A 111,660-nucleotide genomic window follows, 5' to 3' on the forward strand; every position below is an offset into this window, starting at 1 on the left:
ACGACCATCTGCGCCAAGAACCTGCCGAATTCGCTGGCCGTGATCGCGATTGCCGAAAAGGGCAATCTGCTTTATGCGCCGGACGTCTACATGGAAAAGATCGCAGTCGGTCCCGGCTATCCGAAGGGCGTCGTCGACCTCGACGCAAGCCCCACGGACAATATCATGTCCATCGCCAAGGCGAAGGATGTGAAGCCGAACGAAATCACCGCCTGCATCATGGATCGGCCGCGTCATGCGCGCCTGATCGAGGAAGTGCGCGCGACGGGCGCTGCGATCCGCCTGATTGGTGACGGCGACGTTGCCGGCGTGATGCACACGACGAACCCGGATGAAACCGGCATCGACATCTATATCGGTATCGGCGGCGCGCCGGAAGGCGTTCTGGCTGCGGCGGCGCTGCGCTGCATCGGTGGCCAGATGCAGGGGCGCCTGCAACTCAACAGCGAGGAGAAAGTCGCCCGCGCTGCAAAGATGGGCATCGCCGATCCGAAGAAGATCTATACGATGGAAGAAATGGCCAAGGGCGACGTGCTCTTCGCGGCGACGGGCGTGACGGATGGCAACATGCTGTCGGGCGTGAAGTTCGCGCGCGATTATATCCAGACCCATACCATCGTGATGCGTTCCTCGTCACAGACCATCCGTGAGATCAAGGCAAGGCATCAGGATTTGTCCAAGTTCTAGGACCTATCGATATTTCGGCTCTGGCGGCCTGCAAATGGCGTTGTTCTGCGTTTCCGGTGCGCATGTGCCCTTAAGTACATTCCGCTCCGGTTCTCGAACTCCACCATTTTCGCCACGCCATACCCAAAATCTCAACAGGGCCGGGCGCTCTTTATAACGGCGGCATTGCAAAAATGCCGCCGTTTGTGTCTTTAAAGAGCTTATGACGACAGAGCGACTTTTCCTTGGAATAAAACAATCGGCAACCGGCCAGAAATGGGTAGACCGGCTGGGCTTGCGTGAAGCCAATACCGCGCTTGCCATAGCGCAGCATCACGGCATTTCCGATCTGGTGGCGCGGGTTCTGGCCGGGCGGGGCGTGAGCGTGGAAGGCGCACCGGAATTCGTTGACCCGACGCTGCGCAAGCTCATGCCCGATCCCGCGTCGCTCACCGATATGGAAAATGCGGCAGGACGCATCGCCGACGCGATCGAGCGGCGCGAGACCGTTGCGATCTTCGGCGATTACGATGTGGACGGCGCCTGTTCCTCGGCGCTGATGGCGCGGTTTCTAAAGCATTATGGCATCCAGCACTCGATCTATATTCCAGATCGTATTTTCGAGGGCTACGGCCCCAATCCGGATGCCATGCGCGATCTTGTTGCCAAGGGCGCGACCCTTATCGTCACGGTCGATTGCGGCACCAACAGCGCGCCTTCCATCACGGCCGCGAAACAGGCGGGAGCCGATGTGGTCGTGCTCGACCACCATCAGGTCGGCGGCGATCTGCCGGAAGATGCGGCGGCGATCGTCAATCCCAACCGGGAAGACGATATTTCCCGGCAGGGGCATCTTTGCGCCGCCGGTGTCGTCTTCCTGACGCTGGTGCAGGTGGCCAAAATCCTGCGCGAACGGGGCAAGGGGTCCGGTCCCGACCTCCTTTCCATGCTCGATCTGGTGGCATTGGCGACGGTTTGCGATGTGGTGCCGCTGAAAGGCGTCAATCGCGCTTTCGTCGTCAAGGGGCTGCTCGTGGCGCGGGCGCAGAGCAATGTCGGGCTGGCCGCGCTTGCGCGTGTTTCGCGCATCGGCGAGCCGCTCAACGTATTTCATCTGGGTTATCTGATCGGACCGCGCATCAATGCGGGCGGGCGCATCGGCGATGCGGGGCTGGGCGCGCGGCTTTTGACGCTCGACGATCCGGCCATGGCGGACCGTATTGCCGTCGAACTCGATCGGCTCAATCAGGAACGTCAGGCCATGGAGGCCGAAATGCTGATGGAGGCGGAGGCGGAAGCTTCGCTCGAAATTTCGGGCGGGGCCGGCGCTTCCGTAATCGTCACCGCAAGTGAGCGCTGGCATCCGGGCATTGTCGGGCTGCTCGCTTCGCGGCTGAAGGAAAAGGCGCGGCGTCCGGCCTTCGCCATTGCATTCAATGCCAATGGCGTCGGGTCGGGATCGGGCCGCTCGATCAGCGGGCTGGACCTCGGCAAGCTCGTGCGCGGCGCGGTGGAGCGGGGCCTGCTGGTCAAGGGCGGCGGTCATGCCATGGCGGCGGGGATCACCATAGAACGCGGCAATCTGGGTGCGCTGCGCGCCTATCTCGAAGAGGAATCGGCCCATATCGTCTCGCGCCTGCGTGAGAACCAGAGCCTGTCCGTCGATGGCGCCCTGGCCGCATCCGGTGCGACGGTGGCGCTCTATGAGGCATTGCAGAAAGCGGGGCCATACGGTTCGGGGCATACGCAGCCCATATTGGCGCTGCCTCATCATGTGCTTGCCGATGTGCGGGGCGTCGGGCGCGATCATGTGCGCGTGAGCCTGCGCGGGGCGGACGGCAAGCGGGTCAACGCCATCGCCTTTCGGGCGGCGGAAGGCGATCTGGGGCGTTTTCTGTTCAACAATATCGGCCAGAGCGTGCATGTGGTAGGCAATCTGTCGCTAAATCATTGGAACGGTTCGGTCTCGCCCCAGATACAGATTCTGGACGCCGCTTCGCCTGTTTAACGTTTCCGGGCCTTTTTGAAATTTCCGGATTTTTTGTCTTCACGCCCTTGTGAGAAACAGGGGCCAATTCCCATATGAGCACTGAATTAGGGTCAGGACCCGTTAATTTGATGGAAATGGCACCTGAAATGACAAGAACTGCAAGAAAAGACGCGAAAAACGGGGTTGTTCCCCCGGTTGAGCGGCTTGACGCCGCAGATCGCCAATTTCCGGCCTTGGCATTTCGGTGTCCGAAGGATGTGGTCCATCCGCCCGGCTACAGTGTCGAAAAGTCTCGAAAATGAACCACATTTCCTTCGCCTTTTCTCCTCGTATCCAGACGGATGGCCTCACACCATTTCCACCAAATTAACAGGTCCTGACCCTAAACATTCAGCCATGTCTCTAAGTGGGAGAAACAGATGCCGGGTTCCGGAAGCCGACTGACCAGACTGACGGTCGCACTTGTTCTAGGCCTCGCCGCCTCGTTCGCTGCCGTCGATTTCGCGGAGGCTCGCCGCGCGGGCGGCGGCGGTTTCGGCAGTCGCGGCGTGCGCACCTATTCTGCGCCGGCGCCGACGCGCACCGCACCCAACAACGCGGCTCCCATCGAGCGTTCGATGACGCCGAATACGGGCGCAAGCCAGACCACCCGTCCGACGGCAGGCGCAACGCAGGCACAGCGTTCGGGCGGCATGTTCGGCAGTTTCGGTCGTTCCATGCTTGGCGGATTGCTGGTCGGTGGCCTGATCGGCATGTTGCTCGGTAACGGTCTCGGCGGTCTTGCGGGCATGTTCGGCCTGATCCTACAGGTCGCCGTCATTGCGCTGATCGCGATGTTCGTCATGCGCATGTTCGCCAATCGCCGCCAGACGGCTACGGCTGGCGCCGGCAATGCCGGATCGCAGCCTTTCGGCGCTGCCAGGAGCGGGGCCGGTTTCGGTGGCCGCCCCCCTTCGGTCAATCCCTTCGGCGTCGGGCAGAATGCCGCTCCGGCGGCACCGGCGGTCGATGACGAGCCGACGGATGTCGGTCAGGAAGATCTCGACCGCTTCGAGCAGATGCTGTCGGAAATCCAGAGCGCCTACGGTCGCGAGGATTATGCGGCGATGCGCAAGCTCACGACACCGGAAGCCATGTCCTATCTGGCGGAAGAACTGGGCGAGATCGCTTCCAGCGGGAAGCGCAACGAGGTGAAGGACGTCAAGCTGCTTCAGGGCGACGTTTCGGAAGCCTGGCGCGAAGGCAATGTCGAATATGCGACCGTTGCGATCCGCTATTCGGCAATCGACGTCATGCTGGACCGCAATACGGGCGCGGTCGTCGAAGGCAATCCCGACGAGCCGGTGGAAAGCGTGGAGCTTTGGACCTTCACCCGCACCGATGGCGGAGAATGGCTTCTCGCAGCCATTCAGGGAACGGAATAACCGTTCAGGATTGAAAAAGCCCGGTCGCGAGACCGGGCTTTTTCGTTACCATTTGCCAATATTTTCGGCGGAAGCCCACGGCTCCTGCGGGGCGAGGCTTTCGCCCTTCTGGATCAGCTCGATGGAAATGCCGTCCGGCGATTTGATGAAAGCCATGTGGCCGTCGCGCGGCGGGCGGTTGATGGTGACGCCGGCATCATGCAGCTTCTGGCAAGTGGCATAGATATCCTCCACCACATAGGCGAGGTGACCGAAATTGCGTCCGCCGGTATAGGTTTCCGGGTCCCAGTTATAGGTGAGTTCCAGTTCCGGCGCGTGTTCCGCCCTGGCGCGGTCCTTATCGGACGGAGCGGCCAGAAAAATCAGCGTGAAACGCCCTTTCTCGTTCTCGATGCGGCGGATTTCTTCAAGGCCGAGTTTGTTTACATAAAAATCGAGAGATTCGTCGATGTCACGAATTCGGACCATCGTGTGCAGATAGCGCATTGTATTTTCCTCGGTTGCTGAAGTTCGGGAAACGTGTGGAAGACCGATTGGTTCGCCCGATATATCAATTCCAGTGCGAAAGCGGGAAGGTCAAGCCTTGATGCGCGGAAGTGACCGGCAAAAGTAACCATGAAACTGCGAAGTCTGTGTCTTCATGGGGACGGACAAAAGTTTAGGCTTGCCGCCACCGGTTAAGGAAGTGTTATTCTTTGAGCCAGAATCAGGTCTGAATTGCAACGGAAGAAATAGAGGAGGGGCGAACGCATGGCGGACAAGTCTGTGTCAAATGACCAGTTTAACAGCCAGCACGCCTCAGAAGAGCTGGGCGATCTCATCGAAGTCTCGGGCCATATCAAATGGTTCGACGTAGCCAAGGGCTATGGCTTCATTGTTCCGGATCAGTCCGACCTGAACGATATCCTCCTTCATGTGACTTCGCTGCGCCGCGACGGTTTCCAGACCGCGCTGGAGGGCGCGCGCATCGTCTGCGAGGTTCGCCAGGGCGAGCGCGGCCTGCAATGCTTCCGCGTTCTGTCGATGGATACCTCGACTGCCGTTCACCCGGCGCAGATGCCGCCGCAGCGCACCCATGTCACCGTCACGCCGTCGAGCGGGCTGGAACGCGTGATCGTCAAGTGGTTCAACCGCACCAAGGGATTCGGCTTTCTCACCCGCGGCGAGGGGACGGAAGATATTTTCATCCATATGGAAACGCTGCGTCGCTTCGGCATGATGGAATTGCGTCCCGGTCAGGTCGTCCTCATCCGCTTCGGCGAAGGCGACAAGGGCCTGATGGCTGCTGAAATCCACCCGGATATCGGAACCGCGATCCCGGTTTCTCATTAAGAGCCAGTTTCAAAAGTCGCCATGAGCGGCTGCAAATGGCAATTTTCTGCGTTCCGGTACTCGGAAATCATCATTTTCGCACGCACATGCCGCTTTTTGTTTCAGGCCCCAACCGGGCGCGCCTGTTCCCAGTGTGCGCAATTTCCCGATGGCCGGGTTCCCGATTGTAACAAGCCGGTGAAGGACGCCTTGTGCGGTCCCGCACGGTCTTGTCGTCATCCTGTCCCGTTGATAGTTTGCAGCCAGTTATTTGTCGGAAATGGGCAGGGTATGGGTCGTATTTTTCTCGCTTTTGCATTCGTCTTCCTTGCATTTGCCGCTCAGGCGGCCGAAACGCCGCCAATGCGCCTGCCGCTCGACAAGGAACCGCTGACCTTCGTTCTGTCGAATGGCAACAAGGCCAATTTTGCGCTCGAAGTGGCGCAAACCGACGAAGCGCGTATGCGCGGCCTGATGTGGCGCACGGATTTTCCCGAGGGCCGCGCGATGATCTTCGTGTTCGGCGAGATGCGTCGGGTGATGATGTGGATGCAGAATACGCCGTTGCCGCTGGATATGGTTTTCCTCGATGACAAGGGACGGGTATCGGCGATTCACGAAAATGCGGTGCCTTTCTCGGAAAATATCATTTCCTCGGAGGTTCCCGCAGCGTATGTCGTGGAACTTCTGGCCGGTACGGTCAAGCGGACCGGCATAAAGCTGGGCGACAAGGCCGTCCATCGCGTGATCTGCGGCGCCTGCCGGTCCTGATCGCAATTTGTTTTTACGCACGTTTCTAAAACCGTTTCACAGTTTTCGGGATGCGCCGGAGAGGAAATTCAGGTGAGTGTCTTCGACATGGAATATTTCGAGAATGACGGCTTGCGTCTGGCATATCGTCAGGATGGAGAAGGCGATCCCATCCTGCTCATTCACGGCTTTTCGTCATCGAGCCTTGTCAACTGGGTTTCGCCGGGCTGGTTCCGTACGCTGACGGAAGCGGGGTATCGCGTTATCGCGATAGACAATCGCGGACACGGTCTTTCAACCAAGAGCCACAATCAGGAAGATTATACACCGAGCAAGATGGCTGGCGATGCGGCCGCGCTGCTCGATCATCTGGGCATCGGCAAGGCGCATGTCATGGGCTATTCCATGGGCGCGCGCATTACCGCATTCATGGCCCTCGAACATTCAGAGCGGGTTCATAGCGCCGTTTTCGGCGGGCTTGGCATCGGCATGGTGACGGGGGCTGGCGACTGGGAGACGATCGGAGAGGCGCTGCTTGCCGAAGATCCAACGACGATCACCCATCCGCGCGGCCAGATGTTCCGCAAATTCGCCGACCAGACCAAGAGCGACCGCGTGGCGCTCGCCGCTTGCGTGATCACCTCGAAGGAACTTGTTCCGGCGGCGGCGATCGCACGGATCATGCAGCCGGTGCTGGTGGCCGTCGGCACGACGGACGACATTGCCGGCAGCGCGCAGGAGCTGGCCGATCTTCTGCCCAACGGGCGGGCGGTCGATATTCCTGGCCGCGATCACATGCTGGCGGTGGGCGACAGGGTTTACAAGCAGGCTGTATTGCAATTCCTGAAAGAGAATCCGCTTTGAAGACACGGGATTTCTGACGAGTGGCCGACCAGAGGCTTGTGCGCCTCTTCAAAATCAGGTGTGTCAAACTCAACTATGTCAAGGCACGGCATTTTAAGTTATGCTGCGCGCTGAACCCGTGTTGCCAGCCCGTTGCAGGCTGTCATGGGCGAAAATCTGGTGGTGAAAAATCGGCGGCGAAAATTCGGCTTTCGCCCGATCCGCAAGGTGCAAAACTGGAGTATGCATATGTCCGTTCGCACATCCGCGAAAGAAAACCCGGGTCTGGGTCAGGTGGACCCAATCTGGCATTCCGTCCGTGCCGAAGCGGAGGAAGCGGCCAGAAACGATCCGGTCCTCGGAACGTTCCTTTATGCCACGATCCTCAACCAGCCGAGCCTTGAAGATGCGGTGATGCATCGCATTGCGGAGCGCCTCGGCCATCCCGATGTCAGCGCGGATATCCTGCGGCAGACCTTCGATGCGATGCTGGAAGCGAACCCGGAATGGTCGCAGGTCGTGCGAGTGGATATTCAGGCGGTTTATGACCGCGATCCGGCCTATAGCCGTTTCATGGACCCGGTCCTTTATCTCAAGGGCTTTCACGCCATCCAGACACATCGTCTGGCCCACTGGCTCTACACGGAAGGCCGCAAGGACTTCGCCTATTATCTCCAGAGCCGTTCGTCTTCGATCTTCCAGACCGATATTCATCCTGCGGCAACGCTTGGCAGCGGGGTATTCCTCGATCATGCGACGGGCCTCGTTGTCGGCGAAACCGCGCTGATCGAAGACAATGTTTCGATCCTGCACGGTGTTACGCTCGGCGGAACGGGCAAGTCGAGCGGCGACCGCCATCCGAAGATTCGCCATGGCGTGCTGATCGGTGCCGGTGCGAAAATTCTCGGCAATATCGAGGTCGGGCACTGCTCCAAGATCGCGGCCGGTTCTGTCGTGCTGAAGCCCGTCCCGCATAGTGTCACGGTTGCCGGTGTTCCGGCCAGAATCATAGGCGATACGGGCTGCGCCGAACCATCGCGCGTCATGGACCAGATGCTGGGCGAGGGAATCTGATCGGGTTTCGCCGCCTTTTACGATAAAACGGGCCGCTTGCTGGTTTTTTCCGCCAAGCGGCCTATATTTTGCCGGAAGCGGAGATTGGATGGCTCCGGTTCGATGGAAAGTCGGGGCCGTTCCGTCTTCCCTGCCTGTCCGGTTTGCAGACATCCCCTGGGTAAAGGCTTTGGGTATGGGCTTGCCGGGGGTTTACATAAGAAAATGCCGGGTGCAATAAACCGGCCTCAATTCAATTTCAGGAGAAGCCGGTTGAACCCCGAAGAACTCAAAAAGCTGGACGCCTATTTCAAACGGACCTTCAACAATCCCAGCCTGCAAGTGAAGGCGCGTCCGCGCAAGAACGATTCCGCCGAGCTTTACCTCGGAGACGAGTTTCTGGGCCTGGTCTACAAGGATGAGGACGAAGGTGAACTCTCCTACAATTTCTCGATGGCGATTCTCGACGTCGATCTCTGATCTGTCTTGCGGCCATGCTTCGAAGCGGGTGGCCGTCAGGAATATCTCGCAGCGTCCTTTCCACTTTGTGGAGAGGACGTTTTGTTTTCCAGTTCCCTGATCAAGCTTACATTCAAGATCGATTGGCGGGCTTGCCATCGAGAAGGCGGGCCGTTGCGAAATCGCGTATTGCGCGGTCGAGCGTCTTCCATTCGCCCAGCATGGAGCGGGGGAAGCGATAGAGGATTTGCAGGCCGCGTCCGAACTGGAGGTCCCGTTCGCAGGAATTGAAGCTTTCGGCGGCTGCGTCGCCCAGACAGCGCGCAACGAAGTCCGGTTTTCCGGCGCTCGCATCCGATAGAACCAGCTCTTCGCCCTTGTAGCCGCTGCCTTCGAGAAACGGGTGTATCGTCAGGCCGTCGGGGCCGGGGCGTCCGTCCGGGGCGATCAGGCTAGCGTAGATCGGGAGATAACGCCCGGTCATGTCACGAGACATGGTGCGTTCCTCGATCGACATGAAAATCAGTTGTCGTTCAGGCGTCAGCAGGTTGAAGGTCGCGCGGTCGCGTTCCGTGTAGCCTGTGAGGCCGGGCCAGCGTGCATAAAGGTCGAGGCGAGCGGCCACGCCGTCGCGGCGCTGACTGGAAAAGCGGATCATATTGGCGGAGGTCGAGAGCACATTATTGCCGACGATCACTTCATAAGCGCGGGTGCTGTCGGTGTGACCGCCGCGCGCGATGACAGGGCCCAGAAGACGCCCGCCCAAGTGAATGGCGACGGTCAGCAGAAGCAGGGCGACAGCCGCCAGCGAGAGCCAGCCGAAAAAGCGCCCTCCCATGTTTGAAGCGGTGTTGTCTGGTGTTGTTTCCATCCGGCCGGAATGCCATCGCAATGATATTGCAGGGATTATCGGTCTTTTATGGTTAACAGTGCGTGAAGTCGTGCTTGTACGGCAGGCGAAAACAGCTTAGCCCTTTGTCATCAAGTTTGCGGATGGAGGAAGGCACGTGCCGGTCTATGCATATAATGGTCACAAGCCGCAATTTGCGGATCGCAGCAGCAACTGGATTGCACCGGATGCAAGCCTGATCGGAAAAGTGGTCGTTGGCGACAATGCCGGTTTCTGGTTCGGTGCGGTTTTGCGCGGCGACAATGAGACCATTACAATCGGCAACGATACCAATGTGCAGGAGCAAACGATCATGCACACCGATATCGGCTTTCCGCTGACCGTCGGTGCGGGCTGCACCATCGGGCATCGCGCGATTCTTCACGGCTGCACGGTTGGCGAAAACACGCTGATCGGCATGGGGGCCATCGTGCTCAACGGCGCGAAGATCGGAAAGAACTGCCTTATCGGGGCAGGGGCGCTGGTGACGGAAGGCAAGGAAATACCGGACAATTCGCTCGTCGTCGGTTCGCCCGCGCGCGTGTTGCGTGAGCTGGACGCAGCGGCCATCGGGAAGCTGGAGGCATCGGCCCGGCACTATGTCGAGAAGGCCCGTTCTTTCATGCGTGGACTCGAACCGGCCTGACCGGCGGGGAAACAAAAAAGGGACGGGGAATGACGACCCGTCCCTTTTTACCGGTGCTGGAGACGTTCAGTTTCGGATGCTGCCGACCAGAATATCGCGGTCATCCCTGATCGAAACCCAGCTTCCGCTATTGGTCGTCGACTGGCGCTTCAGATAGCTGTAGTCGGTTCGGTTCCATGCGAGGATGCGCGGATCGAGATTGTCGAGGATGAAGTCGCCGCGGTCGGTGCGCACGGTCAGGACTGCGTGGCCTTCGCCGTTCGGCTGGCGGACCACCGTGAAAAGCAGCGTATTTGCCGGCAGGCCGAGTGCGATCAGTTCGCGGCGCTTCAAAAGCATATAGTCGTCGCAGTCGCCGACCGTCACCGGATATTCCCAATATTCCTCGCGGCCCCAGGCTTCCATATCGGTCATGGGCGCGATCTTTTCATTGACGCTCGCATTGACCGCTACGATCTCTTTCCAGATTTCGGGCGTCAGCCTGAGCACATTGCTGTTGCGGCTGGTGACGCGGCATTCGTCCGGATAGCGCTCGCAGAATTCGTAATGGCCGATGGGCTGCGAAGTGCGTTCGCCTGTGCTCATCCAGGGCGAGGTCGAGGCGGGGCTTGCGGCCTCCGCGATGCCTATACCGAGCAGGATCAGAATCGCTGCGATGATGGTTTGCTTCGTCATTCTTTTGTCTCCCTGTTGGTGACCAGAATGACTTGGACAATTTGAAGGCGCGCAAATTTACGCGCGAAAATGCGAGTCAAATTCGATTAAAACTGCGCGAAACGCTGAAACTTTTTGTAAATAAACGGGCTATTTCGGGGCAAACCGGGTCATTTTTGTGGCTTTTTTGTGATCCGGGCCGTTTTGCGGTTTGTCATTCCGTAACCTTGACGCGCATTTATCTTTTACACCTTGCCGCCCTTGATGAGCTGAAGCCGGGGGCGGTCGGGCGTCGGCGGTCGTGTGATGCGCATATCCGTCCATTGCCGGTTGCCGCCTTTTGCTTTCGCACCGATTACCGCCGGAGTGCGTATTTCTTCGGCCAGAACCAGATCCGGCGCTAGCGGTTCGATCGTGTTCAGATGGCCAAGGACAAGCGGGTCGGCCCCGACCCAGGAGACGGATTCGAGCACGGCGATGCTGCCGAGCAGGCTGATCCTGCCGTCCGCCGCTTCGAGAGGCGCCAGAAGCATTTCAAAACGGAGGCTTCGCCCCGACATGCTGATTCCGTCATTGAGGCTCAGGGCCGGAATTTGCAGGGCGTCGATGTTCCGGGACAGTTCCAGAAGGGCCGGGCGGTCGCGTTCAGGCCATAGCGAGAGAAACTTCGATCCTTTCAGTTCCCGCCCGAACAGGGTGCAGACCCGCGTTCCGGCGAGGCGGAAAGACAAGTCGTTGTCTGCGTCGGCTTCCAGAAAGAACAGTTCAGACAGATGGCGCCCAAGCCTGCGCGGTTCGATCCGCTCGCGCGACGGCGCGCGCAGGAAACCGCTCGGGGTGCGGGCCGTTCGCTGCCATTCGCTGAATATCGCAATCGTACTGCGGTGTTTCATCGTGCGCCGTTATCTTGATCCGTTCATGGCGGAAGCTCGCTCCGCTGCCGAACGCATTAAAATAGTATTAACGGCGAGGATGCCAGCTTAACCCTTTCCTCATCCACCGGGCTTGTCCATTAAGGTTAACAATAAGTAATGCTTGCACCACTGAAGAAAATGCGATTCGATAAGGTATCAGAGGAAGCCATTGAGTTGATTGGCGTTTTTCTGAGCTCCAGATTCGATTTTGCGGATATTTCCTGTCCGCATCGAGGCCGACCGGAAACTTCCGTCGGCCTTTATTTTTAACACATTGTGCCCTATCAACGTTCATGTTCTGACGGCGGTGGCCCCGTGGTCCGCTTGCTGGCAATTCGTCCTCACAGCCTAAAGCGTGTCGCGTTCAATCATATTCAGGCGGCACACTTTAAGTTTTTGTTTTGGCGCATGTCTTTATCCCGAAACCGGTTCCCACTTTCGGGAGACATGCTTTAGAAAGCAAGAGTTCATGAGCCTTCCTCAGCGGGAAATGCGCGGCGACACAAGCCGGTCGGGCGGCGGCGAGCCGATATTCAATATTCCCGGTGTGGTGACTGCCCTGATTGCCCTGTGCGCGGCGGTCTATGTCTATCAGAACTACATTATCAGCGAGCAGCAGAACTATCAGTTCATGCTGAATTTCGCACTCATACCGGCGCGCTTTTCGCTGGCGAACGGCTTTACCGATCCGGCAGCGCTTTTCACGCTTGTCAGCTATTCCTTCATGCATGGCGGCATTGCCCATATCGCCGTCAACATGATCTGGCTTGCCGCCTTCGGTTCTCCCCTGGCAGGGCGCATCGGAACAGGCCGGATGATTGTCTTCTGGATTTTCACATCGATCGTCGCGGGACTGACGCATTATGCGATCTATCCCGAAAGCGTTTCGCCGCTGGTCGGCGCGTCGGGCGCCATTTCCGGCATGATGGGCGCCGCGGCGCGATACGGCTTTCGCCGTATCGGCCATGGGAGGCGGTCGGAATTTGCCGGTCCGATGCTTCCTGTCGGGCTGACGCTGACGCTCCGGCCCGTTCTGACCTTTGTCGGCGTGTGGTTCTTGATCAACATCATTACCGGCCTTTATTCAACCGGCGGCGCGGACCTGTCCGGGATTGCCTGGGAAGCGCATATCGGCGGATTCATTGCCGGGTTCTTCGGTATTGCGCTGGTGGATCGCCCGCGCAGCTATGACGCTGTTCTGAGACGATAGAGTCCTTCGTTTCGTCGCGCCGTCCGGTTGCGTGCGAAAATAGAAACGGACAACGCTTTCTCCCGATTTGATGGCACTTGCCAATCGGTCAATCGAAGCGCACCATCATGGAACGCGGCGGGAGGAACTGCGTTCTGCTTCATGCGGCGTTTGAATGCCGGAAGCAGCGAGTGCTAGTGGATTGAATTTGACGTTTGAATCCCGACTGAATGAGATGCTGTTTCAAACGTCAAATTCGAAAAATCCACTAGATACATAAAGTTGCTAGTGGTCTTTCCGATTCCGACATTTGCTCGGCGCCTGTATCAGAGGGATGCAAATGTCGGAATCAGACCACTAGTGGATTGAATTTGACGTTTGGATCCCGACTGAATGAGATGCTGTTTCAAACGTCAAATTCGAAAAATCCACTAGATACATAAACTTACTAGTGGTCTTTTCGATTCCGACATTTGCTCGGCGCCTGTATCAGAGGGATGCAAATGTCGGAACCAGACCACTAGATATTGGAGGGACTTTGGCATGACCGTTAGATCGATTCTCGAAACGAAGGGCAGGAGCGTCATGGTCATAGCGCCTGCCGACACGCTATCCCACGCTGTCGCCATGTTGACTCAACACAAGATTGGCGCGCTGGTGGTTTGCGACGAGGCCGGTCGAATCAAGGGAATTCTTTCCGAGCGCGATGTCGTGTGGGCCGTCGCCGCTCAGGAAAGCAAGGCGATGAGTATGCCGGTTTCCGAGGTCATGACCGTGAAAGTGCAGGTGTGCCGCGAGCATCACACCATCAATCAGGTGATGGAGATCATGACGCGGAGCCGATTCCGTCACATGCCTGTGGAGGAAGACGGCAAGCTGGTCGGCATCATATCGATCGGTGACGTGGTGAAACGGCGCATCGAAGATGTGGAGCGCGAGGCGGAAGATATTCGCACCTATATCGCCACCGCCTGAAACCGGCCGGAGCGGTTTGATTCGTCTTTCTGAATGCTGAATTTCAAAGCGCGTGCCGAACTTGCAGTGTTCAGGCGACGCGCTTCGGATTTTTTGGCTGCAAGCCGGTTTCCGCGGGAATCGCGAATCAGCGGGCGCGCAGATAGCGCTCCGCGGCATAGAGGGAAATCGCGGCCGCGTTGGAGACGTTGAGCGACTTGATTTCGCCCGGCATGTCCAGGCGGGCCAGAGCCGTAACGGTTTCCCGCGTTTTCTGGCGCAATCCCTTGCCCTCGGCGCCCAGAACGAGGGCGATTCTGTCGCCGGACAAGGTCGCTTCCATTTCCAGCGGTCCTTCAGAATCGAGGCCGATGGTCTGGAAACCCAGGCCGTGCAGTTCCTCGATGGCTTCCGCGAGGTTCCTGACCTCGATATGCGGGATGAGTTCCAGCGCGCCGGAGGCGGCCTTGGCCAGAACGCCGGTTTCCTGCGGGCTGTGGCGGCTCGTCGTGATCAGCGCGCCTGCGCCGAAAGCGACTGCCGAACGCATGATCGCGCCCACATTATGCGGATCGGTCACCTGATCGAGAACCAGAAGAAGCGGGCTGTCCTTCAGTTCCGACAGTTTTTTGGTGCGGAGCGGTTCCGCTTCGATCATTACGCCCTGATGGACTGCTTCCGAACCGGTTTCCTTGTCGATGTCTTTGGGATCGACGATTTCGACGGGGAAGGGCAGAGATTCGGCCTCGCCGATCTCAAGACGGGCGAAACCGTTGCGCGTGGCGCGCATACGCAGGATCCTGCGTTCCGGGTTTTCGACCGCAGCGCGGACAGTATGCAAGCCATAAAGGCGCACGGTTCCATCCGCCACCGCGCTGGCCGAGACAGCCGGGCGCTGCGGTCTGCGCGGTGATTTGCCTTCCGCGACCGCTTTCTGGTCGCGATGCTGGCGGCGCAGGCGCGCATAGTGAGAATCTTTTGGGGTACGGGGCGGGTTCTGATCGGTCATGGGGCTGCTTATAACCTGTTAGGCAGGCGGAAGATAGCGGCTTGGCCTGTGAACGCTATCAGATTGTTCCGATTGCCGAATAATCGGCGGCGTTTGAAAAAAAACCGGGAATTTCGGGCGTTTTGGCCGTCAGGGGCGGGGGATCGGAGGCGATGTTTCCACGATGCTGTGGACGGACATGCATTCTTTTCGCTTTTACCCTGTTGACAGGGGATAAGCTTATCGTCATAAGGCCCCTCGCGGATCGACGGCTGGCCCAACCAGTCAGCCAGAAGCCCCGCGAAAATGCCTAGTCGCTCGACTCTGCTGATAGTGATATCTGGAGGGATGCCCGAGTGGTTAAAGGGGACGGACTGTAAATCCGTTGGCTATGCCTACGTTGGTTCAAATCCAACTCCCTCCACCACTGTCGGATCAGAGTTATGAGTGCGCGGGTATAGCTCAATGGTAGAGCAGCAGCCTTCCAAGCTGAATACGCGGGTTCGATTCCCGCTACCCGCTCCAGATTTTCAAGAGCGGTTTGGCGTGTAAGGAATCATCGACGGGCGGTTCGCCGTTCCGTTTTGGCATAAATGCCGGCTCGGAAGCCAAGCGGCTTTTGTGCTGGCGCTTGAGCGGTTCTAGAACAAAGAGAACAACGGCGATGGCTAAGAGCAAATTTGAACGTACGAAGCCCCACGTTAACATCGGCACGATCGGTCACGTTGACCATGGCAAGACGTCGCTGACGGCTGCGATCACGAAGTTTTTCGGCGAATTCCGTGCATATGACCAGATCGATGCAGCGCCGGAAGAAAAGGCGCGCGGCATCACCATTTCGACCGCCCACGTCGAATATGAAACCGAAAACCGTCACTACGCACACGTCGACTGCCCCGGCCACGCCGACTATGTGAAGAACATGATCACCGGCGCGGCGCAGATGGACGGCGCGATCCTGGTTGTTTCGGCTGCCGACGGCCCGATGCCGCAGACCCGCGAGCACATCCTGCTTGCCCGTCAGGTTGGCGTTCCGGCTATCGTCGTGTTCCTCAACAAGTGCGACCAGGTTGACGACGCAGAACTGCTCGAACTGGTTGAACTGGAAGTGCGCGAGCTTCTGTCGAAGTACGACTTCCCGGGCGACGAAATTCCGATCATCAAGGGCTCGGCTCTTGCCGCTCTGGAAGACAGCTCGAAGGAACTGGGCGAAGACGCCGTCCGCAGCCTGATGGCTGCCGTTGACGACTACATTCCGACCCCGGAACGTCCGATCGACCAGCCGTTCCTGATGCCGATCGAAGACGTGTTCTCGATCTCGGGCCGTGGTACGGTTGTGACGGGTCGCGTCGAGCGCGGTATCGTCAAGGTTGGCGAAGAAGTTGAAATCGTCGGCATCAAGGCAACGACGAAGACGACGGTTACCGGCGTTGAAATGTTCCGCAAGCTGCTCGACCAGGGCCAGGCTGGCGACAACATCGGCGCACTGATCCGCGGCGTTGGCCGTGAGGATGTCGAACGCGGTCAGGTTCTCTGCAAGCCGGGTTCTGTGAAGCCGCACACCAAGTTCAAGGCAGAAGCCTACATTCTGACCAAGGACGAAGGCGGCCGTCATACGCCGTTCTTCACCAACTACCGTCCGCAGTTCTACTTCCGCACGACGGACGTGACGGGTGTTGTAACGCTGCCGGAAGGCACGGAAATGGTCATGCCGGGCGACAACATCGCCATGGACGTCACGCTGATCGTGCCGATCGCCATGGAAGAGAAGCTCCGCTTCGCTATCCGTGAAGGTGGCCGCACCGTCGGTGCAGGCATCGTCTCCTCGATCATCGAGTAATCGTGCAATGATCTGACCGGCGGTCCGCCGCCGGTTCGCTTCAAATAAGACTTGAAGCATGTCCTGTGCAGGACTAGACAATATCAAGGCGTTCAGGCGCCGATAGGGGTATAGCTCAGTTGGTAGAGCGACGGTCTCCAAAACCGTAGGTCGCGGGTTCGAACCCTGCTGCCCCTGCCATTTCGATACGGGCGTTCGCGGCTTGACTGCGAGCGCCCGTTATCTATATTATGAAAGAAGCGGCCTTTGTGCCGTTTTGGCTTTTCGGTGAGGGCGCACGTTTCGATGTGGCGGCACTGCCGGAGAAAGATAATTCCCTGCGGGATTTGTTGGCCGGGCAGGGAAGGGTCGCCGTTGCACGATTGGATGGTGCGTCGAGCGATACTCGCAAGGATCGGATTTCCGATAAGCCTGTATGGTATTCTTTTAACCTTTTGGGCTTGTTTTTTCCGGGAATCGATTCTATGTAACGTCAACAGACACGCGGCGCGTGGGGCTGATATTACAGCTTTGCGTGCCGTATACGCGTGACCTCTGGCTTCTGATTCGCGGTGCGGGGAAAGATGTTCGAGGCTGCGCCTGATCAATGACAGAGCGGCAGATGGCATCCAAGACGAATCCGATCACCTTTTTTCAGCAGGTTCGCGCCGAAACGGCGAAGGTGACCTGGCCGACCCGGCGTGAAACGGTCATCTCCACCATCATGGTGGTGGTTATGGCGTTTCTGGCTGCTGCATTCTTTTTTCTTGCCGACCAGCTTATGGCCTATGGCGTAGAATTTATTCTCGGCCTTGGTCGATAAGTTAGGATTGGGGAGTTTCTAGATGACGGCGCGCTGGTACATCGTTCACGCCTATTCCAATTTCGAAAAGAAAGTGGCCGAGGATATCGAAGCCAAGGCCAAGCAGAAAGGTCTGTCCGAGTTGATCGAGCAGATCGTCGTGCCGACCGAAAAGATCGTGGAAGTGCGCCGTGGCCGCAAGGTCGACGCAGAGCGCAAGTTCTTCCCGGGTTATGTGCTGGTTCGCGCGACCCTTACGGATGCGGTCTTCTCGCTTATCAAGAATACGCCGAAAGTCACTGGTTTCCTTGGTGATTCGAAGCCGGTTCCGGTTTCCCAGAAGGAAGTCGATACCATCCTCCATCAGGTTCAGGACGGTGTTGAGCGTCCGAAGACTTCGGTGTCCTTCGAGATTGGCGAGAATGTTCGCGTTTCCGACGGTCCGTTTGCTTCGTTCAACGGCATCGTTCAGGAAGTCGATGAGGAGCGCGCGCGTCTCAAGGTCGAGGTTTCCATCTTCGGGCGCGCGACGCCTGTGGATCTGGAATACGGTCAGGTCGACAAGCTTTGATCGTTTGCCCGCAAGGGCTGGCCCCGACCGGCTTCCGGGCGGGGTGAAAATGGTGGAAGGGAAGGCGGCTTAGCCGGTCGTTGATCTCCGAACCACCGAACTGCCCGCCAGCCGAGCTGGCGTCAGTCGAGGGCCGGATTTCCGGCATTAATCGAGAAAGCCGGGTTTCCGGCAAACTAAAAAGGCAGAAAGCAATGGCTAAGAAAGTTGCAGGCCAGCTGAAGCTCCAGGTAGCGGCAGGTGCGGCCAATCCGTCGCCCCCGATCGGTCCGGCCCTGGGTCAGCGCGGCATTAACATCATGGAATTCTGCAAGGCGTTCAACGCTGCCTCGCAGGAAATGGAAAAGGGTTCGCCTATTCCGGTCGTGATCACCTATTATCAGGACAAGTCCTTCACTTTTGTGATGAAGACGCCTCCGGTGACCTACTTCCTCAAGAAGGCTGCCAACCTCAAGTCTGGTTCGAAGACTCCGGGCAAGGCGAGCGCCGGTACGATCACGCGCGACAAGGTTCGCACGATCGCTGAAGCGAAGATGAAGGATCTGAACGCCGCTGACATCGAAGCAGCTATGCGCATGATCGAAGGTTCTGCCCGTTCGATGGGCCTGGAAGTGGTGGGCTGAGACGATGGCGAAGATTTCCAAGCGCGTTAACAAGATTCGCGAAGGCATTGACGTCAACAAGCTGTACGACCTGTCGGCAGCCATTGGCCTTGTCAAGGAACGTGCCGTCGCCAAGTTCGACGAAACCATCGAAATCGCGATGAACCTCGGTGTCGATCCGCGTCATGCCGACCAGATGGTTCGCGGCGTTGTCAACCTGCCGAACGGCACCGGCCGTACGGTTCGCGTTGCGGTTTTCGCACGTGGCGACAAGGCTGAGGAAGCCAAGAAGGCTGGCGCCGATATCGTCGGAGCGGAAGAGCTGTTCGAAATCGTCAATGGCGGTAAGATCGAATTCGATCGCTGCATTGCGACCCCGGACATGATGCCGCTCGTCGGTCGTCTCGGTAAGGTTCTCGGCCCTCGCGGCATGATGCCGAACCCGAAGGTTGGCACGGTTACCGTCGATGTCGCAGCCGCTGTTGCTGCTTCCAAGGGTGGCGCTGTCGAGTTCCGCGTCGAGAAGGCCGGTATCATTCATGCCGGTATCGGCAAGGTGTCCTTCGACAACGCAAAGCTCGAAGAAAACATCAAGGCTTTCGCTGACGCCGTCATCAAGGCAAAGCCGTCGGCTGCCAAGGGCGAATACGTCAAGCGCGTTTCGATCTCTTCGACCATGGGCGTTGGCGTCAAGGTCGATCCGGCAACCGTCAAGGTCGTCGCCTAAGTTTTTCGGGCTCCGGTTCGCCGGGGCCTAATGCATGTCTCCCAAAAGTGGAAACTGGTTTTGGGTATAGGCGTGCATGAAAACAAAAACTTAAAGCGTGTCGTATGGCTATGATAAAACGCGACACGCTTTAAGCCTTTCCCGAATGGGGAGGCGCAAGGCCGCCAGCCTGTCCTGCAATCCGGGGCGAAAGGCAAGAATTCCGGGTCGCAAGACCCGGATAGCCGGATGAAAATCCGGTTATCCTGTCCGAGATTGCAGGCGGCAATCATTTGATTGTCTTAAACGCCAAGCCTGCATGAGACGTGGAATAACCTGGTTTCGCGTGAAAACGCATACGAGGTTTGAACCGTAGTTGCCTTTGAGTGGAGCCGGCGCAAGCAGGTAAAGCTGAAGGGGACAGGATCCTCGAACGTCGGCTCTCGTCGCAAGGCAGGGTCGGCAAAGGCAACCCGGCAGGGCCATGTTGGTCCTGTCAACTGGAGAGAGACAGTGGATAGAGCGGAAAAGCGCGAATTTGTCGCGTGGCTGAACGGCGCTTTCAAAGAGTCCGGTTCGGTCGTCGTGGCCCACTATACCGGTCTCACCGTTGCGCAGATGAGCGATCTTCGCTCGAAGATGCGTGATGCAGGTGGGTCCGTTAAAGTCGCGAAAAACCGCCTTGCCAAAATCGCTCTTCAGGGCACGGAATCGGAAGGTATTGCTGACCTGTTCACGGGTCAGACGGTCGTTGCTTATGCAAACGATCCGATCACCGCTCCGAAAGTAGCAGTCGAATTCGCCAAGGCTAACGAGAAGCTCGTTATCCTCGGTGGTGCAATGGGTGCAACGACGCTGAACGCCGATGGCGTGAAGTCGCTCGCATCGCTCCCGTCGCTCGACGAACTGCGCGCAAAGCTGGTTGGCATGATCCAGACCCCGGCTCAGCGTCTTGCAGTGCTTACCAGCGCTCCGGCGGGCCAGATCGCCCGCGTTATCGGCGCGCACGCCCGGAAGAACGAGGCGGCTTAAGGCCGTTTCTCGCTGTCAACAGTTCAAACCTTAATTATAGGAAGTACAAAAATGGCTGATCTCGCAAAGATCGTTGAAGACCTTTCGGCCCTGACCGTTCTGGAAGCTGCTGAGCTGTCCAAGCTTCTCGAAGAGAAGTGGGGCGTTTCGGCTGCTGCTCCGGTCGCTGTTGCTGCCGCTGGCGGCGCTGCCGGCGGCGCTGCCGCTGCAGAAGAAAAGACCGAATTCGACGTTATCCTGGCCGATGGCGGCGCTAACAAGATCAACGTGATCAAGGAAGTGCGCGCAATCACCGGCCTCGGCCTCAAGGAAGCCAAGGACCTCGTCGAAGGCGCTCCGAAGGCTGTCAAGGAAGGCGCTTCGAAGGACGAAGCCGAAAAGCTCAAGGCACAGCTCGAAGCCGCTGGCGCCAAGGTCGAACTCAAGTAAGTTCGAATTTATTCCGGCGGATGGATTTCCATCCGCCGGTTTCCGCCGGTTGTTTCAGGCGGATCGCCCCGTTGGGTGCATGAATTGACTGGAACCCTTTTTCTGAATGCCGGGGCGGGCTTTCAGAAAACGGGTTTTAGCCCGTTAGAAGACCGCTGAAAGGCGGCGCATGATAAAGGCCGCAAGGCGTGACCAAGCCGTAAGGCTATAGAACGAGGAGCGACGATGGCTCAGACCCATTCATTCAATGGTCGCAAGCGCGTACGCAAATTTTTCGGCAAGATCCCAGAGGTCGCCGAGATGCCGAACCTTATCGAGGTTCAAAAGGCATCCTACGACCAGTTCCTTATGGTTGAAGAACCATCCGGCGGGCGTTCTGACGAGGGTTTGCAGGCGGTTTTCAAGTCTGTTTTCCCTATCCAGGATTTCTCCGGCGCTTCCATGCTCGAATTCGTCCGTTACGAATTCGATCCACCGAAGTTCGACGTTGACGAATGCCGTCAGCGTGATCTGACCTATTCGGCGCCGCTGAAGGTGACGCTGCGTCTTATCGTGTTCGATATTGACGAGGATACCGGCGCGAAGTCGATCAAGGACATCAAGGAGCAGGATGTCTACATGGGCGACATGCCGCTCATGACCGACAACGGCACCTTCATCGTCAACGGCACCGAGCGCGTGATCGTTTCGCAGATGCACCGTTCGCCGGGCGTCTTCTTCGACCACGACAAGGGCAAGACCCATTCGTCGGGCAAGCTTCTGTTTGCCGCGCGCGTCATTCCTTACCGCGGTTCCTGGCTCGACATCGAGTTCGATTCCAAGGACATCGTCTATGCGCGTATCGACCGTCGCCGCAAGCTGCCGGCCACGACGCTGCTCATGGCGCTCGGTATGGACAGCGAAGACATTCTGTCGACGTTCTACAACAACGTTACCTATACGCGTGACGGTGACAACTGGCGCATTCCGTATTCCGCCGACCGCTTCAAGGGCATGAAGATCATTTCCGATCTCATCGATGCGGATACCGGCGAAGTCGTCCTCGAAGCAGGCAAGAAGCTGACCGCCCGTTCGGCCAAGCAGCTTGCCGACAAGGGCCTCAAGGCCATCAAGGCAACGGAAGACGATCTTCACGGCTCGTATCTTGCGGAAGACATCGTCAATTACGCAACCGGTGAGATTTATCTCGAAGCCGGTGACGAAATCGACGAGAAGGTTCTGAAGACCCTGCTCGATACCGGGACGGAAGAAATCAACGTTCTCGATATCGACCACGTCAATATCGGCGCCTACATCCGCAACACGCTGGCTGTGGACAAGAACGAAAGCCGTCAGGACGCTCTGTTCGACATCTACCGCGTCATGCGTCCGGGCGAACCGCCTACGATGGACTCGGCTGAGGCCATGTTCCAGTCGCTGTTCTTCGATTCGGAACGTTACGACCTGTCGGCTGTCGGCCGCGTCAAGATGAACATGCGCCTCGACCTCGATGCGGAAGACACCGTGCGCGTTCTGCGCAAGGAAGACATCCTGGCCGTGGTCAAGATGCTGGTCGAACTGCGTGACGGTCGCGGCGAAATCGACGACATCGACAATCTCGGCAACCGCCGTGTGCGTTCGGTCGGCGAACTGATGGAAAACCAGTACCGCGTCGGTCTGTTGCGCATGGAACGCGCGATCAAGGAACGTATGTCCTCGATCGAAATCGACACGGTCATGCCGCAGGACCTGATCAACGCCAAGCCTGCCGCGGCTGCCGTTCGTGAATTCTTCGGCTCCTCGCAGCTGTCGCAGTTCATGGATCAGACCAACCCGCTGTCGGAAATCACCCACAAGCGCCGTCTTTCGGCTCTTGGACCGGGTGGTCTCACCCGCGAGCGCGCCGGCTTCGAAGTCCGCGACGTGCATCCGACCCATTACGGCCGTATCTGCCCGATTGAAACGCCGGAAGGCCCGAATATCGGTCTGATCAACTCGCTCGCTACCTTTGCCCGCGTCAACAAATACGGCTTCATCGAAAGCCCGTATCGCAAGGTGATCGATGGCAAGGTGACGAACGAAGTCGTCTATCTGTCGGCGATGGAAGAAGCCAAGCATTCGGTTGCTCAGGCTAACGTCGAGCTGGACGGGCAGGGCGGTTTCGTTGACGAATTCGTCATCTGCCGTCATGCGGGCGAAGTGATGATGGCGCCGCGTGAAAACGTGGACCTGATGGACGTGTCGCCGAAGCAGCTCGTTTCGGTTGCAGCAGCGCTCATTCCGTTCCTCGAAAACGATGACGCCAACCGCGCCCTCATGGGCTCGAACATGCAGCGTCAGGCTGTGCCGCTCGTTCGCGCCGAAGCGCCGTTCGTCGGTACGGGCATGGAACCGATCGTTGCGCGTGACTCAGGCGCTGCCATTGCCGCTCGCCGCGGTGGTTTCGTCGATCAGGTCGATGCGACCCGTATCGTCATCCGCGCCACAGAAGATCTCGATCCGTCCAAGTCGGGCGTCGATATCTACCGCTTGCAGAAGTTCCAGCGTTCGAACCAGTCGACCTGTATCAACCAGCGTCCGCTCGTTCGCGTTGGCGACCGCATCGGCAAGGGCGACATCATCGCCGACGGTCCTTCCACGGATCTGGGCGATCTGGCTCTCGGCCGCAACGTGCTCGTCGCGTTCATGCCGTGGAACGGCTACAACTACGAAGATTCGATCCTGCTTTCCGAGAAGATCGTTTCGGAAGACGTGTTCACCTCGATCCATATCGAGGAATTCGAAGTTGCGGCTCGCGACACCAAGCTTGGACCTGAGGAAATCACCCGCGATATTCCGAATGTTTCGGAAGAAGCGCTGAAGAACCTCGACGAAGCCGGTATCGTCTATATCGGTGCGGAAGTGCATCCGGGCGACATTCTGGTCGGCAAGATCACGCCGAAGGGCGAAAGCCCGATGACGCCGGAAGAAAAGCTTCTGCGCGCCATCTTCGGTGAAAAGGCGTCCGACGTCCGTGACACCTCCATGCGGATGCCGCCCGGAACCTTCGGCACGATCGTGGAAGTTCGTGTTTTCAACCGCCACGGCGTTGAAAAAGACGAACGCGCCATGGCGATCGAACGCGAAGAGATCGAGCGTCTGGCCAAGGACCGTGACGACGAACAGGCTATCCTGGATCGTAACGTCTATGGTCGTCTCGCCGACATGCTGGATGGCAAGGTCGCCGCTGCCGGGCCGAAGGGCTTCAAGAAGGGCACTGCGATCAGCCGCGAGCTGATGACCGAGTATCCGCGTTCGCAATGGTGGCAGTTCGCCGTTGAAGACGAAAAGCTTCAAAGCGAGCTGGAAGCCCTGCGCAGCCAGTACGACGACTCCAAGAAGCTGCTTGAAGCGCGCTTCATGGACAAGGTCGAAAAGGTACAGCGCGGCGACGAGATGCCTCCGGGCGTCATGAAGATGGTCAAGGTCTTCGTCGCTGTGAAGCGCAAGATCCAGCCGGGCGACAAGATGGCTGGCCGTCACGGCAACAAGGGTGTGGTTTCGCGCATTCTGCCGGTCGAGGACATGCCGTTCCTCGAAGACGGTACACATGCCGACATCGTGCTGAACCCGCTTGGCGTGCCGAGCCGTATGAATGTGGGCCAGATTCTGGAAACCCACCTCGGCTGGGCCTGTGCAGGCATGGGCAAGAAGATCGGTGAGCTTCTCGACGTTTATCGCAAGACGGCCAATATCGAGCCGCTGCGCGATACGCTGGAGCACATCTATCCGGACAACGATCGCAATGAGCCGATCCGGTCCTATGACGACGATTCCGTCGTCATGCTGGCTAATCAGGTGAAGCGCGGCGTGTCGATTGCAACGCCGGTCTTCGACGGTGCGGTTGAAGCCGACATCAACGCGATGTTGACGGATGCCGGACTTGCGACCTCGGGTCAGTCGACGCTCTATGATGGACGTACGGGCGAGCCGTTCGACCGTCAGGTGACCATGGGCTACATCTACATGCTGAAGCTCCACCACCTGGTCGACGACAAGATCCATGCGCGTTCGATCGGACCTTACTCGCTCGTCACGCAGCAGCCTCTGGGCGGCAAGGCCCAGTTCGGCGGCCAGCGCTTCGGCGAAATGGAGGTCTGGGCTCTGGAAGCATACGGTGCGGCCTACACGCTGCAGGAAATGCTGACGGTGAAGTCGGACGACGTGGCAGGCCGTACCAAGGTCTACGAAGCCATCGTGCGCGGCGACGACACGTTCGAAGCGGGCATTCCGGAGAGCTTCAACGTTCTCGTCAAGGAAATGCGTTCGCTTGGCCTCAATGTCGAGCTGGACGATACGCGCGACGCCGAACAGCCAGCACTGCCGGACGCGGCGGAATAAACATGAAGGCGCGCCACGGTCTCGCCGTGGCGCGCCCGTATTGTCAGTCAGGAACTGACTAATACCGCGATTTCTTTTCAGGATGGCAAGGATTTTCAGCTTGTCATCGACGCACAGGGCGACGGATCGCCCTCAAGGAGAACGGCATGAACCAAGAGGTCATGAATCTTTTCAATCCTCAGGCTCCGGCACAGACGTTCGATTCCATCAGAATCTCGATTGCCAGCCCTGAGAAGATTCTGTCCTGGTCATACGGCGAGATCAAGAAGCCGGAGACGATCAACTACCGTACGTTCAAGCCCGAACGCGATGGTCTCTTCTGCGCGCGTATCTTTGGCCCGATCAAGGACTATGAATGCTTGTGCGGCAAGTACAAGCGCATGAAATACAAGGGCATTATCTGCGAAAAGTGCGGCGTGGAAGTCACGCTGTCGCGCGTGCGCCGCGAGCGCATGGGCCACATCGAACTCGCAGCACCGGTCGCTCACATCTGGTTCCTGAAGTCGCTGCCGAGCCGTATCGGCACGCTTCTGGACATGACGCTCAAGGATATCGAGCGCGTCCTGTACTTCGAAAACTACATCGTGACCGAGCCGGGCCTGACCTCGCTGAAGGAGCATCAGCTTCTTTCGGAAGAGGAATATATGATTGCCGTCGATGAGTTCGGCGAAGACCAGTTCACGGCCCTTATCGGCGCGGAAGCGATCTACGAGCTTCTGGCTTCGATGGAACTCGAAAAGATTGCCGCCGATCTGCGCGTCGATCTGGCTGAGACGACGTCGGACCTCAAGCAGAAGAAGCTGATGAAGCGTCTGAAGATCGTCGAGAACTTCATCGAGTCCGGCAATCGCCCGGAATGGATGATCATGAAGATCGTTCCGGTCATTCCGCCGGACCTGCGTCCGCTCGTGCCGCTGGATGGTGGTCGTTTCGCGACCTCGGATCTCAACGATCTCTATCGTCGTGTCATCAACCGTAACAACCGTCTGAAGCGCCTCATCGAGCTGCGCGCGCCGGGCATCATCATCCGCAACGAAAAGCGCATGTTGCAGGAAGCTGTGGACGCGCTGTTCGACAACGGCCGTCGCGGCCGCGTCATCACCGGCGCCAACAAGCGTCCGCTGAAGTCGCTCTCCGACATGCTCAAGGGCAAGCAGGGCCGCTTCCGTCAGAACCTGCTCGGCAAGCGCGTCGACTATTCCGGCCGTTCGGTCATCGTGACCGGCCCGGAACTGAAGCTGCACCAGTGCGGCCTGCCGAAGAAGATGGCGCTCGAACTGTTCAAGCCGTTCATCTATGCCCGTCTTGACGCCAAGGGTTATTCCTCGACCGTCAAGCAGGCCAAGAAGCTGGTTGAAAAGGAACGTCCGGAAGTCTGGGATATCCTTGACGAAGTGATCCGCGAGCATCCGGTTCTCCTGAACCGCGCTCCGACGCTGCACCGTCTTGGCATTCAGGCTTTCGAACCCACCCTGATCGAAGGCAAGGCAATCCAGCTGCATCCGCTCGTCTGTACGGCGTTCAACGCCGACTTCGACGGTGACCAGATGGCTGTCCACGTTCCGCTGTCGCTTGAAGCCCAGCTTGAAGCCCGTGTGCTGATGATGTCCACCAACAACATCCTGCACCCGGCCAACGGCGCGCCGATCATCGTTCCGTCGCAGGACATGGTTCTCGGCCTCTATTATCTGTCTATCGTGGCGGAAAAAGAGCCGGGCGAGGGCATGGTTTTCGCCGATTTCGGCGAGCTTCAGCACGCTCTGGAAACCAAGACCGTTACGCTGCACACCAAGATCAAGGGCCGTTTCAAGACGGTCGATGCCGAAGGCAATCCTGTGTCGAAGATTTTCGACACGACGCCGGGCCGCATGATCATTGGCGAATTGCTGCCGCGTAATGCCAATGTGCCGTTCAGCATCTGCAATCAGGAGATGACCAAGAAGAACATCTCCAAGATGATCGACCACGTCTACCGCCATTGCGGTCAGAAAGAGACGGTCATTTTCTGCGATCGCATCATGCAACTCGGCTTTGCCCATGCCTGCCGCGCCGGCATTTCGTTCGGCAAGGACGACATGGTCATCCCGGACACCAAGGCGAAGATCGTTGCCGATACCGAAGCGCTGACGACCGAATACGAACAGCAGTACAATGACGGCCTGATCACTCAGGGCGAAAAGTACAACAAGGTCGTGGACGCCTGGGGCAAGGCCACCGACAAGATCACCGAAGAGATGATGGCGCGCCTCAAGGCCGTCGAATTCGATCCGGTGACCGGTCGCCAGAAGCAGATGAACTCGGTCTATATGATGTCGCATTCGGGTGCCCGCGGTTCGGTCAACCAGATGCGTCAGCTGGGCGGCATGCGCGGCCTCATGGCCAAGCCGTCGGGCGAAATCATCGAGACCCCGATCATCTCGAACTTCAAGGAAGGCCTGACCGTGAACGAGTACTTCAACTCGACCCACGGTGCCCGCAAGGGTCTGGCCGACACCGCGTTGAAGACGGCTAACTCGGGTTACCTGACCCGTCGTCTCGTGGACGTTGCACAGGACGCCATCATTTCGGAAGTCGATTGCGGCGCCGAAATCGGCCTCACCATGCAGCCCATCGTCGATGCCGGTCAGATCGTGGCCTCGATCGGCCAGCGCGTTCTGGGCCGTACGGCCCTCGACCCGATCCTGCATCCGACCACCGGCGAAGTCATCGTCGAAGCCGGCCGCATGATCGAGGAAAAGGACGTCGAGATCATCGAGAAGGCTAGTATCCAGTCGGTCCGTATCCGTTCGGCCCTGACCTGCGAAACCCGCAACGGCGTTTGCGCCAAGTGCTATGGTCGCGACCTTGCACGCGGTACGCCGGTTAACCAGGGTGAAGCGGTTGGCGTTATCGCGGCACAGTCGATCGGCGAGCCGGGCACCCAGCTTACGATGCGTACCTTCCACTTGGGTGGTACGGCGCAGGTTGTGGACTCGTCCTATCTCGAAGCTTCGTATGAAGGCACCGTGAAGCTGCGTAACCGCAATGTGGTTCGCAACTCCGACGGCAATCTCGTGGTGATGGGCCGTAACATGGCTGTCCTGATCCTCGACGCTTCGGGCAAGGAACGTGCTGTCCATCGCGTGACCTATGGTTCGCGTCTGTTCGTGGACGAAGGCGACACGGTCAAGCGCGGCCAGCGTATTGCCGAGTGGGATCCGTATACCCGTCCGATCATGACGGAAGTCGAAGGCTATGTTGAGTTCGAAGATCTCGTCGATGGCCTTTCGGTTTCGGAATCGGCGGACGAGTCGACGGGCATCACCAAGCGCGTCGTCATCGACTGGCGTTCGACCCCGCGCGGTTCGGATCTCAAGCCTGCCATGGTCATCAAGGACAAGGCTGGCAAGATCCTCAAGCTGTCGAAGGGCGGCGATGCCCGCTTCCTGCTCTCGGTGGAATCGATTCTTTCGGTCGAGCCGGGCGCGCATGTGAAGGCCGGCGACGTTATCGCCCGTCTGCCGATGGAAAGCGCCAAGACCAAGGACATCACCGGCGGTCTGCCGCGCGTGGCGGAACTGTTCGAAGCACGTCGTCCGAAGGATCACGCTGTCATCGCGGAAATCGATGGTACCGTCCGCTTCGGTCGCGACTACAAGAACAAGCGTCGCATCATCATCGAGCCGAACGACGACACGATCGAGCCGGTCGAGTACCTCATTCCGAAGGGCAAGCCGTTCCATCTTCAGGACGGCGACGTCATCGAAAAGGGTGAGTACATCCTCGACGGCAACCCGGCGCCGCATGATATTCTGGCGATCAAGGGCGTGGAGGCTCTGGCTTCCTACCTCGTGAACGAAATCCAGGAAGTCTATCGCTTGCAGGGCGTGTTGATCAACGACAAGCACATCGAAGTGATTGTCCGCCAGATGCTGCAGAAGATCGAGATCACGGAATCCGGCGATACCGGTTACATTCCGGGCGATCACGTCGATCGCATCGAACTGGACGAGATCAACGATCGTCTTATCGAGGAGGGCAAGAAGCCGGGTTCCGGCAATCCGGTCCTGCTCGGTATCACCAAGGCTTCGTTGCAGACGCCGTCGTTTATCTCGGCCGCTTCGTTCCAGGAAACGACCCGCGTGCTTACCGAAGCTGCGGTTGCCGGCAAGATGGACACGCTGCAGGGTCTGAAGGAAAACGTCATCGTCGGCCGTCTCATCCCGGCCGGTACAGGCGGCATGACCAACCAGATCCGCCGCATTGCCACGGCTCGCGACGATCTGATCATCGACGAGCGCCGCAAATCTTCCGGTTCCGCGGAAGCCAATGCGATGCTGGTGGACATGACCAACAACGCCGCCGAGTAAGTTCGACGATGTGAACGAAATGAAAAAGGCCGCCTTTCGGGGCGGCCTTTTTGTATGAATTGGGCGCTATCGACTACTGGTCGAGACGCGATATGCGCCAGCGCAGAAGGTCCGTCGTGCAGGCGCGTCCGAAATCTTCGGCACCGCTGCCGCCCATTGCGGCATCCACGACACGACGGCATTCGGCTTTTGTGAAAAGCTCGAACTGCTCTTCGGATGCCGCGAGGGATTTCAGTGCAGCTTCGCTTGCCGACGATCCGGTTTCCTCGATGTCCTTGCGAAGCTTCTCCAGCGTGACGTCAAGTTCACTTCTTGCCTGTTTCTCGAGTTTCTCCAGGCAGGGCGCAAGTTCGGTGCGCGGTTGCGTGCCGATTTCAGCATAGCATTGGGCGAGGGCGCCATCGTCGGGCTGGGCATCCTGGGCATGAGCCGACATGAGAGGAGTGGAAAGCAGAACTCCAAGAAGGAGCGGGCGGAAAGCAGTTCTCATCAAAATCTCCAAAAAATATCACGAGCCGGATGAATCTCCGGCAGTGAGCATCAGGGTCCTGACCCTAACCTTCAATAATTACTAGCGGGTATCGTACAAGTTGAGTGATTTTCGGCCCGTCAGACCGATAGGAAAAACGCGGGGCTGTTGACCCCGCGTCCGGCTTTATTCCTCTTCGTCGTCACCGTCGAATTCGATCAGTGCGACTTCGCCCTTGAGGGCTGTCGCCCAGGCACTCTTGTGCGGTTCTTCTTCCGGTTCTTCGGTGAGCGTGCCCATCTCGAGAAGCTCGGCTTCGTGGTAGCCCTCGTCGGCAAGAATGGCGAGAACGGTCTGAACCAGATCCTCGTTCTCGTCGGCTTTCAAAAGCAGGTGCACCTCGACGGAGGATTCTTCACCCTCGTTCCAGACATCGGCGATGACCAGATGAACGGTTGGCGAATCGTCGCCCTTGGGCATGGAATCGGATGCGGGCGTGGAAGACATTGAGAAACCCTTAATATTCGGTTGCGTTTCGACTCGGATGTGCTTCAATAGCGGTTACGAAGTGGCTGCGCCATGCTTGCATATGAAAATGACGGTTTTGATCGCGAAATATCAGCGAATGGACGTCAAATGCGGCGCAATAACCTGTCAGGGCAGGGCCAGATCGCCGGTTTCCAGCCCATCAGGTAAGAAACTTGGGCCATTGCACTTGACGAAACGCCTCTAAAGACGTATCAGCACCGCATCTGAGCCGATGTGAGACAGGCTTTTTCGGGACGACGCGTCCTGAAGTTCGTCTCAAACAGGGTTCGTTTTACGATCGAAATGCAACTTGCCGTTCGCATGAAGCGTCAGCTTCCTCTGCTTTTGTTCGGGGTGGCCGCCGGTTGAGGATGGCTGACTCCGAATTCGCGCATGAGCATGCCGGTGAAACGGCCCTTTGGGGCGTGGATACGAGTTTTTAATAGAGGAAGGTTGAATGCCTACCGTAAATCAGCTGATCCGCAAGCCGCGCATTGCGCCGGTGAAGCGTAATAAGGTTCCTGCCCTGCAGGCAAACCCACAGAAGCGCGGCGTTTGCACCCGCGTTTACACGACGACCCCGAAGAAGCCGAACTCGGCTCTGCGTAAGGTTGCCAAGGTTCGTTTGACGAACGGCTTCGAAGTTATCGGTTACATCCCGGGTGAGGGGCATAACCTGCAGGAGCACTCCGTCGTCATGATCCGCGGCGGTCGTGTCAAGGATTTGCCGGGTGTGCGTTACCACATCATCCGTGGCGTTCTCGATACCCAGGGTGTCAAGAACCGCAAGCAGCGCCGCTCCAAGTATGGTGCAAAGCGTCCGAAGTAAGATTTTCCGGGGATACCGGCCGCCTGTAGGCGAGTTGAGCCCGATGTAATTGAAAGAAAAGACGAAATGTCCAGACGCCATAAGGCCGAAAAGCGTGAGATCAATCCGGATCCGAAGTTCGGCGATCTCGTTATCACGAAGTTCATGAATGCAGTCATGCTTCATGGCAAGAAGTCGGTTGCCGAAAGCATCGTTTACGGTGCGCTCGATGCAATCGAAACCAAGGCGAAGTCCGAGCCGGTCGCGCTGTTCCATCAGGCGCTCGACAACGTAGCTCCGCACATCGAAGTCCGTTCGCGCCGCGTTGGTGGTGCAACCTATCAGGTTCCGGTCGATGTGCGTCCAGAACGCCGCCAGGCACTTGCCATCCGTTGGCTCATCAATGCTGCTCGTGGTCGTAACGAGACGACAATGGTCGATCGTCTTTCCGGCGAACTGCTTGATGCTGCCAACAACCGCGGTTCTGCTGTGAAGAAGCGTGAAGACACGCACCGCATGGCTGAAGCCAATCGCGCCTTCTCGCATTACCGCTGGTAATCGTCGAAACCTATTCAAAGAGCGACTATCATGGCCCGCGAATATAAAATCGAAGACTACCGCAATTTCGGTATCATGGCTCACATCGACGCCGGCAAGACGACGATGACCGAGCGCATCCTGTTCTATACCGGTAAGAACCACAAGATCGGCGAAACCCACGATGGTGCGTCGACCATGGACTGGATGGAGCAGGAGCAGGAACGCGGTATCACGATCACTTCCGCTGCTACGACCACGTTCTGGCAGGGCCGTGACGGTAAGAAGCGCCGCTTCAACATCATCGATACGCCCGGTCACGTCGACTTCACGATTGAAGTCGAGCGTAGCTTGCGCGTTCTCGATGGCGCTATCGCGCTGCTCGATGCCAATGCCGGCGTTGAACCCCAGACCGAAACCGTGTGGCGTCAGGCTGAAAAGTATCACGTCCCGCGCATGGTCTTTGTCAACAAGATGGACAAGATCGGTGCCGACTTCTTCCGTTGCGTGGAGATGGTTGGCTCGCGGCTGGGCGCGGTCGCCCTGCCGGTTCAGTTGCCGATTGGCGCCGAAAACGATTTCGTTGGCGTTATCGACCTGATCGAAATGAAGGCCCTGACCTGGGATGGCACCATCGGCGCTGCTGCTGTTGAAGGTGAAATTCCGGCAGACCTGAAGGATCAGGCTGTGGAATACCGCGAGAAGCTCGTCGAGCTGGCCGTGGAAATCGACGAAGCTGCCATGGAAGCTTATCTGGAAGGCAAGGAGCCGACCAACGATGAGCTGCGCGCCCTGATCCGCAAGGGCACGATCGAAGTGAAGTTCCATCCGATCCTTTGCGGTACCGCGTTCAAGAACCGTGGCGTTCAGCCGCTTCTCGATGCCGTCGTGGAATTCCTTCCGGCTCCGACCGACGTTCCTGCCATCAAGGGCATCGACGTCAAGACGGAAACCGAAACGACCCGTGAATCTTCGGATGAAGCACCGCTTTCGATGCTCGCATTCAAGATCATGAACGACCCGTTCGTCGGTTCGCTGACCTTCGCCCGCATCTATTCGGGCAAGCTCACCAAGGGCGTTTCGCTCGAAAATACCGTCAAGGGCAAGCGTGAGCGTATCGGCCGTATGTTGCAGATGCACTCCAACAGCCGTGAAGACATCGAAGAAGCCTATGCAGGCGACATCGTTGCTCTGGCTGGCCTCAAGGAAACCACTACTGGCGATACGCTCTGCGATCCGCTGAAGCCGGTTATCCTTGAACGCATGGAATTCCCGGATCCGGTTATCGAGATCGCTATCGAGCCGAAGACCAAGGCCGACCAGGAAAAGATGGGCATCGCGCTCAATCGTCTGGCTGCCGAAGATCCTTCCTTCCGCGTCAAGTCGGACGAAGAATCCGGTCAGACCATCATTGCCGGCATGGGCGAACTTCACCTCGACATTCTCGTCGATCGCATGAAGCGCGAATTCAAGGTTGAAGCCAATATCGGTGCGCCGCAGGTTGCTTACCGTGAATCGATCACCCGTCAGGCTGAAATCGATTACACCCACAAGAAGCAGTCGGGTGGTTCGGGCCAGTTCGCTCGTGTCAAGATCATCTTCGAGCCGCATGACGGCGACGATTTCATCTTCGAATCGAAGATCGTCGGTGGTTCGGTTCCGAAGGAATACATTCCGGGTGTCCAGAAGGGTATCGAGAGCGTCATGGGCGCAGGTCCGCTTGCCGGCTTCCCGATGCTCGGCGTGAAGGCCACCCTGATCGACGGCGCTTACCATGACGTTGACTCGTCTGTTCTCGCCTTTGAAATCGCGTCCCGTGCAGCGTTCCGTGAAGGTGCGCAGAAGGCTGGCGCCCAGCTCCTCGAGCCGATCATGAAGGTCGAGGTTGTGACGCCGGAAGATTACGTTGGTGACGTTATCGGCGATCTGAACTCGCGTCGCGGTCAGATTTCCGGCACCGAAGCCCGCGGCATCGCCACGGTCGTCAACGCAAACGTTCCGCTGGCCAACATGTTTGGCTACGTGAACTCCCTGCGTTCGATGTCCCAGGGCCGTGCACAGTACACGATGCAGTTCGACCATTATGAGCCGGTTCCGACGGCGGTCGCACAGGAAATCCAGAAGAAGTTTGCGTGATCTACGGGTCACGCTCCCAATTAAAAAGAATGCCTGAGCAGGCTAAATTTACGGAGAGCTCAAATGGCAAAGAGTAAGTTTGAACGTACGAAGCCCCACGTTAACATCGGCACGATCGGTCACGTTGACCATGGCAAGACGTCGCTGACGGCTGCGATCACGAAGTTTTTCGGCGAATTCCGTGCATATGACCAGATCGATGCAGCGCCGGAAGAAAAGGCGCGCGGCATCACCATTTCGACCGCCCACGTCGAATATGAAACCGAAAACCGTCACTACGCACACGTCGACTGCCCCGGCCACGCCGACTATGTGAAGAACATGATCACCGGCGCGGCGCAGATGGACGGCGCGATCCTGGTTGTTTCGGCTGCCGATGGCCCGATGCCGCAGACCCGCGAGCACATCCTGCTTGCCCGTCAGGTTGGCGTTCCGGCTATCGTCGTGTTCCTCAACAAGTGCGACCAGGTTGACGACGCAGAACTGCTCGAACTGGTTGAACTGGAAGTGCGCGAGCTTCTGTCGAAGTACGACTTCCCGGGCGACGAAATTCCGATCATCAAGGGCTCGGCTCTTGCCGCTCTGGAAGACAGCTCGAAGGAACTGGGCGAAGATGCCGTCCGCAGCCTGATGGCTGCCGTTGACGACTACATTCCGACCCCGGAACGTCCGATCGACCAGCCGTTCCTGATGCCGATCGAAGACGTGTTCTCGATCTCGGGCCGTGGTACGGTTGTGACGGGTCGCGTCGAGCGCGGTATCGTCAAGGTTGGCGAAGAAGTTGAAATCGTCGGCATCAAGGCAACGACGAAGACGACGGTTACCGGCGTTGAAATGTTCCGCAAGCTGCTCGATCAGGGCCAGGCTGGCGACAACATCGGCGCACTGATCCGCGGCGTTGGCCGTGAGGACGTCGAACGCGGCCAGGTTCTCTGCAAGCCGGGTTCTGTGAAGCCGCACACCAAGTTCAAGGCAGAAGCCTACATTCTGACCAAGGACGAAGGTGGCCGTCATACGCCGTTCTTCACCAACTACCGTCCGCAGTTCTACTTCCGCACGACGGACGTGACGGGTGTTGTGACGCTGCCGGAAGGCACGGAAATGGTCATGCCGGGCGACAACATCGCCATGGACGTCACGCTGATCGTGCCGATCGCCATGGAAGAAAAGCTCCGCTTCGCTATCCGTGAAGGCGGCCGCACCGTCGGTGCAGGCATCGTCTCCTCGATCATCGAGTAATTAGGTTTGTGCAGGGGCATCTGCATGGCAGATGTCCCCGCGTAACAAGGAACAGATGAAATGAACGGTCAAAACATCCGCATTCGCCTGAAGGCGTTTGATCATCGGATCCTTGACGCTTCGACGCGGGAAATCGTGTCGACTGCCAAGCGTACCGGTGCAAATGTGCGCGGACCGATCCCGCTTCCTACGCGGATCGAGAAGTTCACGGTCAACCGGTCGCCGCACATCGACAAGAAGAGCCGCGAGCAGTTCGAGATGCGCACGCACAAGCGTCTTCTCGATATCGTTGACCCGACCCCGCAGACGGTGGACGCGCTGATGAAGCTCGATCTGTCCGCCGGTGTCGATGTCGAGATCAAGCTTTAATCGGCTTGAGGACGGAAGGAACGAACCCGATGCGTTCAGGTGTTATTGCACAGAAGCTGGGCATGACCCGCGTCTATAACGACGCCGGCGAGCATGTGCCGGTGACGGTTCTCCGCATGGAGAACTGCCACGTGGTAGCTCAGCGTACAGTTGAAAAGAACGGTTATACGGCTGTTCAGCTTGGCGTTGGTATCGCCAAGGTAAAGAACACGTCCAAGGCTATGCGCGGTCATTTCGCGAAGGCCGAGGTCGAGCCGAAGGCGAAAGTCGCGGAATTCCGCGTTTCGCCGGATAACCTCCTCGAAGTCGGCGCTGAAATCACCGCCGAACACTTCGTCGCCGGCCAGAAGGTCGATGTGACGGGTACTTCGATCGGTAAAGGCTTTGCCGGTGTTATGAAGCGTCATAACTTCGGCGGTCATCGCGCCTCTCATGGTAACTCCATTACCCACCGCTCTCACGGCTCGACCGGTCAGCGTCAGGATCCGGGTAAGGTGTTCAAGGGCAAGAAGATGGCTGGTCACATGGGTCAGACCCGCGTTACCACGCAGAACATTGAAGTTGTCTCGACGGACAGCGATCGCGGCCTGATCCTGGTTCGCGGTGCGGTTCCTGGCTCCAAGGGCGCCTGGATTATCGTGCGCGATGCAGTAAAGGTTTCCCTGCCTGAGAATGCGCCGAAGCCGGCCGCTCTGCGTGCAGGTGCCGCGAAGGCTGAAGCTGCCGCGACTGAGGGAGCCGAATAATGGATCTCACGATTACCACTCTTGAAGGCAAGGATGCCGGCAAGGTCAAGCTGAACGAAGAAATCTTCGGCCTCGACCCGCGTGACGACATTCTTCAGCGCGTCGTGCGCTGGCAGCTGGCTCGCCGCCAGCAGGGCTCGCATGATGCCAAGGGCCGCAGCGACATCAGCCGCACCGGTTCCAAGATGTACAAGCAGAAGGGTACGGGCCGCGCTCGTCACCATTCGGCTCGTGCACCGCAGTTCCGCGGCGGCGGTCAGGCTCACGGACCGGTTGTCCGTCTGCACGACCACGATCTGCCGAAGAAGGTTCGCGCTCTCGGCCTGCGTCATGCCCTGTCTGCAAAGGCAAAGGCATCGGACCTGATCATCATCGACGATCTGGCCGCGACGGAAGCCAAGACGAAGCAGCTCGTTTCGCAGTTCGCCAAGCTCGGTCTGGAAAACGCACTCGTCATCGGCGGTGCGGAGATCGACGTGAACTTCCAGCGCGCGGCTTCGAACATTCCGAACATCGACGTTCTGCCGGTGCAGGGCATCAATGTTTACGACATTCTTCGCCGTGGCAAGCTCGTGCTTTCCAAGGCGGCCGTCGAAGCCCTGGAAGCTCGTTTCATGGGGAGCGTTTCAAATGACTGATCTTCGCCATTACGACGTGATCGTCAGCCCGGTTATCACCGAGAAGTCGACCCTGGTTTCCGAACACAACCAGGTTGTCTTCAACGTAGCCCGCAAGGCAACGAAGCCGGAAATCAAGGCTGCAGTCGAAGCGCTTTTCGGCGTCAAGGTTACCGCAGTCAACACTGCAGTGCGCAAGGGTAAGGTCAAGCGGTTCCGCGGCCTTATCGGGCGCCAGAGCGACGTCAAGAAAGCGATCGTTACTTTGGCCGAAGGCCAGAGCATCGACGTTTCGACCGGTCTCTGAGAGGCCATGGAGTAAGAGACAATGGCACTCAAGCATTTTAATCCGATCACGCCAGGCCAGCGTCAGCTGGTCATTGTGGACCGTTCGGAACTCTACAAGGGCAAGCCGGTCAAGTCCCTGACCGAAGGCCTGTCCAAGAAGGGTGGCCGCAACAACACCGGTCGTATCACCGTCCGTTTTCAGGGCGGCGGTCACAAGCGTTCGTATCGTTTCGTCGACTTCAAGCGTCGCAAGCTCGACGTTGTCGGCACGGTGGAACGCCTGGAATACGATCCGAACCGCACCGCGTTTATCGCGCTGATCCGTTACGAAGACGGTGAACTGGCATATATCCTGGCTCCGCAGCGTTTGGCTGTCGGCGACAAGGTTGTTGCAGGCAACTCCGTCGACGTGAAGCCGGGCAATGCAATGCCTCTCGCTTCGATGCCGGTAGGCACGATCGTTCACAACGTCGAACTGAAGCCCGGCAAGGGCGGCCAGATCGCACGTTCGGCTGGCACTTACGCCCAGCTCGTCGGTCGCGACCAGGGCATGGCGATCCTGCGCCTCAACTCCGGCGAACAGCGTCTGGTTCATGGCGCGTGCTTCGCTTCGGTCGGTGCGGTTTCCAACCCGGATCATGGCAATACCAACGACGGTAAGGCCGGTCGTTCGGTGTGGCGCGGCAAGCGTCCGCATGTTCGCGGCGTTGCCATGAACCCGGTCGATCACCCGCATGGTGGTGGTGAAGGTCGTACCTCGGGTGGTCGTCATCCTGTCACGCCGTGGGGCAAGCCCACGAAGGGCAAGAAGACGCGCTCGAACAAGGCGACCGACAAGTTCATCATGCGTTCGCGCCATCAGCGCAAGAAATAAGAGAGGTAGTCTGAAGTGGCTCGTTCAGTTTGGAAAGGTCCGTTTATCGACGGCTATCTTCTCAAGAAGGCTGAGAAGGTACGCGAAAGCGGTCGTAACGAAGTTATCAAGATGTGGAGCCGCCGCTCCACCATCCTGCCGCAGTTTGTCGGCCTGACTTTCGGCGTCTACAACGGCAACAAGCATGTGCCGGTGTCGGTTTCGGAAGAAATGGTCGGACACAAGTTCGGTGAATTTGCACCGACCCGGACCTATTACGGTCACGGTGCGGACAAGAAGTCGAAGAGGAAGTAACGATGGGCAAGGCTAAAGCTCCCCGTCAGCTCAAGGACAACGAGGCTCAGGCCGTTGCCCGCACGCTGCGCGTCAGCCCGCAGAAGCTGAACCTTGTTGCGAGCATGATTCGCGGCAAGAAGGTGAATGCGGCACTTGCCGATCTGACGTTCTCGCGCAAGCGGATCGCCGATACGGTGAAGAAGACGCTTCAGTCCGCAATTGCGAACGCTGAAAACAACCATGACCTCGACGTCGATGCTCTGATCGTCGCCGAAGCCTATGTCGGCAAGTCGATCGTCATGAAGCGCTTCCACGTCCGTGGCCGTGGCCGCGCAAGCCGGATCGAGAAGCCGTTTTCGCATCTCACCATTGTTGTCCGCGAAGTCGCGGAAAAAGGGGAGGCCGCATAATGGGTCAGAAGATTAATCCGATCGGTCTTCGTCTCGGCATCAACCGTACCTGGGATTCGCGTTGGTACGCGAATACCGGCGAATACGGCAAGCTGCTGCATGAAGATGTCAAGATCCGCGAGTTCCTCACCGAAGAACTCAAGCAGGCTGCGATCTCCAAGATCGTGATTGAGCGTCCGCACAAGAAGTGCCGCGTGACGATCCATTCGGCTCGTCCGGGCATCATCATCGGCAAGAAGGGCGCAGATATCGAAAAGCTCCGCAAGAAGCTTTCCGAGATGACCAATGCCGATACGTCGCTCAACATCGTCGAAGTTCGCAAGCCGGAAGTCGACGCTACGCTGATCGCCCAGTCGATCACGCAGCAGCTCGAACGCCGTGTGGCATTCCGTCGCGCCATGAAGCGTGCCGTTCAGTCGGCAATGCGTCTTGGAGCCGAAGGTATCCGTATCAATTGTGCGGGTCGCCTTGGCGGAGCGGAAATCGCTCGCATGGAATGGTACCGTGAAGGTCGCGTTCCGCTTCACACGCTGCGCGCCGACATCGACTACGGCACGGCAGAAGCGAAGACCGCTTATGGTATCTGCGGCGTGAAGGTCTGGGTCTTCAAGGGCGAAATCCTTGAACACGATCCGATGGCTTCCGAGCGTCGTGCGGTCGAGGGTGACAATCAGGGTTCCTCGTCGAACCGCCGCCGCGAAAACGCTTAAAAAGCGGGCCGCGGGCGAGAAATTTGGAGTAGAGAACAATGATGCAGCCTAAGCGCACCAAGTTCCGCAAGCAGTTCAAGGGCCGTATCCACGGCAACTCGAAAGGCGGCACGGATCTGAATTTCGGTGCATTCGGTCTGAAGGCTCTTGAGCCTGAACGCGTCACCGCACGTCAGATCGAAGCGGCTCGCCGCGCGATCACCCGTCACATGAAGCGTGCGGGCCGCGTGTGGATCCGCATCTTCCCTGACCTGCCGGTCACGTCGAAGCCTACCGAAGTCCGTATGGGTAAAGGTAAGGGTTCGGTTGACTACTGGGCATGTCGTGTGGCACCGGGTCGCGTGATGTTTGAGCTTGACGGTGTACCTGAAGATGTGGCACGGGAAGCCCTTCGACTCGGCGCCGCAAAGTTGCCGATCAAGACGCGCTTTATCCAGCGCATTGCTGAATAAGAGAGGCAACTATGAAAGCCGCAGACGTTCGGGCGAAAAGCCTCGACCAACTGAATGACGAGCTGGGCAGCCTGAAGAAAGAGCAGTTCAACCTGCGCTTTCAGAAGGCCACCGGCCAGCTTGAAAAAACCGCGCGCGTGAAGCAGGTTCGCCGCGACATCGCGCGTATTAAGACTATTGCCCGCCAGAAGGCGGCCGAAAGCAAGGCATAAGGAAAAAATATCATGCCTAAACGCGTTCTGCAGGGCGTTGTCGTCAGCGACAAGAATGACAAGACTGTCGTGGTCAAGGTCGAGCGCCGCTACTCGCATCCGCTCCTCCAGAAGACCGTGCGCCAGTCGAAGAAGTACAAGGCGCATGACGAGAACAACCAGTTCAAGATTGGCGATATCGTTTCCATCCAGGAATCGGCTCCGATCTCGAAGGACAAACGCTGGGTCGTTCTGACGAACGAAGCAGCAGGCTAAATTATAAACACGCAGCTTAGGTAGGGCAGGAGCCCTTAACCAGCTGAGAGGAAAGAAGGCGGCCAGTCATGATTCAGATGCAAACAAACCTCGACGTGGCGGATAATTCCGGCGCACGTCGTGTCATGTGCATCAAGGTGCTGGGCGGCTCGAAGCGGCGTTACGCTTCCGTCGGCGACATCATTGTGGTGTCGATCAAGGAAGCCATTCCGCGCGGCCGCGTCAAAAAGGGTGACGTGATGAAGGCGGTTGTTGTACGCACCGCCAAGGACATCCGTCGTCCGGACGGCAGCGTTATTCGTTTCGATAACAATGCAGCCGTTCTTATCGATAACAAGAAAGAGCCTATCGGCACGCGTATCTTCGGACCGGTTCCGCGCGAACTTCGCGCAAAGAACCACATGAAGATCATCTCGCTGGCTCCGGAAGTTCTGTAAGGGAAGCAAGACGATGCAGAAGATTCGCAAAGGCGACAGCGTTGTCGTGCTGTCCGGTAAGGACAAGGGCCGCAAGGGCGAAGTTCTTAAGGTCATGCCGAAGGACGAGCAGGCGCTCGTCCGCGGTATCAACATTGTAAAGCGTCATCAGCGCCAGACCCAGACCCAGGAAGCCGGCATCATTTCCAAGGAAGCGCCGATCCACCTGTCCAACCTGGCAATTGCTGATCCGAAGGACGGCCAGCCGACCCGCGTCGGTTTCCGCGTCGAGGACGGCAAGAAGGTTCGTGTCGCAAAACGTTCTGGAGCGCTGATCGATGGCTGAGGCAAAGGCACTTCCCCGCTTCAAGAAGCTTTACAACGAGACCGTTCGTAAGGCTCTGCTTGAAGAATTCAAATACGACAACGAGATGCAGATTCCGCGCATCACGAAGGTCGTCCTGAACATGGGCGTTGGCGAAGCTACTGGCGACTCCAAGAAGCCAGCGATTGCTGCTGAAGATCTCAGCCAGATCGCCGGTCAGAAGGCTGTCGTAACGCGCGCCCGTAACTCGATCGCAACGTTCAAGTTGCGTGAAGGCATGCCGATCGGCACGAAGGTCACCCTTCGCCAGGACCGCATGTATGAATTCCTTGATCGTCTTGTCACGATCGCTCTTCCGCGCGTCCGCGACTTCCGCGGCTTGAACCCGAAGAGCTTTGACGGCCGCGGCAACTACGCCATGGGCATCAAGGAGCACATCGTGTTCCCGGAAATCAACTACGATAAGGTTGATCAGATCTGGGGCATGGACATCATCGTTTGCACGACCGCCAAGTCGGATGATGAAGCACGCGCTCTTCTGCGTGCATTCAACTTCCCCTTCCGGCAGTAACGGCAAGCGTAGCGAGGTATAATAATATGGCCAAGACTAGCGCAGTCGAAAAAAACAAGCGCCGCGAAAAGTTGGTTAAGCGTCATGCTGAAAAGCGTGCACGCCTGAAGGCGATCGTCATGGATCAGGGCCTTCCGCTGGAGGAGCGCTTCCGCGCCACCATCCGGCTTGCCGAACTGCCGCGCAATTCATCGAAGGTTCGTATTCGCAATCGTTGCGAAGTGTCGGGCCGTCCGCGTGGTTATTACCGTAAACTGAAGATGTCGCGTATTGCGCTGCGTCAGTTGGGTTCGCTCGGTCAGATTCCGGGCGTCGTCAAGTCGAGCTGGTAAGGAGTAGCATATGTCTGTGTCAGATCCTCTCGGCGATATGCTGACCCGTATCCGCAACGCGGTTGGCCGCAAGAAGACCAAGGTTTCGACCCCGGCTTCCAAGTTGCGCGCCCGCGTTCTCGATGTCCTTCAGGCTGAAGGCTACATCCGCGGATACACGCAGAGCGAATTCGAAAACGGCAAGGCCGAGATCGAAATCGAGCTGAAGTACTATGAAGGTGTTCCGGTTATCCGCGAGATCACCCGCGTGTCGAAGCCTGGTCGTCGCGTTTACGTGTCGGTCAAGTCGATCCCGCAGGTCGCAAACGGCCTTGGCATCTCGATCCTCTCCACGCCGAAGGGTGTGATGGCGGATCATGAAGCCCGTGAACAAAACGTTGGTGGTGAGCTGCTCTGCCGCATCTTCTGATGCGGTTGACAGCGAACAGATAAAAGACAGGTATCAAAATGTCTCGTATCGGTAAAAAACCCGTGCCGGTCCCGGCAGGCGTGACCGCCAGTGTTGATGGGCAGATCGTCAAGGCCAAGGGCGCGAAGGGGGAACTCTCCTTCGTCGTGCACGATGAAGTTCTGGTCAAGATGGAAGATGGCGCCGTTCGCGTCGATCCGCGCGACCAGTCGAAGGAAGCTCGTTCCAAGTGGGGCATGTCCCGCACGATGATCTCCAACATTTTTGTTGGCGTGAAGGACGGCTTCGAGAAGAAGCTCGAAATCAGCGGCGTCGGTTACCGCGCTGCCATGCAGGGCAAGAACCTGCAGCTTTCGCTCGGCTTCAGCCATGAAGTGGTTTATGACGTGCCTGCCGGCATCACTGTTGCTGTCCCGAAGCCGACGGAAATCGTCGTTACGGGTATCGACAAGCAGCAGGTCGGTCAGGTCGCGGCTGAGATCCGCGAATATCGCGGCCCCGAGCCTTACAAGGGCAAGGGCGTCAAGTATGCTGGCGAGAAGATCGTCCGCAAAGAAGGCAAGAAGAAGTAAGGGAAGCGCGTCATGGCATCGCCAAAAGAAACTTTGCAGCGTCGCGCTGCTCGTGTACGCCGTTCGGTCAAGGCTGTCGCAAATGGCCGTCCGCGTCTCAGCGTTCACCGTTCTTCCAAGAACATCTACGCCCAGGTTATCGACGATGTGCGCGGCGTTACAGTCGCCGCCGCCTCGACGCTGGACGTCGACCTGAAGGGCAAGCTCAAGACTGGCGCCGATTCCGCAGCAGCCGCTGCTGTCGGCAAGCTGGTTGCAGAGCGTGCCGTCAAGGCCGGCATCAAGGACGTGGTGTTCGATCGTGGTGCGTTCATTTTCCACGGTCGTGTGAAGGCTCTCGCCGAAGCTGCCCGCGAAGGCGGCCTCAGCTTCTAATCAGCATTTTGTGCTTCCGGAAAAGAAAAAGGAAATCAGGATATGGCACAGAGAGAACGTAACCGCGATGATCGCGGTCGCGATGAGCGCGACAGCGAATTCGTTGACAAGCTCGTTCACATCAACCGCGTTGCCAAGGTCGTCAAGGGTGGCCGTCGCTTCGGTTTTGCTGCTCTCGTCGTCGTTGGCGACCAGAAGGGCCGCGTTGGTTTCGGTCATGGCAAGGCACGTGAAGTGCCGGAAGCCATCCGCAAGGCGACCGAAGCTGCCAAGCGTGACATGATCTTCGTTCCGCTGCGTTCGGGTCGCACTTTGCACCACGACGTTGAAGGCCGCCACGGCGCTGGCAAGGTTCTGCTCCGCGCAGCCCCTGCCGGTAAGGGTATCATTGCCGGTGGCCCGATGCGTGCAGTGTTCGAAACGCTCGGCGTTCAGGACGTTGTCGCCAAGTCGCTCGGTTCGTCGAACCCCTACAACATGGTTCGTGCGACGTTCGATGCTCTGAAGCATCAGATGCATCCGAAGGACATCGCAGCACAGCGCGGCATCAAGTACTCGACCCTTCAGGCTCGTCGCCATGATGTGGTCGGTTCGGAAGAATAGCCGATAGTTTGTGTTCGTCCGGGGTTCAAAACTGCCGGATACGCCATAGACAAGGATTTGAGTGATGGCTGAGAAGAAGGGCAAGACGGTTACGGTCGAGCAGATCGGAAGCCCCATCCGTCGTCCGGCCGAGCAGCGTGCAACGCTGATCGGTCTGGGTCTTAATAAAATGCACCGTCGTCGTACGCTGGAGGATACTCCGTCCGTGCGCGGCATGATCGCCAAGGTTCAGCATCTCGTCCGCATCGTGGACGAGGCCTGATAACGCAGGGAGATAGAGACATGAAACTCAACGATCTGCGTGACAAGCCAGGTTCGGTCAAGGCACGCAAGCGCGTTGGCCGTGGTATCGGTTCGGGCACCGGCAAGACCGGTGGTCGCGGCGTCAAGGGCCAGAAGTCCCGTTCGGGCGTTTCGATCAACGGTTTCGAAGGCGGCCAGATGCCAATCTACCGCCGTCTGCCGAAGCGTGGCTTCACCAACATCTTCGCAAAGAGCTTCAACGTTGTATCGCTCGGCCGTGTTCAGGCTGCTATCGATGCAGGCAAGCTCGATGCCAAGGCTGTTGTGAACCTCGAATCGCTGAAGGCTGCCGGCGTGATTCGCCGTGCCAAGGACGGCGTTCGCATCCTTTCGGACGGCGAATTGAAGGCAAAGGTCGCTTTCGATGTGGCCGGTGCTTCCAAGGCTGCGGTCGAGAAGATCGAAAAGGCTGGCGGCAGCGTAAAGCTTCCCGAAGCCGCTGCTGAATAAGGCTTCGATACAAAAATAAAAAGCGGCGGCCTTAGTGCCGCCGCTTGCACATTTATGCCAATGCGCATATCTGGGTAGGGTCTTTTCAGTCTCGAGGCACGACCGGTAAGGATTGCGTCAGAGGGGGCGGAGGACCGGAGACTTTTCACCGGAGAAATTTAATGGCATCGGCTGCTGAACAGCTAGTTTCCAATCTCAATTTTTCGGCTTTCTCGAAGGCAGAAGAACTCAAGAAGCGCATCTGGTTCACACTGGGCGCTTTGCTCGTGTACCGGTTCGGCACCTATATTCCGCTTCCCGGCATCAATCCTGACGCGCTTGCGCAGGCTTTCCAGCAGCATAGCCAGGGTGTGCTCGGACTCTTCAACATGTTCGCCGGTGGCGCGGTCGGCCGTATGGCCATTTTTGCGCTCGGCATCATGCCCTATATCTCCGCTTCCATTATCGTGCAGCTCATGACGTCGGTCGTGCCGTCGCTTGAAGCGCTGAAAAAGGAAGGCGAGGCGGGTCGCAAGATCATCAATCAGTATACGCGTTACGGCACGGTGCTTCTGGCGCTCGTTCAGGCCTACGCGATTTCTGTCGGCCTGCAATCCGGTAGCGGCATTGTTACCAATCCGGGACCGTTCTTCATCGTCTCGTCAGTCATCACGCTCGTCGGCGGTACGATGTTCCTGATGTGGCTGGGTGAGCAGATTACCGCGCGCGGTATCGGCAACGGCATTTCGCTGATCATTTTCTCGGGTATTGTCGCGAACCTTCCGCACGCCATTTCCGGCACGCTGGAACTGGGGCGTACCGGTGCGCTTTCGACCGGTCTTATTCTCGGTGTGATCATTCTCGCCGTTGCGCTCGTCGCGGTCATCGTTTTCGTCGAGCGCGCGCAGCGCCGCCTTCTGATCCAGTATCCGAAGCGTCAGGTCGGCAATCGCATGTTCCAGGGCGATACGTCGCATCTGCCGCTCAAGCTCAATACCGCAGGTGTCATTCCGCCCATCTTCGCTTCGTCGCTGCTGCTGCTGCCGGCGACGGTGGCGGGTTTCGCCAATACGACGGAAATGCCCGCATGGGCTACGACCGTTCTCAATGCACTCGGCCATGGTCAGCCGCTTTACATGCTGTTCTATGCTGGTCTGATGGCATTCTTCTGCTTCTTTTACACGGCCATCGTGTTCAATCCCAAGGACACGGCTGACCAGCTCAAGAAGCATTCCGGCTTCATCCCCGGCATTCGTCCGGGTGAGCGTACTGCCGAATATATAGACTATGTGCTGACGCGCATCACCGTTGTCGGCGCCATCTATATTGTGCTTGTCTGTCTCCTGCCGGAATTCCTGATTTCCGCGACCGGCGTGCCGTTCTATCTTGGCGGTACCTCGCTGCTGATCGTGGTGAGCGTGACGCTCGATACGGTTGCGCAGATTCAGGGGCATTTGATCGCTCATCAATATGAAGGGCTGATCAAGAAGTCCAAACTCAGAGGTGGGAAACGTAATAGATGAGACTGATACTTCTTGGGCCGCCCGGAGCAGGTAAGGGGACGCAGGCTGGACTTCTTACCAAGAAGCATGGAATACCTCAGCTTTCGACCGGCGACATGCTGCGTGCGGCAGTCGCCCAGCAAAGCGAGATCGGAAAGCGCGCCAAGGCGGTTATGGATGCCGGGCAGCTTGTTTCCGACGAGATCGTGAACCAGATCGTGTCCGAGCGGATCGACGCCCCGGATTGCGCAAACGGTTTTATTCTCGACGGTTATCCCCGTACGGTTCCGCAAGCCCAGGCTCTGGGTGAGATGCTGGCGGGGAAGGGCCTCAAGCTCGATGCGGTCATCGAACTGAAGGTCGATGAGAATGCTTTGGTCAAGCGGATGGAAAGCCGCGTGGCGGATACGATCGCCAAGGGCGGCCAGGTTCGTTCTGACGATAATCCGGAAGCTTTCCGCAAGCGTCTTGTCGAATATCGCGAAAAGACGGCTCCCCTTTCCAGCTATTATGCCGGTACTGGCGAGCTTCGCGTTATCAACGGCATGGCGCCTGTTGAAGAGGTTACCGCCGAAATCGAGCGAATTCTCGTTCCGGCCTGAATGGTCGGCATGATATCCGGGCGAGGCTTCAGGGAAGTCTCATCACATCGCGGGCAGGGAAGCGTGAAGCGTTTTCTGCCCGTTTAACAGTTCCAGAAGTCTCTCTGAGTATCTGCGAAGCCGGTTTGATGGCTTTACGGATGTTTAAGAGTTGACTTTTTCGAACGATTCCGTCAAAGACTGCGCCACTTCAACTGGTTTTGAATGGCGGGTATCGGCGGAAATCGAAAGAGGCCGGTACCGGTCGTTTAATGCTGTCTGGTTGATCGCATCTGCCAGATGGATTTTATTATAACTCAAGGAGAACAGACGTGGCACGTATCGCTGGCGTCAACATCCCGACGAACAAGCGTGTTATCATCGCGCTTCAGTACATCCACGGGATCGGACCGAAATTTGCTCGTGAGATCGTGACGAAGGTTGGCATTGCCGACGAACGTCGCGTCAACCAGCTCACCGACGCTGAAGTGCTTCAGATTCGTGAAGCAATCGATGCCGACTACCAGGTCGAAGGTGATCTGCGTCGTGAAGTATCGATGAACATCAAGCGTTTGATGGATCTGGGCTGCTACCGCGGTCTGCGTCATCGTCGTTCGCTGCCGGTTCGCGGCCAGCGCACGCACACCAACGCACGCACCCGCAAGGGTCCGGCGAAGGCAATCGCAGGCAAGAAGAAGTAATTTCAACGGAACGTTCGTTCCGTTGGGCTTTTCCGGTGCGCCGGGGAGGTTTGATGCTGGTCCTTTCGTGAGGACCGGTGTAGCCGCTGGAATTACGGCGGTGTAGAGATCGATTGAAAGGACTAACCATGGCCAAGGAAGCCACGCGCGTTCGCCGTCGCGAGCGTAAAAACATCTCGTCGGGCGTTGCCCACGTAAATTCGACGTTCAACAACACCATGATCACCATCACGGATGCTCAGGGCAATGCGATTGCCTGGTCGTCTGCCGGTGCTCAGGGTTTCAAGGGTTCGCGTAAGTCGACCCCGTTTGCCGCACAGATCGCTGCCGAAGATTGCGCCAAGAAGGCGCAGGAACATGGCATGCGCTCCCTCGAAGTCGAGGTTTGCGGACCGGGTTCTGGCCGTGAATCCGCGCTGCGCGCCCTTCAGGCTGCCGGCTTTGTGATCACGTCGATCCGCGATGTTACGCCGATCCCGCACAACGGTTGCCGTCCGCGCAAGAAGCGCCGGGTCTAATCCTCGTTCACATGCCGTACGAACCCCGATCGAACGAGGTCCGGGGTTCCTCTGCGGTTTCTTCACTTGATCGCTACGATAGGATAGTAGCGACGATTGATAGAGGGATACCAACATGATCCAGAAGAACTGGCAGGAACTGATCAAGCCGAACAAGGTGGAATTCATCACCAACGGCTCCCGTACGCACGCAACCGTCGTTGCCGAACCGCTGGAACGCGGTTTCGGTCTGACGCTCGGCAATGCACTGCGTCGCGTGCTTCTGTCGTCGCTGCGCGGCGCCGCCGTGACCGCCGTACAGATCGATGGCGTTCTGCATGAATTCTCGTCCATTCCGGGCGTCCGCGAAGACGTGACGGATATCGTTCTGAACGTCAAGGAAATCGCCATCCGTATGGAAGGCGAAGGCCCGAAGCGCATGGTCGTCCGCAAGGAAGGCCCCGGCGCCGTGACGGCAGGCGATATTCAGACCGTTGGCGATGTCGAGATCCTCAACCCGGATCACGTCATCTGCACGCTGGACGAAGGCGCTGAAATCCGCATGGAATTCACCGTCAACACCGGCAAGGGCTATGTGCCTGCCGACCGCAACCGTGCGGAAGATGCTCCGATCGGTCTCATTCCGGTCGACAGCCTCTATTCCCCGGTGCGCAAGGTGTCGTACAAGATCGAGAACACCCGTGAAGGTCAGGTTCTCGACTACGACAAGCTGACGCTCAATATCGAGACCAATGGCTCGGTCAGCGGTGAAGATGCAGTGGCTTATGCCGCTCGTATTCTCCAGGACCAGCTGGCGATTTTCGTCAACTTCGAAGAACCGCAGAAGGAAGTGCCGCAGGAACAGGTTGCGGAACTGGCTTTCAACCCGGCTCTCCTGAAGAAGGTGGACGAGCTCGAATTGTCGGTACGTTCGGCAAACTGCCTGAAAAACGACAACATCGTCTATATCGGCGATCTGATCCAGAAGACGGAAGCCGAGATGCTGCGGACTCCGAATTTCGGCCGCAAGTCGCTCAACGAGATCAAGGAAGTTCTGGCATCGATGGGTCTCCATCTCGGTATGGAAATCCCGTCCTGGCCGCCGGAAAACATCGAAGATCTCGCAAAGCGCTACGAAGACCAATACTAGGCATTTTCGAGCCGAAAGCGCACAGCGGTTTCGCGTCGGATAATGCGTAAAACGAAATGAGACCGGTAATATCCCGGCTGGAACTAATTAAGGAGAAGGCTCATGCGCCACGGTAACGGATACCGTAAGCTGAACCGCACTGCTTCGCATCGCAAGGCGATGTTCGCCAACATGGCTGCTTCGCTGATCGAACACGAGCAGATTGTGACGACGCTTCCGAAAGCCAAGGAAATTCGTCCGATCGTCGAAAAGCTTGTCACGCTCGGCAAGCGCGGTGATCTTCATGCCCGCCGCCAGGCTATCTCGGCTATCCGCGACGTCAAGCTCGTCGCCAAGCTGTTTGACACCCTGGCTGCTCGCTATGCGACCCGCAATGGCGGCTACATCCGCATCATGAAGGCTGGCTTCCGCGCCGGCGACAACGCGCCTCTGGCTGTTGTCGAATTCGTGGAACGCGATGTCGATGCCAAGGGCAAGGCCGATCGCGCCCGCGTCGAAGCCGAACAGGCTGCCGAGGCAGACGCAGCGTAATCTGCGCCTCATACGGTTTGAGAAGGGTCGCCTCGTGCGGCCCTTTTTGTTTTCACTCCTCGCAAAGAATTGCGCCAACTTTCCGCTTTGGATCACAAAACGGCCCTTTATGCTTGGCTTGTCTCGATTACATATGACAACAAGGCTCGCGGTTTTGCTGGCAGGCACTCACGAGCAAGGCTTTTCAAGCGCGGAGTTTATGCATGAATTGGCGACATATAGGCGTATTGGGTCTTTTGCTGGCATCCATCGGGCTGGCCGTACCGCAGGCAACCGCGCAGGATAGCCCGGCAGCGGCGGGCAAGCAGATACCACTCAGCCGGGCCGATATGCAGCTTTCCTTCGCGCCGCTCGTCAAGGAGACGACGCCCGCCGTCGTGAACGTCTATGCGGCGCGCCAGGTGCAGGATCGTTCGCCATTTTCCGGCGACCCGTTCTTCGAACAATTCTTCGGACGACAGCTCCGGGAAAGCAAGCCGCGTCTTCAGCAGTCGCTCGGATCCGGCGTCATCGTGGATGGTTCGGGTATCGTCGTGACGAACAATCACGTCATCAAGGATGCCGATGAAATCAAGGTTGCATTGTCCGATGGACGCGAGTTTGAAAGCAAGTTGCTCCTGCGTGATGAAACCACGGATCTTGCAGTTCTGAAAATCGAAGCCAAGGACAGGTTTCCGGTGCTGGCTCTCGGCAATTCCGACGAGGTAGAGGTCGGAGATCTGGTGCTGGCCGTTGGCAATCCGTTCGGCGTCGGCCAGACGGTTACCAGTGGCATTGTTTCGGCGCAGTCGCGGACGCAGGTCGGCATTTCCGATTTCGATTTCTTCATCCAGACCGATGCAGCCATCAATCCGGGCAATTCCGGCGGCGCGCTGATCGACATGCGCGGAAGGCTCATCGGTATCAACACGGCGATCTATTCCCGTTCGGGCGGTTCGGTTGGCATCGGCTTTGCCATTCCGTCCAATATGGTCCGCGCGGTTGTCGAGTCGGCCCGGAAAGGTAGCACGAGTTTCGAGCGTCCCTATATAGGCGCGACCTTCCAGGGCGTGACCGCCGATCTGGCCGAAGGCCTTGGCATGAACAAACCCTATGGAGCGCTGATTACGGCAGTTGTAAAAGGCGGGCCAGCAGAAACGGCAGGGCTGAAGGTCGGCGATGTCGTTCTGTCCGTGCAGGGCGTTCGGGTCGATAATCAGGATGTCCTCGGTTACCGTCTTTCGACGGCCGGTATCGGGAACACGATTTCGGTCGAGGTCATGCGAAACGGCAAGAGCGTGACCCTGCCGGTCAAGCTTGCCAAGGCTCCAGCAGTCAAGCAGGTCGAGCCGGAGGTCATAGAAGGCGACAATCCCTTCGCCGGTGCGGCCGTGCTGGAACTCACGCCTTCGGCGGCGACCAAGCTGCGCCTGAAACGTGACATGCAAGGTGTTGCGGTCGTCGACGTCTATTCCGGTTCGCCTGCTGCCCGGCTTGGACTGCGTCCCGGCGATATCGTTCGCAGCATCAACGGCAATTCCATCCGAACTGTCGAGGATATGAAAGCGGTTCTAAACGACGGTCGCGGTCTTGCGTGGAGGCTGGAAGTGGAACGCAACGGGGCGTTGCTTCGCCAGTTCGTGCGTTAAAATCAGGCGCATGACATCGCCAGAAGTTGCATGACGCTTCGGGCCGGACTATGCCTGAAGCGGCATTCCCGTCATCGATAGAGCAAATATAATGAGCGACCTCTTTTCAGCAGCGGCAGACCCGAATGCGGATCGGAACCGGCCTCTTGCTGACCGCCTGCGCCCGAAGCAACTGTCTGACGTGACCGGCCAGGAACATCTGACCGGCCCTGAAGGCGTGCTGACGCGCATGATTGCATCCGGCTCGCTCGGTTCCATGATCTTCTGGGGACCTCCCGGCACCGGCAAGACGACCGTGGCGCGGTTACTGGCCGGCGAAACCGATCTCGCCTTCGAGCAGATTTCAGCAATCTTTTCAGGTGTCGCCGATCTCAAGAAAGTGTTTGAAGCAGCCCGTGCAAGGCGCATGTCGGGGAGACAGACACTGCTTTTCGTGGACGAGATTCACCGCTTCAACCGTGCCCAGCAGGATTCGTTCCTGCCGGTCATGGAAGATGGAACGGTTATCCTGATTGGCGCCACAACGGAAAATCCTTCTTTCGAACTCAATGCCGCTCTCCTGTCGCGGGCACGCGTCCTGACATTTCATCCGCACGACGCGGACAGCATCGCAACGCTGCTGAGACGCGCCGAGGAGCAGGAAGACTGCCCACTCCCGCTGGACGACGAGGCGAGGGCAAGCCTTGTTCGCATGGCCGATGGGGATGGGCGCGCCGCCCTGACACTGGCCGAGGAGGTCTGGCGTGCCGCTCGCGCCGATGAAGTGTTCACGGCGGAAAAGCTACAGGACGTCGTGCAGCGTCGCGCGCCTGTCTATGACAAGGGGCAGGACGGGCATTACAATCTGATTTCGGCTCTGCATAAGTCGGTACGGGGATCGGACCCCGATGCGGCGCTCTATTATCTTTCGCGAATGTTCGATGCCGGAGAAGATCCGCTCTATCTCGGGCGGCGGCTTGTGCGCATGGCGGTGGAAGATATCGGCCTTGCCGATCCGCAGGCACTGGTTGTCTGTAATGCTGCCAAGGATGCCTATGACTATCTCGGTTCACCGGAAGGCGAACTGGCGTTGGCACAGGCCTGTGTTTACCTTGCGACGGCCCCGAAGTCGAACGCTGTCTATGTGGCCTATAAAGCCTCGATGCGCGCGGCCAGGGAAAACGGTTCGCTTCTGCCGCCGAAGCATATTCTCAATGCGCCGACCAAGCTCATGAAGAATGAGGGGTATAGCGAAGGTTACGCCTACGACCACGACCAGCCCGATGCGTTTTCCGGGCAGGACTATTTTCCTGAGAGCATGGGCCGACAGACATTCTACGATCCGCCAGAACGCGGTTTTGAACGGGAAATCCGCAAACGGCTCGATTACTGGGCGCGTTTGCGGCAGGAGCGTCAGGGGCGACGCTGAGTTTTCCCCACAGTTATCCACAGTTCAGCCGCTTGCTTCACCGCAAGCGGCTTTTGCTTTCGGCTCATCACACGCGTTTGATGGGGCGTGAGCGGGTGGGCAATGGTTAGAAAGGTCTTCTTAATATTTACGCTTTATCAATTTTTGCAAAGAGACGAGGTTTTCCATGATGCGCGTTTTGTTTCTCGTCGCGCTCGTGATCCTTGGAGGCTGTGCGACCGCCCCGCGGCAGGTCAACAATGTATGCGCGGTCTTCGATCAACGCGACGGCTGGTTTAACAATTGGGAGACGGCGGCAACGCGCGTTTCGCGCGAATTCGGCGTGCCGGTTCCCGTTCTGATGGCCACGATCTACACAGAGTCCGGCTTCCGTCCCTATGCGCGCCCGCCGCGTACAAAGATTCTCTGGATCATTCCATGGAAGCGGCCTTCGAGCGCGTATGGATATTCGCAGGCTTTGAACGGGACATGGGACCGCTACAAGCGCGAGACCGGACGCTGGACCGCATCGCGATCGAGTTTTGCCGACGCGATCCACTTCATCGGCTGGTATCATTATCAAAGCTATCTGAAGAACGGCATCAATCGCGCCGATGCCTATAGTTTGTATCTCGCCTATTATTCCGGCCATGGCGGTTATGCACGCGGTGCCTGGCGCGGCAACAGGACGGCGCTCAACGGGGCGAAACGCGCCCAGGCAATGGCCAATCGCTATGCCACGCAGTTGCGTAGTTGCGGACACATCAGTTAAAAATCGAAAAAGGCCGGTTCGTGCTCTTATCCGGGGACACCATCCGGCCTTAATCGCTATTATCATGCGAGCCGAATCGCTAATTGAGGATCACCATTCCATGCTGAAGAAAATCGGTATTGCCCTTTTCGCCGCTTCATTTCTGGCAGGCTGCACCACAGACCCTTATACGGGCGAACAGAAGGTGTCGAACACCGCAGGCGGTGCTGCGATCGGCGCGGCCGTGGGCGCTCTCGGCGGCCTGATGGTTGGCGGTTCGAGCCGCGCGCAGCGCAATGCCGTACTCATCGGCGCGGGCATCGGCGCCCTTGGCGGCGGTGCAATCGGCAATTACATGGACCGTCAGGAAAACGAACTTCGCGCGCAGTTGCAGGGCACAGGCGTATCGGTTACCCGCAACGGCGACCAGATCATCCTGAACATGCCGTCGAGCATTACTTTCGACACCGATCAGGATCAGGTGAAGAGCCAGTTCTATCCGACCCTCAATTCGGTCGCTATCGTTCTGCGCAAGTTCAACCAGACGCTTGTGGACGTTTATGGCCATACCGATTCGACCGGCAGCGCCAGCTACAATCAGGGCCTGTCGCAGCGCCGCGCCTCTTCGGTTGCAAGCTATCTCGGCTCACAGGGTATCGATCCGCGCCGCTTCGCCATTATCGGCTACGGTGCAAGCCAGCCGGTGGCAACGAATGGGACCCCGGAAGGCCGGGCGCAGAACCGTCGCGTGGAAATTCAGATTTCACCGCTGCGCGCCGCAAGCTGATTTCGCACTTCTCCAGACGGATATTTTACAAGACGCAGCCCTTCGAAAGAAGGGCTGCGTTTTTCGTTATATTCGCGAATCGTCTTCCGTCCCGTCTTGCCTGAATCGCGTCGGTTTGTGGACGGTTCATTTATTTTCGTAATCGCTGATGTTAGAGAACGTTAATAGAACAAAATTGCGAAATCGTGTTTAATCAATATGTTAGCGTCATTGCCAAATAAGAACAAAAGGGATACAAATAGATCGTGGCAACGAGCCTGCCGGGCTTCTAGCGAGACAAGAGGATGGTGTAAGATGTCTCAGAATTCATTGCGACTTGTTGAGGAAAATTCAGTGGACAAGACTAAGGCTCTCGATGCGGCGTTGTCGCAGATCGAAAGGGCGTTCGGCAAAGGCTCGATCATGCGCCTGGGGAAGAATGCCCCGGTTGTCGAGATTGAAACCGTTCCGACCGGCTCACTTTCTTTGGACATCGCGCTGGGTGTCGGCGGCTTGCCCAAGGGGCGTATCGTCGAAATTTACGGACCGGAAAGCTCGGGCAAGACGACGCTCGCGCTGCACACGATTGCGGAAGCGCAGAAGAAGGGTGGTATCTGCGCGTTCGTCGATGCGGAACATGCGCTCGATCCGGTCTATGCACGCAAGCTCGGTGTCGATCTGGAAAATCTGCTAATCTCGCAGCCCGATACAGGCGAGCAGGCACTTGAAATCACCGATACGCTTGTACGGTCGGGCGCCATCGACGTCCTCGTCGTGGACTCGGTTGCCGCGCTGACGCCGCGTGCCGAAATCGAGGGTGAAATGGGCGATTCCCTGCCGGGTCTGCAGGCTCGCCTGATGAGCCAGGCGCTGCGCAAGCTCACCGCTTCCATTTCCCGCTCAAACTGCATGGTGATCTTCATCAACCAGATTCGCATGAAGATCGGTGTGATGTTCGGTTCGCCGGAAACCACCACGGGTGGTAATGCCCTCAAGTTCTACGCTTCGGTTCGTCTCGATATTCGCCGTATCGGTTCGATCAAGGAACGCGACGAGGTCGTCGGTAATCAGACACGCGTGAAGGTCGTCAAGAACAAGCTTGCTCCGCCTTTCAAGCAGGTCGAGTTCGACATCATGTATGGTGCGGGCGTTTCCAAGACCGGTGAGTTGATCGATCTGGGCGTGAAGGCCGGGGTTGTCGAAAAATCGGGTGCGTGGTTCTCCTACAATTCCCAGAGACTGGGGCAGGGGCGCGAAAATGCCAAGACATATCTCAGGGACAATCCGGAAGTCGCTCGCGAGATCGAGACGACGCTTCGCCAGAATGCCGGTCTGATTGCCGAGCAATTGCTGGACGATGGTGGTCCGGAGAGTGATGCCGCCGAGATGTAGGATCGCTTGATCGGTAATTGACCGGAGCCCCGTGCTTTGCGCGGGGCTTTGTTTTTCGGGACGGCATATTGCATCGGAGGCGATTTTTTCGCCTGTCAGGCAGAAATTGCTTTTATAGCGCAGGCTGCTTATCTGGACAGAAAAGCGAGGCATCGTTAAAAGCGGTCAACCGAAAACTCCACTTCACGTTCTAACAGTACGGGAGAGGGGCCAAGCCTCGGGCCTTCGACGTTTGTTGGCGACCTGAAAGGTGTGAAGAGACAATCGATGCGGCTTCCTCAAGGTCGCATCCATGCAGGGCAGGAAAAGCCCAAGGGTGAATTATGGCTGGCGTCAACGAGATTAGGTCCACATTCCTCGACTATTTTCGCAAGAACGGGCATGAGGTCGTTCCGTCGAGCCCGCTCGTTCCGCGCAACGATCCGACCCTCATGTTCACCAATGCGGGGATGGTGCAATTCAAGAATGTTTTCACAGGACTTGAGCACCGTTCCTACAATCGTGCCACGACCTCGCAGAAATGCGTGCGCGCGGGTGGCAAGCACAACGATCTGGACAATGTCGGCTATACCGCCCGTCATCATACATTCTTTGAAATGCTCGGCAATTTCTCGTTCGGCAACTATTTCAAGGAAGAGGCGATCAGCTTCGCCTGGAACCTGATCACCAAGGAGTTCGGTCTCCCCAAGGACAAGCTGCTCGTCACTGTCTATCATACGGACGACGACGCTGCGAATTTCTGGAAGAAGATTGCCGGCCTCCCGGACGACCGTATCATCCGCATCGCCACCAGCGACAATTTCTGGGCCATGGGCGATACCGGGCCTTGTGGTCCTTGCTCGGAAATCTTCTACGATCACGGTGACCACATCTGGGGCGGCCCCCCCGGATCGGCTGACGAAGATGGCGATCGCTTCATCGAGATCTGGAATCTCGTCTTCATGCAGTTCGAACAGGTAACGTCCGAACAGCGCATCGACCTGCCGCACCCGTCCATCGACACAGGCATGGGGCTGGAACGCGTGGCCGCGGTCCTGCAGGGTGTGCATGACAATTACGATATCGATCTTTTCAAGGCTTTGATCCGCGCTTCGGAAGAAGCGACCGGCATCAAGGCTGAGGGGGATTTCCGTGCGAGCCATCGCGTCATTGCCGATCACCTGCGCGCATCAAGCTTCCTGATTGCCGATGGCGTTCTGCCGTCGAACGAAGGTCGCGGCTATGTGCTGCGCCGCATCATGCGCCGCGCGATGCGCCACGCTCAATTGCTCGGTGCAAAAGAACCGCTGATGTGGCGCCTGTTGCCTGCGCTCATCCGTGAGATGGGGCAGGCCTATCCCGAACTGATCCGCGCCGAGGCGCTGATTTCCGAAACCTTGAAGCTTGAGGAAACCCGTTTCCGCAAGACACTGGATCGTGGGCTCGGCCTGTTGTCCGATGCGTCCGAAAAGCTTGTGGAAGGTGATCGCCTCGACGGCGAAACGGCTTTCAAGCTTTACGATACCTACGGCTTCCCGCTTGACCTGACGCAGGATGCGCTACGCCAGCGCGGCATTGCCGTCGATACGGAAGGTTTCAACGCCGCCATGGAGCGCCAGAAGGCGGAAGCACGCGCCAATTGGGCCGGCTCCGGCGAGGCGGCTACGGAGACGATCTGGTTCGGCATCAAGGATAAGGTCGGCGCGACGGAATTTTTGGGCTATGAGACCGAAAGTGCTGAAGGCGTTATCACCGCGCTCGTTCGCGACGGCGCCGAAGTGCAGTCGGTTGTCGAAGGCGATGCGGTTTCGGTAGTCGTCAACCAGACCCCATTCTATGGAGAATCCGGCGGTCAGCAAGGCGATACGGGCACGATTGCCGGTGAAGGCTTTGTCGTTACCGTCAAGGATACGCAAAAGAAGGGCGAGGGTGTTTTCGTTCATACTGGCGAAGTTACCAAAGGCACCGCCAAGACGGGCGATACGGTTGAGTTGAAGGTCGATTCCGATCGTCGTACCCGCATTCGTTCCAACCATTCGGCAACGCACCTTCTGCATGAAGCACTGCGCGAGACGCTTGGCACGCATGTCGCGCAGAAAGGCTCGCTCGTGGCGCCGGATCGCTTGCGTTTCGATTTCTCGCATCCAAAGCCGATTTCGGTCGAGGAACTGACGCAGGTCGAGAATCTCGCCAATGAGATCATCTTGCAGAATGCGCCCGTCAGCACCCGCTTGATGGCTGTGGATGATGCCATTGCTGAGGGGGCCATGGCTCTGTTCGGCGAAAAATATGGCGATGAGGTGCGCGTCGTTTCCATGGGAACGGCCAGGCACGGCGAAAAGGCCGGAAAGGCTTATTCGGTCGAGCTTTGCGGCGGCACCCATGTTCGCCAGACCGGCGATATCGGCCTGGTGCGCATCGTTTCGGAAGGCGCAGTCGCTGCCGGTGTCCGCCGCATGGAAGCGCTCACCGGGGAAGCTGCCCGCCTCTATCTGGAAGAACAGGACGAACGCCTGAAGGCAATTGCAGGTGCGCTGAAAACCACACCTGCAGAGGCGCTCGAACGCGTGAATGCCCTGCTTGACGAGCGCAAGAAGCTTGAACGCGAATTGTCGGATGCTCGCAAGAAGCTGGCGCTTGGAGGCAGTTCGCCGGATGGCGGCAGTGCGGTTGAAGCCGTCAATGGGGTCAATTTTCTCGGCAAGGTCGTGACCGGCGTTTCTCCACGCGATCTCAAGCCGCTTGCCGATGAAGGCAAGAAGCAGGTCGGCTCCGGCGTCGTGCTGTTCATCGGTGTTGGTGAGGACGACAAGGCGAGCGCCGTTGCCGCAGTGACCGACGATCTGGTCGGCCGTTTCAATGCGGTGGATCTGGTCCGGGCCGCTTCGGCCGCTCTTGGCGGCGCCGGCGGCGGTGGCCGTCCCGATATGGCCCAGGCTGGCGGTCCCGACGGCGGGAAGGCCACCGATGCGATCACTGCCGTCAAGGCATTGATTGTCTGAGCTTTTTTTACGAATTTGAAAACCGGGCTTTGCCCGGTTTTTTTATGTTTCATGTGCCGCACGACTGTCTTCGGGCGCATCGTCACGGTCATCCAGCCCATAGTCGCGTATGACATCCGCGACACGCAAACGGTAGTTTTCGAAAACGCCGCTGCGACCTTTTTCCTGCGCGATACGGTGAGACGGCAGGTTACGCCATTTGCGTACAGCATCCTCGTCGCGCCAGAAGGAGAGCGAAAGCAGCTTGCTCGGATCGGCAAGGCTCTGGAAGCGCTCTATCGAAAGGAAGCCGTCAATCCGGGAAAGGTCTTCCCGCAGGCTTGCGGCGATGTCGAGATATTGCCCGCGTCTTTCATCGTCTGCGGGCCAGACTTCGAAGATGACGGTAATCATGGTTTGACGAACTCCGTATGCGGTGCGGATTGCAGCCGAAGGAATATCCTGTCCTCCGAGCGGATAAACTGTTCCTTACGCGCGAATTCGTAATTGGCGCGGCCAAGCGGATCGGCGGCCAGCCGAGCGCGATATGCTTCGTAAGCGGCAAGGCTTTCTATCGAATAAACACCGTAGGCGGTGGTGGACGACCCTTCGTGAGGTCCAAAATAGCCGATGAGGTTTGCGCCGCAACGCGGGATGGCCTGTCCCCAGTTGCGTGCATATTCGCCGAAGGCTTCCGTCTTGAACGGGTCGATCTGATAACGGATGAAACAGGTAATCATGCGTGTCTCCTTCAATGCTCATATCCGATGGGCACAATGTAGCGATTGAAACTCGGGCATGCTTCGGTTAACATTGAAGTATGAAAGACGGTCCGATGATAGCTTCCGTTGCAGCGCTTCTCGGCGATCCCGCGCGCGCGAACATGCTGACCGCGTTGATGGATGGTCGCGCCTTGACGGTGAGCGAACTGGCTGCCGCCGCAGGCGTGACGCTGCAGACCGCCAGCGGTCATCTGGCAAAGCTCGACGCGGCCAATCTGCTCGTAGCGGAAAAACAGGGGCGGCACCGCTATTTCCGTCTTTCAGGGACGGATGTGGCGCAGGTCCTGGAGAGCCTTATGGGGCTGGCGCAGCGCACGGGCGCGGTGCGGGTACGCACGGGGCCGAAGGATCAGGCGCTGCGTAAGGCACGCATCTGCTACGACCATCTTGCAGGAGAACGCGGGGTCGAGATGCTCAATGCCTCGCATAGACTCGGTCTGATTGTCGATGGCCATGAGCCGGAGCTGACAGAAAAGGGTAAGTCGTTTTTCAATTGCCTTGGCGTGGATGTAGCCGCTCTGGAGCAGGGCAAGCGCCCGGTCTGCCGTCACTGTCTCGACTGGAGCGAACGCCGCAATCATCTGGGCGGAGCACTCGGAGCGGCGCTTTTAAGAAACTTCATTTCAAAAGGCTGGGCACGACGGGAAGAAGGGCGTGTCATAGCCTTTTCGCCTGTCGGTTCTCAGGCCTTTGCAAGAGCATTCGAATTGACGGGTCCGTTGACTACGACCTAAAGCGTGTCGCATTCAATCATACTCAGGCGACACGCTTTAAGTTTTTGTTTTTATCGCATTATCCGACGCAAAGCCGCTTCGCACTTTTGCTGGAAATGCTCCAGAATTCACCCGAAAACCAGAAGCGATTTTCGCGGAAGGTCTATGCATAAATTCAATAGGTTAGAGCGCCTTTCGTATTACTCCAAATCCTGATTGAGTTTGGATCTTAATGCTGCGTAGCGGCCGCTTCATCCAGCTCGCTGGCACGCTTCATTGCGGGCCGATCCTTGAGTCGATCCCAATAGGCCGTGAAAGGGCTTCTGGCAGGCAAGGTTCCGAAGCGCAGGCCCCAGCCAATATGCGAACCCACATAAACATCGGCGGCAGTAAAGCGATCACCGGTGATATAAGGGTGGCGTGCAACCGCCTTTTCCAGTGTGTCTACAACCGTATCGTAATTGCCGTAGCCGACCATGCCCTGTTTGTCCGTGGGGATTTCGAAGCCAAGTGCATGGTTGGAAAGAGCCGCCTCCACCGGGCCGGACGTGAAAAACAGCCAGCGGAAGAAGTCTGCGCGCTCGTCCGGGTGAGGGGCGAGGCCTGCTTCGGGGAAGGTTGTTGCCAGATAGGCGCAGATCGCGGCCACCTCCGTTACCACTGCATCGCCGTGGCGCAAGGCCGGAACCTTGCCCATGGGATTGATCATGCAATAGTCCGGCCCTTTCATCGGGGGACCGAAATCCACTATTTCTACATCGTAGGGTTTGCCGATCTCTTCCAGCATCCAGCGCGCAATGCGTCCACGCGACATCGGGTTGGTGTAGAGCTTCAACTCAGCCATTTCTTCCTCCCTGTGCGAGCAGTCAGGATGCGCTTTTTCGTATGAAAAAGAAATGAAAAAACCCGGCCGAAAAGCCGGGTTTTCTGTAGTCGAAGATGAACGTCAACCGTTCGATCAGGCAGCCATGGCCTTCTGAAGATTCTCGTCGATCTTGTCGAGGAAGCCGGTGGTCGAAAGCCAAGGCTGATCCGGACCGATGAGCAGTGCCAGATCCTTGGTCATGAAGCCGCTTTCGACGGTGTCCACGCAGACTTTTTCCAGCGTCTCGGCGAACTTCTTCAGTTCGGCATTGTCATCGAGCTTGGCACGATGTGCGAGACCACGGGTCCATGCGAAGATGGAAGCGATCGAGTTGGTCGAGGTCTCCTCGCCCTTCTGGTGCTGGCGATAATGACGGGTCACGGTGCCGTGGGCTGCTTCTGCTTCCACCGTCTTGCCGTCCGGCGTCATCAGAACCGAAGTCATCAGGCCGAGCGAGCCAAAACCCTGCGCCACGATGTCCGACTGCACGTCGCCGTCATAGTTCTTGCAGGCCCAGACGTAACCGCCAGACCACTTGAGAGCCGAAGCGACCATGTCGTCGATCAGGCGGTGTTCGTACCAGATCTTGGCTTCTTTGAACTTCTCGGCAAACTCGGCGTCGAAGACTTCCTGGAAAATGTCCTTGAAGCGGCCGTCATAGGCCTTGAGAATGGTGTTCTTGGTCGACAGGTAAACCGGATAGCCGCGCTGGAGTCCGTAATTGAGCGAAGCGCGCGCGAACTCACGGATCGATTCATCGAGATTGTACATGGCCATGGCCACACCGGCGCCCGGAGCCTGATAGACTTCGTGTTCGATGGTTTCGCCATTTTCGCCAACGAACTTGATCGTCAGCGTACCCTTGCCGGGGAAGCGGAAGTCGGTTGCGCGATACTGGTCGCCGAAAGCATGACGGCCGACGATGATCGGCTGCGTCCAGCCCGGCACGAGGCGCGGAACGTTCTTGGCGATGATCGGTTCGCGGAAGATAACGCCGCCGAGGATATTGCGGATGGTGCCGTTTGGCGACTTCCACATCTTCTTCAGCTTGAATTCTTCAACGCGAGCTTCGTCGGGCGTGATGGTTGCGCATTTCACGCCGACGCCATGTTCCTTGATGGCATTGGCTGCATCGATGGTGACCTGGTCCTCGGTCGCATCGCGGTTTTCAACCGACAGATCATAATATTTCAGATCAATGTCGAGATATGGGTGGATAAGCTTGTCCTTGATGAACTGCCAGATAATGCGGGTCATCTCGTCGCCATCGAGTTCGACGACCGGATTCGCAACCTTGATTTTTGCCATGGATGAAGCCTCTTTTTGTATGCGTCGCGCCCGTATAGCACCCACAGGAGATAAGGCAAAGCGTAAGAGGCTTATTCTTTGGCCATAGACCAAAATGAGAGTCAAAATTTCGGGAAGAGTCTACGCGGCGCGATGGGACGTATCCGTTCGGTCTGCGGATTTTTTCCATGAGGTGCGTTGCCGGCGATAGTTTTCCTGTTCGCGGCTGAGGATGCTCTCCGCGTCGAGAGACGAGATTGCGGTCGATTTGTCGCTGGGGACGAGGCCGTTCAGTTGCAGCGAGAGATAACGACCGCAACAGACCCGCAGGAAGGAAGCGAAATTGTCGAGATCGTGCCCTTCGTTGCGGGATTCGTCGTAGAGCTTTCCGATGAGACGGCTGACGGTGAGGCCATCCCGCGTGGCAATGTCCTCAAGGGTCCACCAGAAGAAATTTTCGAGCCGCACGCTGGTTACCGCGCCATCGATGCGCAGCGAGCGTGTCACGCTCTGCCAGAGTTCAGCATCGGCGCTGATGAACAGCCTGCACATGATCATTCTCCCGCTCGTCTTCCCGCACCAGTTTCGCGCAGTTTTGCCCTGCCTGCAACCTGGTGGTCGCTGGCAGGGCGCGGCGATCAGCCATGCGTGATTTTCGTGCCGAGGACGGTGAGGAACTGCGACAGCCAGGCGGGGTGTGCGGGCCATGCAGGTGAAGTGACGAGATTGCCGTCAGTCACAGCCTGATCGACCGGAATGTCGGCATATTTGCCGCCTGCAAGTTCGACTTCCGGCCTACATGCGGGATAGGCAGAACAGGTGCGCCCTTCGAGAACGCGGGCTGCGGCCAGCAATTGTGCGCCATGGCAGACGGCGGCCACGGGTTTGTCGGCCTCGAAGAAATGTTTCACCACGGCAATCACCTTGTCATCGAGGCGCAGATATTCCGGCGCCCGCCCGCCGGGAATGACAAGGGCATCGTAGCTTTCCGGCTTCACTTCGGAAAAGGTGGCGTTGAGAGTGAAATTATGGCCCGGCTTCTCACTGTAAGTCTGATGACCCTCGAAGTCGTGAATGGCGGTTGCTATCTGGTCCCCGGCCTTTTTTCCGGGGCAGACGGCGTGCACCGTATGGCCGACGGTAAGCAAGGTCTGGAACGGGACCATGGTTTCGTAGTCCTCGCCGAAGTCGCCGCAAAGCATGAGTATTTTCTTGCCGGACATGGTTTCCTCCCTGAAATCCGAAACGGTTATGGGCACAGTCTGGCATGGATGGACGGCAAAGAGGTGTTATCGGGCTACTACACAGGCTTTTGCTGGCGGACGTAAGGGGAATCTTTGCGATTTCGCACCAATTATGTCAGGGAAACGCCACGATTTTATAGCTAATGCGGAAGACATCATGGCAGGAACCGACAAACAGCGCCCCATCATCGCGGAAGGCCCGGCAATCGTGCTGGTTAATCCACAATTGCCGGAGAATATCGGCATGGTGGCGCGCGCCATGGCGAATTTTGGCTTGGCCGAACTGCGTCTGGTCAATCCGCGTGAGGAATTTCCGAGCGATAAGGCAAGGGCTGCTGCCAGCAAGGCCGATCATATCATCGACAATGCCGTTGTTTATGACGATCTGCCGTCCGCGATTGCCGATCTCAATTTCGTCTATGCGACCACAGCACGCGAGCGTGACGGCTTCAAACAGGTGCGCAGCCCTGTGGAAGCGAATAGCGAGTTACGCAGGCGTTTTCGCGCCGGTGAAAAGACCGGCATTCTGTTTGGCCGCGAGCGGTTTGGCCTCAGCAACGAGGAGGTGGGGCTTGCTGACGAACTGGTAACATTTCCGGTCAATCCGGCATTCGCTTCGCTTAACATCGCACAGGCGGTGCTGCTCATGTCCTATGAGTGGATGAAGTCGGGTATGGAGGTTGAAACCGAGACGGTTTTCCGTGGGCCGGAACTGGAAACAGCGCCGAAGCAGGAGTTGCAGGGACTGTTCAATCATCTGGAAGAAGCTCTTGATATAAGAGGTTATTTCCGTCCTGCGGCGCGCAAGGAAGTCATGGTCAACAATCTGCGCGCTGTGCTGACGCGTGCCGGATTTGCTTCGGCCGAACTGAAGCTTTTGCGCGGGGTCGTGACCTCGCTCGATGTTTTTACGCCGAAAAAACCGCGCGGTTCCGGTGCGCCGGAGGGGCGTGCGCGCAAGCCCGCATCGGAGGACAAAGCTGAATGAAAGATGCTCCCGCAGCACTTATGTCCGGCACCGCGGGCAAGGAGCGACCGATCCTCGTTTTTGATAGCGGCATCGGCGGACTGACGGTGCTGCGTGAGGCGCGGGTGCTAATGCCGGATCGTCGCTTCGTCTATATCGCTGACGATGCCGGTTTCCCCTATGGTGGATGGGAAGAGGACGCGCTGAGGACGCGTATTGTCACGCTATTTGGCGAGTTTATCGCCATGCATGATCCGGAGATAGCCATCATCGCCTGCAATACGGCTTCGACACTGGTGCTGGACGATCTACGCCGGGCTTACCCATCCGTCCCGTTTGTCGGCACTGTACCGGCAATTAAACCCGCCGCGGAACGCACATCGTCGGGCCTTGTTGCGGTGCTGGCGACGCCCGGTACTGTCAGGCGCGCCTATACGCGGGACCTGATCCAGTCTTTTGCGACGCAATGCCATGTCCGGCTCGTCGGAGCGGAGCAATTGGCGGCAATTGCCGAAGCGCATATTCGCGGCGAAGAGATCGACGAAGCGCTGGTCGTGGAGCAGATTGCTCCCTGTTTCGTAGAGAAGGACGGCAGGCGCACGGATATCGTCGTCCTCGCCTGCACGCATTATCCGTTTCTTGCCAATGTGTTTCGTCGTTTGGCGCCATGGCCGGTCGATTGGCTCGATCCGGCTGAGGCGATTGCGCGCCGTACGGTCTCGTTGCTGCCACAGCGGAAGAGCGATGGCGAACTGCATCACCACGATGATCTCGCCATCTTCACTTCGCTCCGGCCCGATTACGCTATTCGCAGGCTGATGCAGGGCTTTGGTCTGCATTTTGTATAGTTCGTTGATGTCCATCCGAAAAGGACGCGAGCTTTTGCGACTATTTCATATCTGTTTGGTATTTTTGTTCCCGTCGTCCCGATAGAGCGGAACCATTGCGGCTGGTCGCCGTTCTCCGTGTAGGTAAACGCGGAGGTCAAGTGATGGGCATTGTTGAAACCCGCATCAGTTCGCTCGGCGGTTTCAAGCTTTATCTGGTCGAATTCGTCACCGAAGGCGAAGAGAAAATCACCGTGAAGGTTGAAAACGAAACGGAGTCGGAACTGGCACGCGACGACGTCATACGTCGTGCCGCGATCAAACTGGGTGAGGCCCTGGGGATAGCGTGCACGGAGTGCGGCATCGAGCCGGACAGTCTGCTAACGCATCCGAGCGCCCGCCGGGCTGGCGATCGGGCCGAGTTGGAGCGTCAGTTGGACGAAGGGCTGGAAGATACGTTTCCGGCCAGCGATCCGGTGTCAGTGACCGGCTCGACGATTGCCGGTTTTACCGGGCCGAAGAACTGACGGGAAATCGAAGAAGCCGGTCTGTTCGTCCGGCTTCTGAGATGTCTCATGAAATGAGTCCTGTTTCTCTTGTATCTATTTGATGTAATTAGATATTGCGGCGCTTGCCTTCCATAAGGTCAAGGACTGCCCGTGCGCAATCGAGCACATTGGTGCCGGGGCCGAAGACGGCGGCGACGCCATGGTCGAACAGATACTGATAGTCTTGACGCGGCACGACGCCGCCGCAGACGACGATGACGTTCTCCGCACCCTTTGCCTTTAGCGTTTCGACAAGTTGCGGCAGAAGTGTCTTGTGTCCCGCAGCCAGCGAAGAGACGCCCAGTACATGCACCTTGGCCTTGATTGCCATGTCGGCGGCCTCATCCGGTGTCTGGAACAACGGACCGGCAAGCACTTCGAAGCCGATATCGCCGAAAGCGGAAGCGATGATTTTCGCACCGCGGTCGTGGCCATCCTGGCCGAGCTTTGCGACCATCACGCGTGGCGTTTCTCCGGTCTGTCTTGAAAATCCTGCCAGACGGTCGACGAGTGTCCGGTATTCCGGCTCGTCCTTATAGGCCGCGCCGTAGACCTTTTTCACGACCTTCGGTTCGGCTGCATGATCGCCGAAGATATTTCGCAGCGCATCGGAAATTTCTCCGACTGTAGCGCGCGCGCGGGAAGCCTCGACGGCAGCGGCCAGAATATTGCCTTCTCCCGTTTTCGCGACCTTTTCCAGTTCTGCAAGAGTTGCCTGGACTTTGGCGTTGTTGCGCGTTTCCTTGATGCGATTGAGACGGGCAATCTGCGAGTTTCGCACAGCGGTATTATCGATTTCGAGAATGTCGATCTCGTCTTCCTGTTCCAGCCGGAACTTGTTGACGCCGACGATGACTTCTTCGCCCTTATCTATGGCAGCCTGCCGCTTCGTGGCCGCTTCCTCGATGAGGCGCTTGGGCAATCCGCTTTCGACGGCCTTGGTCATGCCGCCGAGGCCTTCCACTTCCTCGATCAGCGCCCAGGCCTTTTCGGCCAGTTCATTGGTCAGGCTTTCGATGTAATAGGAACCGGCCAGTGGATCCACCACCTTGGTGACACCCGTTTCGTTCTGGAGAATAAGCTGGGTGTTACGGGCGATGCGGGCAGAGAATTCCGTTGGCAAAGCAATGGCTTCGTCGAAAGAGTTGGTATGAAGCGACTGTGTTCCGCCAAGCGCTGCCGACATAGCCTCGAACGCGGTGCGGACAATGTTGTTATAGGGGTCCTGTTCCTGCAACGATACGCCCGATGTCTGGCAATGGGTGCGCAGCATCAGCGATCCCGGCTTCTTCGGATCGAATTCCTTCATGATACGCGACCACAGCAGGCGCGCAGCGCGCAGCTTGGCGATTTCCATGAAGAAATTCATGCCGATGGCGAAGAAGAACGATAGACGCCCCGCAAAATCATCGACATTGAGGCCCTTTTGCAGGGCCGCGCGCACATATTCGCGCCCATCGGCCAGCGTGAAGGCCAGTTCCTGCACCAGCGTCGCGCCTGCTTCCTGCATGTGATAGCCGGAAATCGAGATGGAGTTGAATTTCGGCATTTCCGTCGCCGTATAGGCGATGATGTCCGCAATGATCCGCATGGAAGGTTCCGGCGGATAGATATAGGTGTTGCGAACCATGAACTCCTTTAAAATGTCGTTCTGGATCGTGCCGGAAAGCAATTCGCGCGAAACGCCCTGTTCTTCGCCGGCGACGATGAAATTGGCGAGGATCGGGATCACCGCGCCGTTCATGGTCATGGAGACGGAGACTTTTTCCAGCGGAATGCCGTCGAAGAGGATTTTCATGTCTTCGACGGAGTCGATTGCTACGCCTGCCTTGCCGACATCGCCCACCACGCGCGGATGGTCGCTGTCATAGCCGCGATGTGTGGCCAGATCGAAGGCGACCGACACACCCTGCTGACCGGCAGCAAGCGCCTTGCGATAGAAGGCATTAGATTCCTCTGCCGTCGAGAAACCGGCATATTGGCGGATGGTCCAGGGGCGTCCCGCATACATGGTTGCACGTGGGCCGCGCAGGAACGGCTCGAATCCGGGTAGCGTGTCCAGATGGCCGATGCCTGCTACGTCTTCCGCCGTGTAAAGCGGCTTGACGTCGATGCCTTCCGGCGTGTGCCAGGTGAGGCTGCCGGTCGGGCGCTTCAGTTCCTTTTCTGCCAACGCCTCCCAGTCTGCACGGGTTTTCTGCGTCATCGGCTATTCTCCATATGATTGGCTCCATCCTCGTCCTTCGAGACGCCATCTTCGATGGCTCCTCAGGATGAGGATGGGAGGACATCACACCCTCACCCTGAGGAGGCGCGAAGCGCCGTCTCGAAGGGCGAGGGCGAAGGATTACTCGAATTCCATGATCAGTTCATCGACCGCGAGGCTTGCTCCTGCTTCGACGGCGATGCGCTGGACAGTGGCGCGGCGCTCGGCGCGCAGCACGTTTTCCATCTTCATGGCTTCGACTGTGGCGAGCGGCTGACCGGCTTCCACAGTAGCGCCTTCCTCGACCAGAATCGAGGTGATGACGCCCGGCATCGGGCAGAGCAGCATCTTCGACGTATCGGGCGGCAGTTTGACGGGCATGAGTTTCGCCAGTTCCGCCACATGCGGTCGACGCACATGAGCAGTCACATCCATGCCGCGCCAGCGCAGGCGCCAGCCGCTGCCGGAGCGTGAAACCTTGACGGCGATCGGCTTGCCGCTGACGGTGAAGGAACCAAGATGGCTGCCCGGATGCCAGTCGCTTGCAATCGGCAGGCTGCCTCCATCGGCAAAGTTAACCGTCGTGCCGCCTTCACCTTCGCCGACCCGCACCGGCAGAGCATAGCCGCCGAGCGTTACCACCCAGTCGGTGGCCGCGGACTGTTCCTGTTTGGACAGCCTGCCGGAAATCTGGGCATTGCGTTTGGCGACGACGATATTGATCTGTGTGGCAACCGCTGTCAGCACCCGCGCATCGTCTTCGCTGACCGTGACGCCTGAGAAGCCATCGGGATATTCTTCCGCGATAAAGGCTGTCGTCAGCGCGCCTTCACGGAAGCGCGGGTGATCCATGACGGCGGAAAGGAAAGGCAGGTTGTGGCCGATGCCTTCCACCTCGAAAGCGTCGAGCGCATTGCCCATGGCATCGACGGCTGCCTTGCGATCCGGGCCCCATGAGCAGAGCTTGGCGATCATCGGGTCGTAATACATCGAGATTTCGCCACCCTCGAACACACCGGTGTCGTTGCGGATCACCGTGCCGTCGCCGTTGCGGCCTTCAACCGGCGGGCGATAGCGCGTCAGCCTGCCAATGGAGGGCAGGAAGTTGCGATAGGGATCTTCCGCATAGAGACGGCTTTCCATCGCCCAGCCGTTGAGTTTTACATCGGCCTGTGTGAAACGCAGTTTTTCACCTGCGGCGACGCGGATCATTTCTTCCACAAGGTCGATGCCGGTGATGAGTTCCGTTACCGGATGCTCCACCTGCAAGCGGGTGTTCATTTCGAGGAAGTAGAAATTGCGATCGCCATCGACGATGAATTCCACCGTGCCGGCGGAGTAATAGCCGACGGCCTTGGCCAGCGCCACGGCCTGTTCGCCCATGGCTTTACGCGTTGCTTCGTCAAGGAAGGGCGAGGGCGCTTCCTCGATGACCTTCTGGTTGCGGCGCTGGATCGAGCATTCGCGTTCGCCCAGATAGATCACGTTGCCTTGGCTGTCGCCCAGAACCTGAATTTCGATATGGCGCGGCTGGGTGACAAATTTTTCGATGAAAATGCGGTCGTCGCCGAAGGAGGATTTTGCCTCATTGCGCGATAGCTGAAAGCCTTCGCGGGCCTCCGCATCGTTCCACGCGATGCGCATACCCTTGCCGCCGCCGCCAGCCGATGCCTTGATCATCACCGGATAGCCGATGGAACCGGCAATGTTGACCGCTTCTTCGGCATCTTCGATCAGCCCCATATGACCGGGAACCGTGGAAACGCCTGCTTCCGCTGCCAGCTTCTTGGAGGTGATCTTGTCGCCCATGGCGTCGATGGCATTTACCGGCGGGCCGATAAAGGTGACATTGGCGGCTTTCAGAGCTTCGGCAAAGCGCGGATTTTCCGACAGGAAGCCATAGCCCGGATGCACGGCATCCGCGCCCGTTTCCTTGATGGCAGCGAGGATCTTGTCAATGACGATATAGGACTGGTTCGACGGTGCCGGGCCGATATGCACGGTCTCGTCGGCCATCTTGACGTGCAATGCGTTGCGGTCTGCGTCGGAATAGACGGCGACCGTGGCGATGCCCATTTTCTTTGCCGTCTTGATGACCCGGCACGCGATTTCGCCGCGATTGGCAATGAGGATTTTCTTGATCATTTTTATCGTACCCGTAGCAATCTCACAGCGGAATGGTGTCGTGCTTTTTCCATGGCGCGCTCTGCTGCTTGTTGCGCAGTGCGGCGAAGGCGCGAGCAATGCGGCGACGCGAGGAATGCGGCATGATGACTTCATCGATGAAGCCGCGTTCCGCCGCCACGAACGGATTGGCAAAGCGCTCTTCATATTCCTTTGTGCGGGTGGCGATCTTTTCCTTGTCGCCAAGTTCCGAGCGATAGAGGATTTCGGTGGCGCCCTTGGCGCCCATGACCGCGATTTCGGCGGTCGGCCACGCATAGTTGATGTCGGCGCCGATATGTTTGGACGCCATCACGTCATAAGCACCGCCATAGGCCTTGCGCGTGATGAGGGTCACCATCGGAACGGTCGCCTGGCTATAGGCAAACAACAATTTCGCGCCGTGCTTGATCACGCCGCCATATTCCTGTGCCGTGCCCGGCAGGAAACCCGGAACGTCGACCAGTGTCAGGATCGGAATGTTGAAGGCGTCGCAAAAACGCACGAAGCGCGCAGCCTTGCGTGAAGCATCAATATCAAGACATCCGGCCAGCACTATCGGCTGGTTGGCGACCACGCCGATGGTCTGGCCGTCCATGCGGATGAAGCCAGTGACGATATTCTTGGCGAAAGCCTCCTGAATTTCGAAGAAATCGCCTTCATCTGCAAGCGCGAGGATCAATTCCTTCATGTCATAGGGCTTGGTGGCGCTATCGGGGATCAGCGTGTCAAGCCGCATTTCGAGGCGGGTCGGGTCATCGAAGACAGGCCGTACGGGCGGCTTCTCCCGATTATTGAGCGGCAGGAAGTCGAACAGGATGCGCACCTGTTCCAGCGTCTCGATGTCATTCTCGTAGGCACCGTCGGCAACTGACGATTTTCTGGTGTGGGTAGAAGCTCCGCCAAGCTCTTCCGCCGTAACGATCTCGTTGGTGACGGTTTTCACGACATCGGGGCCGGTGACGAACATGTAGGAACTGTCGCGGACCATGAAGATGAAGTCTGTCATGGCCGGGGAATAGACCGCGCCGCCGGCGCAGGGCCCCATGATGACGGAAATCTGCGGCACGACGCCAGAGGCGTCGACGTTGCGCTTGAACACATCCGCATAACCGGCAAGCGAGGCCACGCCTTCTTGAATGCGTGCGCCGCCGGAATCATTGAGCCCGATAACCGGCGCCCCGTTCTTCACGGCCATGTCCATGATCTTGCAGATTTTCTGTGCATGGGTCTCGGACAGCGAACCGCCCAGAACGGTGAAATCCTGGCTGAACACATAGACCTGACGGCCATTGATAGTGCCCCAGCCCGTCACTACACCGTCACCGGCTACTTTCTGCTTTTCCATGCCGAAATCGGTGCAGCGATGGGTGATATACATATCGAACTCTTCGAACGATCCCTCGTCGAGAAGCACTTCGATTCTTTCGCGGGCGGTGAGCTTGCCTTTGCCGTGCTGCGCATCGATGCGCTTCTGGCCGCCGCCGAGACGGGCCTCCGCGCGACGTGCTTCAAGCTGTTCGATAAGTTCCTGCATTCGCTATGACCTTGGAAAGCTATGAAATTGCGAGATATTGTCTGAATGCTTAGAGCCAGTATGCCGCATTCTGAAAGCTTGAAAAGGTGCGGTTGTGTAATTTATAAATTTGCAAATCGCGAATTGCGAATTTGCAAAACACGGCACATCATCATGGCACCTAAGAAGCTCTATGTAGGCAGGAAGATTCGCGATATTCGCGAGCAGCATAAGGCGACCCAGTCCGGTTTCGCTGAACGTCTCGGAATTTCAACGAGTTACCTCAATCAGATCGAAAACAATCAGCGTCCGGTTTCTGCCGCTGTTCTGTTGGCGCTTGCCGAGAATTATCAGATCGATATAGGCGCCATTTCCCTTGGTGACGATGACCGGCTGCTTTCAGCTTTTTCAGAAGCCCTGGCTGATCCGGTCTTCGATAATTACAAGCCAAACCTGCAAGAGCTAAAGCTTGTGGCGCAGAATGCCCCCGGTCTCGCCCATGCGCTGATTGCCTGTCATCAGGCTTATCGGCGCAACAGCGAGCAGCTTGCAAGCCTCGACAGCCAACTCGGTCGTGCGCCATCAGTCGCGGAGCCGGCCCCCTATGAAGAAGTCCGTGACTTCTTTCACTTTATCGATAATTATGTGCATGAACTTGATATTGCAGCGGAAAAGCTGGCCAATGAGTTGGAAATCCCGTCACGGGACATCAGTCTGGCACTGCCGCAATATATGGAAGAGCGCTACCGCGTCCATGTTGCCCGAGCCAACCCGGATGAAGCGATTTTACGCCGCTTCGATCCGGTTGCACGGGTGCTTTATCTCAATCCCTATTCGCCCGCTTCGACACGCAATTTCCAGATCGCATTCCAGATTGCGGAACTGGAAATGGAAGAGCTTGTGACGACAATCGCGCGACGCGCGGATTTTCGCTCGGCTGAGGCCGTGGAGATCTGCAAAATCGGATTGCGGAATTATTTCGCCGGTGCGCTGGTCTTGCCTTATCAGACATTTCTTTCAGCGGCGAAGGAGCTGCGCCACGATCTGGAACTGCTGGCCTCGCGTTTTAGCGCAAGCCTGGAGCAGGTTGCGCATCGCCTGAGCACATTGCAACGCTCCGGCCAGCGCGGCGTGCCGGTGTTTTTTGCTCGTATCGACAGGGCGGGGAACATTACCAAGCGCCACAGTGCCGCCAAGCTGCAATTTGCGCGCTACGGCGCGGCCTGTCCGCTCTGGAATGTGCACCAAGCATTCGAGACGCCGGGACGCATCATCCGCCAGCTTGCGGAAACGCCGGATGGCGCGCGCTATCTCTGCGTCGCGACAGAACTTACCAAGAGCGAGGGCGGTTTCCATGCTCCGCAGCGCCGTTATGCAATCGCGCTTGGATGTGAAGTCGCCTATGCGGGGGATTTCGTCTATGCGGATGGGCTGGATATCACCATGCGTTCGGCATTCGATCCGATTGGTGTTTCCTGCCGTATCTGCGATCGGGCCGAGTGCGTCCAGCGTGCCGTGCCGCCGCTGAAAAGCAGGCTGGCGGTCGATCACGACCGCCGTGGAATTCTGCCCTACAGGCTCTTGTAGAGGTCAAAAGCCTGCATGTTCCTTGAGGAACTCGGATTCCTCATGGGTGGTATCGCGTCCCAGTATCGTGTTGCGGTGGGGAAAACGGCCAAAACGTTCGATGATGTCGTGATGCTGGCGGGCATAGCCCAGCGAATATTCGTCGCCCAGTTTTTCATAGAGGTCGATACAGCGCTTCTGATCGCCGAGATGTTCGCTGTGCATGAAGGGCAGATAGAAGAACTGGCGCTGTTCTGCCGATAATTGCCGGTCGAAATCGTGGTCGAGCGCTTGTGCCGCGACATCGCGGGCAAGCCCGTCGCTTTCAAAGGAACGCGGGGAACCGCGGAACATATTGCGCGGAAACTGGTCGAACAGGATGGTGAGCGCGAGCGCACTTTCCGGCTGCTGTTTCCATTGTTCCATCCTGTCTGCGCGCGCGTCTTCGTAGGCAGCCGTGAATTTTTCGCAGATTTCCGCGTCTATTTCGTCGCTCTTGCTGAACCAGTTCTCGCGCATCCTGGTGGAAAACCAGAAATCGAGAACGTCCTTCGGTTCGATAGCCATCATCGGCCTCCTTTTCCGGTTTCTGTCGTTGGGCGCGTCGCGGTCTGATCGGATCAGATCGGCGCGTCTCAGTTTGTTCTAATGCGCATCTTGTCCGAAAACCGTGCCACGCTTTCGGGATGCGCTTTATTGCGCATTTTGCGTCGTACCGTCCGCAGGCGACGGGCAGGGCGGTTCGCCCTTGAGGTTACGCGACATGCAGGCGAATCGGTCAAAGCCCTTGCCTGCATCCATTGCCGCCTTACCGGCGCCGCCGCACCCGGAAAGAACAGCCAGCGATACGAGAATGACAAGCTTTTTCATTGGTATTCCTTCCGAAGCGGACCGCCGCCATTCAAGTGGTGGGAACTTCAAATCTACCACACCAGAGGCGGCAATTAGATTGCGGCGCACCTTAGCCACGACCCCGATAGCTGGGCACATTCTGTTCAGGTATCCAGACATTCTGCGGTGCGGCTCCGGTCTGGTAAAATACATCGATGGGGATGCCGCCGCGCGGATACCAGTAGCCGCCGATACGAAGCCATTCCGGCTCCAGCAGATCGATGAGACGTTTGCCAATCGTGACCGTGCAATCTTCATGAAAAGCACCGTGATTGCGGAACGAAAACAGGAAAAGTTTAAGTGACTTGCTTTCAACCAGCCACTCGCCCGGCACATAGTCGATCACCAGATGCGCGAAGTCGGGTTGTCCCGTCATCGGGCAAAGGGAGGTGAACTCCGGCGCGGTAAAGCGCACGCAATAAGGTGTATCGGCTTGAGGGTTTGCAACGCGTTCCAGAACAGCATCTTCCGGGCGCTGGGGGACAGATGTGCTGGAGCCAAGCTGCGTGAGATCGGAGTATATCGTCTTTTCAGACATTTGCGTGTCTTTCTAAAGCCACGGCACAGCTTTGCAGCGCATTTTGCGCTTATCCTTGTTTTGACCGGGTAGGCTGCGACCGGTGGCGGATTGCCAATGGGTGGAGGATTAACAGGCGCGGTAACATCCGTAAAGCCGCAAAACCCGCGCTGTGAGAGTGCGGGCCGTTGGTAGAAGAATTTGCGGAATTAGCGGCGGTCCGAGGAAATTGCACAGCCGATAGCAATGCCGATCAGAATGCCGACGATGCCCGCGGTGCCAAAAAGCGTCGTGGCCGTCCCCGGATTTTCGCGAACCGTATCCGCGACGGCATGGCCGCGTTCGCGCATGGCCTGGGCAGCGCTACGCACACGCCCTGAAACATCGTCCATCGTATCCTCTGCGCGGTCTCGGAAGTCACCGGAATGTGCGGCGAGCGACCTGGAAAGGCGCTTGAGTTCGGCGCGCATGTCGGCGATCTGCTTTTCGAGAGCCTGTTGAATGTCGTTCGTCATCTTTTCGTCGGCCATTTCCAGTCTCCGTTGAATTGATATCGGAGAAACGGCCAAACTCGAATTCGGTTCCATCGACAGATGGCGCGCATAGCTGAATATTGCGACGTTTTATCAGCGGCGAATGACTATGGAGCCGATCTGTTTCAGCCGCCGGAGCAGCTTTTATCGCGGAAGGGGTAGATGCGGCTTAGTCCGTATCCAACCACGATGCCAAACATCGCCCCGATGGCTTTGAAAACAAAGTCCAGAAACTCGCCGTGACGACCCGGCGCGAGCCGCTGCATAAGCTCAAACGCACCCGCGCAGCCCACGGTCAGCAATAGTACGGCCATCCAATGGCGAGGATAGGCGAGGGCGAACAAAGTGCCTACCATAAAAAATGCCGCGAACCGTTCAAGATCTACCGGCTCGCCTGTGATCGGTCGAAATTGTATCGGGCTGATCGTGACGGCCAGGATGGCGAGAAGCACCAGCCAGGCACAGGCGCGCAAAAATAATTTCATGACGTAACCGGTCTTCTACTCGTCTGTATAATCACCTGCCGGTTCATCCTTGTTGGGGTCGCCGCAGCGTTGATACATCCTGTCCGTTATGGAGGTTTTCAGTCCGTTGCCGAAGGGCAATTCGTAATGTGAAATCACATCGACCCCCATACACCATTTCACATCGTGAGGCGAGAGACCGTAATTCGTTTCGAGAAAGCCGAGGACATAGGTCACACCTTCATCGCATTGTTCGCTCTCACAGAAATTTCCGTCTCTCGCGAGTTGGCGAATCGAGTTCTCACCGATTTTGACCACAATCGGTTCGATTGCAAAAGGAGCGCTCCCCGCTAGCGCGATGACGATAAGTCCGATCAAGGTAAATTTTATCGAGCGCCGCATGAATCGCCATTCTTTATTGTTCGATGCAAGCTCATAACGCATGAGTGGCAACATGATGGCAAGCCGCATTCGGTGAAAATGGCTGGCGCAGCGAGCTAGTTCCTATCAAATTGAAATCATGGCCTGTTTCGCCGGTAATATGATCATGAGCCGGTTCAGAATTCCGGCAGTTTCATCGGTCTCGCGAAGGAAAATCAGATCGTTCGCCGAAAGCTGTTGCGCGACGCAAATTGTTTCAAAAATTCTCAATTTTTCTCCCAATATAGCCAGATGTATTTTAGTCGTATCGGTTTAATGTTGACTTTTACGTAAATGCAGGAGCACAACATCAGTCCGCTTGGTAGACGGTAGGAATGGTGCGGTGCGTGAATATTATACGATCACAGAGCTGACGCGAGAATTCGGTATCTCAACGAGGACGTTGCGTTTCTATGAAGACGAGGGATTGATCTCTCCTGTCCGACGTGGGCGCACGCGGCTTTTCCGACCTTCCGACCGCCATCTCGTGAAGCAGATTCTGCGCGGCAAGCGGCTGGGCTTTTCCATCGCGGAGATCCATGAAATCATCCAGATGTATCGCGAGCCGCCCGGTGAAACGGGGCAGCTCAAACTTCTTATGAAGCGCATAGAGGAAAAGCGTCACGATCTCCGGCAGAAGCGACGCGATATAGATGAAACACTCGGCGAACTCGATCAGATCGAAGAATCCTGTATCGAGCGTCTTGCCGAGCTTGGCGTGAATACCTAGTGGATTTTTTGAATTTGACGTTTGAATCCCGATTGAATGAGATGCCGTTTCAAACATCAAATTCAATCCACTAAAGCGTGTCGGATACAATCATATTCAGACGACACGCTTTGAGTTTTTGTTTTGACGCATGTCTCCCGAAACCGGTTCCCCCTTTCGGGAGACATGCTCTGGAACGCGTCTCGATCTGCTTGAACCAGATCAGCGCTCTAATCTCTGGTTTCGTCAGGCACAGGCGAGCACATCTGTGCGATATCCCGGACTTCGCTACTGTTCTGCTGGTCGATCTTTCCCGTGAACACGTCATCGAACAGGTTCGCCTTGTCCAGTTCGCTCACCACACAGCCGCAAAATTGCCTGCAAAGCTGCTCGCTTCCATTCTGCGTGCAGGCTGCGACGCAGGATTGCGTGAATGCTTCTCTCGGCGCGGGCCGGGCTGGTGGCATGAGCTGGGAGAACACGTAGATCAGTGCGATCAGAACCGGCTGGTGAATGAGATAGAATGCCAGACTGTGCTTGCCGATGAAGGTAAGCGGCTTTTCGATGGACTCGTTTCCGATCCCTCCAGCCAGTAGTTTCAGCCAGCCGAATCGTTGGAAAATGCGCGCGGTCGCTATGCCGATCAGAACGGCTCCGAACCACGGGAAAAGCGGTACATAATCGTTTGAGCGCGGCGCGACAGTTGAAAGGCCGACCCAGCTCAAGATGGCATGATTGAATATATCGGCGCGCGCATAGAGCGGTGCGCTGATAACGAATGCAGCGACGGCAAGCGTTGCGACAGCCGGCAGATGCAGAAAGAGAAGCCCGAGCACGCTCGCCAAGGCGATCTGGTGAAGTATGCCGAAGAAGATGAAGCTATCCGGCGACATATACCATGTGACGGCTGATATTGCGGCGGCCGCTGCAACGATCTGCACCAGCCTTTTGTTCATGGGCTTCCAGCGGATGGCATTGCCATGCGCCAGCACCAGACTGAAGCCGACAAGAAACAGAAAGCTCGATGCAATGCAGCGGGCGAAGAGCTTCCATCCGCCATGGGCGGTCGTGGCGGGGGCCATATAGCCAAAAAATTCAAGGTCCCAGCCGAAATGATAGATTGCCATCGCGATCAGTGCGATTGCGCGCGCAAGGTCGATACGCCCCAGTCGAGCGGCAGGTTTGGTATCCGTTGTCGTGGTGATAGACATGGTTCCTTCCGGCTGGATAGCGTGCGATTCCACGCGATTCTCTAACACACCCGCGTGCCGCGCTATAGTATTCCGCCGAACACGGATTCGTGGTCATGGGAGCGTGAGGGCAAATCTTGCTGTTGGAGAAGCCGTTTGTTTTATAGCCTTTCGAAGATATTCTGGCTGTTTTTTCAACCTGTTAGCATTCTCTTCCTTCTTGTTTTCGTTGCTTTTATGGCGGTGTGGCGCGGTTTTTATCGTGTGGGGATGTGTATACTCGTTTTTGCGGCAACCTTTCTGTTCCTTGCTTCCTTCACTACCGTTGGAGCGCTTATGCTGGCTCCGCTGGAGGATCGTTTCGCCAGGCCGGATACGTTGCCTGCCCATGTGGATGGAATCGTCGTTCTGGGCGGTTATATGAACGGTGATATCAATGCGGGGCGGAAAGGCTTCGAACTGAATAGCGCGGCCGACCGCATTTTCGAAGCAATACGGCTGGCGAGGCTCTATCCCGACGCCCGTGTCGTCATCTCCGGGGGAAAGGGTGGTTTCTTTGAGGAGACCGTTCCTGAGGCCGACAGTACCCACCAGATGCTGGGCGATCTGGGGTTTTCGGGAGAGCGCTATATCTATGAAAACAAATCTCGCAACACGGTGGAGAATGCGCTTTTTTCCAAAGCGTTAGCTCAGCCGAAGCCGGGCGAAACATGGCTTCTGGTAACTTCGGCCTATCATGTGCCGCGTGCAGTCGGTTGCTTTCGCAAGGCTGATTTCGATGTGGTCGCCTGGCCCGTGGATTATAAAACCCGCGCTCGCGAATATTTTAGAATCTATCTGGAATCTCCGAACGATGCTCTTTCCCGATTCAGTGTCGCGATGCGTGAATGGGTCGGCCTTGCCGCCTACAGGTATGCGGGAAAGACAGATATGCTTCTGCCTCAACCCTGATGCCCCATTTTTGCCGCCACTTTAAAGCTTTTGTTAAGGTTGTTGAAAGTTAACTAATTGATTAAAAACAGCTTTCCATATCGATTGGCGACCGTCGCAAATTTTCTGCCGTAATTCGGCCGTTTTTCATCGTTGCGTTTCGTCGATCACGAAGCTATATGTCTGGTAACAGCGTTGTGAAGGACGCTGCCAAAAAGAGTTGCACAACAAGGTTGCCAAAATTTCCATGGACGAAACCGTTCAAAAATCCTGCTGGGGCGTTACGCTCTGGGCAGTTGTTGGTCTCGCTGCAGTTATCCTCATGGCCTATCTGTTCTCCGTCTAGCAGCTGGATGGAGTTGCGTATTTCGGAAATTTGATGCCGCATTTCGGCATTCCGTTTGCGTCGATCCTTTCCTACACTTATCTGATAGGAATGCACGGTTTCCGTGCGTTGACGGTTTTTCCGATTCTGTCTGGAATGGACAATCGGGCGAGCTGCCGATAGTGCTGTGAGTAGGGATCAGTCGGCCGTTTGGCCGGTTGCAGAAGGTGTGGAATGTTTCTGTCGGTTTTCGATCTTTACAAGATTGGCATTGGTCCATCGAGTTCGCACACGATGGGCCCGATGACTGCGGCGCGCATGTTTCTCGATGAAATCATCGGCGGAAACTGGCCCCGGCCGGCGCATTCAAGAATCCATCGCCTGAAAGCGAGCCTGCACGGATCGCTGGCCTATACGGGCGTGGGACATGCGACGGACCGCGCTGTGATATTGGGGCTGTGCGGCCATCTTCCCGATACGATTGATCCCGACATCATGGATGCGGAGATCGAGAAGGTGTTCGCTGAGAAGAAGGTGAAACCGGATGGGCATCCGGCTTATCGGTTCGATCCCAAGTCCGATCTCGTGATGGACCGGAAGACGCCCTTGCCCGGCCATGCCAACGGAATGGCTTTCTCTGCCTTTGACGTTGACGATAATCTTCTGTTGCGCCGTGCATATTTTTCCATCGGCGGCGGTTTCGTCGTTACCGAAGAGGAATTGAGCCGGGTCCAGCGCGGCGGTGCGAGGCAGGATGTTAAGGCCGATGTGCCGTTCCCGTTCCGCAATGCCGCCGAAATGCTCGAAATGGCGCGCGAAAGCGGCAAGTCGATCGCGGAAATGAAGCGAGCCAATGAAGAAAAGCACATGGCTCGCAATGACCTCGATACGGGTCTTGATCGCATCTGGGGTGCGATGCGCGGCTGTATCGAGCGTGGCCTGAGTCGTGACGGTATCATGCCGGGTGGCCTGAATGTCCGCCGTCGGGCGCGGCAGCTTCATGACAAGCTTCAGGACGACTGGCGCAACAATCGCAGCAATCCACTCATGGCGAATGATTGGCTGTCGGTCTATGCCATGGCTGTCAACGAAGAAAATGCCGCTGGCGGCAGGGTGGTAACCGCTCCCACAAACGGTGCGGCAGGCGTCGTGCCGGCGGTCCTGCGCTATTATCTGCATTTTCACGATGATGCCGATCAGAAGGGTATTAGAGATTTCCTTCTGACATCGGCTGCCATCGGTGGGGTCATCAAGCACAATGCCTCGATTTCCGGCGCTGAAGTTGGCTGTCAGGGTGAGGTCGGTTCTGCTTCTGCAATGGCGGCGGCTGGTCTGGCGGCGGTTCTTGGCGGCTCGCCGGAACAGATCGAAAATGCAGCCGAGATCGCACTTGAACACCATCTTGGGATGACCTGCGATCCGGTAGCGGGGCTCGTTCAGGTGCCTTGCATCGAACGTAATGCGCTTGGCGCTGTGAAAGCCGTTACGGCCGCGTCGCTGGCGGTCAAAGGCGATGGCAAGCATTTTGTGCCGCTTGATGCCTGTATCGAGACGATGCGCCAGACCGGGCACGACATGAGCGAGCGCTATAAGGAAACCAGTCAGGGCGGTCTCGCTGTGAACGTCGTGGCCTGTTGATTTGCGAGCTCGGCCGCATATATGCCGATGCATCGGGGGATTGCTGCGCTTCAGGCTTGAAGCGCGCATTCGTCTTGGCTAAATCAGCTTTATGGCTCTCAACCTCGTCAAGCTTTGTGTCGGCTGCGACAGTATCGAAGATCTCGCAGCATGGATCGATTTCCGCCTTGCGGAGCAGCGCGCTGCCGGTCTTATGCCGGAACAGTTCCATACGACACGCATGGTGCCGAAGCGTATGGATGAATTGCTTGCGGGCGGTTCGCTCTACTGGGTTATCAAGGGAAACGTTCAATGCCGCCAGCGTTTGCTGGATGTGCGCCCCTTTACCGATGCTGAGGGCGTCAACCGCTGCCACCTCGTTCTTGAGCCGAAGATTATTCCCACCGAATGGCAGCCGCGCCGAGCATTTCAGGGCTGGCGTTACCTGAATGAAAACGAAGTCCCGCGCGATGAAGCTGCCGGTAAAGCGGGCAGGGCCGCCCTGCCGGCGGAACTGCGTCAGGAATTGGCTGCGCTTGGGTTGCTTTAGAGACTAAACAAGTCGGGAAAAGCGAAAAGGCCCGCCGGGTGGTTCCCGGCGGGCCTTTTCGTTCGGACCAATATTGTATCAGTCATCGATGGTCAGGCGAACGGAAACCCTGTCGTGGTTCACCGGCAGCGTCATGCGCATGGAGGCCCGGGGCTGCGCCAGGCGCTTGTTGCGGGCCGCATGGCAGACAAGCAAGCCGACCAGGTCACGTGTCTGGAAACCGGCGCCGCGTCTTACGTCGGCGATCTTCGAAGCCGCCTGCTTCAATCCCTGCACCGAGAACAGAGCGCCTAATGCAGAAGGCTTTTCCTCATCATAGGCCCAGTCGACGGTTCTGAACGGCGATTGACCGAAAGTTTCTCTCATATTCGACATCTCGAAACCCTCTACGCACTACAAATTCGGGTTTGAAGCTGGAAAGCAGGGAACGAATTCCCTCGCTTTCGACTAAAGCGTGTCGCGCTCAATCATATTCAGGCGGCACACCTTAAGTTTTTTTGACGCATGTCTTTATCCCGAAACCGGTTCCCACTTTCGGGAGACATGCTTTAGTTCGCGACGGCGTAACAGCCGAAGTTTTTCTTCTTCAATGAAGCGCAGGCATCCCATGCAGCCTGCTTGGAACTGAAGCCTACGAATCGGGCACGATAGAAAGTGGCGTTGCCCTTGTTGAAGGTTTCTGTATAGGGCGATGCCGCACGCAATGTGCCGCTGGCCGTGGCGGATGCCTTGGCAAGCACGTCGCGGGCCTGCCCCTCACTCGGCAAGGAGCCGATCTGAATGGCCCATCCTCCGGAAACCGGGGCGGATGCGGTGGTAACCGGGTCGACATCCTGAGCCTGCGCAGACGGAATTGCAGCCTTGGGCGTTGGGCGTACGGCGGCTTGCGCGGCGAGAGCCGCCGGGCGGGTCGTCGGAGCGACCAGAGCCAGCATCTGCGGTTCGTCCCTGTCGCCTTCGCCGATAACGTCTTCGACTGCTGCAACCTGACGCGAAACCGGCACCGGCGCGTGCCTGGCCTTGGGAAGATCGATTGAAGCGACGACCTGAGGAGCATCGTTGCGCATTGCGATCAACGGTTCAGCGTTACGGCTGCGAGTGGCCTTTGGTAGATACTTGCGGACGAGTTCAACCACATGGGCATCGCGAGCAACTGCCGTATTGCCGCCCATCACGACGGCAATCACACTGCGCCCGTCTTGCTGAACGGATGTGACAATATTGAAACCGGAGGCATTGGTGTAGCCGGTCTTGATGCCGTCTGCACCTTTAACCCGATCGAGCACGCGGTTATGTCCGCGGATGGTCTTGCCACGATAGGCAAAGGAACGGCGCGAGAAGTAATCGAACTCACGCGGGAAATGCTGTCGCAGTGCAATACCCAGAAGCGCCATGTCGCGCGCCGTGGAATGCTGAGCCATATTGGGCAGGCCGGAAGCGTTGCGGAACGTAGTGTTGCGCATACCAAGGCGACGGGCCTTTGCTGTCATCATCTGCGCGAAACGCTCTTCCGAACCGCCGAGATATTCACCGACTGCGGTCGCGGCGTCGTTCGCCGATTTGGTGACCATGCCCAGGATTGCATCTTCGGCACGGATGGTCTGTCCGGGACGAAAACCGAGCTTGGTTGGCGGACGAGACGCCGCATAGGCCGAGATCGGAATGCGCGTATCCTTGGTAATTCGACCGGCGTGCATTGCTTCGAACAGCATATACAGGGTCATCATTTTCGTGAGCGAGGCCGGATAACGCTGCGTATCCGCTTTTGCGGCGAAAAGCGTTTTGCCATTGTTCGCATCGATGACGATTGCGGCGTATTTTTTGCTGGCTGCTATTGCCGGCTTCGTTGTCGAGGCCGTCGAGCACCCCGTTACCACTGCCAAAAGGAGGGTGGCTTGTGCCGCTCTTTTCAAGGCGTATGCGACTTTACTAAATGCGGTACGCACGATGATGACCTACCTGTATTCCAGATTTTTTGGACTGCGGCACAAATGGCACACAGTGTCTAATTCGGTCATCCTAATGCTATCAGCGTTACCAATCCGTTTATGGTAACCGCTCCGTTCATAAATTTTGGAAAAAAATTGAGGCCGCAATTTCGAGGAAGCTGGGATCCGAATGGTGCAGGAGGCCACAGCGCACGAATATGCGATGAGGAGCGAGGAAAATTATCCGGGCGGGACGGGCGGAAAAAAACTCGCTTGCGCGAGTTTAGTTTTGCCGCCTTTTAAGGGGGAAGAGGAACCCGCGGCCTAGAAAAAACAGCTAGGTTCTGAAAATATTCTTTTAATAGCTTTTATGTGTATTGCTGATTATCCAATTGCAGCGACATTATAGTAATTTCCAAGGGGCGCGAAACGGCAAATTGTTACCCGTTCATGTTTGGGTGAGTTTTGGTCGTCAATTATTGTGATCTATATTATATGAATTGAATATTTTTCACCGTTTCGCGTGTAAATTGTTTTATCGCTGTCTTGGGGTAGCTTCATATAAGTGTGACAAGCTTCATTATTGCAATAAGTCCCGGTTGCAAGTGGCAATGAAGGGCTTAAAATCACCACATGACGACCTACATAATAGGGCAAGCAGGGCCAGACAGATGGGCATTCGGGTTACAGGTATCATGAGGCATCTCGATACAGTCATGCAGAGCAAGACCGATGGCGGGAATGGTCCGGAAAACGGTACCGTTGTGGTTACGCGCACTCAGCCGAAGACCAAGAGACCCAGCCTCTACCGTGTCCTGCTCCTTAATGACGATTACACTCCGATGGAGTTCGTTGTTCATGTCCTGCAGCGTTTTTTCCAGAAGAACCAGGATGATGCCACGCGCATCATGCTGCATGTTCACAATCATGGTGTCGGCGAGTGCGGCGTATTTACTTATGAGGTCGCCGAAACCAAAGTCAGCCAGGTCATGGATTTCGCCCGCCAAAACCAGCATCCGCTGCAATGCGTGATGGAGAAAAAGTGAGGTCATATGCCATCGTTCTCCCCCAGCCTTGAAAGGGCTCTGCATCAAGCCCTCACAATAGCAAACGAGCGGCATCACGAATATGCGACGCTCGAACACCTCCTGCTTGCCTTGATCGATGATCAGGATGCGGGCGCAGTGATGCGCGCCTGCAGCGTCGATCTTGAGCATCTGAGGCGTGTCGTGACCGACTATATCGATCGCGAACTCGACAATCTCGTTACCGGCTACGATGAGGATTCCAAACCGACCGCCGCCTTCCAGCGCGTTATTCAGCGCGCGGTTATCCATGTGCAGTCGTCCAATCGTGAGGAAGTCACGGGCGCCAATGTACTCGTCGCCATCTTTGCCGAACGGGAAAGCCACGCTGCTTACTTCCTGCAGGAACAGCAGATGACCCGTTACGATGCCGTGAATTATATTTCGCACGGCATTTCGAAGCGTCCGCAAGGCAACGAGGCTCGTCCGCCCCGTGGAGCCGAGAGTCCGAGCGAGGAACGCGCAAGCGGCGAGCAGGAAGAAAGTGCAAAGAAAAAGCAGGACGCTTTGTCCGCTTATTGCATCAATCTGAATGAAAAGGCCAAAGCCGGACGAATCGATCCGCTGATCGGTCGCGATAGCGAAATCAACCGGACGATCCAGGTTCTGTGCCGCCGTTCCAAGAACAATCCACTTTATGTCGGCGATCCCGGCGTCGGCAAGACCGCCATCGCGGAAGGTCTTGCCAAGCGGATTGTCGAGGGGCAGGTGCCCGAGGCTCTGGCCGATGCGACGATTTTCTCGCTCGATATGGGCACGCTTCTGGCCGGCACCCGCTATCGCGGCGATTTTGAAGAACGCCTGAAACAGGTCGTGAAGGAGCTTGAGGAGTTTCCGGGTGCGGTCCTGTTCATTGACGAGATTCATACCGTCATTGGTGCCGGCGCTACTTCCGGCGGTGCAATGGACGCATCCAACCTGCTGAAACCCGCGCTTTCCTCTGGCGCGATCCGTTGCATCGGTTCGACGACCTATAAGGAATATCGCCAGTTCTTCGAAAAGGATCGTGCGCTTGTACGCCGTTTCCAGAAGATCGATGTCAACGAGCCATCGATCCCGGATACGATCGAAATCATGAAAGGGCTGAAGCCTTATTTCGAGGATTTCCACAAGGTCAAATATACGGTCGATGCCATCAAATCGGCGGTGGAACTGTCGGCGCGCTATATTTCGGATCGCAAGCTGCCCGACAAGGCAATTGACGTGATCGACGAAACCGGCGCGAGTCAGATGCTTCTGCCGGAAAACAAGCGCAAGAAGACTATCGGCGTGAAGGAAATCGAAGCGACCATTGCGACGATGGCCCGTATCCCGCCCAAATCGGTATCGAAGGATGACGAGCAGGTTCTGTCGCATCTGGACGCCGAGCTGAAGCGGGTCGTCTACGGTCAGGACCTTGCCATCGAGGCGCTTTCGGCGTCGATCAAGCTGGCTCGCGCCGGCCTGCGGGAACCGGATAAGCCCATCGGTTCCTATCTGTTCTCTGGCCCGACTGGCGTCGGCAAGACGGAAGTTGCCAAGCAACTGGCGAGTTCGCTTGGTGTGGAACTCCTGCGTTTCGACATGTCGGAATATATGGAGCGCCATACCGTCTCGCGGCTGATTGGTGCACCTCCCGGCTATGTCGGCTTCGATCAGGGCGGTCTTCTGACCGACGGTGTGGATCAGCATCCGCATTGCGTGCTTCTGCTCGACGAGATCGAGAAGGCTCACCCGGACCTGTTCAATATTCTGCTGCAGGTGATGGATCACGGTTCGCTGACCGATCACAACGGCAAGAAGATCGATTTCCGTAATGTGATCCTGATCATGACCACTAATGCAGGCGCATCGGACATGGCAAAGGCGGCAATCGGCTTCGGCTCGACGCGGCGCGAAGGCGATGACATGGAGGCGATCAACCGGCTCTTCACGCCGGAATTCCGCAATCGTCTCGATGCCATCATTCCGTTCGGTCCGCTGCCGGTTCCGGTCATTCATCAGGTCGTTCAGAAGTTCGTTCTCCAACTCGAAGCCCAGCTTGCAGAACGCGGAGTTACCTTCGAACTGACTGAAGGCGCGATTGCATGGCTTGCCGACAAGGGTTACGACGAGCGTATGGGCGCGCGTCCGCTGGGTCGGGTTATTCAGGAGCACATCAAGAAGCCTCTGGCGGACGAAGTGCTGTTCGGAAAGCTCAAGCATGGCGGCACGGTTCGTGTGGACGTCGTGACCAAGCCGGACGGCAAGACCGATCTTTCGCTCGAAAGCGTGTCTGACAAGCCGGTCAATCCGAAGAAGGATATTCCGGCTGACAAGAAACTACCGCAGCGCAAGAAGGCTGCTCCGAAAAAAGCGGAGAAGGAAAAAGTGCTGGCGGGCAGGGGAGATACTGCGCCGAAAGCGTCGACTCCCAAGTCTTCCGTACCGAAGGTACCACGTAAGAAGTAATCAGGAAAAAGGCCCTTTTCGAGGGCCTTTTTTTCGATAACCTGATCATATCTGAATGTTTTCAACTCAAATTCGTGAATATCGGATGCCACTTTCTGAGCAGTTGTTCTAACGTGGACGCATGTCACCGATTCATTCCAGCCAACCCGCAGCCCCTGGTTTAGAAGATCATCGTCGCATTCGGTGGTTTCTGCGTGGGGGGGCGCGAATTTGCAGCATTCCCGCAGTCTTGTTGATGAGTTCGTTCATCGGGTTTTCGGGACTTGCGATAGAAAGCGGTATCTCCGTTGCCCAGGCGGTGTTCATGACGCTCACAATCTGGGCCTTGCCAGCGAAAGTCGTGCTGATCGGTGCGATCAGTGCCGGCGTAAGTCTTCCTGCCATAGCCCTTGCCGTGGGGCTGTCGTCGGTGCGCCTGATGCCAATGGTCATTGCGCTTCTGCCGGAACTACAGGGACCGAAAACGCGCAAGCTCACACTGGCCGTGCTTTGCCATTTTGTCGCTGTCACAGCCTGGGTCATGGCCATGGAAGAGCTGCGCCGGATACCCCGCGATATGCGCACGAGCTACTTTGCGGGGATCGGTACAGTTCTGGTTGGGACGAACGCGCTGGTGGTGGCGATCGTCTATTCACTTTCGGCATCTTTCCCGCCGATTGTTTTTGCCGCACTTTTCCTGCTGACGCCGATGTATTTCCTGACTTCGCTCTGGCGTTCAGCCAGGGAGTTGGCAGGACAGATTGCAATGATCGCAGGGATAGTGCTGTTCCCGCTCTTTCATTACCTGGCGCCGGGCTACGATCTTTTGATCATCGGCCTTCTCGGCGGGCTGATCGCTTTCATGTTTCATCGATATCGTCGGGAGCCACAGCAATGACCTGGGACAGCTTTTCCGGCTGGTGGTGGCCATATCTGTTCATCTTGCTGGCCGGTGCGTTGCCGACCTATTTTTTTCGGGTGATTGGCGTTGTGGTTGGCGGTCGGGTCCGGGAGGATTCCGAGGCGCTTGTGCTTGTGCGTTGTATTGCGACGGCGCTGGTCGCGGGCGTTATCGCTCAGCTCATTCTCTACCCAAATGGCGAACTGGCGAGTTCACCGATCTGGCTGCGTATCGGTTCCGCGGCCGCAGGATTTGCCGCCTTTCTTGCAAGTGGCAAGCGTTTGCTTGTCGGTATTGCCGTTGCGGAAATCCTGCTCGTGGCCGGTCTGCTTACAATTTGAATATTTGAATCTTTTCAGAGTGCTGCGCGAATTTTTTCAGCGTTTGCTGAAAGAACTGCGGGGTCTTCCATCTGTCCAGTATGAGGCTTGAGCGCGACGCCTTCGAAGCGTGGGATGACGTGAAAATGCAGATGATAGACAGTCTGGCCGGAGGCTGGTTCGTTGAACTGCATGATTGTGACGCCATCGGCATCGAATGCTTTTTTAACGGCTTGAGCGATCTTCTGCACGGTCTGAATGGCTTCCGCGAGTGTTTCCGGCTTGGCATCGAGCAGATTGCGCGACGGTGCCTTGGGCACCACAAGCGTGTGGCCGGTGCCTTGTGGCATCACATCCATGAAAGCCACGACATCGTCCGTTTCATAAACACGCGTTGACGGAATCTCACCGCGGATGATTTTGGCGAAGATATTGGTGTCGTCATAGGTGGCGGACATGCGATTCTCTCCAATGGGAATTATTGCCGGATCAGACCTTATCGGATCGTGTCCGGCAAGATGGTCAGACCGGGCTTGCCCGATAGGGCGAGTGTTCTTCCAGAGCAGACTGAATCTGCTCCATTTCGCGGCGCTCATGTTCCAGATAGTCGCGGATCGCATTTCGGAAACCGTCATGAACGATGTAGTGTGCGGAGTGCGTGGTTACAGGCACATAGCCGCGTGCGATCTTGTGCTCCCCCTGCGCTCCGGCTTCAACGATGCGAAGTTTACGGTCAATGGCGAAGTCTATCGCCTGATGGTAGCAGACCTCAAAATGCAAATAGGGATGATCCTCGATGCATCCCCAGTGGCGACCGTAAAGCGTGTCCGCACCTATGAAATTGATAGCGCCCGCTATGTAGCGTTCGTCGCGTTCTGCCATCACGAGCAGAATGTCCTCCGCCATGCTTTGGCCTATCAGGGAAAAGAATTCGCGGTTCAGGTAGGGGCGGCCCCATTTGCGGCTACCTGTGTCCATGTAGAAGGCGAAGAAATCGTCCCATATTGCTTCGGTCAGATCGCTGCCCGTCAGCCAGTCGATCTGGATGCCGTTCGACAGTGCTTCCCGGCGCTCCCTTTTAAGTGCTTTGCGCTTGCGGGATATAAGCTCTTCCAGAAAATCATCGTAGCTTGAAAAGCCTTTGTTATTAAAGTGAAACTGCTGATCGGTTCGATGGAGAAATCCGGCCCGCTCCAACGCTGTGATTTCTTCGGGGCGGGCAAATGTGACATGCGCCGACGATACGCCGCTTTGATCGGTCAGTTCCCGCAATCCGCCTGCCAATGCCAGGCGAACCGGCTCGGCATCATAGCCGATGTGATTAAGCAGTCGCGGACCGGTCGCGGGCGTAAAGGGAACAGCCGCCTGATATTTCGGATAGTAGCGGCCTCCGGCCCGTTCGAATGCATCCGCCCATCCATGGTCGAAAACATATTCGCCCTGGCTGTGGCTTTTCAGATAGTTGGGTACGGCTCCTATGAGATGCCCTTTATCGTCCTCAAGGCGCAAGTGGCGCGGAAGCCAGCCTGCCTGCCGCGAAACGGAACCGGATTTTTCCAGGGCCGATAGAAATTCATGCGTGATGAACGGATTATAATCCGTGTCCTGCCGGGAAGCCCCGACAAGACTGTTCCATTCGTCCGCCGTGAAATCGCTGATACCCTCAACGACACGGAGAGCGAAGCTCTGTTCATTTCGCGGGTCTTCGTGGTTCACCGCTGTTCCTTTACGGCTATCGTGCCCGGTTTGGGGCGCTCAGCCTGCCATCGTCAAGCGACAAGGGCGCGTGGGTCAAAGCCTTCGAACGTGATCTGATCGACATTGAGGTCGCTGTGCTTTTGCATCTCGCGGTCGCGGACAGTCCAACTGATCACCGGCATGTTCAGTCTTTCCCGAACGAAAGTGACGAACGGATTGGGCAGATGATGCACATTGTAGGACACGAAGGAAATATCGTGCGCAAGCATCGAGAAATGTCTTTCGAAATCCTCAGTGCGTGTACCTTCCGCGGTCAGGCCACCGGGAATTCCCGGAGCGTCCGAACTGAACCGCCGGATCAGGTGATGATCGAAAGACATGATCGCGGCTTCGCCCTTATAGGAGGCGAGTTCTTTGGCAACCGCGGCGACCAGACCGTCGTCACGCCCTTCGATGCCTTTGAGTTCAATGACCAGCGGCACACGGCCATCGACGAGATCAAGCATCTGGCGAAGCGTCGGCGCATGATCGGCAGTTCCGCCAATCGTCAGCGCAGTGGCTTCCGCCAGCATCAGATCGCTGATGCGGCCCTCGCGCCCGGCGAGGCGTTTCAGGTCATCGTCGTGGAAAACAACGACACCGCCGTCACGTGTCAGGTGCACGTCGCATTCGATGGCGAAACCGGCCCTGGCCGCCGCATCGAATGCCGAAAGTGTATTCTCCCAGCGGTGCTTATTGAGGTCGTGTAAGCCGCGATGGGCGATTGGACGCTTTTTGATCCAGTCGATGGCGGACATATCAGGCTACCTCGATGATCGCTTCGACCTCGACCGGGGCATTGAGGGGCAGGCTTGCGACGCCTACGGCGGAGCGTGCGTGTTTACCGGCATCACCCAGAACGGCAACGAGCAGATCGGACGCACCGTTGGCTACGAGATGTTGTTCCACGAAATCGGGAGTGGAAGATACGAAAACGGTAATTTTCACGATCCGCTTGATGCGATTGAGGTCGCCGAGTGCGGCCCTGGCCTGTGCAAGAATGTTGACGGCGCAGGCTCGCGCTGCGACCTGACCTTCGGCGACCGCCAGCTTGTCACCGACCCGACCGGTATGCACCAGCTTGCCATCCTCCAGCGGCAATTGCCCCGATGTGAGCAAAAGCGGGCCGGTTTGCGCAAAGGGCACGTAGTTTGCGGCGGGTGCTGCGGCGACGGGCAAAGATATGCCCAGATTTTTTAGGCGGCTGTCGATCGTGTCGGTCATTACATTAATCCTTGCTTACAAAGGTACTTCTCGATCCAATTATATGGAGAATCGGTGAAGCTTTTGGGAAGGGTGCTTTTTTTGCCTCGCTTCCGCCACGAGTTTTTTTATCATGCTCGTCAACTCATCGGGAGATTCATGTATGCGTTTTGTCAGGTCGGGTTTTAGAGTTGCTGTGGCTGCGTGCGTCTGGACTGGATTTGCAGGCGCCGCCACTGCTGCTTCAACGGTAACGCTGGTTCCACATCGCGCAGTTTACGATCTGACACTTGATCGCGCCGACGAAAAATCGGGAATCAGCGGTTTGACGGGCCGCATGGTTTATGAGTTCAACGGATCGGCCTGCGAAGGCTACACGACCAATTTCCGTTTCGTGACGCGGATCGACATGGACGAGCAGCCGCAGCGTGTAACCGATCAGCAGACAACCACCTTCGAGGGGAGCAACGGCAAGAGCTTCCGGTTCGTCAACAAGACATTCGTCGACAAGGAGCTCATCAAGGAAGTCCGGGGCGATGCCAAGCTTGAAAGCGGCAAGACTGTCGTCGAGCTGAGCAAGCCGAAAGAAAACAAGCTCGATCTCCGGGCGACACAGTTTCCGACCGGGCATATGGAAGAGCTGATCGGCAAGGCCGAAGCTGGCCAGAAATTCTACCAGACGTCGCTTTTCGATGCTTCCGAGGATGCCGACCGGGTCGTTGCCACGACGGTTGTCGTGGGCAAGGAACAGGCTCTGGCGGACGATGAAGCCAAAGTCATGGGGCAATTCTCGAAAGATCGGGTATGGCCTGTAACGATCGCTTATTTCGATGATAAGGAAAAGCAGGACGGGCTGCCGATCTACCGCATCAATTTCAAGCTTTACCGCAATGGCATCACGCGCGATCTGACGATGGACTACGGAGATTTCTCCATGCGTGGAAAACTGGTCAAGCTGGACGTTTACGATATGGCGAAGCAGGGTGCGTCCTGCAAATGATGTGCTGATTTTGCGTGCCAGCCTGTCGGTTTGATACTATATTGGGCGGGCGACTTGCAATTTGTGGCGCGATCGGTTAACAGCGCGCCTATTCCACACACGGGATTGGGCTTTTGTCGGGAGAAATCCGGCAAAAACCTCCGGTGGCGAGAGATCGCCTCAGCCCGTGGAGGTTAAACCGGAAAAGGAAAATAAAGATGGCATTGCCTGATTTCAGCATGCGCCAGCTTCTGGAAGCTGGTGTTCACTTCGGCCACCAGACCCATCGCTGGAACCCGAAGATGGCTCCATACATTTATGGTGACCGTAATAATATCCACATCCTCGATCTGTCCCAGACCGTTCCTCTGCTGCATAGTGCGCTGAAGGTCGTTTCGGATACCGTTGCTCGCGGCGGTCGCGTTCTCTTCGTCGGTACGAAGCGTCAGGCTTCGGACATCATTGCCGATGCAGCCGCTCGTTCGGCCCAGTACTACGTCAATGCCCGCTGGCTCGGCGGCATGATGACCAACTGGAAGACGATCTCCAACTCGATCCAGCGTCTGCGCAAGCTCGACGAGCTTCTGGCTGGCGAAGCCCAGGGCTTCACCAAGAAGGAACGCCTGAACCTCGAGCGCGAGCGTGAAAAACTCAATCGCGCCCTTGGCGGCATCAAGGACATGGGCTCGGTTCCCGACCTGATGTTCATCATCGATACCAACAAGGAAGCAATCGCGATCCAGGAAGCCAAGCGTCTTGGCATTCCGGTTGTTGCCGTGATCGACTCGAACTGCGATCCGGACCAGATCGACTATCCGATCCCGGGCAACGATGACGCCGCTCGCGCGATCGCTCTCTATTGCGATCTGGTTGCACGCGCTGCCATCGACGGCATTGCTCGCCAGCAGGGCGCAATGGGCATCGACGTTGGCGCACAGGCCGAAACTCCGGTCGAGCCAGCCCTCGAAGCTCCGGCTGAAGGCGCGTAATCAGCGCTTCTGATTTCATCCATCCGTCATATCCTTGATAAGGCGGATGGATAATCCCGTTTCATTCCGGCGCAAGATCGTGATTCCGGGGCGCAATGCCCGGACGGAATGGCGATCCGGCAAGACAGGCGCCGGTTAAAAGTTGGCACACCCTCCGGTGTGCCTTCGCTTTCGTGAAAGGCGACACAATGAGCATTTCCGCATCTCAGGTTAAAGAACTCCGTGAACTGACAGGCGCCGGCATGATGGACTGCAAGGCCGCTCTTGCAGAAACCAATGGCGATATCGAGGCTGCTGTCGACTGGCTGCGCGCCAAGGGTATTGCCAAGGCCGACAAGAAGGCTGGCCGCACGGCTGCTGAAGGTCTGGTAGGCGTTGCAACTTCCGGCAACAAGGCTGTTGTCGTTGAGGTCAACTCCGAAACCGATTTTGTTGCACGCAACGATGCGTTCCAGGATCTGGTCCGCAAGATCGCTCAGGCAGCGCTCTCGACCAATGGTTCGACGGAAGCCGTTGCTGAAGCAAACATTGAAGGCAAGTCCGTCACCCAGGCTGCCAAGGACGCGGTTGCAACCATCGGTGAGAACATCAGCTTCCGCCGTTCGGCCGCTCTCGAAGTCTCGCAGGGTGCCGTTGCTACATACGTCCACAATGGCGTTTCTGACGGTCTCGGCAAGCTTGGTGTTCTGGTTGCCATCGAAACCGCTGGCGATGCGGAAGCTGCAAGCGCGTTCGGTCGTCAGGTCGCAATGCACGTTGCCGCCATCAACCCGCTCGCCCTGACCGCCGAGGACGTCGATCCGGCCGCTGCAGAGCGCGAAAAAGCGATCTTCATCGAGCAGGCCCGCGAATCCGGCAAGCCGGACAACATCATCGAAAAGATGATCGAAGGCCGTATGCGCAAGTTCTACGAAGAAGTCGTGCTTCTGTCGCAGTCTTTCGTCATCAATCCCGACCTGACGGTTGCAGCCGCCCTCAAGGAAGCTGAAAAGACCATCGGTGCACCGGCCAAGATCACGGGCTTTGCCCGTATCGCTCTCGGTGAAGGCATCGAAAAGGAAGAAAGCGATTTCGCTGCGGAAGTGGCCGCTGCCGCCAAGGGCTGATCGCTCGTTTTGCAGCGCGTCCTGTCCCAAAAGGCCGGTTTCCGCTTTTGGGGATGCGCTGATCGCCTGAAAAGGCTTTTGATTATGAAGGGCATCGCGTGACAACGCGATGCCCTTCGTGTATCGGAACCTCACTATAAACCAATCGTTCAAGATCATCGGAGAGCATTCATGTCTGGCAAGCCCGCCTATAAGCGCGTCCTTTTGAAAGCTTCCGGTGAAGCGCTGATGGGCAGCCAGGGCTTCGGCATAGATGTGTCCGTCGCTGATCGTATCGCCAATGATATCAAGCAGGCGCGTTCCCTCGGCGTGGAAGTGGGCGTGGTGATCGGAGGCGGCAATATTTTTCGCGGCGTTGCGGTGGCGTCAAAGGGGGGAGATCGTGTAACCGGCGACCATATGGGGATGCTCGCGACGGTGATCAATTCGCTGGCGCTGCGCACCTCGCTGCACAAGATCGGCGTAGATGCAATCGTTCTGTCTGCGATAGCGATGCCCGAAATCTGCGAGAGTTTCTCCCAGCGGCAGGCAACTGCCTATATGGATGAGGGCAAGGTCGTCATCTTTGCCGGCGGCACGGGCAATCCCTTCTTCACCACCGACTCGGCTGCCGCGTTACGCGCAGCGGAAATCGAAGCCGATGCACTTTTGAAGGGCACTCAGGTGGATGGCATCTATTCGGCCGACCCGAAAAAAGACCCGAATGCGACCCGCTTTGAAAGCCTCACCCACAAGGAAGTTCTCGATCGCGGGCTTGCGGTTATGGATACCGCCGCTGTTGCCCTTGCGCGTGAGAACAACATTCCGATAATAGTCTATTCCATCCATGAAAACGGCGGCTTGGCCGAAATTCTGCAAGGCAAGGGGCGCTGCACGATTGTTTCCGATAACTGATCGACCCTTGCTGCGTATCGAAGGAGAAAACACATGAGTGATGCTTTTGACATCAACGACCTGAAACGCCGCATGGAAGGCGCTGTAAACTCTCTGAAACACGATCTGGGCGGTCTGCGTACTGGCCGGGCTTCGGCAAGCCTGCTGGAACCGATCACCATCGAAGCCTATGGCTCAACCATGCCGATCAATCAGGTTGCCAACATTACGGTGCCTGAGTCGCGTATGCTTTCGGTTTCCGTTTGGGACAAGAGCATGGTCGGCGCGGTGGAACGGGCAATCCGCGACTCCGGTCTTGGCCTCAACCCGATCACCGACGGCATGACACTACGTATTCCGTTGCCGGAACTGAACGAGCAGCGCCGCAAGGAACTCGTCAAGATCGCGCATCAATATGCCGAACAGGGCCGTATCGCTGCGCGTCACGTTCGCCGCGACGGTATGGATACGCTGAAAAAGCTGGAGAAGGACAGTCTGATCAGTCAGGATGAAAGTCGTGTTCTGTCTGAGAAGGTCCAGAAGCTGACCGACGACACCATTGCTGAAATGGATAAGATCGTTGCAGTCAAGGAAGGGGAAATCATGCAGGTCTAGACCCTGCATGATTTTCATTGAAGGAGAGCTTCGCCATGTCCGATCCGCGCCACATCGCCATTATCATGGATGGCAATGGCCGTTGGGCGAAGGCGCGCAGCCTGCCGCGCAGCGCCGGGCATCGCGCCGGGGTCGAAGCACTTCGTGAAACGGTGAGGGCAGCCGGTGATCGCGGTCTCGGCTACCTGACGCTGTTTGCCTTTTCTTCGGAGAACTGGTCGCGTCCAAGCGGCGAGGTGAATGACCTCCTCGGTTTGCTGAAAATTTTCATTCGCCGCGATCTGGCGGAACTTCACCGTAACAATGTGCGTGTCCGCATCATCGGTGCACGTGAGGAACTTGCCTCCGATATTCGCGCATTGTTGAGCGAAGCGGAAACGCTTACGCATCGCAATACAGGTCTCAACCTCGTCATTGCTTTCAATTACGGTTCGCGCGACGAAATCTTGCGGGCAGTACAGAGTCTGGCGCGTGACGTCGCGGCCGGACATCTCGATCCGTCATCTATTTCAGCCGAACTTATCGCCGCCAATCTCGATACGGCCGGAATGCCCGATCCCGACCTCATCATTCGTACAAGCGGCGAGATGCGTCTGTCGAATTTTCTGCTGTGGCAGGCCGCATATTCCGAATTTTTGTTTTTACCCATTCATTGGCCGGATTTTCGTCCGGCCGATCTGGATGCAGCCTACGAGACCTTCCGTCAGCGCGAACGCCGTTTCGGCGGTGTCGAGGCGCGAGCCGGTCTCGAGGGTTGCGAAGAAGAAATCGTATGCCCTTCGACCAAGGGGGCGGCAGTTTAACGCGGCGCAAGCCAGTCCGTCGAAAGGTCACAATGTCCAATCTGCAAACCCGCATCCTTACCGCCATTGTGCTTGGTGCAGTCGCCTTGTGGCTGACCTGGATCGGCGGCGTGGGTTTCACGCTGTTTTCGATCGTGATCGGATTGGCGATGTTCTATGAATGGACCGGCTTGACGGCGTCCAGACAAACCTCCTTTTCGAGATCGTTCGGTTGGGGCTGGCTGGTTCTTACGGGCGTTCTGCTCGTTCTGGATCGCGGTGCTTTGCTCACGATTGGCGTCTTGCTTGCCGGTGTTGTCGTCCTTTTGGCGACACAGTGGAAGACTGGGAGGGGCTGGCCCGCGACCGGCCTTTTTTATGCCGGCTTCTCTGCGATTTCACTCTCGCTGTTACGAGGCGATGAGCCTTTCGGGTTTACGGCAATCATTTTCCTTTTTGCCGTGGTATGGGCCACGGATATTGCAGCCTATTTCAATGGCCGCGCCTTGGGAGGCCCGAAACTCGCTCCTCGTTTTTCACCCAACAAGACCTGGTCGGGTGCGATTGGCGGTGCCGTTGCGGCAGTTGCCGGCGGCATTCTGGTCGCTTCGCTCGTGGCTGCGCCTGGCAATTGGGTCGTGCCGCTTCTTGCGCTTTTGCTGTCGGTGATTTCGCAGATAGGCGACCTTGCCGAGTCATGGGTAAAGCGCCAGTTCGGAGCAAAGGATTCGGGCCGTTTGCTGCCGGGCCATGGCGGAGTGCTCGACCGCGTTGACGGGCTGGTAGCGGCTGCCGCACTTTTGTACCTGTTCGGTGCAATTTTTGCCGAGCCGGATATCCCGTCTGCAATTTTCTTCAGTTTCTAATCGAATGATACAATGGCAGACAGGCCGGCACGTGCATCGAGTTTCAGCCTGAGAGCGTTACGTAAGGAGTAGTGATTTGCAGGAAACGTTGGCCTTCTTTCTGGGTAGCGAAAGCCTGCTCGTCGGGACTCTTATTCCATTTCTTTTCGTTTTGACCGTTGTGGTCTTCGTTCATGAGATGGGCCATTATCTGGTGGCGCGCTGGTGCGGTATCGGCTCCGAGGCGTTTTCCATCGGTTTCGGACCTGAACTGATCGGCTTTACCGATCGGCGGGGAACACGCTGGAAAGTTTCGGCCATACCGCTCGGCGGGTATGTGAAGTTCATCGGCGACGAGAGCGCGACAAGTTCTCCCGTGGGGGTGGATACCGCAGCGTTAAGCGACGATCAGCAGCGAATGGCATTTCATACCCAGCCGGTGTGGAAGCGTGCGGCGACGGTTTTTGCGGGACCTGCCTTCAATATCATTCTGACGGTTGTGATCTTCAGTTTCTTCTTTGCGCTTTACGGGCGCCAGATATCCGATCCGCTGATTGCAGGCGTTCAGCCGAACAGCCCGGCTGCTGCTGCGGGATTTCAGGCCGGGGACCGGTTCGTCAGCGTCGAGGGGGAGAAGATCACGACTTTCGCGGATGTTCAGCGGATTGTTTCGGGCCGAGCTGGCGACCAGTTGCGTTTTACCGTCGAACGCGACGGCAAGACGGTTGATCTTCAGGCTACTCCGGCAATCGTGGAGCGTACCGATCCGCTTGGCAACAAGATCAAGCTGGGCGCTATCGGAGTAGAGACGACGGAGGCTGTGGGGAATTTTCGCCGTGTCGAATATGGTCCGCTCGAATCAGTCGGGCAGGCCGTTCTGGAAACAGGCCATATCATCAGCCGCACGGGAGAGTTTTTCCAACGCTTCGCCGTCGGGCGCGAAGACAAATGTCAGCTCGGCGGTCCGGTAAAGATCGCGAACATGGCCGGCAAGGCTGCAAGTCAGGGATTTGACTGGCTCATTCAACTGATGGCCATGCTGTCCGTAGGGATCGGGCTTTTGAACCTGTTTCCATTGCCTCCGCTGGATGGCGGGCATCTGGTTTTCTATGCGGTCGAGGCAATCAAGGGCAGCCCCTTGTCGGCGGCGGCACAGGAAATTTTCTATCGCGTGGGTTTCCTGATTGTTATGGGTTTCATGGGGTTCGTACTTTTCAACGACCTTTTTGCCTGCTAGATGACTCTTCGACAGGCTCAGGCGGGATATTGGGGATCGGTGCGAACGGGAGAGTTCCGGTCGGCCAACCGCAGTGACGCAACGCTTCATGCGATGAGGCGGGCAAGGCGTTAAACAGAAGTGAACATTGGGAGTGACTGCTGGAAAAGCTAAGCAATTTGTTTACCATAACGCTCAAATCGCGTGGCGCGGATGCCACGCTGGTTGCTTAAGTAAACAGAATTTAACCGCAACGCTTGCTTGTATGGAAAAACCGGGTATGACGGTTATATCTGTACGTGCTTTTCTGGGTTGATCGCCCCGGGGACAGAAAGAAACGAAGGTTCGGAAAGCCTATGACGGCAAGTTCTAAATTCTTTGGCGCCGCTTCTGCGCTCGCCATGTCGGTGGCTCTTGTGGCTTCGGGTACTGCTGCACTCTCGCTGGCTTCGGTCAATGTGGCTGAGGCTGCCGTCGTCAGCCGTGTCGAAGTGCGCGGTAACACTCGTGTCGATGCCCAGACGATTCGCGACAATATCGAGATCCGCCCGGGTAAGGCGTTCAGCAGCTCGGATATCGATGCTGCTGTGAAGCGTCTCTTCGCGATGGGGCTGTTCTCGGACGTTCGTATCAATCAATCGGGCAGCACGCTCGTCGTGAACGTTACCGAGCGCTCGGTCGTCAACAACGTTCTTTTCCAGGGCAACAAGAAGGTCAAGGACCCGGATCTTGCCCGCGCCGTGCAGCTCAAGCCGCGTTCGCCTTATGATGCAGCGACGATGGAATCCGATATCGAGGCCATCAAGGGTGCTTATGCGCATGTCGGTCGCAGCGATGCGACTGTCAATGCGCGCACTGTTGATCTGGGTCAGGGGCGGGTAAACGTCGTTTATGAAATCAATGAGGGCACGCGCACCAAGATCGCGAATGTTGATTTCGTCGGAAATCAGGCGTTCAGCGCGCGTCGGTTGCGCGATGTTATCTCGACCAAACGGTCGAACCCGCTGTCGTGGCTGACCCGTAATGATGTTTACGATGAAGGTCGTTTGCAGGCTGACGAAGAAACGCTGCGCCGCTTCTATTACAACCGCGGTTATGCCGATTTCCGCGTCGTTTCGTCGAATGCGGTTCTCGATCCTTCCACGAACGAGTACACGATCACCATTATGGTCGATGAAGGTCAGCGTTACACGTTCGGCAATGTGAGTGTCGAAAGCACCGTTGATGGTGTTGACGGGCAGGCTCTCGACCATCTCGTGAAAACCCGTACCGGCAAGCCGTACAGCGCCAAGGCGATCGAAGACTCCGTTCTGGCCGTCACGGAAAATGTGGCTGGCAGCGGTTATGCTTTCGCGAAGGTGGAGCCGCGTGGCGACCGCGATTTTGAAAACCACACCATTTCGGTCGTTTATAGTGTCGATCAGGGTCCGCGCGCTTACATCCAGCGCATCGAGATTCGCGGCAATGACAAGACGCGTGATTATGTAATTCGTCGCGAGTTCGACATGAATGAAGGTGATGCCTTCAATCAGGTCATGGTCCAGCGTGCGAAGCGTCGTCTTGAGGCTCTGGATTTCTTCCAGACAGTCAATATTTCGACCGCTCCGGGTTCCGAGCCGGATCAAGTTGTTCTGGTCGTCGATGTCGTTGAGAAGTCGACCGGTGAATTCTCGATTGGCGGCGGTTATACGACTGGTGGTGAGACGCCTGGTGCACAGGTCGAAGCTGCTATCACCGAGCGCAATTTCCTCGGTCGCGGTCAGTATATCCGCATCAGCGCCGGCGCCGGTCAGGACGACATGCGTAACTACGGTCTGTCGTTTACCGAGCCGTATTTCCTGGGTTATCGCCTTTCGGCAGGTTTCGACGTATTCCGTCGTACGTATCGCGTGAATGACGACTACGATGTCGAGCAGACCGGCGGTTCAATCCGGTTCGGGCTTCCGATCACGGATAATTTCTCGGCAGGCATCGCTTATAATCTCGTTCAGGAAAAGTATGACCTTTATCATTCCGGCGGGGATGATTATTACGCACCGGCATTGCTTGATGCGGCAAAGAACAGTCCGTGGCTCCGCTCGTCGATCAGCTATTCGCTGACCTATAATTCCATCGATGACATGAAGAGCCCACATGACGGCATCTATAGTAAGTTCACGCAGGAATTTGCAGGGCTAGGTGGTGACGCCAAGTATATAAAGACAACCGCCAAGGCTAGCTATTACCGGACACTTTCTCAGGAAGCTGATATTGTCGGTTTGGTGGGTGTCGGCGGTGGCTATATCCATGAATTCGGCGACGACGGTGTCCGTATTTTCGATCTGTTCAAGAATAATTCGGATATTATTCGTGGCTTCAAGTTCAACGGTATCGGTCCATATCAGGAATCCAAAAGTGGTAAGCGTTATTGGGTCGGTGGTACGACCTATTTCAACGCTTCGGCAGAAGTTCAATTCCCGATGCCACTTGTGCCGGAAAGTCTCGGTATTCGTGGTGCTGTTTTCACCGATGCGGCGATGTTGTTTGGAAACGACGATTTGTTGGGTGATTCCCCGGTCTATGGCGACGACAAGAAGCTTCGCGCTTCTGCCGGTGTAAGCTTGATGTGGGCTTCGCCATTCGGTCCGCTGCGCTTCGACTATGCATTCCCGATCGCGAAGGCTGACACCGATAAGGTGCAGAACTTCAACTTCGGTGTTTCGACGAAGTTCTGATAGATTTGCCTTTTCCCGAGGCGTTCGCGCCTCGGGGAAGAAAGTGTTTTGATGGCAGATCCCGTTTTTTTCCCGCCTTCACGTGAACTCACGATAGGCAACGTGGCAGACTTTACCGGTGCAAGGCTTCGAGATTCGAAGCTTGCACCGCGTTTGGTTGCGAGTCTTGCTTCGTTGAAAGATGCTGACGAAACGGCTCTTGTCTTTGTAGAAGGCAAGAAGAACGCAGAAGCTCTCTTATCGATCAATGCCGCGGGTGTTTTGTGCACTGAAGCCATGGTCGATAGCGTTCCCTCGCATATCGCGGCTCTTATCACACGCAACCCGCAACGGGATTTTGCTTCCGTTGGACGCATGTTGTTTCCCACCTCCGTTCGGCCGGTGAGCTGGTTCGGTGAGGTCGGAGTTTCTCCGTCCGCGATCATCCATCCCACTGCCCAGATCGAAGATGGCGCTACGGTGGAAGCCGGTGCCGTCGTTGGCCAGGGTGTTACCGTGGGAGCCGGTACGCTGATTGCTTCGACAGCGGTCGTTGGTGAATACAGTCAGATTGGCCGCAACAGCTATATCGCTCCAGGCGTCACGGTTCAGTGCGCTTTCATCGGCAATCAGGTTTCACTGCATTCGGGCGTGCGTATCGGACAGGATGGCTTTGGTTACGTTCCAGGGCCTGCCGGTCTGGAGAAAGTACCTCAGATCGGTCGTGTCATCATTCAGGACAATGTCGAGATAGGTGCTAACACGACAATCGACCGTGGTTCGCTTAACGATACGATCATCGGCGAGGGCACCAAGATCGATAATCTGGTCCAGATCGCGCACAATGTTCGCATCGGACGCTTCTGCATTATCGCAGCCCATTGTGGAATTTCGGGCAGTTGCGTCATAGGTGATCAGACCATGCTCGGCGGACGTGTGGGGCTGGCCGATCATTTGATTATTGGCTCGCGCGTGCAGATTGCCGCAGCCAGTGGCGTTATGAATGACATACCCGATGGTGAGCGCTGGGGCGGTATCCCAGCGCGTCCGATCAAGCAGTGGTTCCGCGATATTGCTAATATCCGTAGCATCGGGCAATCGAGAAAGGAGCAATCCTCTGATGAGTGATGCAAATCAGACGAAGCTGGAAGCAGCAGACATTCAAGACCTTCTGGCTGTGCTCCCGCATCGTTATCCGTTTTTGCTGATTGACCGTATCGTCGATATCGACGGCGACGTTTCTGCGACCGGCATCAAGAATGTCACGATCAACGAACCGCATTTTACCGGGCATTTTCCGGAAAAGCCGATTATGCCGGGCGTGTTGATCATTGAAGCAATGGCTCAGACCGCAGGCGCTATCTCGCTGCTCCAGCGCAAGACCGGACGCCCTGGCGTTGTCTATTTCATGACGATCGATAATGCGAAATTCCGCCGTCCGGTTGTGCCGGGTGATCGGTTGTTGCTTCATGTAAAGAAGGTCAAGCAACGCGCAAATATCTCGAAATATGAATGCGTTGCCGAAGTTGATGGTGTAAAGGTTGCGGAAGCTGAAGTCGCTGCCATGATCAGCACAGCCGACGAAAGCCAGTGAGCATATTATGAAAGAGACATTCATTCACCCCACCGCTCTCGTAGAGCCGGGCGTGGAACTGGGGCAGGGCGTTTCTGTCGGCCCGTTCTGCCATATTCAGTCAGGCGCTGTTATTGGCGATAATTCCGTGTTGATGAGTCATGTCGTCGTTACCGATGCGACGACATTGGGGGCGGGCGCCAAGGTTTATCCACATGCAGTGCTGGGCTGCGATCCGCAGAACAATAAGCATAAGGGTGGCGCTACTGCGCTCAATGTAGGGGTGAACTGCCTCATCCGTGAAGGTGTGACCATGCATCGTGGATCGGATAGCGCACGCGGTTACACAACCGTCGGTGACGATTGTTCGTTCCTTGCCTATGCGCATGTAGCGCATGACTGCGATATCGGCGATCACGTCACCTTTTCGAACAATGTCATGATCGGCGGTCATACGACCATTGGCCACCATGCCATTCTTGGCGGCGGCGCGGCCGTGCATCAGTTTGTTCGCGTCGGCCATCACGCTTTTGTCGGCGGGATGGCTGCCGTGGTGGGCGATCTCATTCCATACGGTATGGCTATCGGCGTTCATGCTCATCTGGGTGGGCTGAACATTATCGGCATGAAGCGTTCCGGGATGGAGCGTAAGGAGATCCATAATCTTCGCCATGCCGTCAAGATGCTGTTTGACCGGACGAAACCCGTTCGCGAGCGTGCGCAAGATGTTCTGGCCGCGATTCCGGGTTCACCGGCTGTCGCCGATATGATCGGTTTCATCAGCACCGATACCAAGCGCGCTTATTGCACGCCGCCGCTCGATGAGGTCCATGGCGGGGCCGGGCATGACAGCGGCGAAGATTGATATATCCTCACGTCTCGCGGACGACGCGGGACGTGTCGGCATTATTGCCGGCAATGGATTGTTACCGATCAAGGTTGCTGAAGCGCTCGAGGCTTCCGGTAAAGCGCCTTTTCTTGTTCCTTTGCGTGAAGAAGCCGATCCGGTGCTCTACGATTATGAGCATCAGGAAATATCCGTTGTGGAGTTTGCCAAACTCGTGCGCTCTATGAGGGATGCCGGCGTTCGGCGTGTCGTTCTGGCAGGCGGCGTGCGTAGCCGACCTCATATCAGCGATCTGAAACTGGACTGGCCCACCTTGCGCGCGGTGCCTTTTGTCCTGCGCGCCCTGGGACAGGGGGACGATGCTTTACTGCGGGCCTTTATCGGCCTTCTGGAGTCGTTCGGGTTCAAGGTTGTCGGGGCTCATGAGGTGGTGCCGGACCTTCTTGCGCCTTTTCCTCCGTCTGTCCTTACGCGATCGATGCCGGATAAGCGCGAACGCCACAATATGGGGCTTGCGATGGAATCGGCGCTCCGTCTGGGTGATCTGGATGTCGGGCAGGGCGCAATCGCTGTCGGTGGCCGTGTGGTCGCCCTTGAAGGTGCCGAAGGCACCGATCAGATGATTGAACGTGTGCGTGAATTGCGCGCTGTAGGGCGAATTCCGAGACGTGGCGGCGTCCTTGTTAAAATGGCGAAGCCCAGGCAGGATGAGCGGGCAGACCTGCCAGCTATCGGGGTCTCCACGGTGGAGAATGCCGCTAATGCCGGTCTTGCCGGGATCGCGGTTGAAGCGGGTAGAACATTTATCCTCGGCTTCGGTGAGACTGTGGCCAAGGCAAACGACAAGGGGCTCTTCATAGAGACGGTCAGTCGTCAAAAAAAGGATGAGCAAGGGTGAGCACAACCAGCCGGCCATTGAAAATAGCGATCGTGGCCGGTGAGGAGTCCGGTGATCTTCTGGGTGCCGACCTTATAGATGCTCTGCGGGAACAGACAGACCGTCTTGTTGACATCGTTGGCGTGGGTGGCGACCACCTGGCGGACCGCGGATTGAAAACATTCTTCGATCCGCATGAGATCGCACTTATGGGGCTGGGGGCAATCCTCAAGAATCTGCCGGGATTGGTTTTGCGCATTGGGCAGACAGCCCGGCGGATAGTTGCTGAAAAGCCTGACTGCGTTATCCTTATTGACAGTCCCGAATTCACGCATCGTGTCGCGAAGAAGATAAGGACTATTGCTCCTTCTATCCCCATCGTGAAGTATATCGCGCCCAGCGTATGGGCATGGCGTCCAGAGCGCGCTCGGGCAATGAAGGCTTACTTCGATCATGTGTTGACCGTGTTGCCCTTCGAGGTCGAAGTCATGCGGCGCCTAAGCGGACCGGAGGCGACCTATGTGGGACACCGGCTATCGAGTTTCGATCCTGTATTGCAGGCCAGGTCAGCCCTGTTGACGAGGGAGAGGGAACGTTCTGCAACTGGCAGACAAACGTTGCTGTTGCTGCCCGGATCCCGCCGAAGTGAAATCGAATTGCTTATGGAGCCGTTCGGTAAAGCAGTAGAGGAACTCGCTGCGCGCGTGGAAAAGCTGGAGGTCGTTTTGCCGACCTTGCCGCGTATCGAAAAGACGGTTCGGCTTCTATCGAAAGACTGGTCAGTCAAACCGCTTATCGTTCTGGGCGATGAAGAAAAGTGGAAGGCATTTTCCCGTGCCGATGCTGCCTTGGCAGCTTCAGGAACTGTTTCGCTGGAGCTGGCGTTGTCGCGCATTCCTTGTGTACTCGCATATAAGGCGGACTGGTTTGCCCGCAAATTTCTTATGCCGAAGATCACGATCTGGAGCGCCGCCCTGCCGAATATCATTGCCGATGAACCGGTCGTTCCTGAATATTTCAACGAATTTGTTCGTCCTGGTATGCTTGCACGCAATCTGGAGAGACTCATGCGACCGGGTGCGGCGCGTCAGGCACAACTGGACGGTTTTGACCGCGTTGCCAGCATAATGTCCACCGAACGCCCTTCCGGTGAAATTGGCGCACGCGTGATCCTTGAGCTCGCGACAGGCGCCAAGACGCAAAGCATTCATACTTGAGCACTTCGCCGTGGCGCATTGTCTTTCGTGAAGGATGCCGAGCGTCGTCTGCAGCTTTCATTTCAGGAATAGCCGGCGAACGACTGAAACAAATATCCATTTCCTGATAAAAGAAAACCCGGTGCCGTGGGCACCGGGGTTTTTGATTGGCTATGCGAAAGATTTACTTGCGCTTTGCGACCGCTACGTAATCGCGTTCGGGAGCGCCGGTGTAAAGCTGGCGCGGACGGCCGATCTTCTGCTGCGGATCCTCGATCATTTCCTTCCACTGTGCAACCCAGCCAACGGTGCGGGCGAGGGCGAAGAGGACCGTGAACATTTCGGTTGGGAAGCCGAGCGCCTTCAGGGTGATGCCGGAATAGAAGTCGATGTTCGGATAGAGCTTCTTTTCGATGAAATACGGATCGGTCAGAGCGATCTTTTCGAGTTCCATTGCTACGTCGAGCAGCGGATCGTCCTTGATGCCCAGTTCGCCGAGAACTTCATGGCAGGTCTTCTGCATGATTTTCGCGCGCGGATCGTAGTTCTTGTAGACGCGGTGACCGAAGCCCATGAGACGGAACGGGTCGTTCTTGTCCTTGGCGCGGGCAATATATTCCGGGATGCGATCCACGGAACCGATTTCAGCCAGCATGTTGAGGGCAGCTTCATTCGCACCGCCGTGTGCCGGACCCCACAGGCACGCAACGCCTGCTGCGATACATGCGAACGGGTCGGCTCCGGACGAGCCGGCAAGGCGCACCGTAGAGGTGGAAGCGTTCTGCTCATGGTCGGCATGGAGAATGAAGATGCGATCCATTGCGCGGGCGAGAACAGGATTTACCTTGTAATCCTCGCATGGGACGCCGAAGCACATGTAAAGGAAATTCGATGCGAAATCGAGATCGTTCTTCGGATACATGAACGGCTGGCCGATATGATACTTATAGGCCATGGCTGCAAGCGTCGGTACCTTGGCGATCAGGCGGATCGAGGCGACCATGCGCTGATGCGGATCGGTGATATCGGTCGAGTCATGATAGAAGGCCGACAGCGCACCTACGCAGCCTACCATGACGGCCATTGGGTGAGCGTCACGACGGAAACCCGTGAAGAACTTGGTCATCTGTTCGTGAATCATCGTGTGGCGCGTCACACGATAATCGAAGTCCGACTTCTGGGTAGCGGTTGGCAGTTCACCATAGAGCAGCAGGTAGCACGTTTCGAGAAAGTCGCCGTGCTCGGCAAGCTGGTCGATGGGGTAACCGCGATAAAGCAGCGTGCCTTCATCGCCGTCGATATAGGTAATCTTGGATTCACACGACGCGGTCGAGGTAAAGCCCGGATCGTAGGTGAACATCTGGGAGTTCTTGTAGAGTGGACCGATATCAACGACGTCTGGTCCGACAGTGCCTTGTCGTACAGGCAGATCGAATGTTTTGCCTTCAAGTGTAAAGCTGGCTGTCTTATCTGACATCGTGTTTCCTTTCATGTCCACTTCGCCGCCCGCACGACGGCAGAATTTTCATCGTTGTTATAATTTGTTTTTATCTTTTGGTGCGGCTTCCGCACTAAAGCGGAAGACCAACGGGTTTTAACGCATTATCTTAACGATTTTGCCCGCCAAACTATCCCAAACGGTTCGTGATGCAATGCGTAATTTGAACTATTTACGCCGGTTTTGTCACGTCGGCGTGAATGGGATAACCTTAACCGATTTGATCGCGAATACGCCCGAGCGACTCCTCCCGCCCAAGTACGAAAAGCACGTCGAACACACCCGGAGATGTGGCGCGGCCTGTCAATGATGCGCGCAAGGGTTGCGCGATCTTACCGAGTTTCAAGCCGGTCTTTTCAGCGTAAGCCCGAACCACTGCATCCAGCGCTTCGACTGTCCATTCGCTTGCCGCCTCCAGATCCGGGAGTACGGATTTTAGGACGGCTTTGCCTTCGTCGTTGAGAAGCGAGGCGGCTTTTTCGTCCAGGATGAGCGGACGGGCGGCGAAGATGAACCTGGAACCGTCCGCCAGTTCAACAAGCGTTTTGGCACGGTCCTTCAGGCCGGGCATTGCCGCAAGCAATTGCGCGCTTCGCTTGTCGTCGAGAGCATCGGCGATTTCCTTGCCGCCTTCGATCTCCGGCAGAATAGCGACGAGCGCGTCGAACAGGGCCTTGTCGTCGCTGGAACGCATATAGACGCCGTTGATGGCTTCCAGTTTCTGGAAGTCGAAACGAGCGGCGCCCTTGTTGATGTCCTTGACGTCAAACCATTCGATCATCTGCTCGGTGGACATGATCTCGTCATCGCCATGGCTCCAGCCGAGACGAACCAGATAGTTGCGCAAGGCCTCCGGCAAATAACCCATGGCACGATAGGCATCGACACCCAGAGCGCCATGACGCTTGGAGAGCTTCGCGCCGTCGGCGCCGTGGATGAGCGGGATATGCGACATCTGAGGAACTGCCCAGCCCATCGCGTTGTAGATGACAGTCTGTCGCGCAGCGTTGGTCAGATGATCGTCACCACGGATGATGTGCGTGACACCCATGTCGTGATCGTCGACGACAACGGCGTGCATGTAGGTCGGCGTACCATCGGAACGCAGGATGATGAAATCATCGAGATCTTTATTCGGGAAACGAACGTTACCCTGCACGGCATCCTGTACGACGGTTTCTCCGTCCTGTGGCGCCTTGATTCGAACAACCGGTTTTACGCCAGCAGGCGCTTCCGATGGATCGCGATCACGCCAACGGCCATCATAGCGTGGTGGGCGGCCCTCTGCGCGTGCCTTTTCGCGCATCGCTTCCAGTTCTTCAGTTGTGGCATAGCAGTAATAGGCCTTACCAAGAGCCACCAGCTCTTCAGCGACTTCACGATGACGCGGCGCGCGCTCGAACTGGGAAATTGCCTCGCCGTCCCAGTCAAGGCCAAGCCAGGTCAAACCATCGAGAATGGCGGCGGTAGCTGCTTCAGTGGAGCGCTCCCGATCCGTGTCTTCGATGCGCAGCAGCATCTTGCCGCCGTTATGCTTCGCATAAAGCCAGTTGAACAAAGCAGTGCGCGCCCCACCAATATGAAGATAACCCGTGGGCGAGGGGGCAAAACGGGTGATGACCGGTTTCGACATGATGGCTCCACTATGTCATGCGCCTTTCGAGAGCGGCGGCAGGTGCCGGGGCTGGGCGCAAACTTGAATTCTTTACCTGCGCGATATGAATCGGCAGACGATCAGGGTTTCTAAGGCGAAACCCTCTCGATTTCGGCTGGCGTTCATGTAGCATAGGCACGAATGTGTGCAAGGGCTTCGCGCCCCTTTCACGAAGTTGCGCCATCGTTCTTTCGGATACTTTGGCGATCTAACGCTCACTTTTGCAGTCAGGCGGGGGCATGACGGGCATCAGAGATGCAGATGAAATAAACGAGCGGGCGCTTGTACGGGCAATTCCCGACGGCGATATACGATCTCTTTTGCCCACCCCCTGGCCTCATGACAGGATTGGACTGCCCGTCAGTCCGCCTCGAAAACCCGATGCGCCAGATTCGTGGGAGCGGTTCCGTTCGATACTGCGCGTAGTGACGAATTGGGCCAGAGCCGCCATCGAAACAGAAACCGGGCGAGGTATCTTCTTTCTCTTGTTGCCGGTGATGGCCGGATGTGGAGCGATTGTCTACTTCACGCTTGGATTTGAACCAGCGTGGACCCCGTTGCTTTCCATGCTTGCAATATCCGTCATATCGCGGATTGCATCGCGCAAGCACTATGTCGCGGCGCAGCTTCTGACACTTGTTGTGGCGCTGATATCCGGTCTCGCGCTTGGCAAGCTCGAAACTGAGCGACGGGCGACGCCCATGCTGGGCTCGGACGTTGCCACGCGCGTAACGGGTCGGGTCGTTGCTCTCGAATATCAGGACAATGGCAGTTGGCGCATTACGCTCGACGTGTTGCGCACCGAACGCCCGAAACTCCGTTTTCCGCCGGAGCGTATTCGTGTCAACGCACGCGATATTCCCGCTTTGACTTCCATCGGTAGCGGTCTCAATGGATTTGTCCGGATGCGAATTCCTTCCGGCCCGGTGCGACCTGGCAATTACGACTTCTCGTTTCACGCCTATTTCAATGGAATTGGAGCCAACGGGTTTTTCCTTGGAACGCCGAGGTCAGTGTCCGTTCCACCGCCGGGCAAGCTGACCGGCGGAGTTTCGCAGTGGATTGCGCAACTGCGTGTGCGGGTGTCAGAGCGGATCGAAGAGGTGATTGGCGGAGAAGACGGCAGCGTCGCTTCGGCTCTGGTGGCAGGAACCCGCGCCGGGATCAGCGAGCAGACAAATGACGACCTGCGCAAGGCGGGACTTGCTCATATTCTGTCGATTTCCGGTTTGCATATGGCGCTTGCCGCCGGTGTCGTCATGCTAACGCTTCGCTCGGCCTTCGCTCTGTTTCCGGCTTTCAGTGTACGGCATCCGGTAAAGAAGTATGCTGCGTTTCTCTCACTTTTGAGCTGTACCTTTTATCTTGCGATGTCGGGCGCGGATGTAGCTGCACAACGAAGCTATGTCATGATAGCCGTCATGCTCACAGCATTGTTGGTCGACCGGGCCGCAATCAGTATGCGCAATCTCGCCATCGCGGCTATCGCCATGATCGCGATCTCGCCGCACGAGATACTGGGACCCAGCTTCCAGATGTCGTTTTCGGCGACTGCGGCGCTGATTGCGGGTTATGGATGGTGGAGCGAATACAATGCCAAGAAACATTCAGGCGGAGAAAAACGTAGCAAGATTGCACATGGAATCGTCGGGAAAACGCTGAAGCTACTGGGCGGAACCGCTGCCACGTCCCTTATCGCCGGACTGGCAAGTGGAGTTTTTGCGGCGTATCACTTTAACAATACCGCTCCACTGGGTTTGATCGGCAATGTTCTGGCGGTGCCTGCCATATCGATCCTCATTATGCCATTTGCCGTTTTCAGTCTGGTCTTGATGCCGTTGCAACTCGATTGGCTGCCATTACAGGTCATGGGTGGCGGAATCTTGATAGTCCGGCACATAGCGGCATTTGTGGCGGCATGGTCACCCGATGGGAATCCGGGAGCGATGCCCGTTCTCACCTTACTGCTTTGGTCGGTCGCGCTGGTCTTGGCCGTCGTGCTTTCGACCCGGCTAAAACTGTTCGCTCTTCCTTTTGTCATTGCCGGCTTCATTACGTTCGCCAGCGAGCCTTTCCCGGATATTGTCATTTCCGAAGATGCCAAACTGGTGGGGGTGCGGCTGGCGGATGGCCGCATTGCGCTCAATCGAAATCGCCCGTCAAAATTCACTACCGATAACTGGAAGGCGGCCTATCTGGTTCGTGATTTCATCGGGCCAATGCAAGTTGAAAACAAGACACAGGCGGAAACGGAAGGATTCGAGTGTGAAGAAGGTCTTTGTGCAATGCCCCTGCGGGATGGTCGCACACTTGCCTATACCGCGGATGCAGGAATGCGGGAGGTCGCCTGTAATGTCGGAGATATCGTCATTCTCGCAATTCCGGGTAAAAAGCCTGCTTGTGAGCGTTCGTCCATCTTGAGTATCAGTAAACGCGACCTGGCGTTAAAGGGTGCTGTGGAAATACGGCTTGGTGCCGTCCAAGAGCAAAGCCGTGTTCCGAAAGCCATGCCGGCAAATATGTCTACTGCGAGAAAAGCCGCGCTCGGTCTACCGACTCAGCAGCAAAATCATGACGACAGGCTGACTTTTGCTGTTGGAATACCAATCCGTCCATGGCATTTGCATCGCCTTTATTCCCGTCAGGCACGTGGTTTGGCCGACCGAGAATACAAATCCAAGGCCACTTTGAGAAGAAAATCCGCAAATTGTCAGGCAAACTCGGACGACAAACCAGCACACTGTAATTGAGTCGTGGGACTATCATCGGTAAATTGCCATCCCGCCCCACTTCTTTTCCCGACGCGCTCTTCCTGAAGTTTTACTTTGGGTCCATACCAAAGATCGATAAGCAAAATTCAACGATCTTTGGCTAAGCCTGCACGGCGATTGGACCCTTTCAAGGCGTGGGCAGCATTGGCATCTCAACGCCATGGTATTATGTGCTAATAGCGGCGGATCAGGCCAACAAGCTTACCCTGCACACGGACACGATCCGG

The 111,660-nt window shown here is 57.1% G+C and carries 118 protein-coding genes and 3 tRNA genes (2 of these 121 only partly in view); 89 read left to right on the top strand and 32 right to left on the bottom strand.

Features of this window, described 5'->3' with window-relative positions:
- From glpX to FHS76_RS07645, 3 genes are all read left to right on the top strand, one after another.
- Window positions 1-687 carry the 3' portion of a class II fructose-bisphosphatase gene (gene glpX / locus FHS76_RS07635; protein ID WP_183650308.1) on the top strand. The gene continues 300 nt to the left of window position 1, outside the view, so the window shows 687 of its 987 coding nt (coding positions 301-987); its start codon lies off the left edge, out of view; its stop codon occupies window positions 685-687.
- A 202-nt stretch (window positions 688-889) separates the two neighbouring features.
- A complete protein-coding gene (gene recJ, locus FHS76_RS07640) occupies window positions 890-2,674 on the top strand; it encodes a single-stranded-DNA-specific exonuclease RecJ (RefSeq protein WP_183650311.1) in 1,785 nt (594 codons plus the stop codon).
- A 401-nt stretch (window positions 2,675-3,075) separates the two neighbouring features.
- Window positions 3,076-4,080 (top strand): Tim44 domain-containing protein, encoded by a 1,005-nt coding sequence (locus tag FHS76_RS07645; RefSeq protein WP_183650314.1) that lies wholly within the window; start codon window positions 3,076-3,078, stop codon window positions 4,078-4,080.
- A gap of 45 nt (window positions 4,081-4,125) precedes the next feature.
- Here the strand turns inward: FHS76_RS07645 and FHS76_RS07650 are convergent, their stop codons facing one another.
- Complete coding sequence (locus FHS76_RS07650; protein ID WP_183650317.1) at window positions 4,126-4,566, bottom strand: VOC family protein; 441 nt, start codon at window positions 4,564-4,566, stop codon at window positions 4,126-4,128.
- Between the two features lie 264 nt (window positions 4,567-4,830).
- Between FHS76_RS07650 and FHS76_RS07655 the strand changes: the two genes are divergently transcribed.
- The 5 genes from FHS76_RS07655 to FHS76_RS07675 all read left to right on the top strand — a co-directional run bounded on the left by FHS76_RS07655 (window position 4,831) and on the right by FHS76_RS07675 (window position 8,517).
- Window positions 4,831-5,412, top strand: a complete 582-nt coding sequence (locus FHS76_RS07655; protein WP_183650320.1) for a cold-shock protein — start codon at window positions 4,831-4,833, stop codon at window positions 5,410-5,412.
- Window positions 5,413-5,682: 270 nt separating this feature from the next.
- Window positions 5,683-6,162 carry a DUF192 domain-containing protein gene (locus tag FHS76_RS07660; RefSeq protein ID WP_183650323.1) on the top strand — a complete coding sequence of 160 codons (480 nt, stop codon included), beginning with the start codon at window positions 5,683-5,685 and terminating at the stop codon, window positions 6,160-6,162.
- 72 nt (window positions 6,163-6,234) lie between these two features.
- Window positions 6,235-7,005, top strand: a complete 771-nt coding sequence (locus tag FHS76_RS07665) for an alpha/beta fold hydrolase (RefSeq protein ID WP_183650326.1) — start codon at window positions 6,235-6,237, stop codon at window positions 7,003-7,005.
- 228 nt (window positions 7,006-7,233) lie between these two features.
- Complete coding sequence (gene cysE / locus FHS76_RS07670) at window positions 7,234-8,058, top strand: serine O-acetyltransferase (RefSeq protein ID WP_183650330.1); 825 nt, start codon at window positions 7,234-7,236, stop codon at window positions 8,056-8,058.
- Between the two features lie 252 nt (window positions 8,059-8,310).
- Window positions 8,311-8,517: a DUF3126 family protein gene (locus FHS76_RS07675; protein WP_183650333.1), complete on the top strand. Its 207-nt coding sequence runs from the start codon at window positions 8,311-8,313 to the stop codon at window positions 8,515-8,517.
- Window positions 8,518-8,629: 112 nt separating this feature from the next.
- Here the strand turns inward: FHS76_RS07675 and FHS76_RS07680 are convergent, their stop codons facing one another.
- Window positions 8,630-9,367 carry a hypothetical protein gene (locus FHS76_RS07680; protein WP_183650335.1) on the bottom strand — a complete coding sequence of 246 codons (738 nt, stop codon included), beginning with the start codon at window positions 9,365-9,367 and terminating at the stop codon, window positions 8,630-8,632.
- Between the two features lie 136 nt (window positions 9,368-9,503).
- Here FHS76_RS07680 and FHS76_RS07685 point away from each other — a divergent pair, with 136 nt between their 5' ends.
- Window positions 9,504-10,031 carry a gamma carbonic anhydrase family protein gene (locus tag FHS76_RS07685; protein ID WP_183650338.1) on the top strand — a complete coding sequence of 176 codons (528 nt, stop codon included), beginning with the start codon at window positions 9,504-9,506 and terminating at the stop codon, window positions 10,029-10,031.
- A gap of 66 nt (window positions 10,032-10,097) precedes the next feature.
- On the opposite strand, the gene FHS76_RS07690 is transcribed toward FHS76_RS07685, so the two are convergent.
- Together FHS76_RS07690 and FHS76_RS07695 are read right to left on the bottom strand one after the other, a co-directional pair.
- Window positions 10,098-10,706, bottom strand: coding sequence for a transglutaminase-like cysteine peptidase (locus FHS76_RS07690; protein WP_183650341.1), 609 nt, complete (start codon window positions 10,704-10,706; stop codon window positions 10,098-10,100).
- Between the two features lie 224 nt (window positions 10,707-10,930).
- Window positions 10,931-11,578: a PAS domain-containing protein gene (locus FHS76_RS07695; protein WP_183650343.1), complete on the bottom strand. Its 648-nt coding sequence runs from the start codon at window positions 11,576-11,578 to the stop codon at window positions 10,931-10,933.
- 490 nt (window positions 11,579-12,068) lie between these two features.
- On the opposite strand from FHS76_RS07695, the gene FHS76_RS07700 reads away from it, so the two are divergent.
- Both FHS76_RS07700 and FHS76_RS07705 read left to right on the top strand, forming a co-directional pair.
- A complete protein-coding gene (locus FHS76_RS07700; protein WP_183650346.1) occupies window positions 12,069-12,809 on the top strand; it encodes a rhomboid family intramembrane serine protease in 741 nt (246 codons plus the stop codon).
- Window positions 12,810-13,331: 522 nt separating this feature from the next.
- Entirely contained in the window at window positions 13,332-13,763 is a 432-nt protein-coding gene (locus FHS76_RS07705) for a CBS domain-containing protein (RefSeq protein ID WP_183650349.1), read from the top strand.
- Between the two features lie 127 nt (window positions 13,764-13,890).
- On the opposite strand, the gene rlmB is transcribed toward FHS76_RS07705, so the two are convergent.
- Complete coding sequence (gene rlmB / locus FHS76_RS07710) at window positions 13,891-14,751, bottom strand: 23S rRNA (guanosine(2251)-2'-O)-methyltransferase RlmB (RefSeq protein ID WP_183650351.1); 861 nt, start codon at window positions 14,749-14,751, stop codon at window positions 13,891-13,893.
- A 321-nt stretch (window positions 14,752-15,072) separates the two neighbouring features.
- Here rlmB and FHS76_RS07715 point away from each other — a divergent pair.
- From FHS76_RS07715 to rpoC, 13 genes are all read left to right on the top strand, one after another.
- Window positions 15,073-15,157 (top strand) — tRNA-Tyr (locus FHS76_RS07715).
- Window positions 15,158-15,181: 24 nt separating this feature from the next.
- Window positions 15,182-15,255 (top strand) — tRNA-Gly (locus FHS76_RS07720).
- Between the two features lie 139 nt (window positions 15,256-15,394).
- Complete coding sequence (gene tuf, locus FHS76_RS07725) at window positions 15,395-16,570, top strand: elongation factor Tu (RefSeq protein WP_183650354.1); 1,176 nt, start codon at window positions 15,395-15,397, stop codon at window positions 16,568-16,570.
- A 104-nt stretch (window positions 16,571-16,674) separates the two neighbouring features.
- Window positions 16,675-16,750: transfer RNA gene (locus FHS76_RS07730), tRNA-Trp, on the top strand.
- A gap of 50 nt (window positions 16,751-16,800) precedes the next feature.
- On the top strand, window positions 16,801-17,040 hold the full coding sequence (locus FHS76_RS07735) for a hypothetical protein (RefSeq protein WP_183650357.1): 240 nt from the start codon (window positions 16,801-16,803) through the stop codon (window positions 17,038-17,040).
- 131 nt (window positions 17,041-17,171) lie between these two features.
- Window positions 17,172-17,372, top strand: coding sequence for a preprotein translocase subunit SecE (secE, locus tag FHS76_RS07740; RefSeq protein ID WP_113465032.1), 201 nt, complete (start codon window positions 17,172-17,174; stop codon window positions 17,370-17,372).
- A gap of 22 nt (window positions 17,373-17,394) precedes the next feature.
- The gene (gene nusG / locus FHS76_RS07745) at window positions 17,395-17,922 is read left to right on the top strand and encodes a transcription termination/antitermination protein NusG (protein ID WP_183650360.1); all 528 of its coding nucleotides are present in this window, start codon (window positions 17,395-17,397) and stop codon (window positions 17,920-17,922) included.
- 194 nt (window positions 17,923-18,116) lie between these two features.
- Window positions 18,117-18,545 carry a 50S ribosomal protein L11 gene (gene rplK, locus FHS76_RS07750; RefSeq protein ID WP_183650363.1) on the top strand — a complete coding sequence of 143 codons (429 nt, stop codon included), beginning with the start codon at window positions 18,117-18,119 and terminating at the stop codon, window positions 18,543-18,545.
- Window positions 18,546-18,549: 4 nt separating this feature from the next.
- Complete coding sequence (gene rplA / locus FHS76_RS07755) at window positions 18,550-19,251, top strand: 50S ribosomal protein L1 (RefSeq protein WP_183650366.1); 702 nt, start codon at window positions 18,550-18,552, stop codon at window positions 19,249-19,251.
- Window positions 19,252-19,743: 492 nt separating this feature from the next.
- Window positions 19,744-20,262, top strand: a complete 519-nt coding sequence (rplJ, locus tag FHS76_RS07760; RefSeq protein WP_183650369.1) for a 50S ribosomal protein L10 — start codon at window positions 19,744-19,746, stop codon at window positions 20,260-20,262.
- A gap of 51 nt (window positions 20,263-20,313) precedes the next feature.
- Window positions 20,314-20,691, top strand: a complete 378-nt coding sequence (gene rplL, locus FHS76_RS07765) for a 50S ribosomal protein L7/L12 (protein WP_183650372.1) — start codon at window positions 20,314-20,316, stop codon at window positions 20,689-20,691.
- Window positions 20,692-20,916: 225 nt separating this feature from the next.
- Window positions 20,917-25,050, top strand: a complete 4,134-nt coding sequence (gene rpoB / locus FHS76_RS07770; RefSeq protein WP_183650375.1) for a DNA-directed RNA polymerase subunit beta — start codon at window positions 20,917-20,919, stop codon at window positions 25,048-25,050.
- A gap of 146 nt (window positions 25,051-25,196) precedes the next feature.
- Window positions 25,197-29,399 (top strand): DNA-directed RNA polymerase subunit beta', encoded by a 4,203-nt coding sequence (gene rpoC / locus FHS76_RS07775; RefSeq protein WP_183650377.1) that lies wholly within the window; start codon window positions 25,197-25,199, stop codon window positions 29,397-29,399.
- 73 nt (window positions 29,400-29,472) lie between these two features.
- Here rpoC and umoC read toward each other — a convergent pair whose 3' ends face one another.
- Together umoC and FHS76_RS07785 are read right to left on the bottom strand one after the other, a co-directional pair.
- Window positions 29,473-29,889: a lysozyme inhibitor LprI family protein gene (umoC, locus tag FHS76_RS07780; protein WP_183650379.1), complete on the bottom strand. Its 417-nt coding sequence runs from the start codon at window positions 29,887-29,889 to the stop codon at window positions 29,473-29,475.
- Window positions 29,890-30,054: 165 nt separating this feature from the next.
- Window positions 30,055-30,375 (bottom strand): hypothetical protein, encoded by a 321-nt coding sequence (locus tag FHS76_RS07785; RefSeq protein ID WP_183650382.1) that lies wholly within the window; start codon window positions 30,373-30,375, stop codon window positions 30,055-30,057.
- 478 nt (window positions 30,376-30,853) lie between these two features.
- Here FHS76_RS07785 and rpsL point away from each other — a divergent pair, with 478 nt between their 5' ends.
- From rpsL to alaS, 37 genes are all read left to right on the top strand, one after another.
- Window positions 30,854-31,225 (top strand): 30S ribosomal protein S12, encoded by a 372-nt coding sequence (gene rpsL / locus FHS76_RS07790; RefSeq protein WP_006471111.1) that lies wholly within the window; start codon window positions 30,854-30,856, stop codon window positions 31,223-31,225.
- A gap of 66 nt (window positions 31,226-31,291) precedes the next feature.
- The gene (rpsG, locus tag FHS76_RS07795) at window positions 31,292-31,762 is read left to right on the top strand and encodes a 30S ribosomal protein S7 (protein ID WP_183650385.1); all 471 of its coding nucleotides are present in this window, start codon (window positions 31,292-31,294) and stop codon (window positions 31,760-31,762) included.
- 30 nt (window positions 31,763-31,792) lie between these two features.
- Complete coding sequence (gene fusA, locus FHS76_RS07800) at window positions 31,793-33,877, top strand: elongation factor G (protein ID WP_183650388.1); 2,085 nt, start codon at window positions 31,793-31,795, stop codon at window positions 33,875-33,877.
- Window positions 33,878-33,940: 63 nt separating this feature from the next.
- Window positions 33,941-35,116 carry an elongation factor Tu gene (gene tuf, locus FHS76_RS07805; protein WP_183650354.1) on the top strand — a complete coding sequence of 392 codons (1,176 nt, stop codon included), beginning with the start codon at window positions 33,941-33,943 and terminating at the stop codon, window positions 35,114-35,116.
- Between the two features lie 60 nt (window positions 35,117-35,176).
- Window positions 35,177-35,485 (top strand): 30S ribosomal protein S10, encoded by a 309-nt coding sequence (rpsJ, locus tag FHS76_RS07810; RefSeq protein ID WP_002964363.1) that lies wholly within the window; start codon window positions 35,177-35,179, stop codon window positions 35,483-35,485.
- Between the two features lie 29 nt (window positions 35,486-35,514).
- Window positions 35,515-36,231 (top strand): 50S ribosomal protein L3, encoded by a 717-nt coding sequence (gene rplC, locus FHS76_RS07815; protein ID WP_183650391.1) that lies wholly within the window; start codon window positions 35,515-35,517, stop codon window positions 36,229-36,231.
- Entirely contained in the window at window positions 36,231-36,869 is a 639-nt protein-coding gene (rplD, locus tag FHS76_RS07820) for a 50S ribosomal protein L4 (protein WP_183650394.1), read from the top strand. Before rplC ends, rplD begins: the two co-directional genes overlap by 1 nt.
- Window positions 36,862-37,155: a 50S ribosomal protein L23 gene (locus FHS76_RS07825; protein WP_183650396.1), complete on the top strand. Its 294-nt coding sequence runs from the start codon at window positions 36,862-36,864 to the stop codon at window positions 37,153-37,155. The genes rplD and FHS76_RS07825 overlap by 8 nt, the downstream gene beginning before the upstream one ends.
- A 21-nt stretch (window positions 37,156-37,176) precedes the next feature.
- On the top strand, window positions 37,177-38,010 hold the full coding sequence (rplB, locus tag FHS76_RS07830; protein ID WP_183650399.1) for a 50S ribosomal protein L2: 834 nt from the start codon (window positions 37,177-37,179) through the stop codon (window positions 38,008-38,010).
- A gap of 15 nt (window positions 38,011-38,025) precedes the next feature.
- On the top strand, window positions 38,026-38,304 hold the full coding sequence (rpsS, locus tag FHS76_RS07835) for a 30S ribosomal protein S19 (RefSeq protein ID WP_183650402.1): 279 nt from the start codon (window positions 38,026-38,028) through the stop codon (window positions 38,302-38,304).
- Between the two features lie 2 nt (window positions 38,305-38,306).
- Window positions 38,307-38,696, top strand: coding sequence for a 50S ribosomal protein L22 (gene rplV / locus FHS76_RS07840; RefSeq protein WP_006467025.1), 390 nt, complete (start codon window positions 38,307-38,309; stop codon window positions 38,694-38,696).
- Window positions 38,696-39,406 carry a 30S ribosomal protein S3 gene (gene rpsC, locus FHS76_RS07845; RefSeq protein WP_183650404.1) on the top strand — a complete coding sequence of 237 codons (711 nt, stop codon included), beginning with the start codon at window positions 38,696-38,698 and terminating at the stop codon, window positions 39,404-39,406. The genes rplV and rpsC overlap by 1 nt, the downstream gene beginning before the upstream one ends.
- 38 nt (window positions 39,407-39,444) lie before the next feature.
- The gene (gene rplP / locus FHS76_RS07850; protein WP_002964355.1) at window positions 39,445-39,858 is read left to right on the top strand and encodes a 50S ribosomal protein L16; all 414 of its coding nucleotides are present in this window, start codon (window positions 39,445-39,447) and stop codon (window positions 39,856-39,858) included.
- Between the two features lie 11 nt (window positions 39,859-39,869).
- Window positions 39,870-40,070: a 50S ribosomal protein L29 gene (gene rpmC, locus FHS76_RS07855; protein ID WP_183650407.1), complete on the top strand. Its 201-nt coding sequence runs from the start codon at window positions 39,870-39,872 to the stop codon at window positions 40,068-40,070.
- Window positions 40,071-40,082: 12 nt separating this feature from the next.
- Complete coding sequence (gene rpsQ, locus FHS76_RS07860; RefSeq protein ID WP_183650410.1) at window positions 40,083-40,325, top strand: 30S ribosomal protein S17; 243 nt, start codon at window positions 40,083-40,085, stop codon at window positions 40,323-40,325.
- A gap of 68 nt (window positions 40,326-40,393) precedes the next feature.
- Entirely contained in the window at window positions 40,394-40,762 is a 369-nt protein-coding gene (gene rplN, locus FHS76_RS07865) for a 50S ribosomal protein L14 (protein ID WP_004683923.1), read from the top strand.
- A gap of 13 nt (window positions 40,763-40,775) precedes the next feature.
- On the top strand, window positions 40,776-41,087 hold the full coding sequence (gene rplX / locus FHS76_RS07870; RefSeq protein ID WP_183650413.1) for a 50S ribosomal protein L24: 312 nt from the start codon (window positions 40,776-40,778) through the stop codon (window positions 41,085-41,087).
- The gene (gene rplE / locus FHS76_RS07875; protein ID WP_183650416.1) at window positions 41,080-41,637 is read left to right on the top strand and encodes a 50S ribosomal protein L5; all 558 of its coding nucleotides are present in this window, start codon (window positions 41,080-41,082) and stop codon (window positions 41,635-41,637) included. Before rplX ends, rplE begins: the two co-directional genes overlap by 8 nt.
- 26 nt (window positions 41,638-41,663) lie before the next feature.
- Window positions 41,664-41,969 (top strand): 30S ribosomal protein S14, encoded by a 306-nt coding sequence (rpsN, locus tag FHS76_RS07880; RefSeq protein WP_109369221.1) that lies wholly within the window; start codon window positions 41,664-41,666, stop codon window positions 41,967-41,969.
- 10 nt (window positions 41,970-41,979) lie between these two features.
- On the top strand, window positions 41,980-42,378 hold the full coding sequence (rpsH, locus tag FHS76_RS07885; RefSeq protein ID WP_004683921.1) for a 30S ribosomal protein S8: 399 nt from the start codon (window positions 41,980-41,982) through the stop codon (window positions 42,376-42,378).
- A 38-nt stretch (window positions 42,379-42,416) separates the two neighbouring features.
- Complete coding sequence (gene rplF, locus FHS76_RS07890; RefSeq protein ID WP_183650419.1) at window positions 42,417-42,950, top strand: 50S ribosomal protein L6; 534 nt, start codon at window positions 42,417-42,419, stop codon at window positions 42,948-42,950.
- Window positions 42,951-42,962: 12 nt separating this feature from the next.
- Complete coding sequence (gene rplR / locus FHS76_RS07895) at window positions 42,963-43,325, top strand: 50S ribosomal protein L18 (RefSeq protein WP_183650422.1); 363 nt, start codon at window positions 42,963-42,965, stop codon at window positions 43,323-43,325.
- Window positions 43,326-43,367: 42 nt separating this feature from the next.
- Entirely contained in the window at window positions 43,368-43,928 is a 561-nt protein-coding gene (gene rpsE / locus FHS76_RS07900; RefSeq protein ID WP_183650425.1) for a 30S ribosomal protein S5, read from the top strand.
- A 64-nt stretch (window positions 43,929-43,992) separates the two neighbouring features.
- Window positions 43,993-44,190, top strand: a complete 198-nt coding sequence (gene rpmD / locus FHS76_RS07905; RefSeq protein ID WP_078340784.1) for a 50S ribosomal protein L30 — start codon at window positions 43,993-43,995, stop codon at window positions 44,188-44,190.
- A 20-nt stretch (window positions 44,191-44,210) separates the two neighbouring features.
- Window positions 44,211-44,681 (top strand): 50S ribosomal protein L15, encoded by a 471-nt coding sequence (gene rplO / locus FHS76_RS07910; RefSeq protein WP_183650429.1) that lies wholly within the window; start codon window positions 44,211-44,213, stop codon window positions 44,679-44,681.
- Window positions 44,682-44,842: 161 nt separating this feature from the next.
- Window positions 44,843-46,183 carry a preprotein translocase subunit SecY gene (gene secY, locus FHS76_RS07915; protein ID WP_183650432.1) on the top strand — a complete coding sequence of 447 codons (1,341 nt, stop codon included), beginning with the start codon at window positions 44,843-44,845 and terminating at the stop codon, window positions 46,181-46,183.
- Complete coding sequence (locus tag FHS76_RS07920; protein WP_183650435.1) at window positions 46,180-46,764, top strand: adenylate kinase; 585 nt, start codon at window positions 46,180-46,182, stop codon at window positions 46,762-46,764. Before secY ends, FHS76_RS07920 begins: the two co-directional genes overlap by 4 nt.
- 311 nt (window positions 46,765-47,075) lie before the next feature.
- Entirely contained in the window at window positions 47,076-47,444 is a 369-nt protein-coding gene (gene rpsM, locus FHS76_RS07925) for a 30S ribosomal protein S13 (protein ID WP_183650438.1), read from the top strand.
- A 128-nt stretch (window positions 47,445-47,572) separates the two neighbouring features.
- Window positions 47,573-47,962, top strand: a complete 390-nt coding sequence (rpsK, locus tag FHS76_RS07930; RefSeq protein ID WP_002964339.1) for a 30S ribosomal protein S11 — start codon at window positions 47,573-47,575, stop codon at window positions 47,960-47,962.
- Between the two features lie 115 nt (window positions 47,963-48,077).
- A complete protein-coding gene (locus FHS76_RS07935) occupies window positions 48,078-49,091 on the top strand; it encodes a DNA-directed RNA polymerase subunit alpha (RefSeq protein ID WP_183650440.1) in 1,014 nt (337 codons plus the stop codon).
- Window positions 49,092-49,193: 102 nt separating this feature from the next.
- Entirely contained in the window at window positions 49,194-49,622 is a 429-nt protein-coding gene (gene rplQ / locus FHS76_RS07940; RefSeq protein ID WP_006467000.1) for a 50S ribosomal protein L17, read from the top strand.
- Between the two features lie 203 nt (window positions 49,623-49,825).
- Complete coding sequence (locus FHS76_RS07945) at window positions 49,826-51,250, top strand: DegQ family serine endoprotease (RefSeq protein ID WP_183650442.1); 1,425 nt, start codon at window positions 49,826-49,828, stop codon at window positions 51,248-51,250.
- Window positions 51,251-51,341: 91 nt separating this feature from the next.
- Window positions 51,342-52,658 carry a replication-associated recombination protein A gene (locus FHS76_RS07950; protein WP_183650444.1) on the top strand — a complete coding sequence of 439 codons (1,317 nt, stop codon included), beginning with the start codon at window positions 51,342-51,344 and terminating at the stop codon, window positions 52,656-52,658.
- A 166-nt stretch (window positions 52,659-52,824) separates the two neighbouring features.
- Window positions 52,825-53,409, top strand: coding sequence for a transglycosylase SLT domain-containing protein (locus tag FHS76_RS07955; protein WP_183650446.1), 585 nt, complete (start codon window positions 52,825-52,827; stop codon window positions 53,407-53,409).
- 100 nt (window positions 53,410-53,509) lie between these two features.
- A complete protein-coding gene (locus FHS76_RS07960; RefSeq protein WP_183650448.1) occupies window positions 53,510-54,175 on the top strand; it encodes an OmpA family protein in 666 nt (221 codons plus the stop codon).
- 294 nt (window positions 54,176-54,469) lie between these two features.
- Complete coding sequence (gene recA, locus FHS76_RS07965; protein ID WP_183650450.1) at window positions 54,470-55,546, top strand: recombinase RecA; 1,077 nt, start codon at window positions 54,470-54,472, stop codon at window positions 55,544-55,546.
- 323 nt (window positions 55,547-55,869) lie between these two features.
- A complete protein-coding gene (gene alaS, locus FHS76_RS07970; protein WP_183650452.1) occupies window positions 55,870-58,527 on the top strand; it encodes an alanine--tRNA ligase in 2,658 nt (885 codons plus the stop codon).
- 42 nt (window positions 58,528-58,569) lie between these two features.
- Here alaS and FHS76_RS07975 read toward each other — a convergent pair whose 3' ends face one another.
- Together FHS76_RS07975 and FHS76_RS07980 are read right to left on the bottom strand one after the other, a co-directional pair.
- The gene (locus tag FHS76_RS07975) at window positions 58,570-58,920 is read right to left on the bottom strand and encodes an antibiotic biosynthesis monooxygenase family protein (RefSeq protein WP_183650455.1); all 351 of its coding nucleotides are present in this window, start codon (window positions 58,918-58,920) and stop codon (window positions 58,570-58,572) included.
- On the bottom strand, window positions 58,917-59,246 hold the full coding sequence (locus FHS76_RS07980) for an NIPSNAP family protein (RefSeq protein ID WP_183650458.1): 330 nt from the start codon (window positions 59,244-59,246) through the stop codon (window positions 58,917-58,919). The genes FHS76_RS07975 and FHS76_RS07980 overlap by 4 nt, the downstream gene beginning before the upstream one ends.
- 80 nt (window positions 59,247-59,326) lie before the next feature.
- On the opposite strand from FHS76_RS07980, the gene FHS76_RS07985 reads away from it, so the two are divergent.
- A complete protein-coding gene (locus tag FHS76_RS07985) occupies window positions 59,327-60,022 on the top strand; it encodes an ArsR/SmtB family transcription factor (protein ID WP_183650462.1) in 696 nt (231 codons plus the stop codon).
- 208 nt (window positions 60,023-60,230) lie between these two features.
- Here the strand turns inward: FHS76_RS07985 and FHS76_RS07990 are convergent, their stop codons facing one another.
- The 4 genes from FHS76_RS07990 to FHS76_RS08005 form a co-directional block, all read right to left on the bottom strand.
- Window positions 60,231-60,845, bottom strand: coding sequence for a glutathione S-transferase family protein (locus FHS76_RS07990; protein WP_183650465.1), 615 nt, complete (start codon window positions 60,843-60,845; stop codon window positions 60,231-60,233).
- Window positions 60,846-60,959: 114 nt separating this feature from the next.
- Window positions 60,960-62,174: an NADP-dependent isocitrate dehydrogenase gene (locus FHS76_RS07995; protein WP_183650468.1), complete on the bottom strand. Its 1,215-nt coding sequence runs from the start codon at window positions 62,172-62,174 to the stop codon at window positions 60,960-60,962.
- 120 nt (window positions 62,175-62,294) lie between these two features.
- Window positions 62,295-62,705, bottom strand: a complete 411-nt coding sequence (locus tag FHS76_RS08000) for a ribbon-helix-helix domain-containing protein (RefSeq protein ID WP_183650471.1) — start codon at window positions 62,703-62,705, stop codon at window positions 62,295-62,297.
- An 86-nt stretch (window positions 62,706-62,791) separates the two neighbouring features.
- On the bottom strand, window positions 62,792-63,376 hold the full coding sequence (locus tag FHS76_RS08005; protein ID WP_183650474.1) for a DJ-1/PfpI family protein: 585 nt from the start codon (window positions 63,374-63,376) through the stop codon (window positions 62,792-62,794).
- A gap of 178 nt (window positions 63,377-63,554) precedes the next feature.
- Between FHS76_RS08005 and FHS76_RS08010 the strand changes: the two genes are divergently transcribed.
- The 3 genes from FHS76_RS08010 to FHS76_RS08020 all read left to right on the top strand — a co-directional run bounded on the left by FHS76_RS08010 (window position 63,555) and on the right by FHS76_RS08020 (window position 65,718).
- Window positions 63,555-64,385 carry an RNA methyltransferase gene (locus FHS76_RS08010; protein ID WP_183650477.1) on the top strand — a complete coding sequence of 277 codons (831 nt, stop codon included), beginning with the start codon at window positions 63,555-63,557 and terminating at the stop codon, window positions 64,383-64,385.
- Complete coding sequence (gene murI / locus FHS76_RS08015; protein ID WP_183650480.1) at window positions 64,382-65,212, top strand: glutamate racemase; 831 nt, start codon at window positions 64,382-64,384, stop codon at window positions 65,210-65,212. The genes FHS76_RS08010 and murI overlap by 4 nt, the downstream gene beginning before the upstream one ends.
- Before the next feature lie 143 nt (window positions 65,213-65,355).
- On the top strand, window positions 65,356-65,718 hold the full coding sequence (locus tag FHS76_RS08020) for a hypothetical protein (protein WP_183650482.1): 363 nt from the start codon (window positions 65,356-65,358) through the stop codon (window positions 65,716-65,718).
- 88 nt (window positions 65,719-65,806) lie between these two features.
- On the opposite strand, the gene scpA is transcribed toward FHS76_RS08020, so the two are convergent.
- From scpA to FHS76_RS08035, 3 genes are all read right to left on the bottom strand, one after another.
- Window positions 65,807-67,945, bottom strand: coding sequence for a methylmalonyl-CoA mutase (gene scpA / locus FHS76_RS08025; RefSeq protein ID WP_183650484.1), 2,139 nt, complete (start codon window positions 67,943-67,945; stop codon window positions 65,807-65,809).
- 141 nt (window positions 67,946-68,086) lie between these two features.
- A complete protein-coding gene (locus tag FHS76_RS08030) occupies window positions 68,087-70,090 on the bottom strand; it encodes an acetyl-CoA carboxylase biotin carboxylase subunit (RefSeq protein ID WP_183650485.1) in 2,004 nt (667 codons plus the stop codon).
- Between the two features lie 22 nt (window positions 70,091-70,112).
- A complete protein-coding gene (locus FHS76_RS08035) occupies window positions 70,113-71,645 on the bottom strand; it encodes an acyl-CoA carboxylase subunit beta (RefSeq protein WP_183650488.1) in 1,533 nt (510 codons plus the stop codon).
- A gap of 153 nt (window positions 71,646-71,798) precedes the next feature.
- On the opposite strand from FHS76_RS08035, the gene FHS76_RS08040 reads away from it, so the two are divergent.
- Entirely contained in the window at window positions 71,799-73,211 is a 1,413-nt protein-coding gene (locus FHS76_RS08040) for a helix-turn-helix domain-containing protein (protein WP_183650490.1), read from the top strand.
- Window positions 73,212-73,214: 3 nt separating this feature from the next.
- Here the strand turns inward: FHS76_RS08040 and FHS76_RS08045 are convergent, their stop codons facing one another.
- The 6 genes from FHS76_RS08045 to FHS76_RS08070 form a co-directional block, all read right to left on the bottom strand.
- Entirely contained in the window at window positions 73,215-73,757 is a 543-nt protein-coding gene (locus tag FHS76_RS08045; protein ID WP_183650492.1) for a DUF924 family protein, read from the bottom strand.
- Window positions 73,758-73,883: 126 nt separating this feature from the next.
- A complete protein-coding gene (locus FHS76_RS08050; RefSeq protein ID WP_183650494.1) occupies window positions 73,884-74,060 on the bottom strand; it encodes a hypothetical protein in 177 nt (58 codons plus the stop codon).
- Window positions 74,061-74,151: 91 nt separating this feature from the next.
- Entirely contained in the window at window positions 74,152-74,619 is a 468-nt protein-coding gene (queF, locus tag FHS76_RS08055; RefSeq protein ID WP_183650495.1) for a preQ(1) synthase, read from the bottom strand.
- A 188-nt stretch (window positions 74,620-74,807) separates the two neighbouring features.
- Window positions 74,808-75,128, bottom strand: a complete 321-nt coding sequence (locus tag FHS76_RS08060; RefSeq protein ID WP_183650499.1) for a DUF883 family protein — start codon at window positions 75,126-75,128, stop codon at window positions 74,808-74,810.
- Between the two features lie 128 nt (window positions 75,129-75,256).
- Window positions 75,257-75,616, bottom strand: a complete 360-nt coding sequence (locus FHS76_RS08065; protein ID WP_183650501.1) for a VanZ family protein — start codon at window positions 75,614-75,616, stop codon at window positions 75,257-75,259.
- Between the two features lie 15 nt (window positions 75,617-75,631).
- Window positions 75,632-75,997 (bottom strand): hypothetical protein, encoded by a 366-nt coding sequence (locus FHS76_RS08070; protein WP_183650948.1) that lies wholly within the window; start codon window positions 75,995-75,997, stop codon window positions 75,632-75,634.
- 361 nt (window positions 75,998-76,358) lie between these two features.
- Between FHS76_RS08070 and FHS76_RS08075 the strand changes: the two genes are divergently transcribed.
- Window positions 76,359-76,745, top strand: a complete 387-nt coding sequence (locus FHS76_RS08075) for a MerR family transcriptional regulator (protein ID WP_183650504.1) — start codon at window positions 76,359-76,361, stop codon at window positions 76,743-76,745.
- 209 nt (window positions 76,746-76,954) lie between these two features.
- Here the strand turns inward: FHS76_RS08075 and FHS76_RS08080 are convergent, their stop codons facing one another.
- Complete coding sequence (locus FHS76_RS08080) at window positions 76,955-77,935, bottom strand: heparan-alpha-glucosaminide N-acetyltransferase (protein WP_183650507.1); 981 nt, start codon at window positions 77,933-77,935, stop codon at window positions 76,955-76,957.
- 135 nt (window positions 77,936-78,070) lie between these two features.
- Here FHS76_RS08080 and FHS76_RS08085 point away from each other — a divergent pair, with 135 nt between their 5' ends.
- The 3 genes from FHS76_RS08085 to FHS76_RS08095 all read left to right on the top strand — a co-directional run bounded on the left by FHS76_RS08085 (window position 78,071) and on the right by FHS76_RS08095 (window position 81,336).
- The gene (locus FHS76_RS08085; protein ID WP_183650951.1) at window positions 78,071-78,865 is read left to right on the top strand and encodes a YdcF family protein; all 795 of its coding nucleotides are present in this window, start codon (window positions 78,071-78,073) and stop codon (window positions 78,863-78,865) included.
- Window positions 78,866-79,403: 538 nt separating this feature from the next.
- On the top strand, window positions 79,404-80,807 hold the full coding sequence (locus FHS76_RS08090; RefSeq protein ID WP_183650510.1) for an L-serine ammonia-lyase: 1,404 nt from the start codon (window positions 79,404-79,406) through the stop codon (window positions 80,805-80,807).
- Window positions 80,808-80,898: 91 nt separating this feature from the next.
- Complete coding sequence (locus FHS76_RS08095; protein ID WP_183650513.1) at window positions 80,899-81,336, top strand: DUF1489 family protein; 438 nt, start codon at window positions 80,899-80,901, stop codon at window positions 81,334-81,336.
- A 78-nt stretch (window positions 81,337-81,414) separates the two neighbouring features.
- Here FHS76_RS08095 and FHS76_RS08100 read toward each other — a convergent pair whose 3' ends face one another.
- Window positions 81,415-81,711, bottom strand: coding sequence for a hypothetical protein (locus tag FHS76_RS08100; protein ID WP_183650516.1), 297 nt, complete (start codon window positions 81,709-81,711; stop codon window positions 81,415-81,417).
- A gap of 173 nt (window positions 81,712-81,884) precedes the next feature.
- Window positions 81,885-83,282 (bottom strand): SPOR domain-containing protein, encoded by a 1,398-nt coding sequence (locus tag FHS76_RS08105; RefSeq protein WP_183650519.1) that lies wholly within the window; start codon window positions 83,280-83,282, stop codon window positions 81,885-81,887.
- 677 nt (window positions 83,283-83,959) lie between these two features.
- Between FHS76_RS08105 and clpS the strand changes: the two genes are divergently transcribed.
- The 4 genes from clpS (at window position 83,960) to FHS76_RS08125 (ending at window position 88,000) form a co-directional block, all read left to right on the top strand.
- Window positions 83,960-84,310: an ATP-dependent Clp protease adapter ClpS gene (clpS, locus tag FHS76_RS08110; RefSeq protein ID WP_183650521.1), complete on the top strand. Its 351-nt coding sequence runs from the start codon at window positions 83,960-83,962 to the stop codon at window positions 84,308-84,310.
- A gap of 6 nt (window positions 84,311-84,316) precedes the next feature.
- On the top strand, window positions 84,317-86,779 hold the full coding sequence (gene clpA, locus FHS76_RS08115) for an ATP-dependent Clp protease ATP-binding subunit ClpA (protein WP_183650523.1): 2,463 nt from the start codon (window positions 84,317-84,319) through the stop codon (window positions 86,777-86,779).
- Between the two features lie 121 nt (window positions 86,780-86,900).
- The gene (locus FHS76_RS08120; RefSeq protein WP_183650525.1) at window positions 86,901-87,656 is read left to right on the top strand and encodes an AzlC family ABC transporter permease; all 756 of its coding nucleotides are present in this window, start codon (window positions 86,901-86,903) and stop codon (window positions 87,654-87,656) included.
- Window positions 87,653-88,000, top strand: a complete 348-nt coding sequence (locus FHS76_RS08125) for an AzlD domain-containing protein (RefSeq protein WP_183650527.1) — start codon at window positions 87,653-87,655, stop codon at window positions 87,998-88,000. The genes FHS76_RS08120 and FHS76_RS08125 overlap by 4 nt, the downstream gene beginning before the upstream one ends.
- 14 nt (window positions 88,001-88,014) lie before the next feature.
- Here the strand turns inward: FHS76_RS08125 and FHS76_RS08130 are convergent, their stop codons facing one another.
- From FHS76_RS08130 to FHS76_RS08145, 4 genes are all read right to left on the bottom strand, one after another.
- The gene (locus FHS76_RS08130; RefSeq protein ID WP_183650529.1) at window positions 88,015-88,437 is read right to left on the bottom strand and encodes an HIT family protein; all 423 of its coding nucleotides are present in this window, start codon (window positions 88,435-88,437) and stop codon (window positions 88,015-88,017) included.
- A 64-nt stretch (window positions 88,438-88,501) separates the two neighbouring features.
- Complete coding sequence (locus tag FHS76_RS08135; protein ID WP_183650530.1) at window positions 88,502-89,695, bottom strand: GNAT family N-acetyltransferase; 1,194 nt, start codon at window positions 89,693-89,695, stop codon at window positions 88,502-88,504.
- 53 nt (window positions 89,696-89,748) lie between these two features.
- The gene (locus FHS76_RS08140; protein ID WP_183650533.1) at window positions 89,749-90,474 is read right to left on the bottom strand and encodes a glycerophosphodiester phosphodiesterase; all 726 of its coding nucleotides are present in this window, start codon (window positions 90,472-90,474) and stop codon (window positions 89,749-89,751) included.
- A gap of 1 nt (window position 90,475) precedes the next feature.
- Entirely contained in the window at window positions 90,476-90,940 is a 465-nt protein-coding gene (locus tag FHS76_RS08145; RefSeq protein WP_183650535.1) for a RidA family protein, read from the bottom strand.
- Window positions 90,941-91,082: 142 nt separating this feature from the next.
- Between FHS76_RS08145 and eipB the strand changes: the two genes are divergently transcribed.
- From eipB to lpxB, 14 genes are all read left to right on the top strand, one after another.
- The gene (eipB, locus tag FHS76_RS08150; RefSeq protein ID WP_183650539.1) at window positions 91,083-91,919 is read left to right on the top strand and encodes a cell envelope integrity protein EipB; all 837 of its coding nucleotides are present in this window, start codon (window positions 91,083-91,085) and stop codon (window positions 91,917-91,919) included.
- Window positions 91,920-92,116: 197 nt separating this feature from the next.
- Window positions 92,117-92,887 (top strand): 30S ribosomal protein S2, encoded by a 771-nt coding sequence (gene rpsB, locus FHS76_RS08155; protein WP_183650543.1) that lies wholly within the window; start codon window positions 92,117-92,119, stop codon window positions 92,885-92,887.
- 188 nt (window positions 92,888-93,075) lie between these two features.
- A complete protein-coding gene (gene tsf / locus FHS76_RS08160; protein ID WP_183650546.1) occupies window positions 93,076-93,993 on the top strand; it encodes a translation elongation factor Ts in 918 nt (305 codons plus the stop codon).
- Between the two features lie 171 nt (window positions 93,994-94,164).
- The gene (pyrH, locus tag FHS76_RS08165; RefSeq protein WP_183650549.1) at window positions 94,165-94,887 is read left to right on the top strand and encodes a UMP kinase; all 723 of its coding nucleotides are present in this window, start codon (window positions 94,165-94,167) and stop codon (window positions 94,885-94,887) included.
- Between the two features lie 33 nt (window positions 94,888-94,920).
- Complete coding sequence (gene frr / locus FHS76_RS08170) at window positions 94,921-95,481, top strand: ribosome recycling factor (protein WP_183650552.1); 561 nt, start codon at window positions 94,921-94,923, stop codon at window positions 95,479-95,481.
- A 35-nt stretch (window positions 95,482-95,516) separates the two neighbouring features.
- Window positions 95,517-96,284, top strand: coding sequence for an isoprenyl transferase (locus tag FHS76_RS08175; protein ID WP_183650555.1), 768 nt, complete (start codon window positions 95,517-95,519; stop codon window positions 96,282-96,284).
- A 32-nt stretch (window positions 96,285-96,316) separates the two neighbouring features.
- Window positions 96,317-97,129 carry a phosphatidate cytidylyltransferase gene (locus tag FHS76_RS08180; protein ID WP_183650558.1) on the top strand — a complete coding sequence of 271 codons (813 nt, stop codon included), beginning with the start codon at window positions 96,317-96,319 and terminating at the stop codon, window positions 97,127-97,129.
- A gap of 76 nt (window positions 97,130-97,205) precedes the next feature.
- Window positions 97,206-98,345 (top strand): RIP metalloprotease RseP, encoded by a 1,140-nt coding sequence (gene rseP, locus FHS76_RS08185; RefSeq protein ID WP_183650561.1) that lies wholly within the window; start codon window positions 97,206-97,208, stop codon window positions 98,343-98,345.
- 335 nt (window positions 98,346-98,680) lie between these two features.
- Window positions 98,681-101,038, top strand: a complete 2,358-nt coding sequence (bamA, locus tag FHS76_RS08190; RefSeq protein WP_183650563.1) for an outer membrane protein assembly factor BamA — start codon at window positions 98,681-98,683, stop codon at window positions 101,036-101,038.
- 51 nt (window positions 101,039-101,089) lie between these two features.
- Window positions 101,090-102,145, top strand: coding sequence for a UDP-3-O-(3-hydroxymyristoyl)glucosamine N-acyltransferase (gene lpxD / locus FHS76_RS08195; RefSeq protein ID WP_183650566.1), 1,056 nt, complete (start codon window positions 101,090-101,092; stop codon window positions 102,143-102,145).
- Window positions 102,138-102,611, top strand: coding sequence for a 3-hydroxyacyl-ACP dehydratase FabZ (gene fabZ, locus FHS76_RS08200; RefSeq protein WP_183650569.1), 474 nt, complete (start codon window positions 102,138-102,140; stop codon window positions 102,609-102,611). Before lpxD ends, fabZ begins: the two co-directional genes overlap by 8 nt.
- A 7-nt stretch (window positions 102,612-102,618) precedes the next feature.
- Entirely contained in the window at window positions 102,619-103,455 is an 837-nt protein-coding gene (gene lpxA, locus FHS76_RS08205; protein ID WP_183650572.1) for an acyl-ACP--UDP-N-acetylglucosamine O-acyltransferase, read from the top strand.
- Window positions 103,436-104,335 (top strand): LpxI family protein, encoded by a 900-nt coding sequence (locus FHS76_RS08210; protein WP_183650575.1) that lies wholly within the window; start codon window positions 103,436-103,438, stop codon window positions 104,333-104,335. The genes lpxA and FHS76_RS08210 overlap by 20 nt, the downstream gene beginning before the upstream one ends.
- On the top strand, window positions 104,332-105,531 hold the full coding sequence (gene lpxB, locus FHS76_RS08215) for a lipid-A-disaccharide synthase (RefSeq protein WP_183650579.1): 1,200 nt from the start codon (window positions 104,332-104,334) through the stop codon (window positions 105,529-105,531). Before FHS76_RS08210 ends, lpxB begins: the two co-directional genes overlap by 4 nt.
- 163 nt (window positions 105,532-105,694) lie before the next feature.
- Here lpxB and gltA read toward each other — a convergent pair whose 3' ends face one another.
- Together gltA and gltX are read right to left on the bottom strand one after the other, a co-directional pair.
- Window positions 105,695-106,987, bottom strand: a complete 1,293-nt coding sequence (gene gltA, locus FHS76_RS08220; protein ID WP_183650582.1) for a citrate synthase — start codon at window positions 106,985-106,987, stop codon at window positions 105,695-105,697.
- A gap of 232 nt (window positions 106,988-107,219) precedes the next feature.
- Complete coding sequence (gene gltX, locus FHS76_RS08225) at window positions 107,220-108,641, bottom strand: glutamate--tRNA ligase (RefSeq protein WP_183650585.1); 1,422 nt, start codon at window positions 108,639-108,641, stop codon at window positions 107,220-107,222.
- 260 nt (window positions 108,642-108,901) lie between these two features.
- On the opposite strand from gltX, the gene FHS76_RS08230 reads away from it, so the two are divergent.
- The gene (locus FHS76_RS08230; protein ID WP_183650588.1) at window positions 108,902-111,412 is read left to right on the top strand and encodes a ComEC/Rec2 family competence protein; all 2,511 of its coding nucleotides are present in this window, start codon (window positions 108,902-108,904) and stop codon (window positions 111,410-111,412) included.
- 194 nt (window positions 111,413-111,606) lie between these two features.
- On the opposite strand, the gene lexA is transcribed toward FHS76_RS08230, so the two are convergent.
- Window positions 111,607-111,660, bottom strand: partial view of a transcriptional repressor LexA gene (lexA, locus tag FHS76_RS08235; RefSeq protein WP_183650954.1) — the 3' portion only. It continues 666 nt past the right edge of the window; 54 of the gene's 720 nt are visible here — the last part of the coding sequence; the start codon falls outside the window, past its right edge; its stop codon occupies window positions 111,607-111,609.

The organism is Brucella daejeonensis, from assembly GCF_014199265.1.
In the GTDB taxonomy this organism is placed as follows: Bacteria; Pseudomonadota; Alphaproteobacteria; order Rhizobiales; family Rhizobiaceae; genus Brucella; species Brucella daejeonensis.

What these genes read in the sequence shown, in the direction of transcription:
- FHS76_RS08140 (WP_183650533.1), bottom strand. Translation starts at nt 90,474, where the DNA reads ATGTCCGCCATCGACTGGATCAAAAAGCGTCCAATCGCCCATCGCGGC.
- FHS76_RS08175 (WP_183650555.1), top strand. Translation starts at nt 95,517, where the DNA reads ATGTCCGATCCGCGCCACATCGCCATTATCATGGATGGCAATGGCCGT.
- eipB (WP_183650539.1), top strand. Translation starts at nt 91,083, where the DNA reads ATGCGTTTTGTCAGGTCGGGTTTTAGAGTTGCTGTGGCTGCGTGCGTC.
- rplB (WP_183650399.1), top strand. Translation starts at nt 37,177, where the DNA reads ATGGCACTCAAGCATTTTAATCCGATCACGCCAGGCCAGCGTCAGCTG.
- FHS76_RS08050 (WP_183650494.1), bottom strand. Translation starts at nt 74,060, where the DNA reads ATGAAAAAGCTTGTCATTCTCGTATCGCTGGCTGTTCTTTCCGGGTGC.
- FHS76_RS08020 (WP_183650482.1), top strand. Translation starts at nt 65,356, where the DNA reads ATGGGCATTGTTGAAACCCGCATCAGTTCGCTCGGCGGTTTCAAGCTT.
- rplF (WP_183650419.1), top strand. Translation starts at nt 42,417, where the DNA reads ATGTCTCGTATCGGTAAAAAACCCGTGCCGGTCCCGGCAGGCGTGACC.
- FHS76_RS08010 (WP_183650477.1), top strand. Translation starts at nt 63,555, where the DNA reads ATGGCAGGAACCGACAAACAGCGCCCCATCATCGCGGAAGGCCCGGCA.
- FHS76_RS08130 (WP_183650529.1), bottom strand. Translation starts at nt 88,437, where the DNA reads ATGTCCGCCACCTATGACGACACCAATATCTTCGCCAAAATCATCCGC.
- rpsN (WP_109369221.1), top strand. Translation starts at nt 41,664, where the DNA reads ATGGCCAAGACTAGCGCAGTCGAAAAAAACAAGCGCCGCGAAAAGTTG.
- cysE (WP_183650330.1), top strand. Translation starts at nt 7,234, where the DNA reads ATGTCCGTTCGCACATCCGCGAAAGAAAACCCGGGTCTGGGTCAGGTG.
- FHS76_RS07645 (WP_183650314.1), top strand. Translation starts at nt 3,076, where the DNA reads ATGCCGGGTTCCGGAAGCCGACTGACCAGACTGACGGTCGCACTTGTT.
- FHS76_RS07955 (WP_183650446.1), top strand. Translation starts at nt 52,825, where the DNA reads ATGATGCGCGTTTTGTTTCTCGTCGCGCTCGTGATCCTTGGAGGCTGT.
- secY (WP_183650432.1), top strand. Translation starts at nt 44,843, where the DNA reads ATGGCATCGGCTGCTGAACAGCTAGTTTCCAATCTCAATTTTTCGGCT.
- rpsE (WP_183650425.1), top strand. Translation starts at nt 43,368, where the DNA reads ATGGCACAGAGAGAACGTAACCGCGATGATCGCGGTCGCGATGAGCGC.
- FHS76_RS08035 (WP_183650488.1), bottom strand. Translation starts at nt 71,645, where the DNA reads ATGCAGGAACTTATCGAACAGCTTGAAGCACGTCGCGCGGAGGCCCGT.
- FHS76_RS07920 (WP_183650435.1), top strand. Translation starts at nt 46,180, where the DNA reads ATGAGACTGATACTTCTTGGGCCGCCCGGAGCAGGTAAGGGGACGCAG.
- rpsB (WP_183650543.1), top strand. Translation starts at nt 92,117, where the DNA reads ATGGCATTGCCTGATTTCAGCATGCGCCAGCTTCTGGAAGCTGGTGTT.
- clpS (WP_183650521.1), top strand. Translation starts at nt 83,960, where the DNA reads ATGAGGCATCTCGATACAGTCATGCAGAGCAAGACCGATGGCGGGAAT.
- FHS76_RS08030 (WP_183650485.1), bottom strand. Translation starts at nt 70,090, where the DNA reads ATGATCAAGAAAATCCTCATTGCCAATCGCGGCGAAATCGCGTGCCGG.
- secE (WP_113465032.1), top strand. Translation starts at nt 17,172, where the DNA reads ATGGCATCCAAGACGAATCCGATCACCTTTTTTCAGCAGGTTCGCGCC.
- alaS (WP_183650452.1), top strand. Translation starts at nt 55,870, where the DNA reads ATGGCTGGCGTCAACGAGATTAGGTCCACATTCCTCGACTATTTTCGC.
- FHS76_RS08090 (WP_183650510.1), top strand. Translation starts at nt 79,404, where the DNA reads ATGTTTCTGTCGGTTTTCGATCTTTACAAGATTGGCATTGGTCCATCG.
- FHS76_RS08120 (WP_183650525.1), top strand. Translation starts at nt 86,901, where the DNA reads ATGTCACCGATTCATTCCAGCCAACCCGCAGCCCCTGGTTTAGAAGAT.
- lpxA (WP_183650572.1), top strand. Translation starts at nt 102,619, where the DNA reads ATGAAAGAGACATTCATTCACCCCACCGCTCTCGTAGAGCCGGGCGTG.
- rplK (WP_183650363.1), top strand. Translation starts at nt 18,117, where the DNA reads ATGGCTAAGAAAGTTGCAGGCCAGCTGAAGCTCCAGGTAGCGGCAGGT.
- umoC (WP_183650379.1), bottom strand. Translation starts at nt 29,889, where the DNA reads ATGAGAACTGCTTTCCGCCCGCTCCTTCTTGGAGTTCTGCTTTCCACT.
- rplO (WP_183650429.1), top strand. Translation starts at nt 44,211, where the DNA reads ATGAAACTCAACGATCTGCGTGACAAGCCAGGTTCGGTCAAGGCACGC.
- queF (WP_183650495.1), bottom strand. Translation starts at nt 74,619, where the DNA reads ATGTCTGAAAAGACGATATACTCCGATCTCACGCAGCTTGGCTCCAGC.
- FHS76_RS08125 (WP_183650527.1), top strand. Translation starts at nt 87,653, where the DNA reads ATGACCTGGGACAGCTTTTCCGGCTGGTGGTGGCCATATCTGTTCATC.
- FHS76_RS08000 (WP_183650471.1), bottom strand. Translation starts at nt 62,705, where the DNA reads ATGTGCAGGCTGTTCATCAGCGCCGATGCTGAACTCTGGCAGAGCGTG.
- FHS76_RS08040 (WP_183650490.1), top strand. Translation starts at nt 71,799, where the DNA reads ATGGCACCTAAGAAGCTCTATGTAGGCAGGAAGATTCGCGATATTCGC.
- FHS76_RS08070 (WP_183650948.1), bottom strand. Translation starts at nt 75,997, where the DNA reads ATGCGGCGCTCGATAAAATTTACCTTGATCGGACTTATCGTCATCGCG.
- rpsG (WP_183650385.1), top strand. Translation starts at nt 31,292, where the DNA reads ATGTCCAGACGCCATAAGGCCGAAAAGCGTGAGATCAATCCGGATCCG.
- FHS76_RS08060 (WP_183650499.1), bottom strand. Translation starts at nt 75,128, where the DNA reads ATGGCCGACGAAAAGATGACGAACGACATTCAACAGGCTCTCGAAAAG.
- FHS76_RS07695 (WP_183650343.1), bottom strand. Translation starts at nt 11,578, where the DNA reads ATGAAACACCGCAGTACGATTGCGATATTCAGCGAATGGCAGCGAACG.
- FHS76_RS08210 (WP_183650575.1), top strand. Translation starts at nt 103,436, where the DNA reads ATGACAGCGGCGAAGATTGATATATCCTCACGTCTCGCGGACGACGCG.
- FHS76_RS07655 (WP_183650320.1), top strand. Translation starts at nt 4,831, where the DNA reads ATGGCGGACAAGTCTGTGTCAAATGACCAGTTTAACAGCCAGCACGCC.
- FHS76_RS07945 (WP_183650442.1), top strand. Translation starts at nt 49,826, where the DNA reads ATGAATTGGCGACATATAGGCGTATTGGGTCTTTTGCTGGCATCCATC.
- bamA (WP_183650563.1), top strand. Translation starts at nt 98,681, where the DNA reads ATGACGGCAAGTTCTAAATTCTTTGGCGCCGCTTCTGCGCTCGCCATG.
- rlmB (WP_183650351.1), bottom strand. Translation starts at nt 14,751, where the DNA reads ATGACCGATCAGAACCCGCCCCGTACCCCAAAAGATTCTCACTATGCG.
- rpmC (WP_183650407.1), top strand. Translation starts at nt 39,870, where the DNA reads ATGAAAGCCGCAGACGTTCGGGCGAAAAGCCTCGACCAACTGAATGAC.
- FHS76_RS07825 (WP_183650396.1), top strand. Translation starts at nt 36,862, where the DNA reads ATGACTGATCTTCGCCATTACGACGTGATCGTCAGCCCGGTTATCACC.
- FHS76_RS07700 (WP_183650346.1), top strand. Translation starts at nt 12,069, where the DNA reads ATGAGCCTTCCTCAGCGGGAAATGCGCGGCGACACAAGCCGGTCGGGC.
- FHS76_RS07660 (WP_183650323.1), top strand. Translation starts at nt 5,683, where the DNA reads ATGGGTCGTATTTTTCTCGCTTTTGCATTCGTCTTCCTTGCATTTGCC.
- frr (WP_183650552.1), top strand. Translation starts at nt 94,921, where the DNA reads ATGAGTGATGCTTTTGACATCAACGACCTGAAACGCCGCATGGAAGGC.
- FHS76_RS07960 (WP_183650448.1), top strand. Translation starts at nt 53,510, where the DNA reads ATGCTGAAGAAAATCGGTATTGCCCTTTTCGCCGCTTCATTTCTGGCA.
- FHS76_RS07735 (WP_183650357.1), top strand. Translation starts at nt 16,801, where the DNA reads ATGAAAGAAGCGGCCTTTGTGCCGTTTTGGCTTTTCGGTGAGGGCGCA.
- FHS76_RS07995 (WP_183650468.1), bottom strand. Translation starts at nt 62,174, where the DNA reads ATGGCAAAAATCAAGGTTGCGAATCCGGTCGTCGAACTCGATGGCGAC.
- FHS76_RS07785 (WP_183650382.1), bottom strand. Translation starts at nt 30,375, where the DNA reads ATGTCTTCCACGCCCGCATCCGATTCCATGCCCAAGGGCGACGATTCG.
- rplP (WP_002964355.1), top strand. Translation starts at nt 39,445, where the DNA reads ATGATGCAGCCTAAGCGCACCAAGTTCCGCAAGCAGTTCAAGGGCCGT.
- FHS76_RS08065 (WP_183650501.1), bottom strand. Translation starts at nt 75,616, where the DNA reads ATGAAATTATTTTTGCGCGCCTGTGCCTGGCTGGTGCTTCTCGCCATC.
- rplA (WP_183650366.1), top strand. Translation starts at nt 18,550, where the DNA reads ATGGCGAAGATTTCCAAGCGCGTTAACAAGATTCGCGAAGGCATTGAC.
- rplQ (WP_006467000.1), top strand. Translation starts at nt 49,194, where the DNA reads ATGCGCCACGGTAACGGATACCGTAAGCTGAACCGCACTGCTTCGCAT.
- fusA (WP_183650388.1), top strand. Translation starts at nt 31,793, where the DNA reads ATGGCCCGCGAATATAAAATCGAAGACTACCGCAATTTCGGTATCATG.
- FHS76_RS07985 (WP_183650462.1), top strand. Translation starts at nt 59,327, where the DNA reads ATGAAAGACGGTCCGATGATAGCTTCCGTTGCAGCGCTTCTCGGCGAT.
- gltX (WP_183650585.1), bottom strand. Translation starts at nt 108,641, where the DNA reads ATGTCGAAACCGGTCATCACCCGTTTTGCCCCCTCGCCCACGGGTTAT.
- rpsH (WP_004683921.1), top strand. Translation starts at nt 41,980, where the DNA reads ATGTCTGTGTCAGATCCTCTCGGCGATATGCTGACCCGTATCCGCAAC.
- fabZ (WP_183650569.1), top strand. Translation starts at nt 102,138, where the DNA reads ATGAGTGATGCAAATCAGACGAAGCTGGAAGCAGCAGACATTCAAGAC.
- pyrH (WP_183650549.1), top strand. Translation starts at nt 94,165, where the DNA reads ATGTCTGGCAAGCCCGCCTATAAGCGCGTCCTTTTGAAAGCTTCCGGT.
- rpsJ (WP_002964363.1), top strand. Translation starts at nt 35,177, where the DNA reads ATGAACGGTCAAAACATCCGCATTCGCCTGAAGGCGTTTGATCATCGG.
- rplL (WP_183650372.1), top strand. Translation starts at nt 20,314, where the DNA reads ATGGCTGATCTCGCAAAGATCGTTGAAGACCTTTCGGCCCTGACCGTT.
- FHS76_RS08100 (WP_183650516.1), bottom strand. Translation starts at nt 81,711, where the DNA reads ATGTCGAATATGAGAGAAACTTTCGGTCAATCGCCGTTCAGAACCGTC.
- recA (WP_183650450.1), top strand. Translation starts at nt 54,470, where the DNA reads ATGTCTCAGAATTCATTGCGACTTGTTGAGGAAAATTCAGTGGACAAG.
- murI (WP_183650480.1), top strand. Translation starts at nt 64,382, where the DNA reads ATGAAAGATGCTCCCGCAGCACTTATGTCCGGCACCGCGGGCAAGGAG.
- FHS76_RS08230 (WP_183650588.1), top strand. Translation starts at nt 108,902, where the DNA reads ATGACGGGCATCAGAGATGCAGATGAAATAAACGAGCGGGCGCTTGTA.
- FHS76_RS08180 (WP_183650558.1), top strand. Translation starts at nt 96,317, where the DNA reads ATGTCCAATCTGCAAACCCGCATCCTTACCGCCATTGTGCTTGGTGCA.
- rplV (WP_006467025.1), top strand. Translation starts at nt 38,307, where the DNA reads ATGGGCAAGGCTAAAGCTCCCCGTCAGCTCAAGGACAACGAGGCTCAG.
- FHS76_RS08080 (WP_183650507.1), bottom strand. Translation starts at nt 77,935, where the DNA reads ATGTCTATCACCACGACAACGGATACCAAACCTGCCGCTCGACTGGGG.
- FHS76_RS07990 (WP_183650465.1), bottom strand. Translation starts at nt 60,845, where the DNA reads ATGGCTGAGTTGAAGCTCTACACCAACCCGATGTCGCGTGGACGCATT.
- rplR (WP_183650422.1), top strand. Translation starts at nt 42,963, where the DNA reads ATGGCATCGCCAAAAGAAACTTTGCAGCGTCGCGCTGCTCGTGTACGC.
- rpoC (WP_183650377.1), top strand. Translation starts at nt 25,197, where the DNA reads ATGAACCAAGAGGTCATGAATCTTTTCAATCCTCAGGCTCCGGCACAG.
- tuf (WP_183650354.1), top strand. Translation starts at nt 33,941, where the DNA reads ATGGCAAAGAGTAAGTTTGAACGTACGAAGCCCCACGTTAACATCGGC.
- rplX (WP_183650413.1), top strand. Translation starts at nt 40,776, where the DNA reads ATGCAGAAGATTCGCAAAGGCGACAGCGTTGTCGTGCTGTCCGGTAAG.
- tuf (WP_183650354.1), top strand. Translation starts at nt 15,395, where the DNA reads ATGGCTAAGAGCAAATTTGAACGTACGAAGCCCCACGTTAACATCGGC.
- rpsK (WP_002964339.1), top strand. Translation starts at nt 47,573, where the DNA reads ATGGCCAAGGAAGCCACGCGCGTTCGCCGTCGCGAGCGTAAAAACATC.
- rpsC (WP_183650404.1), top strand. Translation starts at nt 38,696, where the DNA reads ATGGGTCAGAAGATTAATCCGATCGGTCTTCGTCTCGGCATCAACCGT.
- rpsQ (WP_183650410.1), top strand. Translation starts at nt 40,083, where the DNA reads ATGCCTAAACGCGTTCTGCAGGGCGTTGTCGTCAGCGACAAGAATGAC.
- FHS76_RS07705 (WP_183650349.1), top strand. Translation starts at nt 13,332, where the DNA reads ATGACCGTTAGATCGATTCTCGAAACGAAGGGCAGGAGCGTCATGGTC.
- rplD (WP_183650394.1), top strand. Translation starts at nt 36,231, where the DNA reads ATGGATCTCACGATTACCACTCTTGAAGGCAAGGATGCCGGCAAGGTC.
- scpA (WP_183650484.1), bottom strand. Translation starts at nt 67,945, where the DNA reads ATGACGCAGAAAACCCGTGCAGACTGGGAGGCGTTGGCAGAAAAGGAA.
- nusG (WP_183650360.1), top strand. Translation starts at nt 17,395, where the DNA reads ATGACGGCGCGCTGGTACATCGTTCACGCCTATTCCAATTTCGAAAAG.
- FHS76_RS07650 (WP_183650317.1), bottom strand. Translation starts at nt 4,566, where the DNA reads ATGCGCTATCTGCACACGATGGTCCGAATTCGTGACATCGACGAATCT.
- FHS76_RS08095 (WP_183650513.1), top strand. Translation starts at nt 80,899, where the DNA reads ATGGCTCTCAACCTCGTCAAGCTTTGTGTCGGCTGCGACAGTATCGAA.
- recJ (WP_183650311.1), top strand. Translation starts at nt 890, where the DNA reads ATGACGACAGAGCGACTTTTCCTTGGAATAAAACAATCGGCAACCGGC.
- rplN (WP_004683923.1), top strand. Translation starts at nt 40,394, where the DNA reads ATGATTCAGATGCAAACAAACCTCGACGTGGCGGATAATTCCGGCGCA.
- FHS76_RS08045 (WP_183650492.1), bottom strand. Translation starts at nt 73,757, where the DNA reads ATGGCTATCGAACCGAAGGACGTTCTCGATTTCTGGTTTTCCACCAGG.
- gltA (WP_183650582.1), bottom strand. Translation starts at nt 106,987, where the DNA reads ATGTCAGATAAGACAGCCAGCTTTACACTTGAAGGCAAAACATTCGAT.
- clpA (WP_183650523.1), top strand. Translation starts at nt 84,317, where the DNA reads ATGCCATCGTTCTCCCCCAGCCTTGAAAGGGCTCTGCATCAAGCCCTC.
- rpsL (WP_006471111.1), top strand. Translation starts at nt 30,854, where the DNA reads ATGCCTACCGTAAATCAGCTGATCCGCAAGCCGCGCATTGCGCCGGTG.
- FHS76_RS07950 (WP_183650444.1), top strand. Translation starts at nt 51,342, where the DNA reads ATGAGCGACCTCTTTTCAGCAGCGGCAGACCCGAATGCGGATCGGAAC.
- FHS76_RS07690 (WP_183650341.1), bottom strand. Translation starts at nt 10,706, where the DNA reads ATGACGAAGCAAACCATCATCGCAGCGATTCTGATCCTGCTCGGTATA.
- FHS76_RS07935 (WP_183650440.1), top strand. Translation starts at nt 48,078, where the DNA reads ATGATCCAGAAGAACTGGCAGGAACTGATCAAGCCGAACAAGGTGGAA.
- rplE (WP_183650416.1), top strand. Translation starts at nt 41,080, where the DNA reads ATGGCTGAGGCAAAGGCACTTCCCCGCTTCAAGAAGCTTTACAACGAG.
- rplC (WP_183650391.1), top strand. Translation starts at nt 35,515, where the DNA reads ATGCGTTCAGGTGTTATTGCACAGAAGCTGGGCATGACCCGCGTCTAT.
- FHS76_RS08145 (WP_183650535.1), bottom strand. Translation starts at nt 90,940, where the DNA reads ATGACCGACACGATCGACAGCCGCCTAAAAAATCTGGGCATATCTTTG.
- FHS76_RS08005 (WP_183650474.1), bottom strand. Translation starts at nt 63,376, where the DNA reads ATGTCCGGCAAGAAAATACTCATGCTTTGCGGCGACTTCGGCGAGGAC.
- FHS76_RS07980 (WP_183650458.1), bottom strand. Translation starts at nt 59,246, where the DNA reads ATGATTACCTGTTTCATCCGTTATCAGATCGACCCGTTCAAGACGGAA.
- rpmD (WP_078340784.1), top strand. Translation starts at nt 43,993, where the DNA reads ATGGCTGAGAAGAAGGGCAAGACGGTTACGGTCGAGCAGATCGGAAGC.
- FHS76_RS07975 (WP_183650455.1), bottom strand. Translation starts at nt 58,920, where the DNA reads ATGATTACCGTCATCTTCGAAGTCTGGCCCGCAGACGATGAAAGACGC.
- tsf (WP_183650546.1), top strand. Translation starts at nt 93,076, where the DNA reads ATGAGCATTTCCGCATCTCAGGTTAAAGAACTCCGTGAACTGACAGGC.
- lpxD (WP_183650566.1), top strand. Translation starts at nt 101,090, where the DNA reads ATGGCAGATCCCGTTTTTTTCCCGCCTTCACGTGAACTCACGATAGGC.
- rpoB (WP_183650375.1), top strand. Translation starts at nt 20,917, where the DNA reads ATGGCTCAGACCCATTCATTCAATGGTCGCAAGCGCGTACGCAAATTT.
- FHS76_RS07680 (WP_183650335.1), bottom strand. Translation starts at nt 9,367, where the DNA reads ATGGAAACAACACCAGACAACACCGCTTCAAACATGGGAGGGCGCTTT.